The organism is Microbispora sp. ZYX-F-249, from assembly GCF_039649665.1.
Lineage (GTDB): Bacteria > Actinomycetota > Actinomycetes > Streptosporangiales > Streptosporangiaceae > Microbispora > Microbispora maris.
The window spans coordinates 57,066-146,944 of record NZ_JBDJAW010000021.1; the positions used below are offsets into that span (position 1 = coordinate 57,066).

Sequence of the window (89,879 nt, forward strand, 5' to 3'; positions counted from 1 at the left end):
CGGCCGGTTCGTCTCGTCAGGCCAATCGCGCCCGCCACCGTAGGAACCCTCCCGAAGGGCATGGCCATGCGCGCCGACCTGAGACACGATCACCTCGTCCCGCTGACCGGCATCCGCAACCTGGGCATCCTCGCCCACGTCGACGCGGGCAAGACCACCGTCACCGAACGGATCCTCTACCTCACCGGCGCCGTCCACCGGCGCGGCGAGGTGCACGAGGGGACCACCGTCACCGATTTCGACCCCCTGGAGCGCGACCGCGGGATCACCATCTTCGCCGCGGCCGTGAGCTGCCTGTGGGACGGCCACCGGATCAACCTGATCGACACCCCGGGCCACGTGGACTTCTCCGACGAAGTGGAGCGCTCGCTGCGGGTGCTCGACGGCGCGGTCGCGGTGTTCGACGCCGTCGCGGGCGTCGAGCCGCAGAGCGAGTCGGTGTGGCGCCAGGCCGACCGCTACGGCGTGCCACGCATCGCGTTCGTCAACAAGATGGACCGCGCCGGCGCCGACCTCGACGCGGCGGTCGCGTCGATCCGCGCGCGGCTGCGGGTCACGCCGCTGGTCGTCCAGCTGCCCATCGGACGCGAGGACGGGTTCACCGGCGTGGTGGACCTGCTGCGGATGCGGGCGCTGACCTGGGACGCCGGCCGTGACACGCCCACGGAGGGACCGGTGCCGGAAGCCCTCGGGGACGAGGCCCGCCGGCGCCGCCGCCTGCTCGAGGAAACGGTGGCCGAGCTCCACCCGGCGGCGCTGGAGGAGTTCTGCGCCCGGCCGGAGATCTCGGCGCCGACTCTCGCCGCCGCCCTGCGCGACCTGACCCTGAGTGGCGAGGCCGTGGTGGTGCTGTGCGGGTCGGCCTACCGCGACCGGGGCGTCGAGCCGCTGCTGGACGCCGTCGTGGCCTATCTGCCCGCACCGCCCGACGTGCCGCCCGTACGCGGCGCGTGGGACGGATCCGGGCAGGAGCGGCCGGCCGATCCGGCGGCGCCGTTCGCCGCGCTGGTGTTCAAGGTGCACGCCGCCGCCACCGGGCGGCTGACCTACCTGCGTGTGTACGCGGGGACGATCAGGAGGGGGGACGTCGTGCTGGACGCCGGCGCCCGGCGCACCGAGCGGATCGGCCGCATCCTGCGGGTGCAGGCCGACCGGCACACCGAGACGGACCGGGCCACGGCCGGGGACATCGTCGCGGTGGCCGGGGTCAAGGCGGCCCGCGCCGGAGCCACTCTCTGCGCTCCCGGCGCGCCGCTGGTCCTCGAACCGCCGGTCACGGCCTCGCCGGTGGTCTCCGTGGCCGTCGAGCCGCGCGGACGCGGCGACGCCGACCGGCTGGCGGCCGCGCTGGCCCGGCTGACCGACGAGGACCCATCGCTGTCGGTCCGGACCGACCCCGAGACCGGCCAGACGGTGCTGTCGGGGATGGGCGAGTTGCACCTGGAGGTCGCGGTGGAGAAGCTCCGCCGGGCCCACGGGCTCGACGTCTCCGTCGGGCGGCCCCGCGTCGCCTATCGGGAGACGGTCGTGCGCGGGGTTTCCGGGCTGCTCTACCGGCACGTCAAGCAGGACGGCGGCGCGGGGCAGTTCGCCCACGTCGTGCTCGACGTGGACCCGATGGACGACGCCGACGGCTTCGTCTTCCGGTCGACGGTCACCGGCGGCCGGGTGCCCCGCGAATACGTCGGGGCGGTGGAGGCCGGTTGCCGTGACGCCCTCGCCGAGGGACCGCTCGGCGGTCATCCGGTGACCGGCCTGCGGGTCACGCTCACCGACGGCGCCACCCACCCGAAGGACTCCTCGGAGATGGCGTTCCGGACGGCCGGGCGGCTCGCGCTGCGGGAGGCGCTGCGTGCCGGTGAGATGGCACTGCTGGAGCCGCTGGCCGAGGTCACCGTCACCGTGCCGGAGGACGCCGTCGGCGGGGTGCTGGGCGACCTGGCGGCCAGGCGCGGCCGGGTCACCGGTTCGGCGGCGCTGGCGGGCACCCTGCCGGACACCGGGGCAGACACTCGGGCAGACACCCGGACAGGCACCGTGGTGGTCACCGCGACCGTGCCGCTGGCCGAGCTCTTCGGGTATGCGACCGCGCTGCGCGGGCGAACCCGGGGCAGGGGCGCCTTCACCAGCCGGCCCGCCGGCTACGCCCGGGTGACCGGCGCCGCCACGGCTACCCGGACGGACCCCGCCCGGTAGACACGACCGCGCAGGCGCGGTGGGCGGCACCATGCGAGAGGCGCTCCGCCGGGTCCTGCTCGTGCGCACGTGCGGGCGGGTCCGGACGGAGCGCCGTGGCGCCCCCTTGATCCGCCGCGGCGCCCCGGGGTTTGTCGCGGCGCCCCTTGGTTTTGCCGTGGTGCCCCGGGGTCCGCCGTGGCGCCCCTTGATTTTGCCGTGGTGCCCCGGTACGCGGGGCGCGGGCGATCACCGGCGACCCGCGCGACGACGGTTCCCGGACGGCTTCTACCCTCGAACACGTCAACCGGTCCGATCGACAGTGGGAGTCGGATGAGCCTCGACACACCTGCCGCCAACGCCGCCGTGACGTTCGACAGCGGTGGCGAGACCCTGCTGGGGGTCCTCCATCTGCCCGCCGGGGCCGGGCCGCATCCGATCGTGGTGCTGCTGCACGGCTTCCCCGGACACGAGCGCAACTTCGACCTGGCCCAGGACCTGCGGCGGGCGGGGTACGCCTCCCTCGTCTTCCACTACCGCGGCTCCTGGGGCGTCGGCGGCACCTGGTCGTGGGGGAACGCGCTGGAGGACGCCGCCCGCGTCGCGGCGGCCGTACGCGATCGGGAGTTCGCGGCGGCGCACCGCCTCGACCGGGACCGGCTGGCGCTGGCGGGGCACAGCTTCGGCGGCTTCGCCGCGCTGACGACCGCGGCGGCCGACCCGTCGGTCACCGCCGTCGCGTCGGTCTCCGCCTTCGACTTCGGCCGGGTCGGGGTCGCCTGCCGGCGGGACGACACGCTGCGGGCGGCGTACGTCGAGGGCTTCGGCGAGGACCTGCTTCCGCTGAAGGGGACAGGCGGCGAGGCGCTGGTCGAGGAGATGGTTTCGGCGGGCGAGGCGTGGAGCCTCGCCGGGCTCGCCCCGCGGCTCGCGGACCGGCCGGTCCTGCTCGTCGGCACGGCCGGGCGCGACACCGTCACCCCCGCCGCCGAGCACCACGAGCCGGTGGTGGCGGCGTACGCCGCGCACCCGGTGCCGCTTCTGGAGCACCGGGTGTTCGTCACCGACCACGCCCTGTCGGACCACCGCCTCGAACTCGCCGAGACCCTCCGCGACTTCCTCGACCGGCACCTCGGACGCTGACCGCCGGCGGCCGGCGGTGGCGTCCAGGCGCCGGCCGCCCCCGTGGGCCCGGCGGCGCGGGACAACGCCCGTACCCTCCGGACCCGCTCTCGTCGCCTCGCGGTAAGCGTGGATCCGGGGGCACCCCGGCCTATCGTGAATCATGTCCGCACGTCGCGCGTGGCGGCCCGCGCCGAGAGCTCTGTGGTACGCGATTCCCGTCGTCCTCTTCCTGAGCGCGGCGGTCTTCTGGGTGCTCGCACTTGTGGCGTGGGTGGCGCCGAAGCCGCTCTACGACGTCTTCACATCCGACGGGGTGGAGCTTCCCCCGCAGTGGTATGAGCCCGGGCAGCGGTTCTGGGCCGGGGTGGCGTGTTTCCTGACCGGGCTCGTCGTGAGCGTCGTCCTCGCCGCCCTGCGCCGGCGCGCCGGAGCGCCCCATCAGCCGTCCGTTCCGCCGGAGCGGCCGGGGCCGTAGGGACGGTCGCCGCGCAGGGTGATGCGGTGCATGACGCGGTGCGCGTCGCCGCCTTCGCGGTTGGCGTAGTGGGCCGTGCTCCGGTTGTCCCACACGGCGACGTCGCCGACCCTCCAGGTGAACCCGGGGCTGACGAAGATCCCCTTACGGCCGGTCTCGGGGTGGACGCGGACCACGGGGTGCTCCACCGGCTCCAGCCGGGTGACGACCTCGCCGTCCAGACGTTGCCCCTGCCGCCGCGGCGGCGCGCTACCGGGCGCGGGCCCGGTGTCAGTCGTCGATCGCCTGATAGAGGGTGGTCCAGAAGTCGTGGACGAGCCGCATCGAATCCGGGGTGGACGCCCCGACCTGGGTGAGCAGGATTCCGGTGAGTCGCTCGGCCGGGTCGGCGTAGGCCGCGGTGCCGCTTCCGCCGTCCCAGCCGAACTGGCCGACGGAGGCGTAGTCGCCGCGGTAGGTGCGCACCGCCATGCCGAAGCCCCACCCGCCGTGCTGCCCCTGGCCGTGCGAGATGTGGACGTTGTCGACGGCCATCGCGTTCCTGGCGGCGTTCTGCTCGGGCGTGAGGCGGTTGGTGGTCATCAGCTCGACGGCGGGCCGGGACAGGATCCGCTCGCTCCCGTGCGTCCCGCCGTTCAGCAGCATCCGGAAGTAGGCGTGGTAGTCGTCGACGGTGGAGACCAGCCCGCCGCCCCCGCCCTGGAACGCCGGCGGGGTGCTCCACCGTCCCCCTTCCGCCTCGTCCCACACGAGGAACTCGCCGGTCCGCGGGTCGGGGGCGTAGAGCGTCGGCAGCCGGTCGATCCGCTCGGCGGGGACATGAAAGCCGGTGTCCTTCATGCCCAGCGGCTCGAAGACGCGTTCGCGCAGGAACTCCCCGAACGACTGTCCCGTGACCCGGGAGACGAGCACACCGACCAGATCGCTGCTGATCTGGTACTGCCAGCGCTCCCCCGGCTGGTGCATCAGCGGAAGCTCACCCAGGCGGCGCATCCACTCATCCGGCTCGGGCATCGGCTCCGGCAGATTGGGCGTGAGCCCCCGCTCGAAGACCGCGTTCATGATCGGGGTGCCCAGCGACGTCATGTCCATGCCCAGGCCGAACGTGGAGGACAGCACGTCCCGGACGGTGATCGGCCGCCGCGCCGGCACGGTGTCGTCCAGCGAGCCGTCGACCCGCCTCAGCACCCGCCGGTCGGCGAGCTCCGGCAGCCACGGGTCCACGGTGTCGTCCAGCCGCAGCCTGCACTCGTCGAGCAGGACCATCGCCGCCGCGATCGTGACCGGCTTGGACGTGGACGCCATCCGGAAGATCGTGTCCCGGCGCATCGGCGCGCCACCGTCGTGGCGCGTCGTCCCGATCGCCTCGACGTACGTCTCGTCCCCCCGGCCCACCAGCGCGACGAGCCCGGGGATCCTCCCGGACTCGACGTGCCGGGTCAGCACCTCACGCACTCTGCGCAGCCCTGCCGCGGACAAGCCGTTTCTCATCTCGAATCTCCTTCGCACACTGTCCGTCGTTCAGAAATCTCTGAACATCGGTGACAGTACATTGCGTTCACAGATCGGTCAACACATGGTCCCGACACCAGGCCCTGCACAAGCGTGATATCAGGGATGTTCATTGCAATGATTATGCGAGCGAACGCAATGGGCGATCGGACGCACGTTGCAATGGGCTCTGAGTGAATGCATACTGTGCAGCGGGCGTGGGGCGAACGGCTCCGCGCAGGTGACAGACAGGAGACCATCGCCGATGCCGGGAGGCAGACTCACCGACGAGGACCGCCGGCACATCGCCGCGGGGCTGGCCGAGGGACTCGGATACGCCGAGATCGGCCGGCGTCTGGGACGGCCCGCCTCGACCGTCATGCGGGAGGTCACCCGCAACGGCGGACCCGGCGGCTACGGGGCGGACCGCGCGCACGAGGCCACCAGGCATCGTGCGCGCCGGCGCAAACCGGCACAGCCTCCGGCCCCGCCCGTCCCCGACAGCGGCCATGGACGTGACCCGGGGGCGGTCGAGGACTTCACGGAGTCCTTCATCGCGCTCCTCGTGCAGCAGGGGCTGCCCCGGATGGAGGCCAGGGTGCTGGCCTGCCTGTACGTCACCGACTCCGGCGCTCTCACCGCGGCCGAGCTGGTGCGGCGGCTCCGCGTCAGCCCCGCGTCGATCTCGCACGCCGTCGCCTTCCTCGAACAGCAGGGGATGCTCAGGCGGGAACGGGTCCCCGGCGCGCGGCGCGAACGCTATGTCATCGACGACGAGATCTGGCTGCGCTCCATGCAGGCGTCCCTGCGGATGAACGACGCCCTGGTGAACGCGTCGCGGCGCGGGGCCGAGATCCTCGGGGCCGCGACCCCGGCGGGTGCCCGCTTCGAGGCCTCCGCCGAACTCCTGCTCCTCGTGAGCGACGCCTTCCGGCAGGTCATGGAGCAGTGGCGGCAGGGCCGCGCGGCGCAGCCGGGAGCGTAGGGGCGACGTGCGGGATATGGTCGCCGAGTGCCCGACGCGATCTTCGCCCACCCTCGCCTGGCCGCCGTCTACGACGCCTTCGACGGTGACCGTGACGACCTGAGCGCCTATCTCCGCATCGCCGACGAGCTGGGCGCCGGGCGCGTGCTCGACGTCGGCTGCGGAACGGGGTGCCTGGCGGTCCTGCTCGCGGACCTCGGACGCACGGTCATGGGCGTCGACCCCGCGGAGGCGTCGCTGCGGATCGCCAGGTCGAAGGACCCGGCCGGAAGGATCACCTGGGTCCACGGCGACGCCACCGGCCTGCCGCCGTTCGGCGCCGACCTCGCCGTCATGACGGGGAACGTCGCGCAGGTGTTCCTCACCGACGACGAATGGACGCGGACGCTCCGGGGCGTGCGCGCCGCGCTCCGCCCGCGGGGGCATCTCGTGTTCGAGACCAGACGCCCCGAGCGCCGGGCGTGGGAGGAATGGGCCCGCGACACCGGTCCGGTCGTCCTCGACCTGCCGGAGACCGGGGTGGTGGAGCGGCGTCTCGAGGTCACCGACGTGAGCCCGCCGCTAGTGTCCTTCCGCTACACCTACACCTTCGCGGCGGACGGCGCGGTCGTCACGTCGGACTCGACTCTCCGGTTCCGCGACCGGGACGAGGTGGAGGAGAGTCTGACCGCGAGCGGCTATCGCGTGCTGGACGTGCGCGACGCCCCCGACCGCCCGGGTCGCGAGTTCGTGTTCGTCGCGCGGCGAACGACCTGAAGCACCCTCAGTGGTCGCCCGCGTCGGCGAGGAGGCGGCGGGCCTGGCGGACGACGGCCTCGTCGACGAAGCGGCCGTCGGCGAGGGCGACCGCCCCCTGGTCGGCGGCGGAGACGACCTCCAGGGCGGCGACGACCTCCTCCCGGGTCGGCCGGTAGGCCGCCGCGATCACCGGCAACTGGATGGGGTGGATGGCCGCCCGGCCGCGAAAGCCCATGGCCCGGCCCTCGGCGCAGGACGCGGCCAGGCCGTCGAGGTCGCGGACGTTCGGATACACCGACTGCGCCGGGGCCGGCAGGCCCGCCGCGCGGGCCGCCACCACGATGCGGGAGCGCGCCCAGGCCAGGCCCGCCTCATCGGTCACGCCGAGGTCGGCGCGCAGGTCGGCCTCGCCCATGCCGATCCCGGCCACCGCCGGGGAGGCCGTGGCGATCTCGAACGCCCGCTCCAGCCCGAGGGCCGACTCGACGATGGGGCGCAGCGGCACGCCCGGCACCGCGTCGGCGATCCAGCGGACCTCGTCGGCCGACTCCACCTTCGGCACGCGCAGGCCGCCGCTGCCGTGCAGCAGCGTGCCGAGCGCGTGCAGGTCGGCCTGGCCGTACGGCGTGCGGACGTCGTTGACGCGGATCTCCACACGCGGCTGCGGCGTGGCCAGCAGGGCGACGGTCGCGGCCCGGGCGTTGCCCTTGTTCTCCGGGGCGACCGCGTCCTCCAGGTCCACGATCACCATGTCGGCCTCGCCGTCGAGCGCCTTGGCGACCCGGTCCGGACGGTCGGCGGGCACGTACAACCACGTCAGGGGGCTGCCGGCCGAAGGCCCGGAGGAAAACCCAGTGGAAGGCACGGCCTCAACTCCTCGCGAATCGTCCGTGCCCCTTTCCCCATGATCGGTGCTCATGCCGCACCACGGTGTGACATGTCACACCACGCCCTTGGCCCGCAGGGCCTCGATGTCCCCACCGGTCAGGCCGAGGCCGTGCAGGATCTCGTCGGTGTCGGCGCCGTGCGGACGGCCGGTCCACCGGATGCTCCCGGGAGTCTCCGACAGCCGGAACATCACGTTCTGCATCCGCAGCGGGCCCAGCTCGGGGTCCTCCACCGTGGTCACGGCGTCGAGCGCCCGCAGCTGCGGGTCGGCCAGCACGTCGCGCACGTCGTAGATCGGCGCCACGGCGGCCTCCGCCTCCTCGAACGCCCGGAGCACCTCCTCGCGGGTCCGCTCTCCGACCCACGCCGCCACGGCCGCGTCCAGCTCGTCCGCGTGCGCCACCCGGCCCGCGCCCGTGGCGAACCACGGTTCCTCGGCCAGCTCGGGCCGCCCGACCAGGCGGATCACCCGTTCGGCGATGCTCTGGGCGGAGGTGGAGACCGCGACCCAGGAGCCGTCGCTGCACCGGTAGGTGTTGCGCGGCGCGTTGTTCACCGAGCGGTTGCCCGTACGCGGGGGCACGACGCCGAGCCGGTCGTAGACGGTCGGCTGGGCGCCCAGCACGGTCAGGATCGGCTCGACGATGGACAGGTCGACGACCTGCCCGCGGCCCGACCGCAGGGCCGTCATCACGGCGAACGCGGTCGCCAGCGCGCAGATGCCGTCCGCCAGCCCGAACGGCGGCAGCGTGGGCGGCCCGCCGGGTTCCCCCGTCATCGCGGCGAACCCGCTCATCGCCTCGGCGAGGGTGCCGAAGCCGGGCCGCCTGGCGTACGGGCCGATCTGGCCGAACCCGGTGACCCGGGCGAGCACCAGGCCGGGATTGACCTCGCTGAGCCGGTCCCAGGACAGGTTCCAGCGCTCCAGCGTGCCGGGGCGGAAGTTCTCGATGAGGACGTCCGCGTCCTCGATCAGCCGGACCAGCAGGTCCTGGCCCTCCGGCGTGGACAGGTCGAGCGTCATCGTGCGCTTGTTGCGGCCGAGCATCTTCCACCACAGCCCCTCGGGCCCGTGCCCCCGTGACGGGTCCGGCCTGCGGGGGTGCTCGACCTTGATGACGTCCGCGCCGTAGTCGCCGAGCAGCATGGCCGCGGTCGGCCCGGCGAACAGCGTCGCGGCGTCGATCACCCGTACGCCGTCGAGCGGCCCGTTCACAGCGCCTCCATGTTCCGGCCCTCCAGAAGACGGTCGATCTCGTGGCGGCGCGGCATCGAGGTGCTGGCGCCCTCCCGCTGCACCGACAGCGCCGCCGCGGCCGAGGCGAAGCGCAGCGCCCGCGCCGGGTCGCGTCCCTCGCTCCTGGCCACGGCCAGCGCCCCCGCGAAGGTGTCCCCGGCCGCCGTGGTGTCCACCGCCCGCACCGGTACGGCGGGCTCGCGGAGCCGGGTGCCGTCGCGCGAGCCGTACAGGGCGCCCCGGGCACCCAGGGTGACGACGGCCTCGGGGACGAGGTCCAGCAGCGCCTCCAGCGCGTCCCGGGGATCGTCGCGGCCGGTCAGGGCCGCCGCCTCGTGCTCGTTGGGCACGATGAGGCCGACGGCCTCCAGCAGCTCGGCCGGCAGCGGCACGGCGGGGGCCGGGGTCAAGATGACCTCCGCGCCGGGGACCCGGGCCGCGGCGACCACGGCGTCCATCGGCAGTTCCAGTTGCAGCAGCAGGGCGTCGGACCGGCCGATCGTCTCCGCGTCCCGCGGCGAGGGGCCGGTGACGGCGCCGTTGGCCCCGGGCACCACGATGATCGAGTTGTCGCCGCCGTCCTGCACGACGATGTGGGCGACGCCCGAGGGACCGGGCACGACGCGCAGCCCGCCCGTGTCGACGCCCGCCTCGGCGAGCGCGGCGCGCAGCCCCGGCCCGAACGCGTCGTCCCCGACCGCCCCGAGGAAGGCCACCTCGGCCCCCGCGCGGGCCGCGGCGATCGCCTGGTTGGCACCCTTGCCACCCGGGATCGTGCGGAACGCCCGGCCCGTGATGGTCTCCCCCGGTTTGGGGGCCTGGGCGACGTACGCCACCAGGTCCATGTTGGCGCTGCCGAACACCGAGATCACTGCCGGTCTCCTTCGATGAGCGCGAGCGTGCGGGCGGCGAGCGACTCGATGGACACGCCGTCGAAGCCGGGCAGGCTGCTGGCCAGCCGGTCCCGGGTCGTCCACTCTGCGGGGACGCCGCCCGCGAGCGCCCCGGCGATCGATCCCGCCGTGGCGGCGGCCGAGTCGGTGTCCCAGCCTCCGGCTACGGCCGAGCCGACGGTCGCGGCGAAGTCCCCGGCACCGTGCACTGCGCCGGGCACTGCGCCGTGCACTGCGCCGTGCACTGCGCCGTGCACGAGGGCAGCCGCCAGCAGGGCCGCGTTGTTGACCGTGTGCACCCAGTGGAGGTGTCCGTGCCGCGCGTACAGCCGGTCCACGACCCGCTCGAAGTCCGGCTCCGCGGCGGCGTCGGCCACGGCCTGCCGTACGGCGACGGCCAGGCGCGAGCCGGGCGGCACGACCGACAGACCGGCCTCGATCACCTCGTCCACGCTCCCGGCCACGAGCGCCTGCGCGCACATGGCGGCGGCGAACATCGCGCCGTAGATCCCGTTGGCCGTGTGGCTGAGCCGGGCGTCCCGCCACGCCCGTGCCGCGGCCGTCGCCGGGTCGCCCGGACTGGCCCAGCCGTACACGTCGGCCCTGATCAGCGCGCCGATCCACTCGCGGAACGGGTTGCGATGCGTGGCGGTCGCGGGTGGTTCGAGCCCCAGGAGCAGGTTGCGGTAGGCCGCCCGCTCGGCGGTGAAGACCCGCCCGGCGGGCAGCGCGTCGAGCCAGGCCCGCGCCACGTCCTCGGTCGTGAAGCCCGGTCCGTGCCGTTCGAGCACGGTGAGCGCGAGCAGCGCGTAGTTGAGGTCGTCGTCCTCGGGCACGCCGTCGATGTTCTCCGCGAGGCTGGTGGCCGCGCTGCGGCGGTTCCACGGCCAGCGCTCGGCGATCTCGGGCGGCAGCCCCTTCGCCGTGAACCAGCCGCGGATCGGCCAGTTGCCGGTCGCCTCGGCGATGGCCCTGATCCCCTCGCGGGGGATCTTCTCCACCGGTTTGCCCAGCAGGCATCCGGCGGCCCTCCCCCACCAGGCGGCCAGGACCCGCCCGGGCTCGGGCCGGACGGCGGCGCGCCCGCGGGGCCAGTCCGGGCAGGACGCGACGATCTCCTCCAGCGAGGAGGGCTCGGGCAGCGGCGACTCGATCGCGGCCAGCTCGTCGAGCAGCTCCCCGGCCAGCGCTCGCAGCCCCTCGGGGGCGGGCCCGGCGGAGGCGCCCGCCCGGGGCGGCGCGTCGTGCCCCCCGGCGGCGTGCCAGCGGCGGGCGGCGGCCGCCACCTCGGGGAGCGTCCCCCGCCCGTCCTCGGCGGCCTGCCGCAGCTCGTGGCCGACCAGGTCCTCCGGCTGCACCCACGTCAGCCGGATCACCGCGCGTCTCCCTCCGCCCGCGGCGCGAGCAGGGCGTCGAAGGCGGCCTCGTGCGCGCGGCGGCGCTCCCGGTCGGCCGCGTGGACCCGCCGCGCCACGGCCGCGAGCGCCAGCCCCGGCCCGACCAGGTCCGTACGGCTGGCCGTCTCCACCCGCTCCAGCCAGTCGGCCGGGACGGCGGCCCGTCCGCCGAGCGCCCCGGCGAGGGCCCCGCCCATCGAGGCGATCGAGTCGGCGTCGCGCCCGTAGTTGACGCCGCCGAGCACGGTCTCGCGGTAGTCGCCCTTGGCGATGACCAGGAACGCGAGCGCGAGCGGCAGTTCCTCGATGCTGTGCAGCCGGCTCGGCCGGCGCGCCCCCAGGCCCTGGTCGCGGTAGGTGTCGGCCACCGTGTCGTAGGGCCGGACCGCCGCCCGCAGCGCCTCGAACGAGCCTTCCCAGTGGCCGAGCCCCCGGGCGGCCGAGCAGACCGCGTCGATGGCGGCCCGGGTGCCGTCGTGGGCGAGCCGCAGGCAGGTCGCGACGACCGAGTCGGGTGTCGCGCCCGGCCGCATCGCCTCGGCGACGGCCGCCGCCAGCACGCCCGCCGCCTCCCGGCCGTAGCTCGACTGGTGCGCCCCGGCCAGGTCGATCGCCTCGGCGTACGCGCCGTCGGGGTCGCCGGCGTTGACGACGCCGACCGGAGCCATGTACATCGCGGCGCCGCAGTTGACGATGTTGCCGACGCCGGCCTCGCGGGGGTCGGCGTGGCCGTAGTGCAGCCGCAGCACGAGCCACTTCTCGGCGAGGAACACCCGCTGGAGCGGCAGCGCCTCGGCCTCAAGTTCCGGGATCCACCGCCTCTCGCCGATCATCTCGGGCACCAGGTGGTCGGCCGCGGCGTAGGCGTCGAGGTGGCCGCCGACCCGCTCGTACACGCGGATGAGGGCGTGCGTCATCAACGTGTCGTCGGTGACGTGGCCGTCCCCCTTGTGGTAGGGCGCGATCGGGCGGGCGTCGTGCCAGTTCTCGTTGAAGGGAGGGACGACACCGCGGACGCGGCCCCCGTAACGCTCCTGGATCTGCTCGGGCGTCCATCCCTCGGTGGCCCCGCCGAGCGCGTCGGCCACCGCGGCGCCCGCCACGCACCCCACGGCGCGATCGGCCAGCAGGTCCTCCTGCGGCGTCATCCAGTGTTCCCCCTTGTCCGTACGCGTGATGGGGCGGGCCTCATGCGAGCCGCCCCGCGATGTCCAGCAGGTCGGCTCCGGCGAGCTCCGGCAGGCAGCACCCGGCCAGCGTGCGCACCCGCTCGCGCCAGGCGGCGGGCAGCGCGTCGTGCCCCACGGCGCAGCCGAGCAGCGCGCCCGTGAGCGCGGGCGCGGAGTCGGCGACCGGTGCGAGGCAGGCCGCCGCCGAGACGCCCGCGCCGAACGCCTCCGGGGTCCCTCCGGTGGCCGAGACGGCGGCGTCCGCGAGGGCCAGCGCGATCGGCACCGTCTGTGCGGCGGCGACGCCGTAGCTGTAGACGTGGTCGAGCACGGCGGCGTCCAGGGCGGGGACGGCGGCGAAGGGCGGGCCCGCCGCCCGCGCCGCCGCGAGCGCCTCGCGCGCCGCGTGCCCGATGGCCGTGCCGGCCGGCAGCGCGCCGAGCGCCTCCTCCACCGCCTCGGTCATCCCGGCGCCCTCCGTCAGCGCGGCGACGGCCCTGGCCGTCGCCACCGCCCCGAGCACGCCGTCCTCGGCGTTGGTGACGCGCGCGTCCTCCACCGGGTCCAGGCCCGCCGCGCCGAAGGCGACGGCCCGCACGGCCGCGGCGTCGTCGAAGTGGTGGGGGTTGTCGTGCCCGCTGGCGGGCGGGCGCTTGCCGGCCGCCAGGTTGTCGAGCGCCGCCCACACCGAGACGCGCGCCCGGACGTCGCCGCGGCCCGCGAGGCGGCCGAACGCCTCCGCCCTGTCCTCCCGGATGGTCAGGGCCGTCCAGGCCAGCCACTCGGCGTCGTCGGACGGGCCGAGCGCCAGCGGTGCCACCGGCTGGTTCAGCGCGAACGGCACGGGCAGCGTGGTGACCTGGTGCTCCTCGGCGAACGCGTCGAGCTCCCGGTGCAGCCGTCTGCTCCAGCCGGCCAGCAGCGCCGACCGGTGCCGGGCCGCGGGCCAGCCGGCCGCGTCGCCGGCGGCGAGGCCGGCGAAGGCCCCCCGCACCCGGTCGGGCCTCTCCCCCGATGCCATGTGGTCCTACAGTCCTTTCACCAGCTCGTCGGCCACGTCGCGGATGTCCCGTCCGGCGACCACGGGCAGGCAGCGCCCGGCCACCGGGCCGATCCGCGCGGCCCAGCGCTCCGGCACCGCCGCCTCGCCGCGGCCCGCCCCCGCGAGGGCCCCGGCGACGGCGGCGGTGGTGTCGGCGTCCCTGCCGAGGTTGGCCGCGGTGACGACCGACGCCTCCACCTCCCCGCCGCCCGCCACGTAGGCAGCGAACGCGAGGGCGACCGCCTCGGGCGCCAGGTCCGTCCACGGGTAGTGCGCCATCACGACGGCGTCGTGCAGAGCACGCCCGAAAGAGTCGTGCACAGCACGCCCGGGGGCATCGTGCGAAGCACGCCCGGAAGAGTCGTGCAGGGCCCGGCCCGGGAGGGGGCGGGGTGTGCGGGCGGCGACGTCGAGCGCGGCGCGGAGGTTGCGGGCCGTCCAGGAGTCCTCCGGGATCGCCCGCAGGGCCGCCGCGGCCACCTCGTCCGGCGGGGCGCCGGTCATCGCCGCCGCGACCGCCGCGGCCACCGCCCGGCCGCCGAGTATCCCCTCTCCGGTGTGGCTCACCCGCCCGTCGGCCTCCGCCAGCCGCGCCGCCTCGTCCGGGTCGCCCGCCGCGAAGATCCCGTACGGCGCCGCCCGCATGGCCAGCCCGTCCGACCAGCCGTGGGCGTGCCACCGGCCGGTCAGCGGCGGCTCCAGGCCGCGCCGGAGGGCCTCGACGGTGCCGAGCTCGGAGAACCCGGCGCCGCGCATCGGCCCGTCGAGCCGCGCCACGATCTCCTCACGCCAGGCCCGCGCCACGTCCTCGGAGGTGAGCCTGTGACCGTGGCGCAGGAGCACGGTGGCGGCGAAGATCGTGTATTCGGTGTCGTCGGTGCCGCCGCGCTCGATCTCGGTGAGCAGGCCCCACCGGGCGGCGATCTCCTCCGGACCGAGGTTCTCCGCGGGAGCGCCCAGGGCGTCGCCGGCGGCGAGGCCGAGCAGGCAGCCCCGGGCGCGGTCGCGGAGGGAGATCATCGGCTGTACCGCTCCAGCACCTTGTTCCCCTCTTCGACCAGCCGCGTGGCGAGCTCGTCCAGGCTGATCTTGTCGGCGAAGTACTCCTGCATCGCCGGCGTGGCCACCTTGCTCTTCCACTCGTCGTACCCGTTCACCTTGAGGAACGGCGCGACGACGAGGTTCTTCGCCGAGGCGGTGGCGACGTCCCAGCCGTTCTCCTCCGTCGTGAGCGCGGGGTCCTTCGCCGCGGTCGTGCTGGTGGGCAGCAGCCAGTCGCCCTTCGCCAGTTTCGCCTGATTCGGGCCGTTGAGGAAGTAGGCGATGAACTTCAGCGCCTCGTCGGGATGCTCGCTGTCCGCCGCGACCGACAGCGTCTGGGACACCGCGCCCTGCTGCGAGGTGACGCCCTTCAGCGGCGGCAGCGTGACCCACTCGAACCCGCTCGGCGCCTGCTCGGCGACCTGCTGGCGCAGGTACACCCCGGCGGGGAGGATCGCGTACTTGCCGGCGAAGAAGCCCGGCAGCGGGTCGGCGGTGCCCATGCCGAGGGCGGACGGGTCGGCCGACTTGTCCGTGTAGAGCTGGTCGTGGATGCGCCGGAGCACCTCCCGCTCCTGCGGCCCGGCCTTCACGGTGGTCTTGCCGTCCCGCGTCTCGAAGAACGTGCCGCCGAAGTTCAGCGCCAGGTTCAGCACCTTGTTGACCGGCGACTTCATCGGCCAGGCCACGCCGTACGCGCCCTTCTTGGTGAGCTTCTTCGCCACGTCGGCGAACTCGTCCCACGTCCACGGCGCGTCCGGGGTGGGCACGCGGACACCGGCGCCGTCGAGCAGCTTCCTGTTGGCGATGAGCACCTGCGACTCCTGCAGGAACGGCACGCCGTACACGCCCTGGCCGCTCTTGCCGTCGGAGAAGGTGACGGTGTCCCACGCGGCCTGCGGGATGTCGTTCTTCAGCTCGGCGGGGACCTTGCCGGTGAGGTCCAGCAGGAAGCCCCGGGAGGCGAAGCTCGACAGCGCCGGGGAGTCGTCGTGGATGACGTCCGGCGGGTCGCCGGCCTCGAACGAGGTCACGAGCTGGTCGTTGACGTTGTCCCAGCTCCCCTGGACGTACTCGACCTGGATCTTCGGGTTGGCCGAGTTCCACTCGGCGACGATCTGCTTGTTGGCCTCGATCGACTCCTTCTGCCAGGCCAGGCTGAGGAAGCGCAGCTTCACCGGCTGCCCGTTCTCCCCTGACCCGGCGTCTCCGCCGTCGCCTCCGCCGCTTCCGCAGCCGGCGGCGAGCGCGACCGCCGCCACGGCCAGCACGGCACCGAATCTCCTCATGCCACCTCCTCGCCTCCGGCTCGGAGCGACATTCGCCGACCGCGGTGTCTCCCGCTCGCCACGCTCGCTCATTGGGCCCCTCCTATCAGGTGTCGCCATGCGGGTCAGCCCTTGACGGCGCCGGCCATCAGGCCGGACCGCAGGCGCCGCTGGATGATCGCGAAGAAGACGAGGCTCGGCACGGTCGCGAGCAGCGACGCCGCCGCCAGCGGGCCGAGCCGGGCGACCCCCTCCGGGCCGACGAAGCGCACCAGCGTCAGCGGAAGGGTCTCCACCTCGGGATCCTTGAGGATCACGAGGGCGAACAGGAACTCGTTCCAGGACGAGATGAAGCCGAACAGCAGCGTCGCGACCACGCCGGGCGCGAGCAGCGGGGCGACGACCGCGGCCAGCGCGCGCAGCCGCCCCGCGCCGTCCACGGCCGCCGCCTCCTCCAGCTCGCGCGGCACCGCCCGCACGTACCCGCGCAGCATCCACAGCGCGAACGGCATGACGAACGTGACGTGCACGACCGTGAGCCCGGCGAGCGTGTTCACCAGCTCCAGCCGCCGCAGCACCATGAACAGCGGGATGATGACCAGGACGACCGGGAAGACCTGGCTGACCAGGACCCACCCGATCGCGACCCGGCCGGCCGCGCCCCGGTGGCGGGCCAGCGCGTACGCCGCGGGCAGCGCGAGCGCCACCGTGATCAGGGCGGTGGCGACCGCGACGACGAGGCTGCGCAGGGCGGCGCCGACCAGGTCCTGCTCGCCGAAGGCGTCGGCGAAGTTCGCCAGAGTCGGCCGGCGGGGGATCCACGCGGGATCGAGGGCGGCCATCTCCTGCGGCGTCTTCAGGGCCGTGGACAGCAGCCACAGCAGCGGGAACGCCAGGAACACGACGTATCCCAGCAGGGCGAGATATCTCAGCGCGCGGGTCATGTCGGTGCGCATGTCAGGCCGCCTCCCGCGCCTGCCGCCACAGGTAGAGGCCCAGCACGGCCAGCACGACGATCGTGATCGCCACGCCGAGCGTCGCGGCGTAGCCGAAGAAGCCGTACCGGAACGCCTCCTCGTACGCGAACAGCATGGGCAGCCTCGTCCGCCCGCCCGGCCCGCCCTGGGTGAGCACGTAGACCAGGCTGAACTGGTTGATGTTCCACACGAAGTCGAGTGAGGTGATGGCCACGATCACCGGCCGCAGCTGCGGCAGCGTGACGTTCCAGAAGCGCCGCCAGGCGCCCGCGCCGTCCACGCTGACCGCCTCGTACAGCTCCCTGGGCACGTTCTGCAGACCGGCGAGCAGCACGACCGTGGTCTGCGGCATGCCGGTCCAGACCCCGACCACGATCACGGCGGGCAGCGCGAGGGAGAAGTCGTGCAGCCAGTCGACGCGCGTGCCGAACAGGCCGTTGAGCAGGCCCGCGTCCGGGTGGTACACCAGCCGCCACATCAGGCCGATCACCACCGGCGGCATGGCCCACGGCACGACCGCCAGCACCCGGGCGACGCCGCGCAGGCGCAGGTCCTGGTCGAGCAGCAGCGCGAGCCCCAGCGAGGCGAGGAACTGCAGCACGGTCACCGAAAGGCCCCAGACCAGGCCGATGCGGAACGACTCCCAGAAGTCGCCGTCCGACAGCAGCTCGGCGAAGTTCTCCAGGCCCACGAACGAGGTCTCGGTGTTGCGGCCGGACCGGGCGTCGGTGAAGGCCAGCAGGATGCCGTAGAGCAGCGGGCCCACGCTGAACACCAGCACCGGCACGAGCGCGGGCAGCATCAGCGCCAGCGCGCCCCGGGACCCGCCCCGCGACCCGCCGTACGGCCGCTCGGCGAGCGCGGTCACCGGCCGTCCCCCGCGGCGCCGGGCGGACCGGGGACAGCGGTCGAGCCGCGGACGGTGAGGCTCGGGCGCACGACCGTCACCCTCGGCTCGCGGGGGCCGTTCTGCAGCCGGTCGAGCAGCAGCGTGGCCGCCGCCCTGCCGCGCTCGGCCGAGCCGAGCGAGACGCTGGTCAGCGTCGGCCAGGTCACCGAGGCGAGGTCGGTGTCGTCCATGCCGACCACCGCCACGTCGCCGGGGACGTCCCGGCCGTGCTCGCGCAGCACGTCGAGGGCGCCGAGCGCGATCAGGTCGTTGGCGCACATCAGCGCGTCCAGGCCGGGCGCGCGCGACAGCAGCGCCCGCGCGGCGCGGGCGCCGCTGTCGCGGTAGAAGTCGCCCACCTCGACCAGGTCCTCGTCGTACGGCAGGCCCAGCGCCTCCAGGGCCTCCCGGTAGGCGGCGGCGCGGGCGGCGCCGGGAACGGTGTCGAGCGGACCGTTGAGGAAGCCGATGCGCCGCCTGCCGATGGCGTGCAGGTGGTCGAGCGCGAGCCGGACGCCGGTCCTCGAGTCGGTCCGCACGTTGTCGACCGGCGCGCCCTCCGGCATGCCTTCCGGTAACGCGCCGATGACGACGACGGGGGCGCGCGCGGCGACGATCGCCCGCACGTGCTCCTCGGTCACGCCCCGCAGCGGGCTGATGATGAGGCCGTCCACGTAGCGCTCGCGCAGCCCGCGCAGCACGCCGAGCTCGTCCTCGGCGTCGCCGTCGGTGGAGTGGATGAGGAGCCGGTAGCCGGCCTCCTTCAGCACCGGCTGGATCTCGCGCACCATCGCCACGTAGACCGGGTTGCCGATGTCGGCCATCGCGAAGGCGACCTGGTCGGTGCGGCGGTTGCGGAGCGAGCGGGCGACCGAGTTGGGCACGTAGCCGAGCTCGTCTGCCGCGCGCATGACGCGCCGCACGGTGTCCTCACGCGTCGGAAGCCCGTTGAGCACCCGTGACACCGAGGCGATCGACACACCGGCGCGTTGCGCGATCGTGGTGATCGTGGGACCCTCGGTCACCGGCCACCTCACTTGGAAGAGAGTGTCCTGTAATCGTTTACCAGCCAGTAACGTGAGCCATCGGTAAACGTTTACGGCCGGATGAGTCCATATCAAACCCGCCCCCACGGGGAGCGTCAAGTAACGAAGGTGTAAACCGCCTAGATCACCAAGACGCAACAAGCCGCGCGTTGGTTCTGCTCTTCGGCCAGATTCGCCCTAGAATCCGCCGATGTGAACGAAGGTCACGAGGACCCCCCGAAGCTCCCCATCAGGGAGCGCTCTCCTCGGCTCGGGACCGGCCGCCACCGCCGGCCGCTCCCCGCCGACCTGCCGCCCGACGCGCCCGCCCTGGTCCTCGCGGTGCCGGGCAGGGCCGGGGACCCGGTGGGCCCGAACGGGGACGTGGCCATGGAGGTCGCCTCCGTCGTCAGGATCGACAACCCGCAGATCGACCTTCGCATCGTCTCGCTGGCGGACGGCGGCGCCGACCTCACCAAGGAATTCGCCTCCATCGCCGCGCAGCGGCCCGCGGACGGACCTGCCGCGGTCGTCGTCCCGCTCGTCACCGGGCCCCATCCGCGCGTGCTGCGCGCCGTCCGGGAGGCCGTGACGCAGAGCGAGGCCGCGGTGAAGATCACCGATCCGCTCGGCCCGCACCCGCTGCTGGCCGAGGCCCTGCACGTGCGCCTGGCCGAGGCGGGCCTGGCCCGCGCCGACCGGATGCGCCTGTTCAACGTCTCCTCCCCCGTCGACGGCATCATCGTCGCGACCGCCGGGGGCGACGAGGCCGCCCGCGGGGCCGACGCGACCGCCGTCCTGCTGGCCGCCCGCCTGACGCTCCCGGTCGTCCCCGCCGCGCTGGACGGCCAGCCGAGCGTGCGCGACGCCGCCGAGCGCCTGCGCAACATCGGCGCCAACCGGCTGGCCATGGTGCCGTACGTCATCGGGCCCGAGGCCGACCGTGACCGGATCACGACGGCCGCCGAGTCGATCGGCGCCGGGTGCGCCGAGCCGCTCGGCGCGCACGAGTCCGTGGCCCGCATGGTGTGCGTCCGGTACGGCGCCGCCTTCGGCGAGATCGAGGGCTTCGACGACCTGTCCGACTGACCGGCCGCCGCCGGTCAGCGCTCCACGAGCAGGCTGATCTGCGCGCCGGACTCCCGGAACCCGAGGGCCCCGGCGACCCGCCGCGACGGCTCCGTGCGCGCTCTCCACTGCGGCAGCAGGCCGTCGGCCAGCGCGCCGGCCACCGCCGCCGAGGCCACCACGCGGGCCAGGCCACGACCGCGGCACCGCGCGGCCGTCAGGACGGACAGCTGCGCCGCCGTGTCCAGCCACGGGCGGTACCCCGCGGCGGCGACCACGTCCCTGCCATCGCGGACCACCCAGATCGCCGAGGTGATCTCCTCCACGCCGCTCTCCTCGGCGTCCTGTCCGCCCGCCGAGGCCACCAGGCCGCCGACGTCCGGGTGGCCCGGCGGCAGACGTTCGGCCCGGATGCCGGCGCGGGCAGGGGTGAAGTCAGCGGAGTCGAGGTACGCGAGCGTCGCCGGACCCAGCACGCCGCCGACGGGAAGCAGGGCCGGAAGCAGGGAAAGATCCATACGGCCGGCGAGCAGGGCGGCGCGCGACGGCTCGGCCAGAGCGGCGTCGGGCACGGTGACCAGGGCGGCGCCGTCCAACGTCACGACGCCCGTCCATCCCGGCGGGCACAGCATCGAATCGGGTGAGACGACCACGGCCACGCCGCCGGGCCCGGGAAACACGACGGGGACACGGGCCAGCTCCGCCCACAACCGGCGGGCCCGCTCCAGCGAATTCCACGACACACCTTCCTGATCCCCGCAGCGGCGGAACCCCCACCGGAGCAGGCGGCGGCAGCCGCGACCCAAGGCACGCGCGAGCTCAGGGCAGCGGGCGGCGGCCGGGGAAGCCGAGGTCGCTGCGGTGATACCAGCCCAGGGCGGTCTCCCCCTCCAGCCAGCACAGCCGTACGGACACCTCGCCGAGCACGGCGGGGAAGTCGACGAGCAGCGGGGCCACGCCCTTGATCTCGATGTCCTCGGCGTCGAACCAGCTCAGGATCTCGTCCATCCGCGCCTCCAGGCCCTTGGCCTCCGGCAGTCCGCCGAGCGGTGAGGCGCCCGCCTGCCGCAGGTCGTGGGTGAGCTCGGCCAGGTCGGCGCGTACGGCGACGAACGCGCGGGCGTGCTCCAGCACCGCCGGCATCAGCGACCTGGCCTCGTCGACCGTGAAGATCCTCGCCACCCTCCGGACGCTACCGCATCGGTCCCCGCGAGGCTCACAGGCGGCGGCGCAGCAGGCAGAACTCGTTGCCCTCCGGGTCGGCCAGCACGTGCCAGTCCTCCTCACCGGTCTGGCCCACGTCGGCCGGCACGGCGCCGAGCTTCAGCAGGCGCTCCAGCTCGGCCTCCTGGTCGCGGTCGGTGGGGTTGACGTCGATGTGCAGGCGCAGCTTGCCCCGCTTGGGCTCCGGCACCGGCTCGAAGATGAGCGTCGGCTGGAGACCGCCGAAACCGATGCCGGGCGGGCCGATCTCCACCCAGCCGTCCTTGCGCTCGATCACCTCGAAACCCAGCACCTCGCACCAGAAGGCGGCGAGCCGCTCGGGGTCGTGGCAATCGACGACGAGTTCACTGATGCGACAGGCCATGACCGCGCCGTTACCCGCGGACGGGGTCGCCATGCATCGAGCAGTGGGCGGCCTCCGGATGGGCCAGCAGCCATTCGATGCGCTGCCTGCTCTCGTCGTCCATGGGCGTGTAGACGACGACGCGGGTCTCCGGGGGCGCCGCCAGCGCCATGCTGGTGGACGTCAGGCGGATCAGGCCCACCGACGAGTGCTTGAACAGCTTCATCCGCACGCCCGGCCTGGCCACCTCGTGCATCGCCCACATCCGCGCGAACTCCGGGCTGGCCGCCGACAGCCGGGTGACGAAGCCCGTCCACGCCGGCTCTCCCACGTGCCTGCCGAAGGCCGCCCGCAGCGTCGCCACCATCTGCGGGAGTTCCTCGTCCTTGTTCACCAGCGGGCAGCAGCAGTCCGGCATGGTGAACACCCGCCACAGGACGTTGCGCTCGAGCCGCGGCCGGCCGACCACGGACCCGAAGATCGTGCCGTACGCGGCGTTCCAGGCGAGCAGGTCGTAACGCCCGCTGTAGACGCACGCGGGCAGCGGGTCGAGCTGGCGCAGGATCGTGTGCACCTCGGCGTCGAGGCCCTCCCCGTCGCCCGCCGGATCGGCGACCTCCGGCAGGTCGGCCAGCCGGTAGAGGTGCTCCCGCTCGGCCGCGTCCAGCCGCAGCGTGCGGGCGATCGCGTCCAGCACCTGCACCGACGCGTTGATGGGGCGGCCCTGCTCCAGCCAGGTGTACCAGGTCACGCCCACCCCGGCGAGCTGGGCGACCTCCTCCCGCCGCAGCCCCGGCGTACGGCGGCGCAACCCGGGCGGCAGCCCGACGTCCTCGGGCCGGATCCGCTCGCGCCTGCTGCGCAGGAAGGCCGCGAGCTCCTCACGCCTGGTGTGCCTGGTGCGGGTCCCCGTCGTCACCTCTCCATCCTGGCGAGTGCGCGGACGCGTTGCCAGGTGGTGTCGCTACCAGTATCCGCAGGCTCTCGGCACCGGTATCACCGCGGCCGCATCGTTGCCGCCATGACCACTGTCACCACCCGCGCGCCGGCCGCGCGGCGGACCTCGCCGGCTCTGCTGCTCACCGTCATCCTGGCGGGGCAGTTCATGGCCGTCCTCGACGCCACCATCGTCAACGTCGCCGCGCCCACGATGCGCGCCGACCTCGGGGCCACCGGCTCCGGGCTGCAACTCGTCGTCTCCGGCTACACGGTGGCGTACGCGATACTGCTGATCACCGGGGCACGCCTCGGAGGGCTGCTCGGCTACCGGCGGCTGTTCCTCACCGGGCTCGTGGTGTTCACGGCCGCGTCGCTGATGTGCGGGCTCGCCCCCTCGATCGGCGTGCTGATCGCCTTCCGGCTGGTGCAGGGCGCGGGAGCCGCCCTGATGGTGCCGCAGGTGCTCAGCCTGATCCAGGTCACCTTCGACGGCGCCGCCCGGGGACGCGCGCTCGGCGTCTACGCCACGGTCATCTCTGTCGGCGCGGTCGTCGGGCAGGTGCTCGGCGGGCTGCTGGTGACCGCCGACCTGTTCGGCACGGCCTGGCGGCCGGTCTTCCTGGTCAACGTGCCGGTCGGGCTCGCGCTGCTGGCCGCCGCCCGCATGCTGCCCGCCGCCCACGTGCGGCGCGAGCAGCGGCTCGACGTGCCCGGCCTGGTGACGCTGTCGCTGTCGGTCTGCCTGCTGGTCGTGCCGCTCGTGCTCGGCCACGAGGAGGACTGGCCGCTGTGGGGGTGGATCTCCATGGGACTGGCGGTGCTCGCGTTCTGCGCGTTCCTGCTCGTGGAGCGGCGGGCGGCGCATCCGCTCGTCCCCGGCCGCCTGCTGCGCGCCCCCGGGGTGGCCGCCGCCGCGTCGGGCGTCTTCCTCGTCATGGCGGCGTACGGCGGCTGGCTGTTCGCCATGGCCCTCCATCTGCAGGGCGGCCTCGGCGACAGCGCCCTGCGGGCGGGCTGCCTGTTCATCCCCGCGGCCGCCGCCTTCGGGCTCACCAGCCTGAACTGGAAGCGGCTGCCGGCCCGCATGCACCGGCCGGTGATCGTCATGTCCGCCGTCGTCACCGCCGCGGGCGAGCTCGCCCTGGCGGCGGCGCTGGCCGGCGGGGGCCACGGCGAGCCGCTGCTGGAGATCGCTTTCGCGGCCATCGGGGCCGGCATGGCGGGCACGTTCAGCCCGCTCATGGCGGTGGCGCTGGCCCGGGTCGCGCCCGCCGACGCGGCCGACGCCAGCGGCCTGCTGGCGACGATGCTCCAGCTCGGCCAGGTGGTCGGCGTGGCCGTCTTCGGCACGCTGTTCCTCGGCCTCGCCCCGTCCGCACACGCCGCCGCGGTGACGTCGCTGTCGCTCGCCGCGGTCTCGCTGGCCGCCGGCGGGTGCGCGCTGCCTCTCCTGCGCACCCGCCGAAGCGGCCGATGAGCGTTACGTGAGCGCTCAGATGAGGCCGAGGGCGAGCATGGCGTCCGCCACCCGCCGGAAGCCGTCGATGTTGGCGCCGGCCACGTAGTCGCCCGGCATGCCGTAGGCGTCGGCGGTCTCCAGGCAGCGGTCGTGGATGTCGGTCATGATCTCCTGGAGCCGCCGCTCGGAGAACTCGAACGTCCACGAGTCGCGGCTGGCGTTCTGCTGCATCTCCAGGGCGCTGGTGGCCACGCCGCCCGCGTTGGCGGCCTTGCCGGGGCCGAATGCCACCCCGGCCTCCCGGAACACCCGGATGCCCTCGGGCATGGTCGGCATGTTGGCGCCCTCGCCGACGGCGACGCAGCCGCCCCGCACCAGCGCCTCGGCGTCCTTGCCGGTGATCTCGTTCTGCGTCGCCGACGGCAGCGCCACCTCGCAGGGCACCTCCCACACGCTGCGCCCGGCGACGTACGCCGCCTCGCCGCCCCGGCGCTCCGCGTAGGCGCTGAGGCGGCGCCGCTCGACCTCCTTGACCTGCTTGAGGAGGTCGAGGTCGATGCCCTTCTCGTCCACCACGTAGCCGGAGGAGTCGGAGCAGGCCACGACGACGCCGCCCAGCTCGTTCACCTTCTCGATGGCGTAGATGGCGACGTTGCCCGAGCCCGAGACGACCGTCCGCTTGCCCTCGAACGACGTGCCCCGCGCCTTGAGCATCTCCTGCACGAAGAACGCGCAGCCGTAGCCGGTGGCCTCGGTGCGGACCTGGGCGCCGCCGTAGGCCAGCCCCTTGCCGGTGATCACGCCGGACTCGTACCGGTTCGTGATGCGCTTGTACTGACCGAACAGGTAGCCGATCTCCCGGCCCCCGACGCCGATGTCCCCCGCGGGCACGTCGGTGTTCTCGCCGATGTGCCGGTACAGCTCGGTCATGAAGCTCTGGCAGAAGCGCATGACCTCCCGATCGGAGCGGCCCTTCGGGTCGAAGTCCGCGCCGCCCTTGCCCGCGCCTATCGGCAGGCCGGTCAGGCTGTTCTTGAAGATCTGCTCCACGGCCAGGAACTTGATGATGCCGAGGTAGACCGAGGGGTGGAAACGCAGCCCGCCCTTGTACGGCCCGAGCGCGCTGTTGAACTCGACCCGGAAACCACGGTTGATGTGCACCTCGCCCTGGTCGTCCTCCCAGGGCACCCGGAAGATGATCTGCCGTTCCGGCTCGAAGATCCGCTCGATGATCTTCTGCTCCGCGTACTCGGGGTGCTTGCCGAGGACGGGGCCGATGCTCTCCAGCACCTCGCGTACGGCCTGGTGGAACTCCGTCTCACCCGCATTGCGGCGCAGGACGTTGTCGTAGACCGCCTCGAGCCTCTCGTGCAGCATCAACTCTCCTTGCTGTCTGTTTTCTCCCTATCTCACAGTAGAGGCATCCGGGTTGTGAGCAACGCAGTCTCAAGATCCGGGACGGACGAGGGCCCGCCAGACGTCGATCACGAGTACGGAGCGCATGCCGACCGACCGGTACAGGCCGAGCGCCGGAGTCGTGTTGTTGCCGTCCACGTGCAGGATCGTGCCCACTCGCCCGCGCCGCTCGTCGGCCTCGAAGGCCCGCGTGAGCAGCAGCCGGCCGAGGCCGCGCCCGCGGAAGGCGGGCCGCACCGCGAGCGTGCGGACGTAGCCGCAGTTCTCGTCGGGCACGAAGTGGTTCGTGCCGAGCAGCATGGCCGCGGGCTCGCCGTGGACGCGGGCCAGCAGGAGCTGCGTCCAGTCGTTCGCGCTGGACGCCTCCATCTCCTCGGCCCACTCCTCGAACGTCCTGGGCACGAACCCGAAGTGCTCGGCGAAACCCTCCTGCTGGACGGCGTGCGCCGCGCGCAGCACCTCCTCGCCGTCGGGCGAGCCCGCCTCGACCGTGACCCCGGGCAGGAAGACGGGCCGTACGCCGGCGTGGTCGGTACGCATGCGATGGAAGCTGGTGGCGGGCGCGAAGCCGCGTTCCTTGGCGGCCTCGCGCATGGCCGAGTCCTGCTCGTAGACGCTGACGTCCACCACCGCGTGGTCGTGCCCGGCCTCGCGGGCGAGGTCGCCGGCGCGGCCGAGCACCAGGTCCCACAGCAGCGCGGCCGCGCCGGGCTCCCGCGCCTGCACGTCGATGTCCACGTTGTCGCTGTCGCCCTTGCGCCTGGCGTAGCCCCAGCCGAGGAGCCGCCCGCCCGAGCGGACCACCCAGCTGTCGTGCTCCAGGTCCAGCTCGCCGAGGGTGTCGGCGACGTCGTCGAGCGTCCAGTCGGGCTTGCCGGTCACTTCGATGTCGTGCTCGGCGACCAGCTCGTGAATCGCCGCCGCGTCGGCGGCCGCCGGCCGCCGGAGGTCGTAGTCGTTCATGGCACTGTTTGTACGCATCACGACTTGTGGGCGGCTTGCCGAGGAGTTGGCGGCACCTCCGCGCGTGCTGCAAGTGGCCGGGAAGCGGCTCTCAGCGGGGGACGAGGGTGGCGGGTTCGACCAGCACCCGGGCGGCCCCGCCGAGCACGCCGAGACAGGCGATGAGGGGATGGCACGCGTCCCCGGCCGTGGTGGAGGCTCGGTTGAGCGCACTTCGCGCAGATCCTGAAGAATCGGCCGCATGGAACAACTGCTCAGGAAGCTGACCGGCCAGCGTGTCTTCGGCGAGCCGTACGAGAAGGACGGCGTGACGTTCATCCCCGTGGCGGCGGTGCGCGCGGGGGGCGGCTTCGGCCGCAGCCCGGAGAAGGGCGGCGAGGCCCGCGGAGGAGGCGGCGGCGTCGTCAACAGGCCGGTCGGGATGTTCGTCCTCAAGGACGGCGACGTGCACTGGCGACCGGCCTTGGACCTCAACCGGGTCATCCTGGGCGGCCAGATCCTCGCGGGCCTCGCCCTTGTCGTGTACGCCGTGACCCGCCACGTTCGCTGACCGCCGCCGGCGGCCGATCGGCGGCGGGGCCGTGAAAGTTTCCCGCGCCGGACGCGGCCGGCGGGCGTACGCGCAGGTCGGCGAGCGAACGCCGGCCGGTCGATTGCCCCGGGCACGGCGGGCGTTTTCGATGTTGGTGAGCCGGTAGCCACCGTCCCGCCCCGGGAGCATGTGATGCGCACGCGATTGTCCGAGGCACTGTCCGTCGTCCTCTGCGCCGTGATCGCCGCCGTGGCGCTCGTCGTGACCCGGCCCGGCGCCGCGGGCGCGGTGACCGGCGGGTTCGACTTCACCCGAGTGCAGGTCGTCACGACGGGCCTGCGGGTGCCCTGGGGAATGGCCTTCCTCCCCGACGGCAGCGCCCTCGTCTCCGAACGCGACACCGCGACCATCGCCCAGGTGCGTCCCGGGTCCGCGCCCGTACGGGTGGCCACCGTCCCCAACGTCACGCCGGGGGGCGAGGGGGGCCTGCTCGGCATCGCGCTGTCTCCCACGTTCACGCAGGATCAGCTGGTCTACGCCTACATCAGCACCGCCTCCGACAACCGGGTGATCCGATTCCGGCTCGGCTACCCGCAGACCCAGCAGGTGATCCTCTCCGGCATCCCCCGGGGCCAGTCCCGCAACGGCGGGCGCATCGCGTTCGGCCCCGACGGCATGCTGTACGTCGCCACGGGCGACGCCGGCTACCCCTCCCTCGCCCAGAGCTCGCCTCTCGGCGGCAAGATCCTGCGCATCACCCGCGACGGCGCGGTCCCCGTAACCAATCCGTTCACCGGCTCGCCGGTCTACAGCTACGGCCACAGCAACGTCCAGGGGCTCGCCTGGGACGAGGGCGGCCGGCTGTACGCCACGGAGTTCGGCCAGAACTCCACAGACGAGATCAACTACATCCAGGCGGGCCGCAACTACGGCTGGCCCGCCTGCGAGGGCATGTGCGGGAGCCCGGGCGTCGCCAACCCCCTGGTGACCTGGAGCTCGGCCGAGGCGTCGCCCAGCGGCCTGGCGTACGCCAACGGCACGCTCTTCGCCGCGGCCCTCCGCGGCAAGCGCCTGTGGACGGTGCCGGTCGTCGGCGGCAACAGGACGGGCGCTCCCGTGGCCGAGCTGCAGGAAAGGCTGGGCCGGCTGCGCACCGTGGCGGTCGGCCCGGACGGCTGGCTCTGGGTGGCGACGAGCAACCGCGACGGCAGAGGAACGGTGGGCTCCGGCGACGACCTCATCGTCCGGATCCCGCCCATCGGGCCGTCCGGTCCGGGGGGCTCGCCGTCGGCCGGCCCGTCGCCCTCGTCGCCGGGCGGCTCCGGACCCGGCGGCTCCGGACCGTGCCCCTCCCCGTCGTCCGACCCTTCACCGTCTCCGTCCCCCAGCCCCTCACCGTCCCCCAGCCCCTCACCGTCCCCCAGCCCCTCGGCGTCACCGAGCCCGTCGGCCTCCCCCAGCGCCTCCCCATCGTCCGACCCTTCGCCGTCTCCGTCGCCCAGCCCCTCACCGTCGCCCAGCCCTGCACCCTCCCCCAGCGCATCGCCGTGCCCCTCTCCAACGCCCAGCCCCTCACCGTCCCCGTCCCCGTCCCCTTCGCCGTCCCCGTCACCCAGCCCCTCGCCATCCCCCAGCCCTTCACCGTCACTGAGCCCGTCACCGTCGCCCAGCCCGTCCTTCGTGGTCACGCGCTCCTGCGAGGCGACGATCCGGTTCCACCTCTCGGTGGCGGCGGCCCCCTGGGGCGAACTGACGGTGCGCAACACGGGAACGGTGCCCATCACCTCGTGGACGGTCACCTTCAAGGTCCCCAACGGTCTGCACTACGTGCAGTGGAACGGCTCCAACCCCCCGGGCTCCACGGTGACCATCACCCAGAACGGCCTGCTGTCGCCGGGCGCCTCGGTGACGGTGACGTTCGCGATCGGCTGGTCCGGCAGCGCCGTGGAGACGCCGGCGCCCATCACCTGCACGGCCAGATGACGCCCTGCCCGGGTCGGCGTGGCCCGGCGGACAGCGTCCGCGTGGCCGTGCCGGCCTCGCCGCGGAGGCCGAACGGTGTGGTGCGGGTGACCCCGCGTCCCCGTGGGCCGATCGTCTGGCGGCGTCCGGTCAGATCCACTCTCCTCCGGGCCCGGGTGACTGTCCGATACGTCGCGTCCGGCAGCGATTTTCCCGATACTCGAAGATGAGCCGAACGACTGCGAGCACGACGACGAACGGAGAGCACCGTGTCGGAGGAACCGGAGATCGGGCAGTGGCCGGAGATCGTGCGCGAGCCCGCACCCGACGTGCACGAGTACAGAGTCGATCGGGTCAGGGACGTGACCCGCCAGGGAAAGATCGTACTGTCGTCAGGTGTCAAGGGCGCCGACACCGCCTTCCGGCAGCTCTTTCCCACGACGTACGACCTGGTGCTCGACCACCCCGAGGCCAAGGAGACCGCCGAGGACAAGTAGGCGAGCAGTCCCGGCCGGTGCCTGGCGGCGCCGCCTGAGCGTCTCCGCCCGCGATGCCGCTTCGTGGCAGAAGTCCGGGCGGAGCCGCGCACACCGCGACCCGGCCGCCACGAGCGCTCCCGCATGCGCCCGCATCCCGCGTCCGGGTTGTCAGGTCCGCTCGGGGAGTCCGGCCGCGAGGGGCCCCGCTGTGCGGCGTCCCTTTTCCTCCGGCGTCCATCCGGAATTCGTGATTCCCGGAGCCAGAATTCAGGGGAGGATCGTCACCATAAATCCACAGATGTCCTAAAAGTGAGTTTCCGTCAATGGATGTGTTGACTCGTGGTTGATTGAAGCTGAAACACATGGTTCGAGGGTGACTGTCTGTTCGCAATCGTGGACGTGGTGCTACGGTATGTGCCTGTTCACGCTCTGCTGTGAGACGGCACCGCATGGCGTCCCGTCTTACAGGGAGAACAGCAGGTTCGACGCGGCCTTGTCATGCTCTGCCGCCACCCCGAGGACGCTGATGTCAGTAGATATATCCCACCGGGCACGGAGAAGGCTTTCACCGAGGGAACTGGTGGTCCTCGCCTCTCTCGGCACCATGATCGTCACGGCCTGCGCGTGGTTGTGGGCGGTGTCCGCCGCCCCTTACGAGGCCAGACAGCTGATCGCGCTCGTCGGCGGAGTCTCGGCCGTGCTCCTGTCCGGCGCCGTCGCGGCCGTGGTCCACTACTCCGGCACCGGTCGCCGGCTGCGTGAGCAGGCCGAGTGGGCCGGCGCACGGTTCACCTGGCTGGAGCGGGAAACCCTGCGAATGGCCGAGGAGTCGCTGCCCTCGCTGGGACGTCAGGTGCGGGACGGCGCCTCGGTCGCCGACGCGCTCTCCCAGATACCGCAGCCGCCGGACGGCCCGCTGCGGCACCTGCTCGAAGCGGCCGGGCACGAACTCGAACTGCTCGAGCGCGAGCGCGCCGCCGCCCAGGTGTCCCGTGACGCGGCCGAGGGCGAGATCTCCCGGCTGATCGACGACACGCTGCCCGAGCTGTTCCGGCGCATCCAGACGGACCGGATGTCGGTGAGCGCCGCACTGGCCGAGATACGCCAGCCGGAACAGGGCCCGCTACGCGACCTGCTGCGCGAGACGGCGCGGCAGCTCTCCGAGAGCGAGCGCAGGGGCACCGCCGTGATGGCGGCGTGCGCCGGCGCCGCGGCCCGGGTGCAGGCACAGGCCACCAGTCTGCTCGCCCGGCTGCGCGAACTGGAGGAGCGGTACGGCGAGCATGAGGAGGTGTTCGCCGACCTGCTGGACCTGGACCACCGCGTCTCCCAGATGAGCCGGCTGGCGGACAACATCGCGCTGCTGAGCGGCGGCCGCTCCGGACGGCGATGGACCCGGCCGATCGTCATGGAGAGCATCCTGCGCGGCGCGATGGGCCGCATCAGCGCCTACCGGCGCATCCGGCTGCACTCCACCAGCACCGTCGCCGTCGCGGGGTACGCGGCCGAGGGCGTGATGCATGCGCTGGCCGAGGTGATGGACAACGCCGCCACGTTCTCGGCGCACGGCACCGAGGTCCACGTATACGTGGACGAGGAGGACGCCGGCGTCGTGATCACGATCGAGGACAGCGGCCTGGGGATGCGCCCGCGCGAGCGGCAGCACGCCACCAGGCTCGTGTCCGAGCCGCTCGACCTGCGGACGCTGTCCGGTACCCGGCTGGGCCTGGCGGTCGTGGGACGCCTGGTCGACAAGTACGGCCTGACGGTCAGCTTCCGGTCGTCCGCCCGCGGCGGCACGGGGGTCGTGCTGCTGATCCCGCGCCTGCTGATCACGCAGCCCCTGTCGGCCACCGTGCCGCCCGACGCCGAGGCGCCGGTCCGCCACCCCGTGCAGGCCGCCGTGCGGGCACCGGCCGTACCCGCGCAGGAGGGTCCGGCCGACGAGTCCGAAGATCTGCTGCCCAGGCGGCGCCGGGGGCAGACGCTGGCCGAGGCGACCAGGGCGCGGCAGGCATCGCCGGCCAAGCCCGCGCGCGAGGGGCCTGACTCGGCTGCGAGGTTCGCCGCGTTCCGCCAGGCCGGCGGCCGTGGGCGTACTTCCTCTTCAGCCCCTCCCCCGGCCCCGGCCCCCGCCCCGGCCCCGGGCGACTCTTGACACGCGTCCGCCGATCACCGGACATTCTTGGACTCACAGATGAGGAGGCAGGGGGCGTCCCTCCCGCGACGAAGGGGCACCCCGTCGTTTCTATGAGCACAACCGACGCTTCGCACACCACCGATCGTGACTTCGACTGGCTACTGGAGAACCTCAAGGAGAAGACCCCGGGGATCAGGCATGTGCTGGTGCTGACCAGGGACGGCCTGAAGATGTCCTTCACCGCCGGCCTCGGCCGGGACGGGGCCGACCAGCTCTCCGCTCTGGCCGCCGGGATCCAGAGCCTCTCGCTGAGCGCCTCCGCCGAGTTCGGGGACGGCATCGGAGCGGGGCAGGCGATGGTGGAGTTCGCCGGCGGACTGCTGCTCATCGTGCCGGCCGGGGACGGCGCCCACCTGGCCGTGGTGGCCGAGGAGGACGGCGAGGTCGGGCTCATCGCGCACAACATGAATGAACTGGTGGAGCAGATCGGGGTGTACCTCACTGCGGCGCCGCGGCAGACGAACAACAGCGACGACCGCGGATGACACGGCGAGCCATCGACCAAGAAGACCCTGACCGGCTCTACACCGTCACCGGTGGGCGTACCAGCGCCGATGAGAAGACCTTCGACTCCGTCTCCCTCATCGTCAGCGAGTGCGCCCCCACCCCCGGCATGCAGTCCGAGCACATCAAGATCCTGCGGATGGCCCAGCGGCCGACGGCGGTGGTGGAGATCTCGGCGGAACTGCGACTGCCGGTCAGCGTGGTGAAGATCCTGCTGTGCGACCTGCTGGACACCGGTCGCATCACCGTCCGTCATCCGTCGATCGCCGCACACGCCGGACGACCGGATCCCGAAATCCTGAGGCAGGTGCTCGTTGCCCTCCACAACCTCTGACCAGATGGCGGCCACCACGCGGACGCCGCTACGCACGACCGCCGAGGACGCCCTGAAAATCGTGATCGTCGGCGGGTTCGGGGCGGGAAAGACGACCATGGTCGGTTCGGTGAGCGAGATCCGCCCGCTGAGCACCGAGGAGGTCATGACCCAGGCGAGCGTGGGCATCGACGACGCCAGCCGGGTACGGACCAAGTCGACCACCACGGTGGCCTTCGACTTCGGCCGGATCACGTTGAACGCGAGCAAGGTGCTCTACCTGTTCGGCGCACCCGGTCAGCAGCGGTTCTGGTACGTGTGGGACCAGTTGTTCGCCGGCAGCCTGGGCGCGGTCGTCCTGGTGGACACCCGCCGCCTGGAGGATTCCTGGTACTCCATCGACCGGCTGGAGCACCACCAGACCCCGTTCGTCGTCGCGGTCAACCGCTTCACCGACGGACCCACCCTGGATTCGGTGCGCGAGGCGCTGGCACTGTCGCCCGAGGTCCCGCTCGTCGACTGCGACGCGAGAGAGCGGTCCTCGTCCAAGCACGTGCTGATCACGCTCATCGAGCACCTCACCCGCACCCACGACCAGTTGCCCGCCCGAGAGAGCATGCCGTGACGAACTCCCCTCCCCTGCCCGACCCCACCGACCCGTCCGCCGCCTCGCCCGGACCGCAGCATGCCGAGCGGAGACGGGAGCCGCTGGAGGGATACGCCGACCACGCCGATGCCGTACGACTGCACGCGTCACTGATCGGCGACGACCCGACCGCGCTGTTCCAGGAGATGCGCCGCGAGCACGGTCCTGTCGTCCCCGTTCTCCTTGACGGCATGCCCGTCTGGTACGTGATCGGTTATCGCGAGCTGCACCATGTCACCAGCCAGCCGCAGTTGTTCAGCCGCGACCCCAGGCGCTGGAACCTGCAGGACCACCTCCCCCCTGACTGGCCCGCGCGCCCGTACGTGACATGGCAGCCGTCCGTGATGTTCACCGAGGGGGCCGAGCACCAGCGGCGGGTCGGCGCCATCAGCGACGCGCTGGACAGCGTCGACCGCACCGAACTCGCCCTGATCTGCGAGCAGATCGCCGACCGCGCGATCGACGAGTTCTCCGGGGACGGCCAGACCGACCTGATCTCCCAGTACGCCGACCGGATCCCGGCCCAGGTCATCACCCGGCTGTTCGGGCTGGCGGAGACCGATCTGCCGGAACTGGTCGAGGACGTCAACCACGTGCTGAGCGGGGGCGAGGAGGCCCTCTCGGCGCTCCCCCGGATGCTGGACAAGGTGAGCCGGCTCATCGCCGACAAGCGCGCGCTGCCGGGCCACGACCTCACCTCGCACATGCTGGCACACCACGCGCGGCTCACCGACGAGGAGTTCATCCAGGACCTGATCATGACGTTGATCTCCTCCCATGACAACTGCTCCAACTGGATCGGCAGCACCCTGCGGCTGATGCTGATGGACGACCACTTCTCGATGAGCCTGCAGGGCGGTCGCAGCAGCGTCGGCGAGGCGCTGAACGATGTGCTGTGGAAGGACCCGCCCGTGCCGAACATGCCCACACGCTGGGCGGTGCAGAACTGCGAGCTGGCCGGGCGGCGCATCCGCCGGGGCGACATGCTGGTGCTGGGTGTCGCCGCGGCCAACGCCGATCCGCAGGTGCAACCGGCCGCCCATGCCGGCTCCGGCGCCAACCGGGCGCACTTCGCCTTCGGCCACGGCGAGTACGGTTGTCCCTTCCCCGCGCCCGAGCTCGGCGGGATCATCGCCAAGACGTCCGTGGAGGTCCTCCTCGACCGGCTGCCCGACGTCTACCTGGCCGTGAAACCCGACGCGCTGCGCTGGCGCCCTTCGCTGTGGGTGCGCAGCCTGGAGGCCCTGCCCGTACGGTTCAGCCCGACCGTGCCGATTGGTCAGGGCTCGTCGTACACCTGGAACGCCTCCAGGTGAGGTCGGGCCGGAGCGGAGTCCGGCGACCGATGCGTGGCGAAGCACGTTACGGACAGGGAGAGCAGACGCTCGATCAGTCACCGGTCGCGGCCGGCGCAGGGCCACCGCTGCCGCTCCGCCGCGCGCCCGGGGTGAATAGGGTGCTTCACATGGAATATCGACGACTCGGCACCACCGGCATGAAGGTCAGCAGGATCTGCCTGGGCATGATGAGCTACGGCGAGCCGGCCAAGTGGGGCGGCTGGGTTCTGGACGAGGAGCACGCCGAGCCCATCGTGCGCAAGGCGGCCGAGGGCGGCGTCACCTTCTTCGACACCGCCGACGTGTATTCGGGAGGCGTCAGCGAGGAGGTCACCGGACGGCTGCTGCGCGAGATCTTCCCCCGGCGCGACGACTACGTGCTGGCCACCAAGGTCTACTTCCCCATGGGCGAGGGCAGGAACGACTACGGCCTGTCCCGCAAGCACGTCATGTCGGCCATCGACGCCTCCCTGACCCGCCTCGGCACCGACTACGTCGACCTGTACCAGATCCACCGGTGGGACGACGAGACGCCGATCGAGGAGACGATGGAGGCCCTCCACGACATCGTCCGGGCCGGCAAGGCCCGCTACATCGGCGCCTCCAGCATGTGGGCGTGGCAGTTCGCCAAGGCCCAGCACGCCGCGGACAAGAACGGCTGGACCCGCTTCGTCAGCATGCAGGATCACTACAACCTGCTGCACCGCGAGGAGGAGCGGGAGATGATCCCGCAGTGCCTCGACCAGGGCGTGGGGCTCATTCCCTGGAGCCCCCTCGCGCGCGGCCTGCTCGCCCGCGCGGGCAAGCCGGCCGACACGACGCGGCAGGTCGGCGACGGCGCCAGGCAGGAGCAGCTGTACGGCGGGCCCGCCGACGAGGCGATCCTCGATCGGGTGGCGCGGACCGCCACCGAGCGCGGCGTCTCCCCCGCGACCGTCGCACTCGCCTGGCTGCTGGCCAAGCCCGCGGTCGTGGCCCCCATCATCGGCGCCACCAAGGGCCACCACGTGGACGACGCGCTCGCCGCCGTGGACCTCGGGCTCACCGACAAGGAGATCGCCTACCTGGAGGAGCCGTACCAGACCCGGCCGCAGCAGTTCTGACGCCCTGACCGCGCGGGCCACGGCTCGCGCGGGCCGTGGCGTCAGCCGTCGGTCGTACGGCGGCGCCGGGCGCGGCGCGGGTAGGCCTTGGCCGTTTCGGCCAGCCGCGCCGCGTGCTCGGCCTGCTTGCGCCAGTGCCCGTAGGCGTCGCCGCGCTGGGCGAGCCGGTCCAGCTCACGCATCGTGTCCAGCGGGATGAACGCGGGCTCGGCGTCCCGCCACGGCGTGCCGGGCAGCGGCATGAACGTGTGGGTGTGGATGCGCGCCCCGAGGTCGGCGAGGTCGGCGGCGAGCCGCAGGGACGCGTCCTGGTCCTCCGCGGCCTCGCCGGGCAGCCCGAAGATGAAGTCGACGTTCGGGCGGAAGCCGTGCTCCACGGCGATGCGCACCGCGTCGCGCACCGGCTCGCTGCCGTGGCCGCGCCCGGCCGCGGCCAGCACGCGGTCGGAGCCCGACTGCGCCCCGATGATGATGTTGTCGTTGGCCACGTAGCGCTTGAGCAGCCGCATCGCCTCGGGTGTCACATGCTCGGGGCGGATCTCGGAGGGGAAGCTGCCGAAGAACACCCGCCCGTTCGCGGGCAGCTCCTCCTTCACGCCCGCCAGCAGTTCCTCCACGGCGTCCAGCGCCGGCTCCGGCCCCTGCGTGCCGTACGAGAGGGAGGTGGGGGTGATGAAGCGGACGTCGCGCAGTCCGTGGGCGGCCATCCGGCGGACGTGCTCGCGCACGCTGTCCACGCCGCGGTGCCGGAACCTGCCGCCGAACATGAAGGGCGTCTGGCAGAAGCGGCACGTGTAGGCGCAGCCCCGCGTGATCTCGATCGGCCCGAAGTGGCGGCGCCGGTCGGGAAAGGACGGGAAGGCGTCCAGCGGCAGCTGCGGGGCCGGCGGCGTGCGCAGCGCCACGCCGTCGGCGTCGCGCACCGCCAGCCCGGGCACGGTGGTGAGCGGCCGGTCCGCACGCAGCGCCTCGACCAGCGCGACGATCGTCGGCTCGCCCTCGCCGATCGCGGCGAGATCCCAGCCGGCGTCGAGGACCTGCTGCGGCTCGGCGGTGGCGTGCACTCCGCCGGCGATGTGCAGGACCCTGGGGTCGTCGGCGAGGGCGCGCACGGCGGCCAGTTCGGCGGCCATCGCCTCGGCGTCGGGCGAGTAGAACGACCAGAGGACCAGGACCCGCTCCGCGGAGCTGTCCGCGATGTGCGCCGCGGTCTCCCCGGGGGTGGTCCCGAGCCGCAGGTCGCACTCCGCCTTCGCGGTCTCCAGCGCGCCGAGCAGCGCGTTCACGCCGTACGTCACGGCCTTGCGGTAGCGGACCACCACGGACACATCGAGGCTCACCCCTGGCAGGGTAGTGCCACCGCCCGCCTCCCCCGCACCGCGCGGAACCGGCCGGGGATGTCCCGTTCCGCCACTGGCCGCACACAGGCACGTGCGCGGGGGCGGCACAGCGGGGGCGGCACAGCGGGGGCGGGACACCCGCCTTTAATCCGTTGCCCCCGGGGAGGCCGGGCGGAAGGCTGGCCGCATGCTGATCCGACGAGAGAACCCCGGCGACGCCGAGGCCGTCCGCGCGGTGGTCGCCGCCGCCTTCGCCCCTTACCAGGCGACCCGGGACCCCGGCCGGCCGGACGGGCTGCCGGTCGAGGTGACGTTGCTCGACGAGCTGCGCGGCGACCCCGGCTGGCTGCCGGAGCTGTCGCTCGTCGCGCCGGCGCCCGACGGCGGGATCGCGGGTCACGTCGTCTGCACGAGGGCCCACGTGGGGGCCGTGCCCGTGCTCGGCCTCGGCCCGCTGGCCGTGCACCCCGCCCACCAGCGCCGGGGCGTGGGCTCCGCGCTCGTGCACGCCGTGCTCGGCGCGGCCGAGGCGCTCGGCGAGCCCCTGGTCGCGCTGCTCGGCGACCCCGCGTACTACTCGCGCTTCGGCTTCGAGCACTCGCAGGCGTACGGCGTGACGGCCCCGGAGCCGAAGTGGGGGAAGTTCTTCCAGGTCCGGGTTTTCGACCGGCCGGCCCCGCCGCCGCGCGGGCTCTTCGCGTACGCGGAACCCTTCTCCGGGGTTGACGGGGGGTGATCGCTATGAGATGCAGCTCCCCGTGAAGAAGATCCTGACGTGGCTCGTGCCCGTCGTCATGGTGACCGGCTGCCAGGGCGCCGCCGGGTCCGCGGCGTCGCCGCCCGCCCGGTCCCCGGCCACGGCTTCGGCCGAGATCGTCTCGCGGGAGGCCGTGGACGGCCGGACGGACAAACTCGTCATCGATTCCCCGGCCACGGGCGGGCTGCGCTCCGTGTGGGTGCTGAAGCCCGCAGGCTGGACACCGGGGTCCACCGGCTGGCGCGTGCTCTACCTCCTGCACGGCTGCTGCGCCGGCGGCGCCTGGGACTGGCTCAGGACGGGCGAGACGGCCCGGCTGACCGCCCGCCTCGACGCCGTCGTCATCGTCCCCGAGGGCGGTTCGATGGGCTGGTACGCCGACTGGCGCGACGGCCCCGGCTGGGAGACGTTCCACATGACCGAGGTGCCCCGCCTGGTCGAGCCGCGGTACGGCGCCGGCACGCGCCGCGCGGTGGCCGGGTTCTCCATGGGCGGGCTCGGCGCGTTCGTCTACGCCGCCCGGCATCCGGGCGTGTTCGAGGCCGCGGCGTCGTTCTCCGGGGTGCTCGACATTCGCGACGACGTCCGTGGATATCGGAGGTTCATGGCGGACAACGGCGTGGACACCAAGGACCTGTGGGGCGACCCGAGCGCCTGGGCGGAGCACAACCCCGCCGACCTCGCCGGGCGGCTGAAGGGCGTGCGCCTCTACGCGTCCTCGGGCGACGGCGAGCCCGGCCCGCTGGACCCGGGCCGCCAGGGCGGCGCGACGAGCGATCGCACCGAAGCCGCGATCATGCGGCAGAACCTGAACTTCGCCAGGGCAGCGGAGAAGGCCGGGGTGAAGGTGACGACGGATTTCTACGGAAACGGCACGCACACCTGGCCGTACTGGATGCGTTCGTTCGAACGAGCGCTGCCGCTTCTTCTACCCTGAGACACATGGGACGGGCCAATGACGAGGCGGCCGCCGCGCTGCAGGAGTATGCCGAGCTCTTCGCACTGAACGGCGGGGACGCCTTCCGCGTGCGCAGCTACCAGAGGGCGGCCAAGTCCATCGCGGGGTTTCCCGAGGATCTCACCAGGGAGACTCTGCGGTCGATCCCCGGCGTGGGCGAGGCCATCGCCAAGAAGATCGAGGAGTTCCTCGAGCGCGGCAGCTTCCGCCAGCTCGACGACCTGCGCGGCCGGGTGCCCGAGGGGGTGCGCGCGCTGACCCGGATCCCCTCGCTCGGCCCGAAGAAGGCGCTGTTCCTGTTCCAGGAGCTCGGCATCGACTCCCCCGCCGCGCTGGCCGAGGCGATCCGGGCCGGCCGCCTGAACGGCCTGCGCGGCTTCGGCGCCAAGACGGAGGAGAACCTGCTCAAAGGCATCGAGCACATGGAGCGCTCGGGCGACCGGGTCCACCTCGGCATCGCCACCGATCTGGCCGAGCGGGTCATCGCCTCGTTGCCCGCCGACCGGATCGCCTTCGCCGGGTCACTGCGCCGGATGAGCGAGACGATCGGCGACATCGACATCCTCGCCGTCGGCGACCCCGCCCTGATGGAGCTGTTCGCGCGGCAGCCGTACGTCACCGAAGTGATCGCGAAGGGCGAGCGGAAGACCTCGGTCAGGACCGATCGCGGCCTCCAGGTCGACCTGCGGCTGATCCCCGCCGAGTCGTGGGGCGCCGCGATGGTCTACTTCACCGGCAGCAAGGAGCACAACGTCCGCATCCGGGAGATGGCGGTCAAGAAAGGCTGGAAGCTGTCGGAGTACGGCCTGTTCGACGGCGACCGCCTCATCGCCTCGGAGACCGAGGAGGAGATCTACCAGGCGCTCGGCATGCGGTGGGTGCCTCCCGCGCTGCGCGAGGACGGCGGCGAGGTGGATGCCGCGCTGCGGGGCGAACTGCCGCGCCTGGTCGAGCTGCACGACCTGCGGGGCGACCTGCACACGCACACCGACCTGACCGACGGGATCGCCTCGCTGGAGGACATGGCCGCCGCCGCCGCGATGCGCGGCTACTCCTACTACGCGGTGACCGATCACGCGCCCGACCTGGTCATGCAGCGGATGACCCTCGACAAGGCCCTCGCGCAGCGCGCCCGCATCGCCGAGCTGCAGAAGAGCTACCCGGACATGCGGCTGCTGCACGGCAGCGAGCTGAACATCGCCCCGGACGGCTCGGTCGACTGGCCGGCCGAGGTGCTGGCCGGGTTCGACGTCTGCGTCGCGTCGGTGCACTCCCACTTCACCCAGTCGCGGGAGGAGATGACCCGCCGCTTCATCGCGGCGTGCGAGAACCCGCACGTCCACGTCATCGGTCACCCCACGACCCGGAAGATCGGCAAGCGGCCGCCGGTGGACGCGGACTGGGAGGCGGTGTTCCGCGCCGCCGCCAGGACCGGCACGATCATGGAGATCGACTCCTACCCCGACCGCGCCGACCTGCCCTCCGACCTCGTACGGCTCGCGCGCCACCACGGCGTGAAGTTCTCGATCGACAGCGACTCCCACGCCATCCCCCACCTGGCCCACCAGAGGTTCGGCGTGGGCATCGCGCAGCGGGCCTGGCTCACCCCGGACGACGTGGTCAACACCTGGCCCCTCGACCGCCTGCTGGCCCACCTGGGCAGGGCCTGACCGCGCCCCGCCGCCTCCCGATATCCGCGGGTGCCGAAGTAGTGGATCTCGGATGGTTCCCGTGTCCACTGTGGTTCGCTCGTCGGAGGAGGAGCCCGGCTGTGTCCCAGCGGCATCGCCATGAGTACGCCGCAGACCTTCCTCATGGCCTCCCGGCCAGCTTTCGTATACCGACCGGGAAAATCCCCGCCGCAACGGTAGGAAGCGGGGAAGCACCGCGCCCGACCCCTATCCGCCAGGTTCGAGTCGGTGTCACAGGTGAAGGACGTAAAACGCCGGTTCCTCGCGTACTCCTCTTCGTCTCGCTTGCCGGACCCGCCTCATCTGGCAGTACTGAAACGTCTCGGCGTTGTCAGGGCCGCTCCCGCCCTTCCCGGTGTCACCCGGGGCAGGCTGCCCTCAGTTCCCATCACCTGCTGCGACAGGCGAAAGGCGGTGGTCTCTCACCTCCGCTCGAACCCACAGCGCCTCACGGCGCAAACCGATTACGGGACAGAGCCGACCCGGGTCGCCGCCATCACCCGCGGCTTCAGGCGCTCCCGGCACCGACCCGCGGGCCGTGGAACCCCGCCCATCCGGCGCGACAGCCGGGCCACCGGGCTGACCACGGCCGCGATTTCACACTCCAGCCGAACCGCTCAGCCTGGATGCACCGAGCCGATTCTGACGTGATCGCCGTGAAAGTGGTCGGACCGGGCTCGCCGAATCGACGGGCCGGATCGACTGCTTCACGCCGATCGGAATGACACCGTAGGGCCGTAGTCGCCCTCCTCGCCGAGGACTGCGACAACGAATTCGCGTGCCGGGAACGCGTCTCTCAGCGCGGCGCGCCACATAGCCGCCACACGCGATGCGACCTCAGGCAGGATCGCGTACTCGGACTCGGACCTGGGTGCGAAAACATCCCACAGGTGAAGATGGTTGACGACGTTCTCGACGGCCGATCTGTCGCCCTTCAGCTCTTCGAACCAGGTGTCGACACTACGTTTGTCGAACAAGGCGCCCAAGAACACGCAATCACGATATTCGACGAACTCGGGCCAGAAGAGCAAGGAGAGCGCGGCGGCCTCGCCCACCGTCACATTGGCGAGCAGGAACGCACGGACATCGAAGCCGTCGGCGGTCGTCATCCAGCCATCCGCCTGGGGGAGCTTACTGAGATCCACGATGCCCACCGCCTCTCCCGACTCTTCCGTCCACGAGCATCGTCCCTTATTGATCGCCTCAGCAACTGGAGCGCGGCAGGAGTCGCTATCTCACTCTGCTGCGGGAAGACCCGGCCATCGGGAGTCTCGTGCCTGCTGAACTCTTGGACGTGGGGTGTGGGCACTCCGCCATGAGCGGCACCTACCAGATCCACTCGTCGCAGGATGACGCCATCCTGAGTTCGATAAAGAATTCCGTTCGCAGGACCGCCAGCATCGATCGCACCACCGACCGGGAATCGACCCTGCCAGAGAGTCGCCTTGCTGAGGTCGATACCGCCGTTGTCATTGTGAACGAGGACCGGCGGCGCTCCCGGGACTGTAAGAACAACGGCTCTGTCGCAGTTGATTGGACAGACCCCACCCTGGTGATATTCCTCAGGCGGGGCGACGAACGGTAGTGAGCTGACGGTAGAGGGCGGCGGTCTCCGGGTGGGGATGGCGCTGACTTCGGCGACCGCTGCAAGGCATGCCTTCCATGCCTCGTGGACGCGGCTCATGTTCCCGGCCTCGTACTCGGCCCGCATCAGGGCGGGCCGATCGTCTCGGGACGGTCACGGGCGCGCCTGAACATCCCCGCGCGGCACGTGGGAGAAATGCGCCGGTAACTCCGCGCCGCGATGATGGTCGCGGTGTGTGGGCGGGCGATCGTGGTGGGCCGGGGGCCCGCCGCGGGTGGGAGGACCGCCGGCCGACGACGCCCGGGCGGACCGGGGCCGGGGCGGTCAGCGCGCCGGGAGCGGATCGGGCGGCGTGAGCGGAAGGATGACGAGATGCGCCAGTTGACGGCACTCGACGCGCAGTTCCTGAGTGTGGAGTCGGCGACGACCGCGGCCCATGTGGCGGGTGTCGTCGTGCTCGACCCGTCGACCTCGCCCTCCGGCACGCTGACCAGGGAGGCGCTGCTCGTCCTGCTGCGCGAGCGGCTGCATCTCGCCCCGCCGCTGCGGATGCGGCTGGCCGACGTGCCCTTCGGGCTCGACCGGCCGTACTGGCTCGACGACCCGGACGTGGACGTCGACGCGCACGTGCGCGAGGCCACCCTTCCGGCGCCCGGCGGGGAGCGGGAACTGGCGGCGTACGTGGCGGGCGTCCACGCGCGGCGGCTCGACCGCGGACGGCCGCTGTGGGAGGCGCACCTCATCCACGGCCTGGCGGGCGGCCGCTGCGCCCTTTACATCAAGGTGCACCACTGTGTGATCGACGGCGTGTCGGGCTCGGAGATCCTGACCGCGCTGCTCGATCCGTCGCCGCGGCCATGCAGGGTGGACGCACCTCCCGCCCCGGCGCCGCCGGTGCCGCCCAGCCTGCTCACGATGCTAGCCGGGGCGGTCGCCCGGTCGATCGTCCAGCCGGTGGAGACGCTGTGCTCGCTCGCCCGTGCCGCCGCGGACCTGGACACGATCCCGGTGGTCGCGGCGCTGCCCGACGCCCGGCTCGTGGCCCAGGCCGCCCGCGCGCTCGCGGGCGACTCGCGCCCGCTGCCCGAGACGCCGCCGCCTGTCGCGCCGCGTACGCCGTTCAATGGCCCGATCTCCGGCACGCGGGAGGTCGCCTTCGGCTCCGTGCCGCTGGCGGAGGTCAGGAGGGTGGCCAGGGCCTTCGGCATGGGCCCGAACGACGTGGTGATGACGCTGTGCGCCTCGGCGCTGCGGCGGTGGCTGATCGCCCACGACGCGCTGCCCGACCGGCCGCTGGTGGCCGCCGTGCCGGTGGCGTTGCGCCCTCACTCCGGCGGGTCGTCCGGCGACGCGGCCGAGGGCCGGGTCGGCAACCGCATCTCGGCGATGGTCACGCCGCTGGCCACCGACGTCGCCTGCCCCCGGGAGCGGCTGACGGCCGTACGCGCCGCGCTGGCCGCCGCCAAGCGGCGCTTCGCCGTGTCCCACCGCACCTGGCTGGACGACGTGTGCGCGATGCTGCCGAACGCCCTCGCGGCGCTGGCCACACCGGTGGTGTTCCGCCTCGCGGGCGTCGCGGGGGCGGGGGTCAACCTCATCGTGTCGAACGTGCCCGGTCCCCGCCTGCCGTTGTATCTCTGCGGCGCCCGGATGCTGTCCTACCACCCGCTGTCGGTGGTCACCGACGCCACCGGGGGACTCAGCATCACCTGCGCGTCCTACGACGGCCGCCTGGACTTCGGCGTCGTCGCCTGCCCCACCCGGCTGCCCGACGTCTGGAGCGTCGTCGACCACCTGCGTGAGGCGATGGACGAGCTCCTGGCCCTGCTCGACGACTCCCCGCACGACGTGGCCCAGCCCGGGGACGCGGTGCCCGTGCGGCCCCACAAGGAGCGGGAGGAGCGGCAGGAGATGGTGCCCGCCTGACCGCCGGGCGTCGGCACGGCCCTCGTCAGTGCAGGAGGGCGTTCGCGATCAGCTCCGCGACCGCGTCGGGGTCGATGTGGTGGCCGGTGAGCAGGCAGATGCTCTCCTGGTACAGCAGGACCGCGGCGAAGGTCGCGGCCGCGGCCTCCAGCCGTGCGGCGTCACCGCGGCCGCCCGGCAGGGCGAGCTCCAGGGCGAACCTGGCCCGGCGGATGATCTCGGCGTTGAGACGGCCGAGGCGCTCCCGTACGGACAGGTGGGTGTCGGCCTCCCGGAACAGGATGCGCCGCATCGCCGGGGACGCGCGCAGCGGCAGCCTGCGGGCGAGCCGCGACAGCGCCCCCGCCGCGTCGCCGGGGACCGCCTCCACCTCCTCCTCGACCACCACGGTGCGCTCGTCCACCAGCGAGATCAGTACGTCGATCTTGCGGGGGAAGTAGTGGAAGACCAGGCCCTTGGGCACGCCGGCCAGTTCGGCGATGCGCGCGGTCGGGGTGGCCTCGTAGCCGCCGCCCGCGAACAGTTCCTCGGCGGCGTCCAGGATGCGGGTGCGGGCGTCGCCGTCGGGCGGCCGCATCCCTCTCCGCGAGCGTGAACGCGACCACGCCTTGGCCGTCTGGAGAGGGCTGTCCACGGACCGAACCATAACCAGAGCGGGTGCCCCAACACCATGACGCGAGGGACAGGGCACGCATACGCCCGCCCGCCGGCGGTGGCCGGCGGGCGGGAGTATGGGGGTGCCGGCCCCCGGCGGCGGTGGGTGGCACCGCCGGGAGGCCGGCGACGTACGGCCGGGAACCGGTGTCAGTGGCTCGTTGCCTTCTCGGCTCCGAGGCCGGTCAGCGAGCGGACCTCGATCTCGGCGTACTTCGGAGCGTTGTACTCCTTGCTCAGGATCGTGCCGAGGTAGCCGCACAGGAAGCCGATCGGGATCGAGAAGATGCCCGGGTTCGACAGCGGGATCAGGTGGAAGTCGGCGTCGGGGAACATCGCCGTCGGCGCGCCCGAGACGACCGGCGAGAAGATCACCAGCACCACGGCGGAGACCAGGCCGCCGTAGATGGCCGAGACCGCGCCCGCCGTGTTGAATCTCTTCCAGAACAGGCTGTAGAGGATCGCCGGCAGGTTGCCCGACGCGGCGACCGCGAAGGCCAGCGAGACCAGGAAGGCCACGTTGAGCGACTGGGCGAAGATGCTCAGCGCGATCGCGACCGCGCCGATCACGAACGCGGCGACGCGGGCGACCACGACCTCCTGACGCTCGGTGGCGGTGCCCCGCTTGAAGACGTGGGCGTACAGGTCGTGGGCGAAGCTGGAGGAGGACGCGAGGGTCAGGCCCGCGACGACCGCGAGGATCGTGGCGAACGCGACCGCCGCGATGACCGCCAGCAGCACCGTGCCGCCGACGTCGCCGAAGATGTCCTGGCCCACCTGCTGGGCGAGCAGCGGGGCCGCCGTGTTGCCGGCCTTGTCGGCCTCGGCGATCGTCTTCGAGCCCACCACGGCGGCGGCGCCGAAGCCGAGCACCAGCGTCAGCAGGTAGAACACGCCGATGATGCCGATGCCCCACATGACCGACTTGCGGGCGTCCCTGGCGGTCGGCACCGTGTAGAAGCGGATGAGGACGTGCGGCAGTCCGGCGGTGCCGAGGACCAGGGCCAGGCCGAGGCTGATCAGGTCGATCTTGCCCCAGACGCCCTGGGCGTCCGTGCCGTACTTGAGACCGGGCTTGAGGAACGCCTCGCCCTTGCCGCTCGCGCTCGCGGCGTCGCCGAGCAGCCCGGACAGGTTGAAGCCGAACTTGCCGAGCACGAGCAGGGTGATCAGCGCCGCGCCGACCATCAGCATGACGGCCTTGACGATCTGCACCCAGGTGGTGCCCTTCATGCCGCCGAACACGACATAGATGATCATCAGCAGGCCGACCGCGATGATCGTTACGATCTTGCCGGCCTCGGAGTGGACGCCGAGCAGCAGGCCGACGAGCGCGCCCGCGCCGACCATCTGCGCGAGCAGGTAGAAGATGCTCACGACGATCGTGGACACGCCGGCCGCCGTACGGACCGGGCGCGGCGACATCCGGAACGCCAGCACGTCGGCCATCGTGTACTTGCCGGAGTTGCGCATGAGCTCGGCGACGAGCAGCAGCGCCACCAGCCAGGCCACGAGGAAGCCGATGGAGTAGAGGAAGCCGTCGTAGCCCGACAGCGCGATGATGCCGGCGATGCCGAGGAACGACGCGGCCGACATGTAGTCGCCGCCGATCGCCAGGCCGTTCTGCAGGCCGCTGAACGACCGGCCGCCGGCGTAGAAGTCGGACGCGCTCTTGGTGTTGCGGCTGGCCCAGAACGTGATGGCGAGCGTACCGGCGACGAAGACGACGAAGAGGATCGTGGACAGCGTCTCGTGACTCACTTGGCGCCCTCCCCGACCTCGTCGCGGCTCTCGGCCTCGCCGCGCAGCTCGTCGGCGATCGGGTCGAGCTTGGCCGCCGCGTGCCGCGAGTACGCCCAGGCGATCAGGAACGTCGAGACGAACTGCAGCACGCCGAAGACGAGGGCGACGTTGATGTTGCCGAACAGCTTGGTGCCCATGAAGTCGCGGGCGAACCCGGAGAGCACCACATAGAGCAGATACCACGCCAGGAAGGCGACGGTCATGGGGAAGGCCCAGGAACGGTAGCGGCGGCGCAGCTCCTGGAACTGCTCACCCGCCTGTATACGCTCATAAACCGATGGATCGTGCTGGACGGTCACAAGATCTCCTCCGGCAAAGTGATCTGAATCACTTCAACGTAGGAGCGCGACGCGTCCGCCGACGAGTCCCGATGCCCGCCGTGTCGCCCAGCCGTACCGCCCGCTCGTTCACATGGCGCATCCATGCGACGAATGGTCGTTTGCACGCGCCGAGCGGTCCGGCGGCCACCGGCGGACGACCTACATGTACCGCGGGTGCCAGTCGCCGCGGTCGACGTTCAGCGTCTCCGGGGTGTGCAGGCGGACCATGGTGCGCGCGACGCCGCGCGGCACCCGCGACGGCGTGAGCAGCGACACCACCACCATGACCGTGAACGACACGGGCACCGTCCAGGCCGCTGGCTGGGCCAGCAGCGACCCCGCCCAGCCGGAGTGCGGTCCGCCGGTGATGGTGACCACGACCGCCGCGCAGGCCAGCCCTCCGCCGGCCAGCAACCCCGCCATCGCCCCCGCCGTCGTCAGCCTGCGCCACCAGATGCCGAGCACGAGCAGCGGGCAGAACGACGAGGCGGCCACGGCGAACGCCAGCCCCACCACGGTCGCCACCGGCAGCGACCGGGCCGCGCCGGCCAGCGCGAGCGGCACGAGCACCGCGAGCACGGTCGCGACGCGGAACGCGCGCACCCCGCCGCGCAGGATGTCCTGCGCGATCACCCCGGCGACCGACACCGTCAGCCCCGACGACGTCGACAGGAACGCCGCGAACGCCCCCGCGGTCACCAGCGCGGTCAGGAACTCGCCCACCGGCCCGCCGACCAGCCGGCCGGGCAGCGCGATGACCACCGTGTCGCTCTCCGGCATGCCGTAGACGTGGCCGAGGTAGCCGTACACGGCCGGCATCAGGTAGAAGGCGCCGAGCAGCGTCAGCACGAGAAGCGTGGTCCGGCGCGCGGCCCGGCCGTCGGGATTGGTGTAGAAGCGGACGAGCACGTGCGGCAGCCCCATCGTCCCGAGGAACGTCGCGAGGATCAGCGAGTAGGTCTCGTAGACCGGGTGCTCGCGCCCGTGCAGCGGCAGCGCCCACTCGTCCCCCGGGGCGAGCCCGGGCGTCCCGTCGGACCACCAGGCCACGAGCATGAACGCCAGCGGCACCGCCAGCGCGGTCAGCTTCAGCCAGTACTGGAACGCCTGGACGAAGGTGATCGACCGCATGCCGCCCGACAGCACGTTGGTCGCGACCACCACCGCCACCAGCAGGCTGCCCGCCCACGGCGGCGCCCCGGTGATCGTACGGAAGACCAGCCCGGCGCTCTGGAACTGCGGCATGAGGTACAGCCAGCCGATCAGCACGACGAGCACGCTCGACAGCCGCCGCACCGTCATCGACTCCAGGCGCGCCTCGGCGAAGTCGGGCAGGGTGTAGGCCCCCGACCGCCGCAGCGGCGCCGACACCAGCACGAGCAGCACGAGATAGCCGCCGGTCCAGCCGACCGGCAGCCAGAGCATGTCCGCGCCGAAGGTGAGGATCAGGCCCGCGATGCCGAGGAAGGAGGCCGCCGACAGGTACTCGCCCCCGATCGCCGAGGCGTTCCACAGCGGCGACACCGTACGCGAGGCGACGTAGAAGTCCGACGTGGTGCGGGACATCCGGATGCCGAACGCACCGATGAGCACGGTCGCCAGCATCACCAGGACGACCGCGGCGATCTGGCTCACCGGCGTGCCGTCCTCACCGGCGCTCCACGAGGTCGGCGAAGTCCCGCTCGTTGCGCTCGGCCTGCCGCACGTACAGCCAGGCGCCCGCGACGAGCGCCGGGTAGACCAGCCCCGCGAGCACGACCCACGGCAGCGGCAGCCCGAGCAGCTGGACCGCCCGCAGCTCCGGGGCCAGCAGGAACAGCAGCGGCAGGCCGCCCACGACGCAGGCCAGCACGGTGCACACGAACAACGCCAGGCGGAACTGGGTCCGCACCAGCGAGCCCATGTAGACCTCGCCCAGGCGGGTCTGCTCGTCGATCTCCCGGGTGAGCGGGTGCCGCGGCCGACGCGCCGCCGCCGTGCGGGGGCTGGTCACCGTCACCCTGCGGGGCTTTCCGCCCGGCGCCGCCGCCTCGCCCTGTCCGCGCGCGCCCGTCGCCGCTTTGCGGGGCTTGCCGGTCACCGCCCGGACTCCGCGGCGCTCACCGGGCCTGGCCCTTCCTGGCCCGGCGGACGAGCAGGTCGCGCAGCTCCCGCGTGTGGCGGCGGCTCACCGGGATCTCGGTGTCGCCCACCCGCACCACGCACTTGCCCGAGTCGATGTGCAGCTCGTCGATGTGCTTGACCGCGACGAGATGGCTGCGATGGACGCGCAGGAACCCGGCCGACGCCCAGCGTTCCTCCAGCGTGGCCAGCGGGATGCGGACCAGGTGGCTGCCGGTCGCCGTGTGCAGCCGCGCGTAGTCGCCCTGCGCCTCGACGTAGCGCACCTCGGTGCTGGCCACGAACCGGGTGACGCCGCCCAGCTCGACCGGGATCGTGTCCGCCTGCGGTCCCTCTCCCTGCTCGCCCCGGCTGCCGCACACCCGGCGGATCGCCTCGGCCAGCCGCTCCGGCCGTACGGGCTTGAGCAGGTAGTCCTCGGCCTTCAGCTCGAACGCGTCGACGGCGTGGGCCTCGTACGCCGTCACGAAGACGATCTTCGGGGGCCGGGTGAACTGGGTCAGCAGCCGCCCCAGCACCACCCCGTCGAGCCCGCGCATGCGGATGTCGAGGAAGACCGCATCCACCGGCTTGCCGTCCGCGATCGCGCGGTCGAGCAGCCGCAGCGCGGCGGCTCCGTCGCGGGCGGTCAGCACGTCGCCGATCCGGGGGTCCGCGCGCAGCAGGTAGGCGACGTCCTCCAGCGCGGGCTGCTCGTCGTCAACCGCCAGAACCCGCAGACCGCTCACGATCACCCCTCTCACCGACCGATCCATAAGAGAGTGATGACCGGAACGTGCCGAAGTCAACGCCTCCTCATCACGACCGCATCACGGCTCGGATCGCGGTGGTCAGGGTCAGCCCGGGCGGCGGCGGAGCAGCGCCCCGGGGTCGAGCGTCACCCGGAACGGCTCGTCGAGCGTCACCGGCTCCCCCATCCGCACGTCGTGCCGCTGGCGATATTCGCCCGCGGCGAGCTCGAAGACGATGAGGCGCGGCTCCGGCTGGTCGAGACGGACCACCCAGTAGAACGGGATGCCGATGCTCGCGTAGACCTGACGCTTGGTGATCATGTCGCGGGTGATCGCGTCCTTGCCGGTGATCTCGGTGGCGATCAGGACGTCGTGCCCCTTGAGCAGGTCGTAGCCGCCCTCGGCCAGCTTGCCCGGCACGGTGACCAGATCGGGACTGCGGTAGCCGGACAATGGGCCCGGAACGTCGACGTCGACCGGGCCGATCGTGATCAGATCCAGCCCGGCGTCCTCGGCCGCGTCATCGAGGATGCGCATCAGCCGGTTGGCGACGTACTGGTGCTCGGGTGCGGGGGAGTTCATGACCAGGAGGTTCCCGTCCTCGATCTCGTACCGGAATCCTTCCGGCAGGTCGCGCGTATCGTCCCGGGTCCACGGGTAATCGGTCCCGTGCTGGTCGAACTCGATCGTCACGCTCATCAGCTTAGAACCTCCGGGCAAGGGGCGGCCTGACCAGTGCGGACACTAACAGTAATCGGATCGATACGCACAGCTTTTCGAATGGTCAGGACGCGAGGGGCACGACCCTCGGCTCAAGTCCGGACGCCGGGGTGATACTTGGGGACCCGTACGGCGACCTTGGTGCCGGCGCCCTCCCCGGTCTCCACCACGAGGCCGTACTCGTCGCCGTAGACCTGGCGCAGCCGCTCGTCGACGTTGGCCACGCCGATGCCGCCCGCGCCCGAGCGGTCCTCCCCCGCCAGCACCCGCCGCAGCCGTTCGGGGTCCATTCCGACGCCGTCGTCCTCGACGGTGATGACGCACTCCGCGCCCGCGTCCTCGGCGACGATCGTGATCCGGCCCACGCCCGGCTTGGCCTCCAGGCCGTGCCGTACGGCGTTCTCCACGAGCGGCTGCAGGCACAGGAACGGCACGGCCACGGGCAGCACCTCCGGCGCGATGCGCAGCGTGACCTCGAGCTGATCGCCGAACCTGGCCCGCTCGAGCGTGAGGTAGCGGTCGATCGAGCGCAGCTCCTCGGCCAGGGTGGTGAAGTCGCCGTGCCGCCGGAAGGAGTAGCGGGTGAAGTCGGCGAACTCCAGCAGCAGTTCCCTGGCCTGCTCGGGGTCGGTGCGGACGAACGACGCGATGGTGGTCAGCGAGTTGTAGATGAAGTGGGGCGAGATCTGCGCCCGCAGCGCCCGGACCTCCGCCTCCATCAGCATGGTCCGGGAGCGGTCGAGCTCGGCCAGCTCCAGCTGGGAGTCCACCCATCGCGCGACCTCCTGCGCCGCCCGCACGAGCCCGGCCGAGGCGTGGTCGCCGTACGCCGCGAGCGAGCCGACGACGCGGTCGTCGGTGGTGAGCGGGACGACGACGGCGTGCCTGACGGGGCACTCGGGCCGGGTGCAGTCGAGCGCGAGCACCTGGGTGCGGCCGTCCTTCAGCGTCTCCGCGGCGTGCTCGAACGCGTCGGCCGCGTGGTGGTCGCCCGCGCCGTCGTAGACGAGCAGCTCCTCCACGTTGGTGACGGCGATGGCCGGGGAGCCGAGCAGCTCGCGCAGGTGCCGCGACGCCTTGAGCGCCCCGGCCTGGGTGAGCCCGGCACGCAGCGGCGGCGCGGCCAGCGACGCGGTGTGCAGCGTCTCGAAGGTCGCCCGCTCGGCGGGACTGCTGCCGAGGTCGCGGCGGCCGCGCAGCACCCGCCACAGCACGACGGCCGGCACGGCGACGAGGACGGCGACGACGAGCGCGGTGACGACCGGTTCCACGCCGCCGCAGCCTACCCCCCGTCCGCCCACCCGCCCGCTCGCGCGGCGGCGAACGGTCGTCATCGCGCGCCGGGACGCTCCGGCACTCGACGGCGGCGCTCCCGGGGCCTAACCGGCGGGCGTCTTGTGGACGAACGCGGCGACCGCCTCGCCCAGCTCGCGGCCCGCGTCCTCCTGCAGGAAGTGACCGGCGCCGGCGATGACGGGGTGGTCGAGCCCCGCCGCGCCGCGCATGGACTTCTTCAGGATCGGCGCCATGCCGCCGGTGATGGGGTCGCGGTCGGAGAACGCCACGAGGAACGGCAGGCCGAGGTTGATGAGCGTCTCCCAGGCGGCACGGTTGGCGGGGGACGCGGGGTCGCCGGGAGTGATCGGAACCAGGCCCGGCATCGCCCGCGGCCCGGCCTTGAACTCCTCCGAGGGGAACGGCGCGTCGTAGGCCCGCCGTACGGGCTCGGACAGCTCGGTGACGCAGCCGGACTGGACGAACCGGGCGATGTCGAGCACCGGTGCCTTCTCGACGGCCTCCCGGAAGCGGTGCCACACCTCCGGCATCGGGATGTCGCCGGTCGGCAGGCCGGTGTTGGCGGCGACGACCCGGGCGAACCGGTCCGGATGCTCGGCGACGAGCCGCAGTCCGATCAGCCCGCCCCAGTCCTGGCCCACCACCGTCACGCCATCGAGGCCGAGCGCGTCGAAGGCGAGCGACCGCACCCATTCCACGTGCCGGGCATAGGTGTGGTCCTCCGGGCGGGACGGCTTGTCGGAGCGGCCGAAGCCCACCAGGTCGGGGGCGACGGCCCGGCAGCCCGCCTCGGCCAGCACGGCGATGACGTGCCGATAGAGGAACGACCAGCTCGGCTCCCCGTGCAGCAGCAGCACCGGCGGGCCGTCCGCGGGACCCGCCTCGACGTACGCCATCCGGGCGCCGCCGGTCACCTCGGCGTAGCGGGGTTCGTAGGGGAAGTCCGGCAGCTCGGCGAAGCGCTCGTCAGGGGTACGCAGGAAATCCATGCTGTGGTCCTTTACGACGTAGGTTCGTCGGATACGACAGGGTGGGCGGGGCGCGGGACGCACCGCACGGGGCGGGGGCGTCAGTCAGAACCCGCGGGCGCCTCCAGTGCGGCGCGGATACGGGCGGCGTAGTCCTCCATCTCGGCGTCGCCGTCGTACTTGACCCGGGGCCAGAAGAAGCCGCGCAGGCCGTCCTTGCGGTTGCGCGGCACGACGTGGACGTGCAGGTGGGGCACGCTCTGACTGATCCGGTTGTTCATCGCGACGAACGTTCCGGCCGCGCCGGTGCCCGCCTCGACCGCACGCGCGACGGCCTGGACCCGGCCGAAGAACGGCCCGACCGATGCCGGCGGAAGGTCCGGCAGGGTCTCGGCGTGGCCGCGCGGCACGACGAGCACGTGCCCCTTGAAAACCGGCCGGGCGTCGAGGAAGGCCGCCGCGACCTCGTCGTCCAGCACCACGTGGGCGGGCCGCTCCCCCGCCGCGATCTCACAGAACACGCAGCCGTCCACGGTCACCAGCCCAGCGTGGCGTCGCCCTCGACGAGCGCCTTGGCGATGATGAGCCGCTGCACGTCGTTGGTGCCCTCGCCGATCGCCATCAGCGGCGCGTCCCGGTAGAGGCGCTCGACCACGAACTCCTGCGAGTAGCCGTACCCGCCGTGGATCCGCATCGCCTCCAACGTCGCCCGCAGCGCCACCTCCGAGGCGAAGTACTTCGCCATCGCGGCCTCGCTGCGCACCGGCCCCGCCTCCGACCTCGTGGCCGCCCAGTACGTCATCAGCCTGGCCGCCTGGATCTCGGTCGCCATGTCGGCCAGCTTGAGCTGGATCGCCTGGAAGCCCGCGATCGGCTGCCCGAACGCGTGCCGCTCGCGGGCGTAGCCCAGCGCCGCGTCGTAGGCGCACTGGGCGACGCCGACGGCCCGGGCCGCGATGTTGAGGCGGCCGAGTTCGAGCGCCGACAGCACCTGCTGCATACCGCGCCCCTCCACGCCGCCGAGCAGCCGGGACGCCGGCACCCGCACGCCGTCGAGGACGACCTCGCAGGTCTCCGTGCCCTTGTAACCCAGCTTGGGCAGGTCGCGGCTGACGGTCAGGCCCTCGCTGCCGCCGTCCACGAGCAGCACCGACATCCCGCGGTGGGCGGGCGTCTCGATCGAGGTCTTCACCAGGACGGGCAGCGGGTCGGCGTGCCGGGCGTTGGTGATCCACGTCTTGGTCCCGGTGACGACATAGTGGTCGCCGTCGCGGACCGCCCGGGTGGCGATGCCCTGCAGGTCGGTTCCCGCGCCCGGCTCGGTCAGCGCGATCCCGGTGCGGCGCGCTCCCGTGGCGAGGCCGGGCAGGTAGTGGCGGCGCTGCTCCTCGGTGCCGTATCTGGCGATCATCCACGCGGACAGCGAGTGGGAGCCGAGCACCCCCGCCACGCCCATCCAGCCCCGGGCGATCTCCTCGAAGACGAGGGCGAACGACACCCGGTCGAGGTCGAGCCCGCCGTACTCCTCCGGGATCGTGACGCCGAACAGCCCCAGCTGCCCGAACCGCTCGACGATCTCCGCCGGGTAGCGGCCCGTGCGCTCCCACTCCGGCGCGACGGGGACGATCTCCTTGTCCACGAACTCCCGCAGCGTCTGCCGGAACAGCCGCTGGTCCTCGTTCAGCTCGAAGTCCATCACGCCTCCATCGGGCCGGTCTTGGCGCGCGGGAAGTATCCCTTGTCGTGCGGCGCGTCGCGCTTGTAGACCATCACCGCGCGCCGCCAGGACATCACCTCGTCGCCGTCCTGGTTCAGCCCCCGGGTCCGGCAGGTGACGATGCCGGCGTACGGCCGGGATTTCGACTCGCGCTTGTCCACCACCATCGACTCGGCGTAGAGCGTGTCGCCCACGAAGACCGGATGGGTCAGCCGGATCTCGTCCCAGCCGAGGTTCATCATGGCCGTCTGGCTGACGTCGATGACCGACAGCCCGAGCACGATCGCCACCGAGAGCCCCGAATTCACGATGATCTTCCCTGCCGGAGACCCGGCGGCGAAGTGCGCGTTGAAGTGGTTCTGGTTGGTGTTCATCGTCAGCAGCGTGAACCAGGTGTTGTCGGCCTCGCTGATCGTCCGGCCGAGTGGGTGCTGGTAGACGTCGCCGACCACGAAGTCCTCGTAGTAACGCCCGATCCGGGCTTCATGGACCGTCACACCAGAATACTATTCTGGATCTTCCCGCCACAGGAGGACCCACGGCACCGGTTCTCCAACGTTCGGAACAGTTCCGGACATGCACAGACCTGGTATATGTGACGCGTGTCTCCAACAGTGGGGATTGCTTCGTGCGGGCTCCACCGCAGTGGAAGGCGGCCGAGCCCGGACGCGCGGCAGATCCCCCTACCGAGACTCGAAAAAGGAGCTCGTCATGCGCCGACGTATCGCCGCCGCCGTTCTCACCGTCCTCATGTCCATCGGCGTCACCGCCGCGATCGCCGCGGCGTCGGCCACGCCGGCCAGCGCGGACTACTACTGCTGCTGACCGGACCCCGGCCCCGTCGTCTCCCGTGCCGGGAGAAGGCGCAGGAAGGCCCGGCGCAGGGCCGGGCCTTCCGGGGCTTTCAATACGACCGAGGGCGGCCTCAGGGCGCGTCGGCCTCCTGGCGCGCTTCGCGCCGTGGCTCGGGCACCTCGCTCAGGCCTTCCTCGGGCTCGGGGTCCTTCGGGGGATCGCGGGGGTCGACGTACGGCTCCGCCGGGGACTCGCCGTCCGCGATCCTGCGGCCGCGCTGGAGCTCGGCGTCGAGTTCGGCGCCGCAGAGGATGACGATGTTCGACAGCCACAGCCAGACGAGGAAGACGACGACGGCCGCGAGCGTGCCGTACGTCTTGTTGTAGGAGCCGAACCGCGCGACGTACAGCCCGAAGCCGGCGGACACCACGACCCAGGCCACGACGGCGAACAGGCTGCCGGGGCTGAGCCACCGCACGCCGGGCTGGCGGACGTTGGGCGCGGCGTAGTAGAGCAGCGTGATCATGCCCGCCGCGAGCAGCACGAGCACCGGCCACTTCACGATGCCCCAGACCGTGACCGCCGTCGGCCCGAGGCCGATCAGGTTCCCCGCGATCTCGGCGAGCCGGCCGGTGAAGGTGACGGCGAGCACGGCGGCCGCCATCAGGATCACCAGCAGGAGCGTCAGCCCCACCCGGAGCGGAGTCACCTTCCAGAACGGACGGCCCTCGCGGATGTCGAAGATCGCGTTGGTCGCCCGGATGAACGCGCCCATGTAGCCGGAGGCCGCCCACAGCGCGAGCAGCAGACCCGTGATCGCGAACACCCCGGCGGTGCCCTGGTGCTGCTGGACGTTGGCGAGGCCGGTCTGCAGCATCTGCTGGACCGGCCCCGGCGTCAACGACTTGATGTTCCCGAGCAGCGGTTCGGTGGCGCTCTGGCCCAGCAGGCCGAGTATCGACACCAGCACGATCAGCCCGGGGAAGATCGAGAGGACGGCGTAGTACGTCAGCGAGGCCGCCCAATCGGGAACGTTGTCCTCCTTGAACTCCTTGGCCGTGCGTTTGACGACTCCGATCCAGTCGCGACGCGACAGCCTCTCGAGCGGCCCCTGCTCGTCCTCGGGGTCGGTCATCGGTGGGCGAACCTCCGCATGAGCGTGTGACGTGGGTGCGGGAACATCCGGCGGCCGCCGAACATGCGGGTCTTGCCGAACACGCCGCGCATTCCCCTGCCGCCGAAAATGCTCTTCCGGCCGAACGTGTTCATCGCGCCGAAACCGCGCTTGCGGCCGGGCATGCGCAGCCCGTTGAAGGCGCTCTTCCCGCTGAACGCGCCCTTGCCGCCGAGCGGGCCAATGCCGCCGGCCCTCTTCTTGGCGCCGAACATCCGGTGTCCGCCGGCCGGCTTGCTCATCTTGCCGGCGGTCCCGAGCATGCCCGTCGCCCGGCCCGTGCGGCCTCCGCCGAACCCACGCGTCCTCGGCATGCCCTGCTTCTGGAACATGCCGGCCACGCCGGGCCTCGTCGTACGGCCCTGGCTCCGGGTGATGACGCGGCGCAGCAGCAGCAGCGCGGTTCCCGCGACTCCGGCGGCGGCGACCAGGCCGGGACGGCGCCTCGCCTGCTCGCTCACCTTGCCGGCGGCTCCCCGCACCGGCTCCGGCGTGGCCTCGCGCACCCGGCCGGTGACGTCGGCGACCCTGGCCCGCGCGGCGGCGGTGGTCGCGTGCACGCGCTCCTGCGCCCGCGCCTTCACGTCGGCCTTGGCGGCCAGGGCCTCGATCGTGTCGCCCAGGTGGTCGCGAGTCCGTTCGATCTCCTGGCGGACCTCGGCGATCTCGTCGTGGCCCTTCTTCTCGTCCTCGCCCTTGGTCTCGGTGTCCCGTGCCGCGGCGACGGGCTCGGGACCGGGCCGCGACTGCCGCACGGCGTTCAGCGACTCCGGCTCGGTGACCGGCTCGGACACGTCCTGTCTGTGCACACCCACGGCGCCGGCGTTCGGCCGGGCCGCTCCGGGGTCGGTCTCGGTCATCTGCGCGCACTCTCCTTCATGACGTCGATGTCTGCTTTGAGGCTGCGCATCGCCTCGTCGGGAGTGGGCGGCGCCGCGCGGGACACCTGCTCCTTGCCCACCAGGGCGAGCAGCCCGGCGAGCGCCAGCAGCGCGGCGCCGATGATCAGGGCGCTGGCCCAGGCGGGCAGCACCAGCGCGAGCGCCAGGATCGCCGTGGCCACGAGGGCTCCCCCGCCGTAGAACGCGATGAGACCCGCGGCGCCGAGCAGGCCCGCGCCCATACCCGCGCGTTTGCCCTTGCGCGTCATTTCAAGCCGCGCCAGCCGCAGTTCGTCGCGGATCAACCGGGAGACGTCCTCGGACAGCCGTCGGACGAGTTCGCCCGTGGACAGCGACTCCTTCTGGATGGTCATGGCCTGCCTCCCTTCCAGGGTTGGGAAGCGCCTACCCGCAGCCGAGAGCCCTAACCACCGGCCTCGGCGGGCCGAACGGCCAGGCCGTTACAGATGAAAGTTTCAGTTATGAAATCTCGCCACATCTGTCAGGGAGGGGCAAAAGACCAGCAAGGGGCCCCGGCTCACCGCGCGGCGAGGTCACCGGGTGAGGCGTCGGCAACCTGTCATTGACATACGGGGGGCCCAATCCACAATCCTGTTGTGGGAGCGCTCCCATCCTACCGGTTCAGATTCACCCTTGCCCGCATCGGCCGTGAAATCCGCTACCTGGGATTTCTTCATCCGATGCTCCCACCCCCAACCCACTTTGGAGACCCTCCAAAAATGAGAACGAGAGCTCTTAGTACGGGAGCGCTCCCACGATCGCGGAAACCGCTGGCCCTGCTGGCGGCCGCCACCGTGGGCGGCGGCCTCCTCGTCGGGCTGGCGCAGACTCCCGCGTCCGCCGCCGTGTCCTGCGACGTCCAGTACGCGCTCAACTCCTGGGGTTCCGGCTCGGGCGGCTTCACGGCCAGCCTGGACATCAAGAACCTGGGCGACCCGGTCAACAGCTGGACGCTCCGGTTCACCTTCCCCAACGGGCAGCGGCTGTCGAACGGCTGGTCGGCCAACTGGAGCCAGAGCGGCACCACCGTCACGGCCACGAACATGTCCTGGAACGGCAACCTCGGCACCGGTGCGTCGACCAACATCGGGTTCCAGGGAACGTGGACCGGCAGCAACAACAAGCCCGCCTCGTTCTCCATCAACGGGGTGACCTGTGGGGCGGTCGTGAGCCCCTCCCCGCCCGTGAGCCCGTCGCCGTCCCCATCGCCGTCGCCCTCACCGTCGCCCTCGCCCGTCGTGTCGCCCTCGGCCGACGTGTCGCCGTCGCCCGGCGTGTCGCCGTCGACGAGCCCCACCCCGGGCACGGACAACCAGTACGTCCAGAACTTCCTGACGATGTACAACAAGATCCACGACCCGGCCAACGGGTACTTCTCGCCGCAGGGCGTGCCGTACCACTCGGTCGAGACGTTCCTCGTGGAGGCGCCGGACCACGGCCACGAGACCACGTCCGAGGCGTACAGCTACTACCTGTGGCTGGAAGCCATGTACGGCAAGGTCACCGGTGACTGGTCGAAGTTCAACACGGCGTGGCAGTCGATGGAGAAGTACATCATCCCGTCGCACGCCGACCAGCCCACCAACGACAAGTACGACCCGAGCAAGCCGGCGACGTACGCGGGTGAGTGGGACGACATCAGCGGGTACCCGTCGAGGCTCGACAGCAGCGTCAGCGTCGGCAGCGACCCCATCGCCAACGAGCTGAAGAGCGCCTACGGCACCTCCGACGTCTACGGCATGCACTGGCTGCTGGACGTCGACAACGTCTACGGCTACGGCCGCTGCGGCGACGGCACCACCAAGCCGGCGTACATCAACACCTACCAGCGCGGCCCCGAGGAGTCGGTCTTCGAGACGATTCCGCAGCCGTCGTGCGACACCTTCAAGTTCGGCGGCCCGAACGGGTACCTCGACCTGTTCACCGGCGACAGCAACTACGCCAAGCAGTGGAAGTACACCAACGCGCCGGACGCCGACGCCCGCGCCGTCCAGGCCGCCTACTGGGCGCTGACCTGGGCGACCGAGCAGGGCAAGCAGTCGCAGATCTCCACCTCCGTCGCCAACGCGGCGAAGATGGGTGACTTCCTGCGCTACGCGATGTACGACAAGTACTTCAAGCAGCCCAACTGCACCAGCACCTCGTGCCCGGCGGGCACCGGCAAGAACTCCTCGAACTACCTGCTGTCGTGGTACTACGCCTGGGGCGGCGCGACCGACACGTCGGCCGGCTGGGCCTGGCGCATCGGCTCCAGCCACAACCACTCGGGCTACCAGAACCCGATGGCGGCCTGGGTGCTGTCGAACGTCAACTCGCTGAAGCCCAAGGGTTCGACCGCCGTCACCGACTGGTCGACCAGCCTCACCCGCCAGCTGCAGTTCTACAAGTGGCTGCAGTCGGCCGAGGGCGGCATCGCCGGCGGCGCGACCAACAGCTGGCAGGGCCACTACGCCAGCCCGCCGTCCGGCCTGCCGAAGTTCTTCGGCATGGCCTACGACTGGCAGCCGGTCTACCACGACCCGCCGTCCAACCAGTGGTTCGGCTTCCAGGCGTGGTCGATGGAGCGCGTGGCCGAGCTCTACTACGCCACGGGCAACACCGACGCCAAGGCGATCCTCGACAAGTGGGTCACCTGGGCGCTGTCCGGCACCACGATCAACGCCGACGGCACCTTCCGGATGCCTTCGACACTGAGGTGGACCGGCCAGCCGGACGCCAGCTTCAGCGGCACCGGCATGCCCCCGGCCAACACCGGCCTCCACGTGACCATCCAGGACTACACCGACGACGTCGGCGTGGCCGGCTCGTACGCCAAGGTCCTGATGTTCTACGCGGCCAAGTCGGGCAACGCCCAGGCCAAGAGCACGGCGAAGGCCCTGCTCGACGGCATCTGGAAGAACAACCAGGACGCCAAGGGCGTGTCGGTCAACGAGACCAAGGCCGACTACAACCGCATCGACGACCCGATCTACGTCCCGTCCGGCTGGACCGGCAAGATGCCGAACGGCGACCCGATCAACAGCAACTCGACCTTCATCTCCATCCGGTCCTTCCTCAAGAACGACCCGGACTGGCCGAAGGTCCAGTCGTACCTGAACGGCGGATCGGCCCCGGTCTTCCGCTACCACCGCTTCTGGGCGCAGACGGACGTCGCGACCGCGCTCGGACAGTACGGCCTGCTCTTCCCCAACGGCTGAGCGGGTCCCCGTGAGCCGGGGTGCGGTGTCGCCTGACCCTTCACCGCACCCCAAGGAAGTGTCCCGGCGGGACACGACCGAGTAAGCCGGGGCGCGGCGGCGCCTGACCCGCCGCCGCGCCCCCGACCCCCCCACCTATGTGAGGCACATCTCCATGCGGCGTACGTTCCCGGCACTGGCGGCGCTGATCCTCTCCACCGCGGTCGTCCCTGCCGCGGTCCCCACCTCGGCTTCCGCCGCCCCCGCCTACAACTACGGCGAGGCGTTGCAGAAGTCGCTGTTCTTCTACGAGGCCCAGCAGTCCGGCAAGCTGCCGTCCACCAACCGCGTCACCTGGCGCGGCGACTCGGCGCTGAACGACGGCAAGGACGTCGGGCTCGACCTGACCGGCGGCTGGTTCGACGCCGGCGACCACGTCAAGTTCGGCCTGCCGATGGCGGCGAGCACCACGATGCTCGCGTGGGGCGCGGTCGAGTACCGCGACGCCTACGCGTCCTCGGGCCAGCTCACCTACCTGCTGAACAACCTGCGCTTCGTCAACGACTACTTCGTCAAGGCGCATCCCTCCCCCAACGTGCTGTACGGGCAGGTCGGCAGCGGCAACCCCGACCACGCCTGGTGGGGGCCGGCCGAGGTGCTGCCGATGAGCAGGCCCTCGTACAAGATCGACTCCTCGTGCGGCGGGTCCGACCTCGCCGGTGAGACCGCGGCCGCGATGGCGGCCTCCTCCATGGTCTTCCGGCCCACCGACCCCACGTACGCCGACAAGCTCCTCACCCACGCCAAGCAGCTGTACTCCTTCGCCGACACCGTGCGGGGCAAGTACAGCGACTGCATCACCGACGCGGCGAACTTCTACAAGTCCTGGAGCGGGTACAACGACGAACTGGTGTGGGGCGCCATCTGGCTCTACCGCGCCACCCAGGACGCCTCCTACCTCGCCAAGGCCGAGTCGTACTACGCCAACCTCGGCACCGAGCCGCAGTCGACGACCAAGTCGTACAAGTGGACGATCGCCTGGGACGACAAGTCGTACGGCTGCTACGCGCTGCTGGCGAAGCTGACCGGCAAGCAGCAGTACGCCGACGACGCCAACCGCTGGCTCGACTGGTGGACGGTCGGCGTCAACGGCCAGAAGGTGAACTACTCCCCCGGCGGCCAGGCCGTGCTCGACACGTGGGGCTCGCTGCGCTACGCCGCCAACACCGCCTTCGTCGCGCTCGTCTACAGCGACTGGCTGACCGACGCCACGCGCAAGGCCCGCTACCACGACTTCGCCGTCCGCCAGATCGACTACGCGCTCGGCGACAACCCGCGCAAGTCGTCGTACGTGGTCGGTTTCGGGAACAACCCGCCGCGCAACCCGCATCACCGGACCGCGCACGGCACCTGGACCAACAACCTCAACGGCGAGCCCGCGCAGAGCCGGCACATCCTGTACGGCGCGCTCGTCGGCGGCCCCAAGTCGCCCGACGACGCCTACACCGACAGCCGGGCCGACTACGTGATGAACGAGGTCGCCACCGACTACAACGCCGGCTTCACCAGTGCGGTGGCGCGGCTGTACAAGGAGTACGGCGGCACCCCGCTGGCGAACTTCCCGGTCGCGGAGACCCCCGACGGCCCGGAGATCTACCTCCAGGCGGCGCTCAACGCCACGGGGCAGAACTTCACCGAGATCAAGACCATGGTCTACAACCACTCGGCCTGGCCCGCCCGCGCGCTGACCGACGGGTCGTTCCGCTACTACTTCACCCTCGACGGCGACACCACGCCGAGCCAGATCACCCTGACGGCGAACTACAACCAGTGCAAGCCGCCGACCGGGCCGACGCAGTTCTCCGGCAAGGTCTACTACGTCACGATCGACTGCTCGGAGCAGACCATCGCGCCGCAGGGTCAGTCGGAGTCGCGGCGTGAGGTGCAGTTCCGCATCGCCAGCGCGGGCAGCTGGGACCCGTCCAACGACTGGTCGTACACCGGGGTGTCCACCACGCCGTCCACGCCCGTGACGGTGCAGAACATGACGCTGTACTCGGGGTCCACCAGGATCTGGGGCAACGCGCCGGGCACCGAGGCGTCCCCGTCCCCCAGCCCGTCGGTCTCCCCGTCCCCGTCCCCGTCGCCGTCGCCCAGCCCGTCGGTCTCTCCGTCACCGTCGCCCAGCCCGTCGCCGACGCCGACGTGCCCGCCGGCGAACGGCGGCAGCCCGTGCGAACCGCCGCTGTCGCCCTCGCCGTCGCCCAGCGCGTCGCCCGTCACCGGCAAGGCGTGCACCGCCACGTACAAGGTCACCAACTCGTGGCAGGGCGGCTTCCAGGCGGACGTCACCGTACGCAACTCCGGTAGCACGGCCATCTCCGGGTGGACGGTGGGGTGGTCGTTCCCGAACGGCCAGACCGTCTCCCAGCTGTGGAGCGGCACCGTCAGCCAGAGCGGGTCGAACGTCACGGTGAAGAACCTGTCCTGGAACGGCAGCCTGGGCTCCGGGGCCACCACGAGCTTCGGCTTCACCGGCAACGGCTCGGGCACCGCCCCGCCGGCCCTCACCTGCACCCCCGCGTAGCCCTCCGCTCCCGGGCTCGCCCCCAGTCGCCCGCCTTCCCCAGATGGACCCCTCTCTGGGGGAGGCGGGCATCCAAGTAAGCGCCGAGAAAGGGAGATCGATGATCAGAAAAGCGATCACCGCGGCAGCACTGGTCCTGGCGTCCACCGGGATCGCGGCCGCTCCGGCCGCCGCGGATTCGCTCGGCTGCACGGCGACCTACACGATCACCACTGTGTGGGGTGGTTCGCAGAGCCAGGGCGCGCTCGCACAGGTGACCGTGCACAACAGCGGGTCATCGGCGATCAAGGGCTGGCGTGTGTCGTGGCGTTACACCGACGGCACCGTCGTCACCCAGGTCGGGGGAGCCGTGTCACTCCCGGTGATCGGCCTGCCGGGCGTCTACGCGTTCGGCAACGAGAGCTACAACGGCGACATCCCGATAGGCGGCTCGACCGTCTTCGGCCTCATGACCAGCGGGGGCGGCGGCAGAGCTCCCGGCGTGACCTGCACGCCCGCCTGACCCGCACGCGTGGGAGGGCCGGATCCGCCGGCCGCGCACTGACGACTTCCGGCTCCGCGCGGGTCGCCCACAAGACCGCACACTCCCCAGCGGGGCGGGTATGGCCCGCCTGGGCCGGACACGGACGATCCCCCGGGACACACTCCCGGGGGATCGTCTTTTCCCGTTATACGAACCGCACGCGACCGGACGGATCACACGGCGCCATACCGATCACCACGACTCGGGAGGCAGGTTCACGTCGCCGACGCGGTCGTAGATGACGGTCTCGTCCGCCAGTCTGACGACCACCACACGGCGGGCGAGCCCCGCTCTCTCCAGCGCCTTGGCGGACTCCACGGCGTTCTTGGCATAGTGGTAGCGGTCACGGCTACCGGTGAACGGGCTCTCCCTGTCGCACCTGACCTCGTAGCGGTCATCCGGCCAAGGGTGGGGAAGCCCGTCAGTACTGCGGCGCTCGGTAGCGGTCGCGGTCATTGCACACCTCTCTTGTCGCGGAGGGACCTCCGCTCAGAAAGACCCCCCTGCCCCCCCAACGTCTAAGTATTCCTCATATGCAACATTTGTTTCACGGCACCCCCTCGAACAGAGGGCCGAGGACAGCACGATGTCACGCGAGGGGCAGCATGACGCGGAACGCCGTGCGGCCGGGCCGGCTCTCCAGGTCGACGGTGCCGCCGTGGGCCGCCACCACCGCCCTGACGATCGCGAGCCCCAGGCCGCTGCCGCCCGAGGCGCGGGCACGGGCCTTGTCGGCGCGGACGAACCGTTCGAAGATCTCGCCCTGCAGGTCCTCGGGAATGCCGGGGCCGTCGTCGGTCACGGTCAGCTCGACCCCGTCCGGCCCCGGGAGACGCAAGGCGACGGTGACGGTCGTACCGGGCGGGGTGTGCGCGCGGGCGTTGCCCAGCAGGTTGGCCACCACCTGGTGGAGCCGGTCGGGGTCCCCGGGCACGATGACGGGCTCCTCCGGCAGGTCGAGCCGCCAGCGGTGGTCGGGCCCGTAGGCGCGGGCGTCGCCGGTGGCGTCGATGGCCAGGCGGGTCAGGTCGACCTCCTCGCGCGCCAGCGGGCGGCCGGCGTCGAGCCGGGTCAGCAGCAGCAGATCGTCCACGAGCGTGCCCATGCGGGCCGACTCGGCGTCGATGCGTTCCAGGGCGTGCCGTACGGCGTCGGGGACGGCCGCCTCGTCGCGGCGGGCGAGCTGGACGTGGGCGCGGACGGTGGCGAGCGGGGTGCGCAGCTCGTGGCTGGCGTCGCCGGCGAAGGTGCGCATCCGCTGCTCGCTGGCATGGCGGTGGGCGAGGGCCCGCCCCACGTGGCCGAGCATGCGGTTGAACGCCTCCCCCACCTGGCCGATCTCGGTGCGGGGGTCCTCGTCGGGCACCCCGTCGGGCAACGCGACCTCGCCGTCGGCCAGCGGCAGGCGGGCCACGCGCCGGGCCGTGGCCGCGACCCGGTCCAGCGGGCGCAGCGACAGCCTCACCCACACGGCCCCGGCGATCCCGGTCACGAGCACGACGACGGCGAACACCCCGATCTCGGCCATCTGCAGGCGCCGGACGGTGACCCGCACGTCCTTCAGCGGCAGGCCGGTGACGAGCACCTCCCCCTCGTCGTTGCCGACGGCCATGACCCGATAGTGGCCGAGGCCTCCCGAGGACAGGTCCATCGTGCGCCCGAGCCCGTCGGCGGGCACGGCGGCCAGCGACCTCTCGTCCGCGGCCGACAGGACCGGGTCGGCCCCGCCCACGACCGCCGGCGCCCCCACCCGGCCGTCCCGCACGAGCACGCCCAGCGTGCCGGGCGCCTGCCCGCGCGAGTCCCCGCGCTCGCCGTACGGGTTGCGCGGGTATCCGTGCTCGTGCTCCTCGCGTTCCTCGTGGGCCAGGCTCTCCGCGAACCGCCCGGCCGTCATCGACAGCTGCTGGTCGAGTCGTTCCACCATGAACCGTTCGAGCAGGAGGGACGAGGCGGCCCCCGCCGCGGCGCAGGCGAGCACGAGCAGCACCAGTGTGCCCACCACCAGGCGGGCCCGCAGCGTGTGCGGCATCAGGTGGAGGCGGCGCGTACGCGGCGTCCCCGGCCGCGGCGGCCCTGTCACGCCGGCCCTGTCACGACGGCCTGTCACGACGGCCCTGTCACGGCCGCAGGACGTATCCCACGCCCCGCACCGTGTGGATCAGCGGCCGCCGGCCGGCGTCGATCTTCTTGCGCAGATAGCTGATGTACAGCTCGACCACGTGCGCCTGCCCGCCGAAGTCGTACGACCAGACGCGGTCGAGGATCTGCGCCTTGCTGAGCACCCGCCGGGGGTTGCGCATGAGGAAGCGCAGCAGCTCGAACTCGGTCGGCGTGAGCTCGACCAGCTCGCCGTCGCGGGTCACCTCGCGGGCGTCCTCGTCCATCACCAGATCGCCCACCACCAGCCGGTCGCCCTCGGCACTGCGCGCCATGCCGGCCCGGCGCAGCAGCCCGCGCAGCCGGGCGAGCACCTCCTCCAGGCTGAACGGCTTGGTCACGTAGTCGTCACCGCCCGCGGTGATGCCCGCGATGCGGTCCTCGACGGCGTCACGCGCGGTCAGGAACAGCACGCACACATCCGGGGCCTCGGCACGCAGGCGGCGAAGCACCTCCAGCCCGTCGAAGTCCGGCAGCATGATGTCCAGCAGCACCGCGTCGGGCTGGAACTCCCGTGCCTCCTTCACCGCCGACGTCCCGTCGGCCGCCGTGCGCACCTCCCAGCCCTCGTATTTCAGCACCGCGCCGAGGACCTCGACGAGGTCCGGTTCGTCGTCGACCACGAGGACGCGTACGGGGGTTCCATCGGGGCGGACCAGGCCGGGCTGGTCGTTCGAAGTCTTACGCATGATGGGTCAAGCGTCCTCCCCGCTCACCGGGCGTGCCCTGTGAGCCACCTCAGAGAATCCTATGAATGATCCGCAAATGCCCCGGTTCATAGGAAAACGAGAGGTTCGGTTGGCACGGTGTGCCACGTGATGACCATGAGGAGGCACCCGTGACCACCACCCACCCCGGGAGAGCGGTGACGACAGGGCACGTGCATGCGCCGCCGCGGCGCGTACGCGCCCGCCCCGAGGCCGTCCTGGCGCTCATCGCCGCGGGCGCGGTCGCGGTCATCGGCATGTGGTGGGCCGGCACGCCCGGCATCGCGGGTCCGGGCGAATATCTGGCGAACGCCGGCCGCGTCACCGGACTGCTCGCCGGATACGCGATCGCCGTGCTGCTGGCGCTGATGGCCCGGATCCCCGCGCTGGAGCGCGGCGTCGGCTCCGACCGGCTCGCCCGGTGGCACTCGACGGGCGGCCGCTACGTCGTCGGCCTGTCGGTGGCGCACATGCTGTTGATCATCTGGGGCTACGCGCTGACCGACCGCACCGGCGTCGTGAGCGAGACGGTGACGCTCAACCTCACCTATCCCGACGTGCTTAAGGCCACCGTCGCGCTGCTGCTCCTGGTGGGCGTCGGCGTCGTCTCGGCGCGCAGGATCCGCCCGAAACTGCGCTACGAGACGTGGTTCCACCTGCACTTCTACACCTACCTGGCCGCGTGGCTGGCCTTCGGGCACCAGCTCGCCACGGGCGCGGAGTTCGCCGTGGCCCCGGTCGCCCGCACCTCCTGGTACGTCCTCTACCTCGGCGTCGCGGCGCTGCTCGTGTGGTACCGCCTCCTGACGCCCGCGCGGCTGGCCGTACGGCACCGGCTGAGGGTCTCGCGGGTGGTGCCGGAGACCCCCGGGGTCGTCTCCGTGTACGTGACCGGGCGGCGTCTGGACCGGCTGCGGGCCGAACCCGGCCAGTTCTTCCGCTGGCGGTTCCTCACCAGGGACCTGTGGTGGTCCCCCAACCCGTACTCACTGTCCGCCCCGCCCGGCACGGGCGAACTGCGGATCACGGTGAAGGACCTGGGCGACCAGAGCCGCTCTCTGGCCCGCCTGCGGCCCGGCACCCGGGTGATCGCCGAGGGCCCGTACGGCGCGTTCACCGTGAAGTCCCGCAGGGCGCGCAAGGTGCTGCTCGTCGCGGGCGGCGTCGGCATCACCCCGCTGCGCGCGCTGTTCGAGTCGGTGCCCGCCGCCCCCGGCGACCTGACCCTCCTCTACCGCGTGCGCGACGAACGGGACCTGGTGTTCCGCGCCGAGCTCGAGGAGATCACCGCGGCCCGCGGCGCCACCCTGCACTACTGCGTCGGCCCCCGGTCCCTGATCGGCGACCCGTTCACGCCCGCGACGCTCGCCGGGCTGGTGCCGGACCTTGCCGACCACGAGGCGTACGTCTGCGGGCCCGCCGAGATGACGAGCGCCGTCATCTCCGCCCTGCGGGCCGCCGGGGTGCCGAGATCCCGCGTCCACCACGAGTCGTTCGAGTTCTGACCGTTTCCCGATAGGAAGTGCCATGCGCAGAGCCATATTGGCCGTGCTCGCGACCGCCGTCGGTCTCGTGCTGCTGCTGTCGTTCAAGCCCCACGAGATGACGGCGCCGGCCCAGCGCCCCGCCGCCGTCGCCCAGGGCGATGCCGGAGCGACGGGCGAGCGCGGGGAGGGCCCCGGCGACGGCTTCTCCGGCCGTGACCGCGACCACGACGACGACCACGACGACGAGTTCGACGACGGGGAGTTCGACGACGGGGACGGGGGCCGCGTCGGCGGGGGCTCCTCGGGTTCCTCCGGTTCCGGTTCCTCCGGCGCCGCCGGCGCCCCGGGTTCCTCCGACCTCACGGGTTCCTCGGATCTCACGGGTTCCTGGACCGGGCCGGGTGCCACCGCGGGCGCCACCAGCGGCGAGAAGACCGTCACCGGCGACTCCGCCGACACCCGCTGGGGACCGGTGCGGGTCGCGATCGTGATCTCCGGTGGGAAGATGGCCGGCGTCAAGGTGCTCGACGCCCCGGCGAGCAACCACCGCGACATCAGGATCAACAACGAGGCGCTGCCGATCCTGAACGAGCAGGCGCTGTCGGCGCAGTCCGCGCGGATCGACACGGTCTCCGGCGCCACCTACACCAGCGACGGCTACATCCGCTCGCTGCAGAGCGCGCTCGACAAGGCGGGCCTGTGACACGCCACGCCGAGCACGTGATGGGCACGGTGTTCTCCTTCGACGTACGTCCCCTCGGCGGGCGCCCCTTCGACGGGCGCCGCGACGACGAGGCCGGGCCGCTCGTCACGGCGGCCCTGGCGGAGGCGGTGGCCTGGCTGCACCACGTCGACGAGGTGTTCTCGACCTACAAGCCCGGCAGCCCCGTCAGCCGGTTGGGCCGGGGCGAGATCACCCTGGCCGACTGCCCGCCCGAGGTGACGGACATCCTCCGCATGTGCGAATCGGTGAGCCGCCTGTCCCACGGCTACTTCACCGCCTATCCCGGAGGCCGCCTCGATCCCTCGGCCATCGTCAAGGGCTGGGCGGTCGACCGGGCCTCCGCCATCCTGCGCGAGGCGGGCCTGCCCGACCACTGTGTGAACGGCGGCGGAGACGTGCGGCTGTCCGGCGCGGCGGCCCCCGGCCGTACCTGGCGGGTCGGCGTCGCCCACCCGCTCCGCCCGGGGGACCTCGCCGCCGTGGTGTCGGGCCGCGACCTCGCGGTGGCGACCTCGGGCACGGCCGAGCGCGGGGCGCACGTCGTCGACCCCCACACCGGCCGGCCCGCCACCGAGCTGGCCTCGGTGACGGTCATCGGCCCGGACCTCGCCCTCGCGGACGCGTACGCCACAGGAGCCCTCGCCATGGGCGGCGCGGCCAGGGAATGGGTGGAGGAACTGGACGGCTACGAGGCCTTCGCCGTCACCGCCGCCGGCGCGACCTGGCACACCTCCGGCCTCTGACCGAGCCCGGCCCGCGGCCGGCGCGGCCGGCCGGGTCCGCCGACACCACGCCTTCACTCACCCCGCCTTCACTCACCCCGCCCTCACTCACCCCGCCCTCACTCACCCCGCCCTCACTCACCCCGCGAGAGCGTGCTTGAGCCGCGTGGCGGCGGCCATGGCGGGCCAGAGGCGGGTGGCCAGGTTCCTGGCGAGGATGCCGCCTCGCGTCGCGGGGACCAGAAGCGCCGACGCCTGCGCGACGTTGCGCTGCTTGGGGTCCACCAGGCGCCGGTGTGCCGCCTCGTACCGCCGGAAGGCCGCCACGGGATCGCCGGAGTGGGCGGCCAGCGCCTCCGCGAGGGTGAACGCCCCCACCATGGCCAGGGTGGAACCGTCCCCGAACAGCGACACGCAGGACGCGGCGTCGCCGAGGAGCGCGACGCGGCCCTTCGACCACCGTGGCAGGCGCACCTGGCTGACGGAGTCGAAGTAGAGGTCGTCGGCTGCGCGCACCTGTTCGAGCAGTTCCGGCGCCCGCCAGGACACGTCCTTGAAGGCGTCGATCAGCATCCGCTTGTGCTGCTCGGTGTCGTGGTGGTCGAACTCCGGCGCCGCCGGGCTGCGGTAGAGGAAGAACGCGCCCGCGGGCCGCGGGTTGACGGCGATCGCCTTGCCGGGCGTGTTGTGCATGATGATGTCCCGGCCCGCTCCGGCCGCCCCGTCGGCGAGCGGCGTCGTCGCGACGTACAGGCCCATGTGGCGCACGAGTCCGCTCTGCGATGTCCCCTCCTCCTGGCCGAACGTCAGGCGCCGCGTCACCGAGTGCAGGCCGTCGGCTCCGATCACCAGGTCGAAGCGGCGGGGTGCGGCGCGCTCGAAGGTGACGTCCACCCCGTGCCCGTCCTGGCCGAGCGCCGTGATGGAGTCGTCGAAGAGGAACTCGGCGTGGTCGCGGCTCGCCTCGTACAGGATCGACGCGAGGTCGCCGCGCGGCACCTCGACCTCGTCCGGCCGCTGCACGGCGCGCATGTCCATCCGGCCGGCCCGCCTGCCGGCCGCGTCGACGAAGCTGACGCCCGTCGTGCCGGTGGCGGCCCGGCGCAGCCGGGGCATGACGCCCATCTGTTGTGCGACCGGGACGGCCGGGCCTCTGACGTCCACCGGGTTGCCGCTGGACCGGGGCTCTCCCCCGCGTTCCACGACCGTGACCCGGAATCCGTGCCTCGCCAGCCAGTAGGCCAGCGTCGGGCCCGCGATCCCGGCCCCCGAGATCAGCACTGTGCTCATGTCGTACCCCACTAACCGGAAGAATTTCCTCCGCATAAACGACGGTATCCTAACCGGAGGAAAATCGTCCATATCCTTCGTGAGGTGGCAGTGGAGAAGGGGCTGCGCGCCGACGCGCGCCGCAACCGGGACCTGATCGTCGCCGCGGCCCAGGAGCTGTTCCTGGAGCAGGGCGTCGACGTGCCGCTGGAGGAGGTCGCCCGCCGGGCCGGCGTGGGCGTCGGCACGCTCTACCGCCGCTTCCCGGACCGGGACGCGCTTCTGCGGGCGGTGGGCGAGGAGAGCCTGCGCCGCCTCGTCGACCTGGCGGAGACGTCCTGGCGCGAGGAACCGGACGCCTGGCACGCGTTGTGCCGTTTCCTGCGCGGCTCGGTGGCCCTGCGGCTGGGCGTGCTGCCGGCGAAGCTCGAACCGCACCTGCACCAGCGGTTGCGCGTCGGCCCGGACCTGCACGAGATGCGGCAGCGGGTGATCGCCGCCGTCCTGCGGATGATCGAACGGGCACAGGCGGACGGCGCGCTGCGCGCCGACATCGGCCCCGGCGACGTCGCCCTGTTGATGACCCTGAACGTGTACACGCCGCCGGGCATGCACAACGAGCAGGCCATGGGACGCGTGGTGGAGATCGTGCTGGACGGCCTGCGCGCCGACGCGGGATCGCCCCTCCCCGGAACTCCGCTCGACGAGGACGATCTGCGCCACTACACCGCCGTACGGCTCCCGCCCGCGCAGTGACGCCGGCCCGACGACGAGCCTCCGGCGGGGGATACCACCATGCCCGGCCCGAGCGGGGCCGCGGCGCCTGACCCCGTCCCGCTCCGGCCGGGCGCGCGGAGCGTTGTCCACAGGCGACGGCGGGAGCGGCCGGGAAGCTCCCTCGCCGCTGCTAGCGTTCCGAGTTGGCGGGAGGAGACGGTGTGCTCGTGATCCACACGGCCTGCGGCAGCGGGCGGCTCGTGCTCCGGGTGAAGGAGGCGCAGTGGTCGTGATCCACGCCGCCTGGAACGGCGGGCGGCTCGTGCTCCGGGTGAAGGAGGCGCAGTGGTCGTGATCCACGCCGCCTGGAACGGCGGGCGGCTCGTGCTCTGGGCGGAGGACTCGGCCGGCGCGGAGCCGGTGGCCTCCCGCGCCGAGGTGCGCCCCCACCCCTTCGCCGTCCCGGCGAGCACGCTGGCCGCGGAGCTGCCGCGCTGGGGAGACGCGGCGGCCGAGGCGGCGGGCAAGGCCGTGTCCGGCGAAGCCGTGCTGCTGCTGCCGAGTTCGGCGACGAGTCCCCTGCCTTCCCCGGAGACCGGCCTGCGGATCACCGCGCGCCGCCCGAGGATACGTCCGTGGCGGGTGCCCGCGCTGCTGGTCGACGCGGGTGCGGCGATGCGCCTGCTGACCACGCTCGACGAGGCGGTCCGCCCTCCGATGGAGTCGCCGGAGCCGGAGGATCGTCTCGCCGACATTCTCCCCGGGCCGTCCCTGCGTTATCTCGCGGTCGTCGCCGCCCACGCCCGCGGTTTGGTGCGGCACGGCCGGGTGCTGCCTCAGCTCGTCACCGAGGACGGCGGCTACGCCGCGCGCTGGCGGCCCGTCCTGACCGGTCCCCACGCCGCGCGCTTCCGGGAGCTGGCCGCCGCCATGCCCCCGGTCTGCCGGGCCGTCGGCGAGGAGCGGCCCTCGGCGCGGGTCCTGAACGAGGCGCTGACGGCCTTGGCCGACGCCGCCGTACGGCAGGCTCTGCCCGAGCGTCTGCTGGGCGGGCACCGTCCCGGGCGGCGCGGTCCCCTGGCCGACCGCTGGACGGTGGCGCTCACCGGCGACACGGCGGCCCTTCCCGGAGTGCGCGAACAGGAAGCGGAGACGCTGGCCCGGCCGCTGGAGGAGTGGTTCAGGGCCGCCCAGCAGCTCGACGGCCCGGTCAAGGTGTGCTTCCGTCTCGTCGAGCCTCTCCCGGCCGAGGAGCCCCCTGGCCCGGAGGCGCCCGCGGGCCAGGAGATGCCGGTCGAGCCGGCCGCGGCCGCAGCTCGGGGTTCGGCCGGAGCAGGCGCCGATCCCCCGGCGGAAGCGGGGGCGACGGCCCCGCCGGACGCCGGAGGCTGGCGGGTGGAGTTCGCCCTTCAGTCGGCCGAGGACCCGAGCCTGTACCTGCCCGCTCCCCTCGTCTGGGCGGGCGAGACCATGTCCGGCCTGCCCGGGCGTCCGGACGAGACGCTGCTCGCCGGCCTGGGCCGGGCGGCCCGCCTGTACTCGAAGATCGACGACGCGCTGCGGGAGGCCAGGCCGGCGCACCTGAGCCTGGACGCCACGGGAGCCTTCCACTTCCTCCGCCACGCCGCGCCGCTTCTGCAGTCGGCCGGGTTCGGCGTGCAACTGCCCGCCTGGGCCGGCCGCACCCGGCTCGGCCTGAAGCTCACCGCCCGGTCGCGCTCCGGGCCCGGCGCGGCCGCCGGTCAGGGGTTCGGGCTGGCGCAGCTCGTCGACTTCCGGGCCGAGCTGGCCGTCGGCGACGAGACGATCAGCGCGACGGAGCTGGCCGAGCTGGCCCGGCTGAAAGTGCCGCTGGTCCGGCTGCGGGGGCAGTGGGTCGAGCTGGACGCCCGGCAGCTCGGGGCGGCGCTGAAGGCGGTGGAGCGACGCGGGTCGGGGCAGATGACGGTCGGCGAGGTCATCCAGGAGGTGGTCCACGGAGGGGACGACGAGCTGCCGCTCGTCGAGGTGGACGCCGACGGACTGCTCGGCGATCTGCTGTCCGGCGAGGCCGACCGCCGTCTCGAGCCCGTCGCGACCCCGGCCGCCTTCCACGGCACGCTGCGGCCCTACCAGGAGCGCGGCCTGGCCTGGCTCGATTTCATGTCCCGAATCGGGCTCGGCGGCATCCTCGCGGACGACATGGGCTTGGGCAAGACGGCCCAGACGCTCTCGCTCCTGACGAAGGAACGGGAGTCGGGCGAGCGGGCCGGGGCGACGCTGCTGGTGTGCCCGATGTCGCTGCTCACCAACTGGCAGAAGGAGGCCGCCCGGTTCGCGCCGTCGCTGGACGTCTATCTCCACCACGGCGCCGGCCGCCTGCGCGGCGAGGAACTGGCCGCGCGGGTCGCCGGGGCCGACCTCGTCCTCACGACGTACGGCACGGCCCTGCGCGACCGCGACGCCCTCGCCGGGTTCACCTGGGCCAGGGTCGTCTGCGACGAGGCCCAGGCGATCAAGAACGCCGCGGCCGGGCAGGCCCAGGCGGTGCGCTCGCTCCCGGCGCGGACGAGGCTGGCGCTGACCGGCACCCCGGTGGAGAACCACCTGGCCGAGCTGTGGTCGATCATGGAGTTCTGCAACCCCGGCCTGCTCGGATCGGCCCGTGCCTTCCGCGACCGCTACCAGGAGCCGATCGAACGGCACGGCGACGAGACCGCGACCGCCGCGCTCAAACGGGCCACCGGCCCCTTCGTCCTGCGGCGGCTCAAAACCGACAAGACGATCATTTCCGACCTGCCGGACAAGCTGGAGATGAAGGTCTGGTGCACGCTCACGCCGGAGCAGGCCAGCCTCTACCAGGCGGTGGTCGAGGACATGATCGGCAAGATCTCCGGCAGCGAGGGCATCGAGCGGCGCGGCAACGTCCTGGCCGCGATGGCCAAGCTCAAACAGGTCTGCAACCACCCGGCCCACCTGCTCAAGGACGGCTCCCGGCTGGCCGGCCGCTCCGGCAAGCTGGCCCGGCTGGAGGAGCTGGCCGAAGAGATCGTGAGCGAGGGCGACAAGGCGCTGGTCTTCACGCAGTACGCCGAGTTCGGCTCGATGCTGCAGCCCTATCTGGCGGCGCACCTCGACCGCCCGGTGCTGTGGCTGCACGGCGGCCTGCCGAAGAAGACCCGCGACGCGCTGGTGGAGCGGTTCCAGACCGCGGACGAGCCCGTGCTGTTCCTGCTGTCGCTCAAGGCCGCGGGGACCGGGCTCAACCTGACCGCGGCGAACCACGTGATCCATGTGGACCGGTGGTGGAACCCGGCTGTGGAGGACCAGGCGACCGACCGGGCCTTCCGCATCGGGCAGACGAGGAATGTGCAGGTCAGGAAGTTCGTCTGCGCCGGGACACTGGAGGAGCGGATCGACGAGATGATCGAGCGCAAGAAGGCCCTGGCCGACAGCGTCGTCGGGACGGGCGAGGACTGGATCGCCGGGCTGTCCACGGCGGAGCTGCGCGAGCTGTTCCGCCTGTCGCCCGAGGCGGTGAGCTGATGCCGGTCGGCAGGGACGGGTGGTTCGAGGCCGCGCGGCCCATCAAGGTCGAGGGCGGCATCAGGGCGCGCTCGAAGCGCGGATCCATCGGCGAGCAGTGGTGGTCGCGGCGGTTCATCGACATCCTGGAGCGCGTCTGCGACCCGGGCCGGCTGAGCCGGGGCCGTGCGTACGCCCGGCGCGGCCAGGTGCTCGACCTCGACCTCGGTCCCGGGCTGGCGAAGGCCAGGGTGCAGGGGTCGCGCCCGGAGCCGTACGACGTGAGCGTGCGCATCACGGCGTACGGCGAGCGGGAGTGGGCGGGGCTGGTCGAGGCGCTGGCCGCGCAGGCCCTCCACCGGGCCAAGCTGCTCGCGGGGGAGATGCCGCCGGAGATCGAGGACGTCTTCGCCGGATGCGGGCTGCCGCTTTTCCCCGGGGAGCGCGGGCTGGACATGGCCTGTTCCTGTCCCGACTGGGGCTTCCCGTGCAAGCACCTGTCGGCGGTGCTGTACCTGCTGGCCGAGGCGTTCGACGACGACCCGTTCCGGGTGCTGGCCTGGCGGGGCATGGCCAGGGACGCCCTGCTCGACGCGCTGCGCCGGACCGGCGGCGAGACCGAAACCGCGACCGGCGGCGAGCCCGGAAGCCCGACCGGCGGCGAGACCGGAAGCCCGACCGGCGGCGAGACCGGGAGCGCGATCGAGGGCGAGGCCGGGCCGCCTGGGGTTCCCGACGTGGCCGACGTCCCGTTCGCCGAACGGCTCGGCGACTTCTACGAGCCGGGCGCCTCGGCGGCCCGCCTCGCCCCGCCGCCCGGCCCCGAGGGTCATCCCGACCTGCTGCTGCGCGCGCTGGACCCGCCGAAGGTCAAGGCCAGGCACATTCCGCTCCTCGACCTGCTGCGGCCGGCGTACCGCGCCTTCGCGGCAGGGGAGAACGAGGATGCCGAGGAAGCGTCCCGTGATTTTCCGCCGTAGCGGCCGCGGTGGGCCGGAGAGGTCACGGGAGACGACCCTGTAGAGATCAGGTGTCCTCGAAGCTCTGCGGGACCATCACGCGGACGCCGTTCGGGATGGTCCTGAGCACGAGCGGGGTGCGCAACCGCACCTCGCCGTCGATGTCGGCGGCCATGGGCGGCTCGGTCTCCAGCAGCATCTCCTGGCCGGTGACGAACGGCCCGCCCGCGAGGCTGGTCCACCTGCCGGTGGTCGCCCGGACGAGCGTCTCCCCCAGCAGCCGCAGCCGCTTGCCCGAGCCGAGCTGGTAGGCCACCAGCTTGCGGTTGTCGATGCTGACGTCCCTGGCGATCTGCCACCCGCCGTGGAAGCGGCCGTTGGCGATGTTGAGCTGGTGGGTCAGCAGCTCGTGGCGTTTGCCGTCCACCGTGATGTACGCGCGGAACGGCCGGTGCCCGGGCAGGATGGTGAGCGCGGTCAGCGGGTAGGCCGCCCGGCCGAGCAACCGCTTGAGCCACGGCCTGACGGTGCCCGCCACCTCGACCGAGACGCCGAAGCTCGCGAGGTTGGCGAAGGGCCGGTCGCCGCAGACACCGAGGTCGATGTCGGCCACCTTGCCGTCGGTGAACACGCCGACCGCCCCGGCGAGGTCGAGCGGCAGCCCGAGACTGCGGGCGAAGTTGTTGGTGGTGCCCAGCGGCAGCACGCCGAGGGCGACGTCGCGGCCGGCCACGTGCTTGACCGAGCTGCTCAGCGTGCCGTCGCCGCCGCCGACCACGAGCAGATCGGGCTGCGGCTCGAGCGCCCGGGTGATCACGTCGCGCAGCCGGGACGGGTCGGTGACCGGGTGGACGCCGGTGAGCCGGAAGTCCCGGTCCTGCAGCAGCCGCACCACCTCGGCGTAGCGGCGGCGGCCTCGCCGCGATTTCGTGTTCACGACGACGGCGGCCCGCCGCTCCCGGTGGATGGCAGCCGTGTGATCCGCCTTGCTCCGCACGCTCACATGCTAGGGGCCGCCGGGCGCGGGCGCGCATGAGTGTGCCCGGCGGCCGTCCGGTGACGGACGGCGGCCGGGCACGGGGGACCGCCGGGAGGCGGTGTTACTTCTTGGCGGGCGTGATCTTCACGAGCGCGCCCATGTCCGACGGCAGCGGGCTGACCAGCGAGATCTGCACGCCGAGCTGCTTGCCCTCGTCGCCGGGGTTGCCGGTGCCGAGGATGACGCCGTCGCCGAGGTCGGTGCCGTACAGGTCCTTCGCCGGAGTGCCGTCCGCGTTCACGATCCTCGTCGTGTACGGCTGGTTGTCCTTGGACGGGACGACGGCCGAGGAGTCACGCTGGCGGTAGTAGAGGCTGCCGTCGTCGTGGATCTCCAGGCCGGGGTACCAGCCCTTGGCGTCCGTGAACGCCGTGACCGCGGCCTGCTTGCCGAACGAGGTGCAGTACTCGGTGAACGGCTCGCCCTCGACGCACTCCTTGAACGGGTAGGTGCCGACGAAGTTGAACGCCGCGTTGGACGACTGCGGGCGGGACGGGAGATTCTTCAGGACGCTCGGGTCCTTCTCCGCGGCGACGCCCGTACGGCGCAGCGGGTCGAAGTGCGAGTCCACGATGAGGAGCTCACCCTTCGGGCCCACCGACGGCATGTCGAACGCGGTGCCCGCGACGTCGTTGTTGGCGCGGGAGGTGTCGCGGTACCAGACGAGCAGGCCGGGAGCGTTGTACTTGACCTTCTCGACCTTCCACGCGCCGTCGCGCAGCCAGGTCGTGTCGTAGGCGTACTGCAGGCCCTTGTCGAACCCGTCGAAGTTGCGCCACTCGGCCAGGTAGTACTGCGCCGCCTGCTCCTGACCGGAGTGGATGATCCAGCCCCCGCCGGTGGTGTCGGTGAACGTGCCCTTGACGGCCGTCCAGCCGTTGGCGCCGCCCTCGACGTCGTCGGACCAGACCGCGGTGGCGCCGTTGGTCAGCGAGAAGTCGTCGTTGAACCAGCCGCGGTGCACGGACGCCGCGTCGGTGGCGATGCGCAGGCGGATCTGGACGGACTTCCCGGCGAACGGCGCCAGGTCGACGTACAGGTGCTGCCAGCCGGCGCTGACCCCGGTGACGCCGTACTTCTTGCCGCCGTAGTCCTTCAGGCGGCCGTTGGGGTCGGTGTAGTCGTCACCGGTGCTGGCGAGGCTGCCGTCCTCGTTGAAGACCTTCTGCTCGGTCCAGGTGGCGCCGCCGTCGGCGGAGACCTCGAAGAAGCCGTAGTCCCAGTCGGCCTCGATGTCCCAGTCGCTCCACCACCGGAACTTCACGTCCGACCCGGCCGGGACGTCGAGGGTCCTGGCCAGCTTGTTGTCGGCCCAGTCCTGGTCGCTGTTGGACCACCACATGTTCGCCCCGCTGTGCGGGGTGGACATGATGTTCAGCTTGTCCGGCAGGTTGATCCGGACGCCGTCCTCGGTGCCCTTCGGCGTGCGCGAGGTCTGGCCGACCGCGACGAGCTGGGACTTGCCGCCCTGCTCGATGACCTTCGGGTTGGCCCAGCCGAGCACCCACTTGTCCCACAGGCCCATGTGGGTCGGCATCGACTGGAAGATCGGCCCGGAGTGCGAGCCGCTCGACATCAGGTCCCAGAAGTCGACGTCGGAGTCGCCCTCGCCGGTGGTGTCGTACAGGTCCGGCAGGCCGAGGTCGTGGCCGTACTCGTGGGCGAACACGCCCACGCCGGAGTCCTCCGGCTGGAGGATGTAGTTGGAGATCTTGATGCTGGTGCCCGGGACCGTGTAGCCGCCGGCGACGTCGCTGGAGTGGGCCCACAGGGCCATCGTGCCCTCGTTGCCGCCGCCGCCCGACTTGTCCTCACCGGCGTGGATCAGCACGAGGTGGTCGACGACGCCGTCGGGCTCGTCGAAGTTGCCGTCGCCGTCCGCGTCGGAGACGTCCTCGACGTCGTAGTCCGCCCACGGGAAGTTCGGGTTCGACTTCACGAGCGCGTCCACCGCGTCGACCGCGAGCTGGGCGGCGCCGCGCGGGTTGTCCGGGTGGCCGGTCATGTCCTGCGGGTAGGTGTGGCACTTGCCCGCGCCGTACCACGCCTCGGAGTGCGGCACCTTCAGCCAGCCGACGGCCTCACCGGTGACGGTGTAGGCGCCCTTCGACATCTCCTCGTACATGTTCTTCATGGTGTAGCCGGAGATGTCGATGCCCTTCTTGCCGTCCCGGGGATCCTTCAGGTCCGGACGGACCCGGGTCGTGATCCCCTTCGAGCTGTAGAGCATGTCGTTGTAGTGGGCGGTGTTGAAGTCCGCCACCCACATCGAGTTGTTGTCCTTGCCCCCACCGGCGGCGGTCGCGGGGTTGGGGATCGTGTTGTGCAGCGGCCCGTTCAGCTTCGTGCCGGGCGGCTCGGTGACGCAGTCGTCGACGTCGTCGATCGTCCTCGGGTGCGACCAGCCCGAGAAGTCGTCGTTGGCCTGCTCGTTGAACTCGACCAGCAGCGTGAGCAGCTTCGCGGTGCGGGTCGTCTTCGCCTTCTTGTAGATGAAGTCGAAGGGGTTCTTCCCGGTTCTGATCGCCTGCTTCTCGTGCTTGGCCAGCACACGCGCCGCGACCGGGTTGCCGCTCGCGAACTTCTGGTCGACGGCCCGCGCCAGCGCGGCCGTCCGCTTGGCGCCCTTGGCGGGGACCTTCTCCTCGGTGGTGGTGAAGTCGCCCTGCACACGCGGCGGCGCGTAGTTGATGTAGTGGTCCTTGGCGGAGGGCTGATAGCCCGCCGTGGGCGCCGCAGCCGCACCGGCCGCAGCCAGACCTCCTGCCGCCAGCCCGAGCGCGGGCACGATCGCGGCGAGACGCCGGATTCTTCTGGACAACGAGATCCCTTCCCGTCCGGGTTCCCCGGACACCCATGCACGGCGCGCCGGGATGAGCGCGCATGCGGGACCTTAAACGAGGGGGTAAAGGCAGGGTAAAGAGGCGGCCGATATGGTTGTCAAAATGTGATCTGTACCGAAAACCGTTAATAATTCCGGATGAGACCCGATACCGAACCGTGCCGTAAAGTCCAGACGTGACCGAGCTGACCTCCGCGCTCGCCGCTGCACTGCCGGACGGGCGTGTCCTCACCGATCCCGACGTCACCGGCGCGTACGCCGGCGACCGCACGTTCGTGCCGCCGGGCAGGCCGCTCGGAGTGGTCCTGGCGCAGTCGCGCGACGACGTCGTGGCCACGATGCGCTGGGCGAGCGAGCACCGCGTGCCGGTGGTCCCGCGCGGCGCGGGCACCGGGCTCGCCGGCGGAGCGATCGCCGCCGACGGCTGCGTCGTCCTGTCGCTCGCACGGATGACCGCGATCCGCGAGCTGTCGCCGCAGGACGAGATCGCGGTCGTGGAGCCCGGCGTCATCACCGCCGACCTCGACCGGGCGGCCCGCGAGCACGGCCTGATGTACGCCCCCGACCCCTCGTCGTACGAGATCTCGACCATCGGCGGCAACCTGGCGACGAACGCGGGCGGCCTGCGGTGCGTGAAGTACGGCGTGACCCGCGACTCCACGCTCGGGCTCGAGGTCGTGCTGGCCGACGGCCGCGTGCTCACCACCGGCCGGCGCACGATGAAGGGCGTGACCGGCTACGACCTGACCGGCCTGTTCGTGGGGTCGGAGGGGACGCTCGGCGTGATCACCGCCGCGACGCTGCGGCTGCGGCCGGCGCCGCGCGAGACGGCCACGGTCGCCGCCGAGTTCACCTCGCTGCGCGACGCCGCCGCGGCCGTGGCGGCGATCGTCGCCGCGGGCTGCCAGCCGTCGCTGCTCGAACTGATGGACCGCACGACCCTCCAGGCCATCGACGACTGGAAGAACATCGGGCTCGAGCCGTCCACCAGGGCGATGCTGATCGCCCAGGCCGAGGGCCCGCCGGACGAGATGGCGGCCCGGATGGCGGACCTGTGCGCGGCCGCCTCGTTCGTCGCGGTCTCGTCCACCCCGGAGGAGGCGGCCGAGCTCATCGGCCTCAGGCGCCTGGCCTACCAGGCCAAGGAGCGGCTGGGCCAGTGCCTGGTGGAGGACGTGTGCGTGCCCCGCTCGGTGCTCCCCGAGATGATCACAACGATCGAGGAGGCCGCGGTCCGGCACAAGGTCATGATCGCGACGGTCGCGCACGCGGGGGACGGCAACGTCCACCCGGTGTTCGTGTTCGACCGCGGTCTCACCGAGCCGCCGGCGGAGGTCTGGGCCGCGGCCGACGAGGTCTTCCGCGCCGCGCTCGATCTCGGCGGGACGCTGACCGGCGAGCACGGCGTCGGCCTGCTGAAGAAGCGCTGGCTCGAACTGGAGACCGGTCCGGTGGCCGCCGAACTCCACCAGGGCATCAAGCAGGTGTTCGATCCACTGAACATCCTTAACCCCGGTAAAGCCATCTGACCGCTGGTAGCGTTTGCCTCCATTGTGAGGTTGTAGTGGTAATCGGGGGCGATTGTGGCGTTAGAGGCTGGTGATCCGGCACGCCTGGGCCCGTTCACTCTTGTCGACCGGCTCGGCGAGGGCGGCCAGGGGGTCGTCTTCCTCGGGCGGGGACCGGCGGGCGAGCAGGTCGCGGTCAAGTTGCTGCACACCCGGCTGACGGCCGATCCGGAGGCTCGGGAGCGGTTTCTGCGCGAGGTCGCGCTCGCGCAGCGGGTGGCGCCGTTCTGCACGGCCCCCGTCCTGTACGCCGACCTCGCGGGCAACCAGCCGTTCATCGTCAGCGAGTTCGTGTCCGGGCCGTCGCTGCGGCAGCTCGTGGACCGGGAGGGACCGCGCCGGGGCGCGGCGCTCGAACGGCTCGCCATCAGCACCGCGACGGCCCTGGCCGCCATCCACCGCGCGGGGATCACCCACCGCGACTTCAAGCCGGCCAACGTCCTGATGGGCCCCGAGGGCCCGGTCGTCATCGACTTCGGCGTGGCCAGGGCGCCCGACTCGCCGCAGGCCACGGCGACCGGCGCGTCCATCGGAACGCCCGCCTACCTCGCCCCCGAGGTGCTGTCGGGCGGCACCGCGGGCGCCGCGGCCGACATGTTCGCCTGGGGCGTCACGATGGTGTTCGCCGCCACCGGCAGGCCCGCCTTCGGCGCGGACACGATCCCCTCGGTCATCACGCGGATCCTGCACGCGCAGCCCGACCTGGGCGATCTCGCGATGCCCCTGCGGGACATCGTCGCCGCCTGCCTGTCGAAGGACCCCGCCCTGCGCCCCTCGGCCGAGGACGTCGTCGCGCGGCTCACCGGACAGCCCACCGCGCCCGTACGGCCCGCCGCCGCGCCGCAGCCGCCCCCACCGCAGGCCGTGGCACCGGGACCCCAAACACCGGGAAATCAAGCACCCGGACATCAAGCACCCGGACATCAAGCACCCGGACCCCACGCACCCGGACCCCACGCGCCGGGACCGCACGTACCCCCATCCGGACCGGGGGGTGCGGGGGCGCCGGTCCCGCCCCTACCACGCCGGTCCGGCCCCGGCGGGACGAGGCCGCGGCGGCCGGTGCTGACATGGGCGGTGGCCGGGGTCGGCGTGTCGGCCCTCGCGGCGGCGGCCTTCCTCGTGCCGACGTGGGTGTCCGCCAAGCAGATCTCCTCCGAGGACGCCCTCGGCCCCACGGTGACGCCCGCGGTGACGCCGTCCCAGGACGTGGAGATCCCCATCCCGCAGCCGTCCGAGCTGGTCACCCACAGCGGCCGCAAACCCGGCAAGCCCTCGCCGAGCCCTTCGGCGCGACGGCTCCAGCCGAGCGCGAAACCGGCCGTCACCCCCACGCGCCCCCGTCAGGCGCAGCCGTCGCCTTCCAAGGCGGCTCCCACCCAGGCCAAAGCCACCGCCAAGCCCACCGTCAAGCCCACCGGCGCCGCCGAGCTCACTCCTCCGCCCGCGAAGGCCACCCCCGCGCCGACCAAGGCGACCCCGGCGCCGACGAAGACCACCACGGCGCCCAAGCCCAGCGCGACGGCCAAGGCCACCCCGACGAAGACCACGGCGCCCAAGCTGAACACCTACACGGCCAAGGGCGTGTGCGGCAGCGGATACGGCGTCGTCGACTCGCATTCCTACGGGAATGCGACGACGTATCTGCTCTACAACGCGTCCAACGGCTACAACTGCGTGATCACCCTGTCGAAGTACGTCATGTCCAGCAAGATCAAGATGAGCGCGGTGCTGAAGGTCCAGAACGGGTCGTCGAAGACCGACTCCGGCAGCTACACGGTCTACGCCGGGCCGATCCGGCTGCCCGCCAAGGGCAAGTGCGTCATCTGGGGCGGCGGCTACGGCACCGCCGCCTGGAGCAGCTCATGGTCGCACTGTGGTTGACGATCGGCCGGGACGGGAGAGGCCGGGCCCGGCTCGTTGACGCGGCGACGGCTCATCAGGAGGATCATCACGTGACAGAACTCGGTTCGGTGATGCCATGACGGTGCTCGTGAGCCGGCTGGACCCCTCCGGCGGCGAGTACGGCGCGCGGCGCGAGGCCATGCTGGCCAAGCTCGCCGAGCTCGAGGCCGAGCACGCCAAGGCCGTCGCCGGAGGCGGGCCGAAGTACGTCGAGCGGCACCGGGAGCGCGGCAAGCTGCTGCCCCGGGAGCGGATCGAACTGCTCGTCGACCCCGACTCTCCGTTCCTGGAGCTGTCCCCGCTGGCGGCCTGGGGCACCGAATATCCCGTCGGCGCGAGCGTCGTGACCGGCATCGGGGTGATCGAGGGCGTCGAGTGCGTCGTCACGGCCAGCGACCCGACCGTGCGCGGCGGGGCGTCCAATCCCTGGACGCTGCGCAAGACACTGCGCGCCGCCGAGATCGCGCTGCGCAACCGCATGCCGTACGTGAACCTGGTGGAGTCGGGCGGCGCCGACCTGCCCTCGCAGAAGGACATCTTCATCCCCGGCGGCCAGGTGTTCCGCGACCTGACCCGGCTGTCGGCCGCCGGCGTCCCGACGATCGCGCTGGTCTTCGGCAACGCCACCGCGGGCGGCGCGTACGTGCCGGGCCTGAGCGACCACGTCGTGATGGTGCGGGAGCGCGCCAAGGTGTTCCTCGGCGGCCCGCCCCTGGTGAAGATGGCGACCGGCGAGGAGTCCGACGACGAGTCGCTGGGCGGCGCGGAGATGCACGCGCGGGCCTCCGGACTGGCCGATCACCTCGCCGCCGACGAGTACGACGCGCTGCGGATCGGCCGCCGCATCGTGCGGCGGCTCAACTGGCGCAAGGCGGGGAACGTTCCGGCGGCCGATTACGCGCCTCCGCTGTTCGACGAGGACGAGCTGCTGGGGATCGTGCCGGAGGACCTGAAGGTCCCCTTCGACCCTCGGGAGGTCCTTGCCCGGGTGGTGGACGGCAGCGACTTCGACGAGTTCAAGCCGCTCTACGGGCCGAGCCTGGTCACTGGATGGGCGAGCGTCCACGGCCATCCGATCGGGGTCCTCGCCAACGCCCGGGGTGTGCTCTTCGGGGAGGAGTCCCAGAAGGCCGCCCAGTTCATCCAGCTCGCGAACCAGTCGCGTACGCCACTCGTCTTCCTGCAGAACACCACGGGGTACATGGTCGGCAGGGAGTACGAGCAGAGCGGCATCATCAAGCACGGCGCGCTGATGATCAACGCGGTGGCCAACTCGACCGTGCCGCACATCACGATCGTCATGGGGGCCTCCTACGGCGCGGGCAACTACGGGATGTGCGGGCGGGCCTACGACCCCCGCTTCCTGTTCAGCTGGCCGAGCGCGAAGTCGGCCGTCATGGGCCCGGCCCAGCTCGCGGGCGTGATGTCGATCGTGGGGCGGGCCGCCGCGCAGGCGCGGGGGCAGGTCTACGACGAGGAGGCCGACACGGCGATGCGCGCGGCGGTCGAGGCGCAGATCGAGTCGGAGTCGGCGGCGTTCTTCCTGTCCGGGCGGCTGTACGACGACGGGGTCATCGACCCCCGCGACACCCGTACGGTGCTCGGGCTGTGCCTGTCGGCGGTCGCGGGGGCGCCCGACGCAGGCCGGGCCGGCTACGGCGTCTTCCGGATGTGACCGGCATGCGCATCGACACCGGTTTCACCGGCAGCGGGCTCATGCGGATCGGCGAGGGTGAGGGGTCATGATCGGGCGACTGCTGGTGGCGAACCGTGGAGAGATCGCCCGGCGGGTCTTCCGCACCTGCCGCGAACTGGGCATCGAGACCGTCGCCGTCTTCACCGACGCCGACGCGTCCGCCCCGCACGTCGCCGAGGCCGACCTGGCCGTACGGCTGGGCGGCCCCTCGGCGTACCTCGACCCGGAGCGCGTCGTCGAGGCGGCCCGCAGGTCGGGAGCCGACGCGGTCCACCCCGGGTACGGCTTCCTGTCCGAGAACGCCGCCTTCGCCCGTGCCGTGCTGGACGCCGGGCTGACCTGGATCGGTCCCTCCCCCGAGGCCGTCGCCGCGATGGGCAAGAAGATCGAGGCCAAGGCGCTGATGGCGGAGGCCGGCGTGCCGATCCTGCCGACCATCCCGCTGTCCCCGGACGGCCCGGTGGAGATGACGGCCCCCGTGCTGGTCAAGGCGTCGGCGGGTGGCGGCGGTCGCGGCATGCGGGTGGTACGCGACCCGGCCGACCTCGCCGGAGCCGTCGAGTCGGCCCGGCGGGAGGCGCTGTCGGCGTTCGGCGACGGGACGCTGTTCGCCGAGCCCCTGGTGGAGGGCGCCCGCCACATCGAGGTGCAGATCCTCGCCGACGCCCACGGCACGGTCTGGGCGCTCGGCGAGCGCGAGTGCTCGATCCAGCGCCGCCACCAGAAAGTGATCGAGGAGGCCCCCTCCCCTGCGGTCGGGCCCGAACTGCGGCGCGAACTGAGCGAGGCGGCGATCCGGGCCGCCCGCGCGATCGGCTACCAGGGCGCGGGCACGGTCGAGTTCCTGCTGTCGGACGAGGGGTTCTTCTTCCTGGAGATGAACACCCGCCTTCAGGTGGAGCACCCGGTCACCGAGTGCGTCTACGGGGTCGACCTGGTCCGGCTGCAGATCGAGGTGGCCGAGGGCGCCCACCTCGCCGCGCTGCCGCCGAGCCCGGTCGGGCACGCCATCGAGGCCCGCCTGTACGCCGAGGACTCCGAGGGCCGCCCGCGCAGCGGCGTGCTGCACCGCTTCGAGATCCCCGGCGTGGACGGCGAGTTCGGCCTCGGGGCGCGGTTGCGGCTCGACTCCGGAGTGGTCTCCGGCACCGAGGTGGGCGTCCACTACGACCCGATGCTGGCCAAGGTCGTCTCGTACGGCCGGGACCGGGCGGAGGCGGCCCGGCGGCTGGCGAACGCGCTCGCCCGCGCGCGGATCCACGGGCCGGCGACCAACCGCGACCTGCTCGTGGGAGTGCTGCGGCACCCGGACTTCCTGTCCGGGGCGCTCGACACCGGGTTTCTCGAGCGGCACCCCGTTCCGGCCTCGCTCGCCGGCCCCGAGGCCGTACGGTTGTCCGCGCTCGCGGCGGCGCTCGCCGGGGCGGCGGCGAACCGCGCGGCCGCCCGGCGCGACGGGGTGCTGGGCGGGCTGCCGGGCGGCTGGCGCAACGTCCCCTCCCAGCCGCAACGCACGGCGTTCGGCACGGAGGACGGCGGACGCCTGGAGATCGCCTACCGGCTGACCAGGGACGGGCTGCGGGCCGAGGGTTTCGAGGACGTCACGCTGGTGACGGCGGACCCCGGACGGGTGGTGCTGGAGACGGCGGGCCTGCGGCACGCCTTCGAGGTGGCCGCCTACCGGGGGGTGGTGCATGTCGATTCGGCGCTGGGGCCGGTCCGGCTCACCCCGGTCGAGCGCCTGCCCGAACCGGCCGGGCACGTCACGCCGGGGGCACTGCCCGCCCCGATGCCGGGTACGGTCCTGCGTGTCGAGGTCAAGCCCGGCGACGTGGTCGAGCCCGGGCAGCCGGTGGTCGTACTGGAGGCGATGAAGATGGAGCATCTGGTCGTGTCCCCCGCCTCCGGCACGGTGACGGCCCTGCACGTGACGCCGGGCGCGCAGGTCGAGGCGGGCGTGCCGCTCGCCGTGATCGAGCCGTCGCCGCCGGGAGAACCCGGCGGCGGCCCGCGCCCGGACGGGCCGGACGCGCGGACCGGCCCGGAGGCCGGCGCAGAAGCCGGCCCTGAGTTCCGCCCCGAGCTCGGCACGACGACCGGTACGACGACCGGTACGGCCGATGACCAGGGCCCGGGCTCGGCGGGCGGCCCGGAGACCGGCTCCCCCGCAGGCCCGGAAACGGGCCTCCCCCCGGCTCCTGAGACCGGTCTTCCGCCGAGCCCGGACACGGCGCACGCGGCGGCCCCGGAGGCGGCCCCTCCCGGGAGCGTGGAGAGCGGCGCCGAGATCGGCACGGAGACGGGCGCGCGGGGCACGGACGCCGGTGCGAATCCGGGCAGGGAGGCGGCGCAGCAGTGAGCGAACCCCAGGAGGTCCTGGTACGCCGGGAGCAGGCGGGCGGCGTGGCCACGATCACGCTCGACTCGCCGCACAACCGCAACGCCCTGTCGTCCCGCCTGCTGCGCCAACTCGACGACGCGCTGTCCTGGGCGCTGGACGACCCCGCCGTACGGGTGATCGTGCTGACCGGCGCGGGACCGGTGTTCTGCGCGGGCGCCGACCTGAAGGAGCAGCGCGGCGGAGGAGCGCCGGTCACCGCGTCGTTCCCCGACATCATGCTGCGGATCTGGGAGAGCCCGAAGCCGGTCGTGTGCCGCCTGAACGGCACGGCCCGGGCGGGCGGCCTCGGCCTGGTGGCGGCCTGTGACTTCGCCGTCGCCCCGGCGACCGCGTCGTTCGCCTTCACCGAAGTGCGGCTCGGGGTGGTCCCGGCCATGATCGCGGTCACCTGCCTGCGCCGTCTGGACCCAAGGGCCGCGGCCGAATACTTCCTCACCGGCGAGGTCTTCGACGCCGCGCGCGCCGTGGAGATCGGCCTGCTGACCCGGGCCGTCCCGGAGGAAGACCTCGACGCGACCGTTGCGCACTACACCGGCATGCTGCTGCGCGGCGGCCCCGAGGCGCTGGCGATCACCAAGCGGCTCGTGCGGGAGGTGCCGCTGCTGCCGGTCGAGGAGGGGTTCCGCGCGATGGCCGAGCTGTCGGCCGAGCGCTTCACCTCCGAGGAGGGGCAGGAGGGGATCCGGGCGTTCGCGGAGAAACGGCTCGCCGCCTGGGTCCCGTCGGCCCCGTCGGAGGCCCCGTCGGAGGCCCCGTCGGAGGCCCCGTCGGAGGCCAGGGCCGGAGACGCCGGGCGATGACGGCGGAGGCCGGGCGGCCGGGACCGATGCGGGTCGCGAACTGCGGCGGCTTCTACGGCGACCGGCTGTCGGCCGCCCGGGAGATGGTCGAGGGCGGGCCGATCGACGTGCTCACCGGCGACTGGCTGGCCGAGCTCACCATGTCGATCCTCGCCGGCAACCGGCTGAAGGGCCGTCCCGGCTACGCCCGCACCTTCCTCACCCAGATGGAGCAGGTCCTCGGCACCTGTCTCGACCGGGGCATCAGGGTCGTCGCCAACGCGGGCGGCCTCGACTCCGCCGGCTGCGCGGAGGCGGTGTCGGCCCTGGCCGACCGGCTCGGGCTGCGCGCGGCCGTCGCCCACGTCACCGGCGACGACCTCATGCCGCTCGCGGCGCCGCCGGTCCACGCGGACACCGGCGAGACCCTGCGGGCGACCCCGCTGACCGCCAACGCCTACCTCGGCGGCCGGCCGATCGCGGTGGCGCTGGAGCACGGCGCGGACGTCGTCGTCACCGGGCGGGTCACCGACGCCGCCCTGGTCACCGGGCCCGGCATGTGGTGGTTCGGCTGGGGCCCCGGCGACCTCGACCCGCTGGCCGGTTCCGTCGTCGCCGGGCATGTGATCGAGTGCGGCTGCCAGGCGACCGGCGGCAACTACGCCTTCTTCGAGGAGGTGCCCGACCTCGCCCGCTGCGGCTTCCCCATCGCGGAGCTGCACGCCGACGGGTCGAGCGTGATCACGAAGCACCCGGGCACCGGCGGGCTGGTCTCGATCGGGACCGTGACCGCGCAGCTGCTGTACGAGATCGCCTCGCCGCGCTATCTCGGGCCGGACGTGACCGCCCGGTTCGACACCATCCGGCTGGAGCAGGAGGGGCCCGACCGGGTCAGGATCACGGGCGTGCGCGGCGAACCCCCGCCGGAGACCCTGAAGGTCGCCGTCACCTACCTGGGCGGCCACCGCAACACGATGACGCTCGTGCTCACCGGCCTCGGCCTCGCCGCGAAGGCCCGGATCGCGCAGGAGGCGATCTGGGCCCGCGTCCCGCGCGAGTCGTTCGAACAGGTCCACGTGGAACTGACCCCCCTCGGCGCGGGTGGCGGCTCCGGCGCCCCGGGCGGCCCGAGCGGCGCGGGAACAAGCGGCGCGGGCGATCCGGACGCGGACGGCTACGGCGCCTTGAGCGGCCCTGCAGCCAACGGCACGGGCACGGACAGCACGGGCACGGACAGCACGGGCACGGACAGCGCAGGCACGGACAGCACGGGCACGGACAGCGCAGGCACGGCCGGGACGGGCACGGACAGCGCAGGCACGGCCGGGACGGGCACGGACAGCGCAGGCACGGCCGGGACGGCGTTGCTGCGAATCACGGTCATGGACCCCGATCCGCGCAGGGCCGGGCGGGCCTTCTCCTCCGCGGTGGTGGAGACCGGTCTGGCGAGCTACCCCGGCTTCTACGGTCTGACACCGCCCGGCGACGCCTCTCCCTACGGCGTCTACTGGCCCTCGTCGGTCGAGGCGCGGGCCGTGCTCCCCGTGGTGACCGTGGACGGGCTCCGCGTCGAGGTGCCGTACGCGCCGCCCGGGCCGGTGCTGGGCGAGCAGGCGGGAGGACCGCCCGGCGACGCGGTCGTGCCGCCGTACGCCGGGGATCTGTCGGCCGGGGTGGTCAGGCCGCTCGGCACGGTCGCCGGCGCCCGCTCGGGCGACAAGGGCGGCGACGCCAACCTCGGCGTCTGGGTGCGTGACCCCGCCCGGTATCCATGGCTCGCGGCGTTCCTGACCGTGGAACGGCTCAGGGCACTTCTGCCGGAGGTCGGCGACCTGCCGATCGAGCGGTTCGCGCTGCCGAACCTCCACGCGCTCAACTTCGTCGTCCGCGGACTGCTGGGCAGCGGCGTGGCGGCCAGCCCGCTCCTCGACGCCCAGGCCAAGGCGCTCGGGGAGCGTCTTCGCGCCGTACACGTGCCCGTCCCCCCGTGACCGGTGCCCGCGACCGCCAGGGTCGCCCGGGCAGAGCGGCCAGGCGGCATTCGCCCGAGCGGTAGGGGCTGTGGAAGACGCCGATCGGCCGTTAGGGTCGTCCGCCTGGATCTTGACGACACCGCCGCCCGGCTCGGGGTACCCGTCGAGGACGCAGACCGCGTGCACCGGCTCGCGGGCGACCTGCCGTCGGCTCCGCTGCCCGCCAAGGCCGACGCGCCCGCGATCCTCGCCCGGCTCGCGGTGCGGCCGGACGACGACGCCGCCGCCGCCGAGATCATGGCGGGCTGGCCCGACCCCGGCTCTCCACTGTGGACTCCGGAGCTGCGCTGGCTGCTCGACCGCTCGATCGCCCTGGTCCG

80 protein-coding genes are annotated in these 89,879 nt (G+C 72.4%); 37 read left to right on the forward strand and 43 right to left on the reverse strand.

All coding sequences use genetic code 11. The features are described from left to right. Positions 1 to 66: 66 nt before the first annotated feature. The 3 genes from fusA to AAH991_RS23990 all read left to right on the forward strand — a co-directional run bounded on the left by fusA (position 67) and on the right by AAH991_RS23990 (position 3,775). Positions 67 to 2,196: an elongation factor G gene (gene fusA / locus AAH991_RS23980; protein WP_346228144.1), complete on the forward strand. Its 2,130-nt coding sequence runs from the start codon at positions 67 to 69 to the stop codon at positions 2,194 to 2,196. Positions 2,197 to 2,508: 312 nt separating this feature from the next. Beyond that, a complete protein-coding gene (locus tag AAH991_RS23985) occupies positions 2,509 to 3,318 on the forward strand; it encodes an alpha/beta hydrolase family protein (protein WP_346228145.1) in 810 nt (269 codons plus the stop codon). Between the two features lie 142 nt (positions 3,319 to 3,460). Continuing rightward, complete coding sequence (locus AAH991_RS23990; protein WP_346228146.1) at positions 3,461 to 3,775, forward strand: hypothetical protein; 315 nt, start codon at positions 3,461 to 3,463, stop codon at positions 3,773 to 3,775. On the opposite strand, the gene AAH991_RS23995 is transcribed toward AAH991_RS23990, so the two are convergent. Both AAH991_RS23995 and AAH991_RS24000 read right to left on the reverse strand, forming a co-directional pair. Beyond that, the gene (locus AAH991_RS23995; protein ID WP_346228147.1) at positions 3,739 to 3,963 is read right to left on the reverse strand and encodes a TauD/TfdA family dioxygenase; all 225 of its coding nucleotides are present in this window, start codon (positions 3,961 to 3,963) and stop codon (positions 3,739 to 3,741) included. The genes AAH991_RS23990 and AAH991_RS23995 overlap by 37 nt on opposite strands. Before the next feature lie 82 nt (positions 3,964 to 4,045). After that, positions 4,046 to 5,266: a serine hydrolase domain-containing protein gene (locus AAH991_RS24000; RefSeq protein WP_346228148.1), complete on the reverse strand. Its 1,221-nt coding sequence runs from the start codon at positions 5,264 to 5,266 to the stop codon at positions 4,046 to 4,048. A gap of 265 nt (positions 5,267 to 5,531) precedes the next feature. Between AAH991_RS24000 and AAH991_RS40500 the strand changes: the two genes are divergently transcribed. Together AAH991_RS40500 and AAH991_RS24020 are read left to right on the forward strand one after the other, a co-directional pair. Continuing rightward, on the forward strand, positions 5,532 to 6,251 hold the full coding sequence (locus tag AAH991_RS40500) for a GbsR/MarR family transcriptional regulator (protein WP_428834015.1): 720 nt from the start codon (positions 5,532 to 5,534) through the stop codon (positions 6,249 to 6,251). A 27-nt stretch (positions 6,252 to 6,278) separates the two neighbouring features. After that, positions 6,279 to 7,007, forward strand: coding sequence for a class I SAM-dependent methyltransferase (locus AAH991_RS24020; RefSeq protein WP_346228149.1), 729 nt, complete (start codon positions 6,279 to 6,281; stop codon positions 7,005 to 7,007). 7 nt (positions 7,008 to 7,014) lie between these two features. On the opposite strand, the gene AAH991_RS24025 is transcribed toward AAH991_RS24020, so the two are convergent. The 11 genes from AAH991_RS24025 to AAH991_RS24075 all read right to left on the reverse strand — a co-directional run bounded on the left by AAH991_RS24025 (position 7,015) and on the right by AAH991_RS24075 (position 18,815). Continuing rightward, positions 7,015 to 7,794, reverse strand: a complete 780-nt coding sequence (locus AAH991_RS24025; RefSeq protein WP_346228150.1) for an HpcH/HpaI aldolase/citrate lyase family protein — start codon at positions 7,792 to 7,794, stop codon at positions 7,015 to 7,017. 135 nt (positions 7,795 to 7,929) lie between these two features. After that, on the reverse strand, positions 7,930 to 9,093 hold the full coding sequence (locus AAH991_RS24030; RefSeq protein ID WP_346228151.1) for a CaiB/BaiF CoA transferase family protein: 1,164 nt from the start codon (positions 9,091 to 9,093) through the stop codon (positions 7,930 to 7,932). Then, positions 9,090 to 9,986, reverse strand: a complete 897-nt coding sequence (locus tag AAH991_RS24035; RefSeq protein WP_346228152.1) for a ribokinase — start codon at positions 9,984 to 9,986, stop codon at positions 9,090 to 9,092. Before AAH991_RS24035 ends, AAH991_RS24030 begins: the two co-directional genes overlap by 4 nt. Continuing rightward, a complete protein-coding gene (locus AAH991_RS24040) occupies positions 9,983 to 11,383 on the reverse strand; it encodes an ADP-ribosylglycohydrolase family protein (RefSeq protein WP_346228153.1) in 1,401 nt (466 codons plus the stop codon). The genes AAH991_RS24035 and AAH991_RS24040 overlap by 4 nt, the downstream gene beginning before the upstream one ends. Beyond that, entirely contained in the window at positions 11,380 to 12,552 is a 1,173-nt protein-coding gene (locus AAH991_RS24045; protein ID WP_346228154.1) for an ADP-ribosylglycohydrolase family protein, read from the reverse strand. The genes AAH991_RS24040 and AAH991_RS24045 overlap by 4 nt, the downstream gene beginning before the upstream one ends. 40 nt (positions 12,553 to 12,592) lie before the next feature. After that, positions 12,593 to 13,594 (reverse strand): ADP-ribosylglycohydrolase family protein, encoded by a 1,002-nt coding sequence (locus AAH991_RS24050; protein WP_346228155.1) that lies wholly within the window; start codon positions 13,592 to 13,594, stop codon positions 12,593 to 12,595. A 6-nt stretch (positions 13,595 to 13,600) separates the two neighbouring features. Next, positions 13,601 to 14,635: an ADP-ribosylglycohydrolase family protein gene (locus tag AAH991_RS24055; RefSeq protein WP_346228156.1), complete on the reverse strand. Its 1,035-nt coding sequence runs from the start codon at positions 14,633 to 14,635 to the stop codon at positions 13,601 to 13,603. Continuing rightward, positions 14,632 to 15,945: an ABC transporter substrate-binding protein gene (locus AAH991_RS24060; protein ID WP_346228157.1), complete on the reverse strand. Its 1,314-nt coding sequence runs from the start codon at positions 15,943 to 15,945 to the stop codon at positions 14,632 to 14,634. The genes AAH991_RS24055 and AAH991_RS24060 overlap by 4 nt, the downstream gene beginning before the upstream one ends. 104 nt (positions 15,946 to 16,049) lie before the next feature. After that, a complete protein-coding gene (locus AAH991_RS24065) occupies positions 16,050 to 16,880 on the reverse strand; it encodes a carbohydrate ABC transporter permease (RefSeq protein ID WP_346228158.1) in 831 nt (276 codons plus the stop codon). Position 16,881: 1 nt separating this feature from the next. Next, entirely contained in the window at positions 16,882 to 17,769 is an 888-nt protein-coding gene (locus AAH991_RS24070; RefSeq protein WP_346228159.1) for a carbohydrate ABC transporter permease, read from the reverse strand. Continuing rightward, on the reverse strand, positions 17,766 to 18,815 hold the full coding sequence (locus AAH991_RS24075; RefSeq protein ID WP_346228160.1) for a LacI family DNA-binding transcriptional regulator: 1,050 nt from the start codon (positions 18,813 to 18,815) through the stop codon (positions 17,766 to 17,768). The genes AAH991_RS24070 and AAH991_RS24075 overlap by 4 nt, the downstream gene beginning before the upstream one ends. Before the next feature lie 213 nt (positions 18,816 to 19,028). Here AAH991_RS24075 and AAH991_RS24080 point away from each other — a divergent pair, with 213 nt between their 5' ends. Beyond that, a complete protein-coding gene (locus tag AAH991_RS24080; protein WP_346228161.1) occupies positions 19,029 to 19,904 on the forward strand; it encodes a sirohydrochlorin chelatase in 876 nt (291 codons plus the stop codon). Positions 19,905 to 19,918: 14 nt separating this feature from the next. Here AAH991_RS24080 and AAH991_RS24085 read toward each other — a convergent pair whose 3' ends face one another. The 4 genes from AAH991_RS24085 to AAH991_RS24100 all read right to left on the reverse strand — a co-directional run bounded on the left by AAH991_RS24085 (position 19,919) and on the right by AAH991_RS24100 (position 22,369). After that, positions 19,919 to 20,626 (reverse strand): GNAT family N-acetyltransferase, encoded by a 708-nt coding sequence (locus AAH991_RS24085; RefSeq protein WP_346228162.1) that lies wholly within the window; start codon positions 20,624 to 20,626, stop codon positions 19,919 to 19,921. 76 nt (positions 20,627 to 20,702) lie between these two features. Then, entirely contained in the window at positions 20,703 to 21,065 is a 363-nt protein-coding gene (locus tag AAH991_RS24090; RefSeq protein WP_346228163.1) for a DUF2203 domain-containing protein, read from the reverse strand. Positions 21,066 to 21,099: 34 nt separating this feature from the next. Next, positions 21,100 to 21,471 carry a VOC family protein gene (locus tag AAH991_RS24095; protein WP_193203175.1) on the reverse strand — a complete coding sequence of 124 codons (372 nt, stop codon included), beginning with the start codon at positions 21,469 to 21,471 and terminating at the stop codon, positions 21,100 to 21,102. Positions 21,472 to 21,481: 10 nt separating this feature from the next. Next, on the reverse strand, positions 21,482 to 22,369 hold the full coding sequence (locus AAH991_RS24100) for a helix-turn-helix transcriptional regulator (protein WP_346228164.1): 888 nt from the start codon (positions 22,367 to 22,369) through the stop codon (positions 21,482 to 21,484). A gap of 102 nt (positions 22,370 to 22,471) precedes the next feature. Between AAH991_RS24100 and AAH991_RS24105 the strand changes: the two genes are divergently transcribed. Continuing rightward, positions 22,472 to 23,866: an MFS transporter gene (locus AAH991_RS24105; RefSeq protein WP_346228165.1), complete on the forward strand. Its 1,395-nt coding sequence runs from the start codon at positions 22,472 to 22,474 to the stop codon at positions 23,864 to 23,866. Positions 23,867 to 23,881: 15 nt separating this feature from the next. Here AAH991_RS24105 and gdhA read toward each other — a convergent pair whose 3' ends face one another. Then, positions 23,882 to 25,225: an NADP-specific glutamate dehydrogenase gene (gdhA, locus tag AAH991_RS24110; RefSeq protein WP_346228166.1), complete on the reverse strand. Its 1,344-nt coding sequence runs from the start codon at positions 25,223 to 25,225 to the stop codon at positions 23,882 to 23,884. Positions 25,226 to 25,294: 69 nt separating this feature from the next. Next, positions 25,295 to 26,227 (reverse strand): GNAT family N-acetyltransferase, encoded by a 933-nt coding sequence (locus AAH991_RS24115; protein WP_346228167.1) that lies wholly within the window; start codon positions 26,225 to 26,227, stop codon positions 25,295 to 25,297. Between the two features lie 241 nt (positions 26,228 to 26,468). Here AAH991_RS24115 and AAH991_RS24120 point away from each other — a divergent pair, with 241 nt between their 5' ends. From AAH991_RS24120 to AAH991_RS24160, 9 genes are all read left to right on the forward strand, one after another. Next, positions 26,469 to 26,777: a spore germination protein GerW family protein gene (locus AAH991_RS24120; RefSeq protein WP_346228168.1), complete on the forward strand. Its 309-nt coding sequence runs from the start codon at positions 26,469 to 26,471 to the stop codon at positions 26,775 to 26,777. Positions 26,778 to 26,951: 174 nt separating this feature from the next. Beyond that, entirely contained in the window at positions 26,952 to 28,742 is a 1,791-nt protein-coding gene (locus AAH991_RS24125) for a PQQ-dependent sugar dehydrogenase (RefSeq protein WP_346228169.1), read from the forward strand. Between the two features lie 248 nt (positions 28,743 to 28,990). Continuing rightward, the gene (locus AAH991_RS24130; protein WP_346228170.1) at positions 28,991 to 29,218 is read left to right on the forward strand and encodes a hypothetical protein; all 228 of its coding nucleotides are present in this window, start codon (positions 28,991 to 28,993) and stop codon (positions 29,216 to 29,218) included. Positions 29,219 to 29,780: 562 nt separating this feature from the next. Next, positions 29,781 to 31,358, forward strand: a complete 1,578-nt coding sequence (locus tag AAH991_RS24135; RefSeq protein ID WP_346228171.1) for a sensor histidine kinase — start codon at positions 29,781 to 29,783, stop codon at positions 31,356 to 31,358. A 92-nt stretch (positions 31,359 to 31,450) separates the two neighbouring features. Beyond that, a complete protein-coding gene (locus AAH991_RS24140) occupies positions 31,451 to 31,885 on the forward strand; it encodes a roadblock/LC7 domain-containing protein (protein ID WP_346228172.1) in 435 nt (144 codons plus the stop codon). Continuing rightward, entirely contained in the window at positions 31,882 to 32,238 is a 357-nt protein-coding gene (locus AAH991_RS24145) for a DUF742 domain-containing protein (RefSeq protein ID WP_346228173.1), read from the forward strand. The genes AAH991_RS24140 and AAH991_RS24145 overlap by 4 nt, the downstream gene beginning before the upstream one ends. A 4-nt stretch (positions 32,239 to 32,242) precedes the next feature. Then, positions 32,243 to 32,842 (forward strand): GTP-binding protein, encoded by a 600-nt coding sequence (locus AAH991_RS24150; protein ID WP_346228174.1) that lies wholly within the window; start codon positions 32,243 to 32,245, stop codon positions 32,840 to 32,842. Beyond that, positions 32,839 to 34,179, forward strand: a complete 1,341-nt coding sequence (locus AAH991_RS24155; protein WP_346228175.1) for a cytochrome P450 — start codon at positions 32,839 to 32,841, stop codon at positions 34,177 to 34,179. Before AAH991_RS24150 ends, AAH991_RS24155 begins: the two co-directional genes overlap by 4 nt. Before the next feature lie 149 nt (positions 34,180 to 34,328). Further along, positions 34,329 to 35,303, forward strand: coding sequence for an aldo/keto reductase (locus AAH991_RS24160; protein ID WP_346228176.1), 975 nt, complete (start codon positions 34,329 to 34,331; stop codon positions 35,301 to 35,303). Positions 35,304 to 35,344: 41 nt separating this feature from the next. Here the strand turns inward: AAH991_RS24160 and AAH991_RS24165 are convergent, their stop codons facing one another. Further along, the gene (locus AAH991_RS24165; RefSeq protein ID WP_346228177.1) at positions 35,345 to 36,643 is read right to left on the reverse strand and encodes a TIGR04013 family B12-binding domain/radical SAM domain-containing protein; all 1,299 of its coding nucleotides are present in this window, start codon (positions 36,641 to 36,643) and stop codon (positions 35,345 to 35,347) included. A 187-nt stretch (positions 36,644 to 36,830) separates the two neighbouring features. Between AAH991_RS24165 and AAH991_RS24170 the strand changes: the two genes are divergently transcribed. From AAH991_RS24170 to polX, 3 genes are read left to right on the forward strand one after another with little or no spacing between them, the layout of a single operon-like run. Further along, positions 36,831 to 37,379 (forward strand): GNAT family N-acetyltransferase, encoded by a 549-nt coding sequence (locus AAH991_RS24170; protein WP_346228178.1) that lies wholly within the window; start codon positions 36,831 to 36,833, stop codon positions 37,377 to 37,379. A gap of 10 nt (positions 37,380 to 37,389) precedes the next feature. Then, a complete protein-coding gene (locus AAH991_RS24175; protein WP_346228179.1) occupies positions 37,390 to 38,337 on the forward strand; it encodes an alpha/beta hydrolase in 948 nt (315 codons plus the stop codon). Positions 38,338 to 38,342: 5 nt separating this feature from the next. After that, positions 38,343 to 40,028, forward strand: coding sequence for a DNA polymerase/3'-5' exonuclease PolX (gene polX / locus AAH991_RS24180; RefSeq protein WP_346228180.1), 1,686 nt, complete (start codon positions 38,343 to 38,345; stop codon positions 40,026 to 40,028). A 728-nt stretch (positions 40,029 to 40,756) separates the two neighbouring features. On the opposite strand, the gene AAH991_RS24185 is transcribed toward polX, so the two are convergent. Continuing rightward, positions 40,757 to 41,203 (reverse strand): hypothetical protein, encoded by a 447-nt coding sequence (locus AAH991_RS24185; RefSeq protein WP_346228181.1) that lies wholly within the window; start codon positions 41,201 to 41,203, stop codon positions 40,757 to 40,759. After that, positions 41,155 to 41,388 (reverse strand): polymorphic toxin type 24 domain-containing protein, encoded by a 234-nt coding sequence (locus AAH991_RS40505; RefSeq protein ID WP_428834016.1) that lies wholly within the window; start codon positions 41,386 to 41,388, stop codon positions 41,155 to 41,157. Before AAH991_RS40505 ends, AAH991_RS24185 begins: the two co-directional genes overlap by 49 nt. On the opposite strand from AAH991_RS40505, the gene AAH991_RS24190 reads away from it, so the two are divergent. Both AAH991_RS24190 and AAH991_RS24195 read left to right on the forward strand, forming a co-directional pair. After that, positions 41,365 to 41,634 (forward strand): hypothetical protein, encoded by a 270-nt coding sequence (locus AAH991_RS24190; RefSeq protein WP_346228182.1) that lies wholly within the window; start codon positions 41,365 to 41,367, stop codon positions 41,632 to 41,634. The genes AAH991_RS40505 and AAH991_RS24190 overlap by 24 nt on opposite strands. 372 nt (positions 41,635 to 42,006) lie before the next feature. Beyond that, complete coding sequence (locus tag AAH991_RS24195) at positions 42,007 to 43,560, forward strand: WS/DGAT/MGAT family O-acyltransferase (protein WP_346228183.1); 1,554 nt, start codon at positions 42,007 to 42,009, stop codon at positions 43,558 to 43,560. Positions 43,561 to 43,585: 25 nt separating this feature from the next. Here AAH991_RS24195 and AAH991_RS24200 read toward each other — a convergent pair whose 3' ends face one another. From AAH991_RS24200 to AAH991_RS24270, 15 genes are all read right to left on the reverse strand, one after another. Continuing rightward, on the reverse strand, positions 43,586 to 44,194 hold the full coding sequence (locus AAH991_RS24200; RefSeq protein ID WP_346228184.1) for a TetR/AcrR family transcriptional regulator: 609 nt from the start codon (positions 44,192 to 44,194) through the stop codon (positions 43,586 to 43,588). Positions 44,195 to 44,364: 170 nt separating this feature from the next. Next, entirely contained in the window at positions 44,365 to 45,975 is a 1,611-nt protein-coding gene (locus AAH991_RS24205) for a monocarboxylic acid transporter (protein ID WP_346228185.1), read from the reverse strand. Then, entirely contained in the window at positions 45,972 to 46,316 is a 345-nt protein-coding gene (locus AAH991_RS24210; RefSeq protein ID WP_346228186.1) for a DUF485 domain-containing protein, read from the reverse strand. The genes AAH991_RS24205 and AAH991_RS24210 overlap by 4 nt, the downstream gene beginning before the upstream one ends. A 180-nt stretch (positions 46,317 to 46,496) precedes the next feature. Next, a complete protein-coding gene (locus tag AAH991_RS24215) occupies positions 46,497 to 47,942 on the reverse strand; it encodes a sodium/solute symporter (RefSeq protein ID WP_428834017.1) in 1,446 nt (481 codons plus the stop codon). A gap of 43 nt (positions 47,943 to 47,985) precedes the next feature. Next, positions 47,986 to 48,417: a hypothetical protein gene (locus tag AAH991_RS24220; RefSeq protein ID WP_346228188.1), complete on the reverse strand. Its 432-nt coding sequence runs from the start codon at positions 48,415 to 48,417 to the stop codon at positions 47,986 to 47,988. 19 nt (positions 48,418 to 48,436) lie between these two features. After that, the gene (locus tag AAH991_RS24225; protein WP_346228221.1) at positions 48,437 to 49,186 is read right to left on the reverse strand and encodes a LytR/AlgR family response regulator transcription factor; all 750 of its coding nucleotides are present in this window, start codon (positions 49,184 to 49,186) and stop codon (positions 48,437 to 48,439) included. 108 nt (positions 49,187 to 49,294) lie between these two features. After that, entirely contained in the window at positions 49,295 to 49,888 is a 594-nt protein-coding gene (locus AAH991_RS24230) for a Uma2 family endonuclease (protein WP_346228189.1), read from the reverse strand. Positions 49,889 to 50,001: 113 nt separating this feature from the next. Beyond that, positions 50,002 to 51,180 carry a sensor histidine kinase gene (locus tag AAH991_RS24235; protein WP_346228190.1) on the reverse strand — a complete coding sequence of 393 codons (1,179 nt, stop codon included), beginning with the start codon at positions 51,178 to 51,180 and terminating at the stop codon, positions 50,002 to 50,004. A gap of 108 nt (positions 51,181 to 51,288) precedes the next feature. Next, entirely contained in the window at positions 51,289 to 52,194 is a 906-nt protein-coding gene (locus AAH991_RS24240) for a haloalkane dehalogenase (protein ID WP_346228191.1), read from the reverse strand. A gap of 80 nt (positions 52,195 to 52,274) precedes the next feature. After that, a complete protein-coding gene (locus AAH991_RS24245) occupies positions 52,275 to 52,712 on the reverse strand; it encodes an HIT family protein (protein WP_346228192.1) in 438 nt (145 codons plus the stop codon). After that, positions 52,709 to 53,869, reverse strand: coding sequence for an acyl-CoA dehydrogenase family protein (locus AAH991_RS24250; protein WP_346228193.1), 1,161 nt, complete (start codon positions 53,867 to 53,869; stop codon positions 52,709 to 52,711). Before AAH991_RS24250 ends, AAH991_RS24245 begins: the two co-directional genes overlap by 4 nt. Continuing rightward, positions 53,869 to 54,387, reverse strand: a complete 519-nt coding sequence (locus AAH991_RS24255; protein ID WP_346228194.1) for a MaoC family dehydratase — start codon at positions 54,385 to 54,387, stop codon at positions 53,869 to 53,871. The genes AAH991_RS24250 and AAH991_RS24255 overlap by 1 nt, the downstream gene beginning before the upstream one ends. A 428-nt stretch (positions 54,388 to 54,815) precedes the next feature. Continuing rightward, positions 54,816 to 55,820, reverse strand: a complete 1,005-nt coding sequence (locus tag AAH991_RS24260; RefSeq protein ID WP_346228195.1) for a YihY/virulence factor BrkB family protein — start codon at positions 55,818 to 55,820, stop codon at positions 54,816 to 54,818. Next, positions 55,817 to 56,719: a DUF3618 domain-containing protein gene (locus AAH991_RS24265; protein ID WP_346228196.1), complete on the reverse strand. Its 903-nt coding sequence runs from the start codon at positions 56,717 to 56,719 to the stop codon at positions 55,817 to 55,819. Before AAH991_RS24265 ends, AAH991_RS24260 begins: the two co-directional genes overlap by 4 nt. After that, positions 56,716 to 57,114, reverse strand: coding sequence for a phage holin family protein (locus AAH991_RS24270; RefSeq protein WP_346228197.1), 399 nt, complete (start codon positions 57,112 to 57,114; stop codon positions 56,716 to 56,718). Before AAH991_RS24270 ends, AAH991_RS24265 begins: the two co-directional genes overlap by 4 nt. 366 nt (positions 57,115 to 57,480) lie before the next feature. On the opposite strand from AAH991_RS24270, the gene AAH991_RS24275 reads away from it, so the two are divergent. The 3 genes from AAH991_RS24275 (at position 57,481) to AAH991_RS24285 (ending at position 63,026) form a co-directional block, all read left to right on the forward strand. Beyond that, complete coding sequence (locus AAH991_RS24275; protein WP_346228198.1) at positions 57,481 to 59,958, forward strand: glycoside hydrolase family 48 protein; 2,478 nt, start codon at positions 57,481 to 57,483, stop codon at positions 59,956 to 59,958. Positions 59,959 to 60,112: 154 nt separating this feature from the next. Then, positions 60,113 to 62,524 carry a glycoside hydrolase family 9 protein gene (locus AAH991_RS24280; protein WP_346228199.1) on the forward strand — a complete coding sequence of 804 codons (2,412 nt, stop codon included), beginning with the start codon at positions 60,113 to 60,115 and terminating at the stop codon, positions 62,522 to 62,524. Positions 62,525 to 62,624: 100 nt separating this feature from the next. After that, positions 62,625 to 63,026 carry a cellulose binding domain-containing protein gene (locus tag AAH991_RS24285; protein ID WP_346228200.1) on the forward strand — a complete coding sequence of 134 codons (402 nt, stop codon included), beginning with the start codon at positions 62,625 to 62,627 and terminating at the stop codon, positions 63,024 to 63,026. 213 nt (positions 63,027 to 63,239) lie between these two features. Here AAH991_RS24285 and AAH991_RS24290 read toward each other — a convergent pair whose 3' ends face one another. The 3 genes from AAH991_RS24290 to AAH991_RS24300 form a co-directional block, all read right to left on the reverse strand. Beyond that, complete coding sequence (locus AAH991_RS24290; RefSeq protein ID WP_346228201.1) at positions 63,240 to 63,503, reverse strand: hypothetical protein; 264 nt, start codon at positions 63,501 to 63,503, stop codon at positions 63,240 to 63,242. A gap of 133 nt (positions 63,504 to 63,636) precedes the next feature. Continuing rightward, the gene (locus AAH991_RS24295) at positions 63,637 to 65,130 is read right to left on the reverse strand and encodes a sensor histidine kinase (protein WP_346228202.1); all 1,494 of its coding nucleotides are present in this window, start codon (positions 65,128 to 65,130) and stop codon (positions 63,637 to 63,639) included. 37 nt (positions 65,131 to 65,167) lie between these two features. Further along, the gene (locus AAH991_RS24300) at positions 65,168 to 65,896 is read right to left on the reverse strand and encodes a response regulator transcription factor (protein WP_346228203.1); all 729 of its coding nucleotides are present in this window, start codon (positions 65,894 to 65,896) and stop codon (positions 65,168 to 65,170) included. A gap of 149 nt (positions 65,897 to 66,045) precedes the next feature. Here AAH991_RS24300 and AAH991_RS24305 point away from each other — a divergent pair, with 149 nt between their 5' ends. The 3 genes from AAH991_RS24305 to AAH991_RS24315 are packed head-to-tail and all read left to right on the forward strand — an operon-like array spanning position 66,046 to position 68,868. Beyond that, positions 66,046 to 67,419 carry a ferredoxin reductase family protein gene (locus AAH991_RS24305; RefSeq protein WP_346228204.1) on the forward strand — a complete coding sequence of 458 codons (1,374 nt, stop codon included), beginning with the start codon at positions 66,046 to 66,048 and terminating at the stop codon, positions 67,417 to 67,419. Between the two features lie 22 nt (positions 67,420 to 67,441). Then, positions 67,442 to 68,104, forward strand: a complete 663-nt coding sequence (locus AAH991_RS24310; protein WP_346228205.1) for an FMN-binding protein — start codon at positions 67,442 to 67,444, stop codon at positions 68,102 to 68,104. Further along, a complete protein-coding gene (locus AAH991_RS24315) occupies positions 68,101 to 68,868 on the forward strand; it encodes an FAD:protein FMN transferase (protein ID WP_346228206.1) in 768 nt (255 codons plus the stop codon). Before AAH991_RS24310 ends, AAH991_RS24315 begins: the two co-directional genes overlap by 4 nt. A 117-nt stretch (positions 68,869 to 68,985) precedes the next feature. Here the strand turns inward: AAH991_RS24315 and AAH991_RS24320 are convergent, their stop codons facing one another. After that, a complete protein-coding gene (locus tag AAH991_RS24320; protein WP_346228207.1) occupies positions 68,986 to 70,137 on the reverse strand; it encodes an FAD-dependent monooxygenase in 1,152 nt (383 codons plus the stop codon). Positions 70,138 to 70,221: 84 nt separating this feature from the next. Here AAH991_RS24320 and AAH991_RS24325 point away from each other — a divergent pair, with 84 nt between their 5' ends. The 3 genes from AAH991_RS24325 (at position 70,222) to AAH991_RS24335 (ending at position 75,317) form a co-directional block, all read left to right on the forward strand. Next, positions 70,222 to 70,872 (forward strand): TetR/AcrR family transcriptional regulator, encoded by a 651-nt coding sequence (locus AAH991_RS24325; protein WP_346228208.1) that lies wholly within the window; start codon positions 70,222 to 70,224, stop codon positions 70,870 to 70,872. A 306-nt stretch (positions 70,873 to 71,178) separates the two neighbouring features. Further along, positions 71,179 to 74,358 carry a DEAD/DEAH box helicase gene (locus AAH991_RS24330; RefSeq protein WP_346228209.1) on the forward strand — a complete coding sequence of 1,060 codons (3,180 nt, stop codon included), beginning with the start codon at positions 71,179 to 71,181 and terminating at the stop codon, positions 74,356 to 74,358. Further along, complete coding sequence (locus tag AAH991_RS24335) at positions 74,358 to 75,317, forward strand: SWIM zinc finger family protein (protein ID WP_346228210.1); 960 nt, start codon at positions 74,358 to 74,360, stop codon at positions 75,315 to 75,317. The genes AAH991_RS24330 and AAH991_RS24335 overlap by 1 nt, the downstream gene beginning before the upstream one ends. 46 nt (positions 75,318 to 75,363) lie before the next feature. On the opposite strand, the gene AAH991_RS24340 is transcribed toward AAH991_RS24335, so the two are convergent. Both AAH991_RS24340 and AAH991_RS24345 read right to left on the reverse strand, forming a co-directional pair. After that, the gene (locus tag AAH991_RS24340) at positions 75,364 to 76,293 is read right to left on the reverse strand and encodes a diacylglycerol/lipid kinase family protein (RefSeq protein WP_346228211.1); all 930 of its coding nucleotides are present in this window, start codon (positions 76,291 to 76,293) and stop codon (positions 75,364 to 75,366) included. 103 nt (positions 76,294 to 76,396) lie between these two features. After that, entirely contained in the window at positions 76,397 to 79,156 is a 2,760-nt protein-coding gene (locus AAH991_RS24345; RefSeq protein WP_346228212.1) for an immune inhibitor A domain-containing protein, read from the reverse strand. Positions 79,157 to 79,353: 197 nt separating this feature from the next. Here AAH991_RS24345 and AAH991_RS24350 point away from each other — a divergent pair, with 197 nt between their 5' ends. The 7 genes from AAH991_RS24350 to AAH991_RS24380 all read left to right on the forward strand — a co-directional run. After that, a complete protein-coding gene (locus AAH991_RS24350; RefSeq protein ID WP_346228213.1) occupies positions 79,354 to 80,706 on the forward strand; it encodes an FAD-binding oxidoreductase in 1,353 nt (450 codons plus the stop codon). Between the two features lie 54 nt (positions 80,707 to 80,760). After that, positions 80,761 to 82,629 carry a serine/threonine protein kinase gene (locus tag AAH991_RS24355; RefSeq protein ID WP_346228214.1) on the forward strand — a complete coding sequence of 623 codons (1,869 nt, stop codon included), beginning with the start codon at positions 80,761 to 80,763 and terminating at the stop codon, positions 82,627 to 82,629. A gap of 97 nt (positions 82,630 to 82,726) precedes the next feature. After that, complete coding sequence (locus AAH991_RS24360; protein WP_346228215.1) at positions 82,727 to 84,325, forward strand: acyl-CoA carboxylase subunit beta; 1,599 nt, start codon at positions 82,727 to 82,729, stop codon at positions 84,323 to 84,325. 67 nt (positions 84,326 to 84,392) lie between these two features. Next, positions 84,393 to 86,705 (forward strand): ATP-binding protein, encoded by a 2,313-nt coding sequence (locus AAH991_RS24365; RefSeq protein ID WP_346228216.1) that lies wholly within the window; start codon positions 84,393 to 84,395, stop codon positions 86,703 to 86,705. Continuing rightward, positions 86,702 to 87,547, forward strand: coding sequence for an enoyl-CoA hydratase-related protein (locus tag AAH991_RS24370; RefSeq protein WP_346228217.1), 846 nt, complete (start codon positions 86,702 to 86,704; stop codon positions 87,545 to 87,547). The genes AAH991_RS24365 and AAH991_RS24370 overlap by 4 nt, the downstream gene beginning before the upstream one ends. Next, entirely contained in the window at positions 87,544 to 89,517 is a 1,974-nt protein-coding gene (locus AAH991_RS24375) for an acyclic terpene utilization AtuA family protein (protein WP_346228218.1), read from the forward strand. The genes AAH991_RS24370 and AAH991_RS24375 overlap by 4 nt, the downstream gene beginning before the upstream one ends. A 162-nt stretch (positions 89,518 to 89,679) precedes the next feature. Beyond that, the coding region (locus AAH991_RS24380; protein ID WP_346228219.1) for a hypothetical protein at positions 89,680 to 89,879 on the forward strand (200 nt) is incomplete at its 3' end.

Coding starts and splice junctions, on each gene's coding strand:
- fusA (WP_346228144.1), top strand. CDS start 67: ATGCGCGCCGACCTGAGACACGATCACCTCGTCCCGCTGACCGGCATC.
- AAH991_RS23985 (WP_346228145.1), top strand. CDS start 2,509: ATGAGCCTCGACACACCTGCCGCCAACGCCGCCGTGACGTTCGACAGC.
- AAH991_RS23990 (WP_346228146.1), top strand. CDS start 3,461: ATGTCCGCACGTCGCGCGTGGCGGCCCGCGCCGAGAGCTCTGTGGTAC.
- AAH991_RS24000 (WP_346228148.1), bottom strand. CDS start 5,266: ATGAGAAACGGCTTGTCCGCGGCAGGGCTGCGCAGAGTGCGTGAGGTG.
- AAH991_RS40500 (WP_428834015.1), top strand. CDS start 5,532: ATGCCGGGAGGCAGACTCACCGACGAGGACCGCCGGCACATCGCCGCG.
- AAH991_RS24045 (WP_346228154.1), bottom strand. CDS start 12,552: ATGACGCCGCAGGAGGACCTGCTGGCCGATCGCGCCGTGGGGTGCGTG.
- AAH991_RS24050 (WP_346228155.1), bottom strand. CDS start 13,594: ATGGCATCGGGGGAGAGGCCCGACCGGGTGCGGGGGGCCTTCGCCGGC.
- AAH991_RS24055 (WP_346228156.1), bottom strand. CDS start 14,635: ATGATCTCCCTCCGCGACCGCGCCCGGGGCTGCCTGCTCGGCCTCGCC.
- AAH991_RS24060 (WP_346228157.1), bottom strand. CDS start 15,945: ATGAGGAGATTCGGTGCCGTGCTGGCCGTGGCGGCGGTCGCGCTCGCC.
- AAH991_RS24065 (WP_346228158.1), bottom strand. CDS start 16,880: ATGCGCACCGACATGACCCGCGCGCTGAGATATCTCGCCCTGCTGGGA.
- AAH991_RS24095 (WP_193203175.1), bottom strand. CDS start 21,471: ATGGCCTGTCGCATCAGTGAACTCGTCGTCGATTGCCACGACCCCGAG.
- AAH991_RS24105 (WP_346228165.1), top strand. CDS start 22,472: ATGACCACTGTCACCACCCGCGCGCCGGCCGCGCGGCGGACCTCGCCG.
- gdhA (WP_346228166.1), bottom strand. CDS start 25,225: ATGCTGCACGAGAGGCTCGAGGCGGTCTACGACAACGTCCTGCGCCGC.
- AAH991_RS24115 (WP_346228167.1), bottom strand. CDS start 26,227: ATGAACGACTACGACCTCCGGCGGCCGGCGGCCGCCGACGCGGCGGCG.
- AAH991_RS24120 (WP_346228168.1), top strand. CDS start 26,469: ATGGAACAACTGCTCAGGAAGCTGACCGGCCAGCGTGTCTTCGGCGAG.
- AAH991_RS24125 (WP_346228169.1), top strand. CDS start 26,952: ATGCGCACGCGATTGTCCGAGGCACTGTCCGTCGTCCTCTGCGCCGTG.
- AAH991_RS24140 (WP_346228172.1), top strand. CDS start 31,451: ATGAGCACAACCGACGCTTCGCACACCACCGATCGTGACTTCGACTGG.
- AAH991_RS24145 (WP_346228173.1), top strand. CDS start 31,882: ATGACACGGCGAGCCATCGACCAAGAAGACCCTGACCGGCTCTACACC.
- AAH991_RS24150 (WP_346228174.1), top strand. CDS start 32,243: ATGGCGGCCACCACGCGGACGCCGCTACGCACGACCGCCGAGGACGCC.
- AAH991_RS24160 (WP_346228176.1), top strand. CDS start 34,329: ATGGAATATCGACGACTCGGCACCACCGGCATGAAGGTCAGCAGGATC.
- AAH991_RS24170 (WP_346228178.1), top strand. CDS start 36,831: ATGCTGATCCGACGAGAGAACCCCGGCGACGCCGAGGCCGTCCGCGCG.
- AAH991_RS24175 (WP_346228179.1), top strand. CDS start 37,390: ATGCAGCTCCCCGTGAAGAAGATCCTGACGTGGCTCGTGCCCGTCGTC.
- polX (WP_346228180.1), top strand. CDS start 38,343: ATGGGACGGGCCAATGACGAGGCGGCCGCCGCGCTGCAGGAGTATGCC.
- AAH991_RS24190 (WP_346228182.1), top strand. CDS start 41,365: ATGAGCGGCACCTACCAGATCCACTCGTCGCAGGATGACGCCATCCTG.
- AAH991_RS24195 (WP_346228183.1), top strand. CDS start 42,007: ATGCGCCAGTTGACGGCACTCGACGCGCAGTTCCTGAGTGTGGAGTCG.
- AAH991_RS24215 (WP_428834017.1), bottom strand. CDS start 47,942: ATGCTGGCGACCGTGCTCATCGGTGCGTTCGGCATCCGGATGTCCCGC.
- AAH991_RS24230 (WP_346228189.1), bottom strand. CDS start 49,888: ATGAGCGTGACGATCGAGTTCGACCAGCACGGGACCGATTACCCGTGG.
- AAH991_RS24240 (WP_346228191.1), bottom strand. CDS start 52,194: ATGGATTTCCTGCGTACCCCTGACGAGCGCTTCGCCGAGCTGCCGGAC.
- AAH991_RS24250 (WP_346228193.1), bottom strand. CDS start 53,869: ATGGACTTCGAGCTGAACGAGGACCAGCGGCTGTTCCGGCAGACGCTG.
- AAH991_RS24260 (WP_346228195.1), bottom strand. CDS start 55,820: ATGACCGACCCCGAGGACGAGCAGGGGCCGCTCGAGAGGCTGTCGCGT.
- AAH991_RS24265 (WP_346228196.1), bottom strand. CDS start 56,719: ATGACCGAGACCGACCCCGGAGCGGCCCGGCCGAACGCCGGCGCCGTG.
- AAH991_RS24270 (WP_346228197.1), bottom strand. CDS start 57,114: ATGACCATCCAGAAGGAGTCGCTGTCCACGGGCGAACTCGTCCGACGG.
- AAH991_RS24275 (WP_346228198.1), top strand. CDS start 57,481: ATGAGAACGAGAGCTCTTAGTACGGGAGCGCTCCCACGATCGCGGAAA.
- AAH991_RS24280 (WP_346228199.1), top strand. CDS start 60,113: ATGCGGCGTACGTTCCCGGCACTGGCGGCGCTGATCCTCTCCACCGCG.
- AAH991_RS24285 (WP_346228200.1), top strand. CDS start 62,625: ATGATCAGAAAAGCGATCACCGCGGCAGCACTGGTCCTGGCGTCCACC.
- AAH991_RS24290 (WP_346228201.1), bottom strand. CDS start 63,503: ATGACCGCGACCGCTACCGAGCGCCGCAGTACTGACGGGCTTCCCCAC.
- AAH991_RS24300 (WP_346228203.1), bottom strand. CDS start 65,896: ATGCGTAAGACTTCGAACGACCAGCCCGGCCTGGTCCGCCCCGATGGA.
- AAH991_RS24310 (WP_346228205.1), top strand. CDS start 67,442: ATGCGCAGAGCCATATTGGCCGTGCTCGCGACCGCCGTCGGTCTCGTG.
- AAH991_RS24320 (WP_346228207.1), bottom strand. CDS start 70,137: ATGAGCACAGTGCTGATCTCGGGGGCCGGGATCGCGGGCCCGACGCTG.
- AAH991_RS24335 (WP_346228210.1), top strand. CDS start 74,358: ATGCCGGTCGGCAGGGACGGGTGGTTCGAGGCCGCGCGGCCCATCAAG.
- AAH991_RS24360 (WP_346228215.1), top strand. CDS start 82,727: ATGACGGTGCTCGTGAGCCGGCTGGACCCCTCCGGCGGCGAGTACGGC.
- AAH991_RS24365 (WP_346228216.1), top strand. CDS start 84,393: ATGATCGGGCGACTGCTGGTGGCGAACCGTGGAGAGATCGCCCGGCGG.
- AAH991_RS24375 (WP_346228218.1), top strand. CDS start 87,544: ATGACGGCGGAGGCCGGGCGGCCGGGACCGATGCGGGTCGCGAACTGC.